We start from the raw sequence: 115,343 nt of genomic DNA, 5'->3' as shown, positions 1-115,343 counted from the left end.
TCGCCACGCGGTAGTTCGCTGCGTTTCGGCAAGCGTCTTCCCCGCCTGCGGCTACAATGGGGCGACCCTAACGCCCTCCATTCCGATGCCGAGCCTTGCCCGCCGCCGTCTGCTTGCCGCGTGCGCCCTGAGCGCGAGCGGCCTGGTACGTGTTCGCGATGCGCGCGCCGCCGATGGCCGCGCTACCATCGCGCTCGTGATGAAGTCGGTGAACGATCCTTTCGTCGTGTCCATGATCGACGGCGCAAACAACTACCAGCGCCATTTCGCGTCGCAACTGGATCTGATCGCGCGCGGCACGCAGGGCGACAACGACGTCGCCGCGCAAATTCAAATCGTCGAGTCTTTGATCGATGCGAAGGTCCAGGCCATCGTGATCGCGCCGACGGACTCGAAAGCGCTGCTTCCCTCGGCCACGAAGGCGATACGCGCGGGCATCATCGTGATCGCCATCGACAACGCATTCGACGACGACGCCGACGACCCGGCGTTCACCATTCCCTTCGTTGGTCCGGACAGCCGCCGGGGCGCGCGGCTCGTCGGCAATTATCTCGGCTCGAAGCTGAAAGCAGGCGATGAAGTCGGCATCATCGGAGGACCGGCGAACGACCGCAACGCGCAGCAGCGCGCCATCGGCTTCAGGGATGCGATGAACGCGGCGAACGTGCGCGTCGCGGCCGCCGACGCGGGCGACTGGAGTCTCGCGAGCGGCAAGTCCATTGCGCTGCAGATGCTCTACACGCGCCCGACCTTGCGCGGCATGTTGTGCGCGAACGATACCCTCGCGATGGGCGCGATCGATGCCATTCGCATCGCCGGGAAAAAAGGCCGCGTGCTGGTCACGGGCTATAACAACATCGACGCCGTGCAACCGATGCTGGAAGACGGGCGCCTGCTTGCGACGGTCGAGCAGTTCGGTGCGCGTCAGGCGGTATTCGGCGTGGATGTCGCCGTGAAGGCGCTACTGGAGAAACGGCGACAGCGGGATTTGTCGCCGTACATGGAGACGCCGGTGCAGGTGGTGGCGAAGGGGATGAAGCGCCTGCCGAGGCTGGGCGCGTGATCGTAATGCCTGCTGTCGCTCGATGACCTGCGCGTCGCCAGATGGGCCATGCGCGCAGGCTGAAGTTCAGGCGATCCTCTAACGCTCAACCCGCCGCCCCGCCCAACAACCCACGCGCCGCCAGACTCCGATACAACGCGCGCACCCCAAACGTCCAGGGCTCGACTTCCGTCGAAAGCTGCACCGTGTTCACGAGTGCGCCCAGACTCGGCGTGGCAATCGTCACCACGTCGCCGAGATGATGCGTAAAGCCGCCGCCCGGCGTGTCGCGGTCCTTGATCGGCGAAAACATCGTCCCGAGGAACAGCATGAAGCCGTCCGGGTATTGGTGATGCGCGCCATGCGTCTGCTTGACGAGGTCGGCGGGATCGCGGCTGATCTCGCTCATATGGCTCACGCCTTCGAGCACGAAATCGTCGTCCGCGCCTTCGATGCGCAGCGACAAAGTCGTGCCGCGCACCGTGTCCAACGTGAAGCGCTCGTCGAACAGGCGCACGAACGGGCCGATCGCGCACGAAGCGTTATTGTCCTTCGCCTTGCCGAGCAACAACGCGCTACGGCCTTCGATATCGCGCAGATTCACGTCGTTGCCAAGCGTGGCGCCAACGATCTCTCCGCGCGCGTTCACCGCCAGCACGATCTCCGGCTCCGGGTTGTTCCATTGCGATGTCGGATAAAGCCCCACGTCCGCGCCAAAGCCCACCGACGACATCGGCTGCGACTTCGAAAACACTTCCGCGTCCGGCCCAATGCCCACTTCCATGTATTGCGACCACGCGCCGCGCCGCTCCAACTCCGCCTTCAACTTGGCCGCGCTCTCCGAACCGGGCTTGATCTTCGAAAGATCCGCGCCGATCAACTTGTTGATGGTCTCGCGAACTTCCTTCGCCTTCGTCGCATCGCCGCCCGCCTGTTCCTCGATCACGCGTTCCAGCAAGCTCACCGCAAAGGTGACGCCGCACGCCTTCACCGCCTGCACGTCGCAGGGCGCGAGCAGGCGTGGACTGTCGGTTGCGGCATCGAGCGTGGCTTGCAGCAAATCTTCCACGGTGCCGAGGCGTTCGCCTTCAGCCGTGCGCGCGATGTTCACGGCGTCGGGATTGTCGAAGAGATCGGCTGTGGTCGGCGCGGCGCGCGTGATGTCGAACACTTCGCCCCGGCGCACGGCAACGACCGCCGGGCCGTTCACCGGCGCGGGACGCCATACGCGGCCGATCAGCAAGGCATCGGCAAAGTCTTCGGGCAAATACGCGGAAAGGGAAACGGGCTGCATGAGTGGGATCACCGTGCACGGGAAAAGGGAAAACGATCGTAGCCCGCAGGTGCGTTAGTGTCCATTGGGTTGCATGTTTATCCAACCTGTTGGAATATGCGCGGTCTCAATCTCGCTTCCGGTCAGTATGAACCGCGACCATCGACATGGATAAAGCCTACGACGTGCCCGCGCTGCGCCGCGCGAGCGGCATTCTTCAGACGCTCGCCGACGCCGCCAAGCCCGTGCGCGCCGCCACGCTCGCCGAAACCACCGGGTTGTCGCGCAGCACGCTCTATTTGCTGCTGGAGACGCTTGCGCGCATGCAGTGGATCGAGAAGCGCGACGATGGCTACGTGGTCGGCGTCGGCCTGTTCGAGCTCGGCAACGCGTACGTGCGTCACGACAAGCTGCAGGCGGCGTTTCGCGAGGGCGCGGGCGCGTTCATCAACACGCATAACGAGGTCGTGCAGCTTGCCGTGCTGGATGGCGTGCAGGTCGTGTATGTCGCGCGCGAGGACGCGCATCGGCCGGTGCGGCTCGTATCGGATCTCGGTTCGCGGCTGCCCGCGCATTGCTGCGCGCTCGGCAAGGCGCTGCTGGCCGGTCTCACAGACGATGCCATCAGCGAACGCCTGCCCGAGCGTCTCGAAGCGGTAACGCCGCGCACCATCACGCGGCGCGCGGCGCTGTTGCGCGAGCTCGCGTCTATTCGCACGAGCGGTCTCGCGCTCGAACGCGAGGAAGTGACGGAAGGGCTTGCGTGTTTCGCGGCTTATGTCGGCATGACGCCGGCGGGCAAGCGCGTGGCGGTATCGACGAGCGTGCCCATCGGAAGACTCGATGCAAAGCGCGAAAAGCAGATTTCAATGGGCATCGTTCAGCTTGCGGCGTTGTTGCGCGGGGCGCTGTGAGCTTGTGTGAAGCGCGCTTCGATCGCCTGCATTTCGCCCGTATCGAACACGTGCCCCACGCCATGCGATGCAATCAGAACGTCGCATGCCGTATGCGTGCAGATCACGTCGCGCATGCGCGCTTCGCCAAATCTCCAGCCGGTTTCCGCTTCGCCGCCTAAAACGATCAGGTCCGCGCCGATCTCGCTTGCAACATCGACAATTGCCTCGCCGATGCTCACGCCATGCGGCGGCAGCGTGATGCTACGCGCGACGCCATCGATGCCCGCGCGCTCGATCATCCGGGCGCTATAGCGCGTGACAGCGCGCGCGTGATCGTCGATGACCGCGGCGGTCTCCGCGAAATTGCACTCGGCGGTGACGACGGCCCACCACGGCGTCTGATCGACCACATGCAGCGCGGTGAGGCGCGCGTTGCAGTCGCGGGCGCGCGAGATGGCAGTGGTCAGGGCGCTTTCGCTGAGGCTCGTGCTGACCGCGACGAGAATGTGCTTGTACATGATGGCCTCCGTTGCAGAGTTTCGATTCGATGAAACGCATGATCGGCGCACAGAGTTAGGAGCGAATGAGCGGCGTGGAAACTTCTACAACGCGCATTTAAAAGCTTCCGGCCGTCGCACTTACGCGGCAAGCGCAAATTCATGCCAACCCGCCCGCACGTTCGCGCCAAGCGGACAAATGCCATCGCGGAACACGATTTGCTTGCTGCCTGCCCTCGGATGATTCCGCACGGGCGCCCCGCACACGCGGCGTCGATTGCGCGTGGTCCATCCGCAGGTCCAGAACCCGAGGTTCCACCCGGCGCATCGTCCGGGTTTCAACCTGACAAGTGAGCGGCGATGCCAGATCAACACGACTCCGAAGCCCAAGACGACGACCGCGACGACGACCGCAAGCGCGACGACGAAGGCGAGAAAGAAAAAGACAGCAAGGAAAGCAAGGACGGTAAAGACGGTAAAGACGGTAAAGACGGTAAGGACGATAAGGGCGATAAGGGCGATAAGAAGGGGCCTGGCAAGAAACCCCTGATCATCCTTGGCGTCGTCGTGGTCGTGCTGGCTATCGGCGCCTTCGTCTGGTGGTTCATGACGCGCAACGAAATCAGCACCGACGACGCCTACACGGATGGCGACGCCGTGACCATCGCGCCGAAGGTATCGGGCTATGTCGTGACGATGAACATCGACGACAACCGCTTCGTGCATAAGGACGATCTGCTCATCAAGATCGATCCGCGCGACTATCAGGCGCAACTCGATCAAGCCAACGCGCAGCTCGGGCTTGCCCAGGCGCAGTTGCATGCGCAGGAAACGCAGCTCGAAGTGGCGCGTGTGCAGTATCCGGCGCAGCTCGCGCAGGCACAGGCGCAGGAGCAGAACGCGCGGGCGAATCTCGCGCAGGCGAGCGCGGCGTATCAGCGTCAGCAATCAGTCGATATCCGCGCGACGTCGCAGCAAAACATCGATACCGCGACCGCGCAGCAAAAGAGCGCTGCGGCGAACGTCGCGCAAGCGCGTGCGCAAGTGCGCACGGCGAGCCTCGTGCCGCAACAAATAGCCACCGTGATCGCGGCCGTCGAAGAGAAGCGTCAGCAAGTGCGTCAGGCACAGGCGCAAGTCGAAGCCGCGCAACTGAATCTCTCGTACACGGAATTGCGCGCGCCCGCCGACGGCTGGATCACGCGGCGCAACGTGCAATACGGCACCTTCCTGCAAGCTGGAACGTCGATTCTCACGCTCGTCACCACGCGCGTCTGGGTCACGGCGAACTTCAAGGAATCGCAACTCGACCGCATGCGTCCCGGCGACAAGGTGAAGCTCGAAGTCGATGCCTATCCGGGCCTCGATCTGCACGGCCACGTCGACAGCGTTCAACTCGGCAGCGGCTCGCGTTTCTCCGCGTTCCCGGCGGAGAACGCCACGGGCAACTTCGTGAAGATCGTGCAGCGCGTGCCCGTGAAAATCGTCATCGACGACGGCATGAAGCCGGGCACGTCGCTGCCGCTCGGTCTGTCGGTCGTGCCGACCGTGATGCTCACGCACTGAGAACCGAGCCATGAGTGATACCGCCGCGCACGATCACAGCAACTGGAAGCCGAAGTCGAACCCGTGGCTGATCGCCGTCGTGGTGACGCTCGCGGCATTCATGGAAGTGCTCGATACGACCATCGTCAACGTCGCGCTGCCGCACATCTCCGGCACCATGTCCGCGAGCTACGATGAAGCCACGTGGACGCTCACGTCCTATCTCGTCGCGAACGGCATCGTGCTGCCGCTGTCCGCCTACTTCTCGAAGATCCTCGGGCGCAAGCGCTACTTCCTGATCTGCATCGCGGCGTTTACCGTGTGTTCGTTTCTGTGCGGCATCGCGACGAATCTCGGGCAGCTCATCATCTTCCGCATTCTGCAGGGCTTTTTCGGCGGCGGTTTGCAGCCGAGCCAGCAGTCGATCATTCTCGATACCTTCCCGCCCGAACAGCGCGGCCGCGCGTTTTCGATCTCGGCGGTGGCGATCGTCGTGGCGCCCGTTCTCGGGCCGACGCTCGGCGGCTGGATCACCGACAACTTCACCTGGCGCTGGGTCTTTCTGCTCAACGTGCCGGTTGGCGTGCTGACGACCATCGCGGTCATGCAGTTCGTCGAAGATCCGCCGTGGGAAAAGAAGCAGAGCCACAAGGACGTGGGTATCGACGGCGTGGGCATTGGCCTGATCGCGCTCGGACTCGGCTGTCTGCAAGTGTTTCTCGATCGCGGCGAGGACGACGACTGGTTCCATTCGAACTTCATCATCACGTTCGCGGTGCTGGCGGCGGTCGGCATCGTCGGCGCGACATTCTGGCTGTTGTACGCGAAGCGACCCGTGGTCGACCTGCGCGTGCTCAAAGACCGCAACTTCGCGCTGGGGTCGGCGGCCATCGTCGGCTTCGCGTCGGTGCTGTACGGCAGCGCGGTGCTGATACCGCAACTCGCGCAGCAGCAGCTCGGTTACACGGCCACGCTTGCCGGTCTCGTGCTGTCGCCGGGCGCGTTGCTGATCGTGTTTTTGATACCAGTCGTCAGCAAGCTGATGAGCTACGTGCAGACGCGTTACCTGGTCGGCTTCGGCTTCTTTCTGATGGGCGTCGCGCTGCTCTACTCGCATCGACTGGTGCCGAACATCGACTATAGAACGTTGACGATGATGCGCAGCGCGCAGTCGGCCGCCATCGGTTTTCTGTTCGTGCCGGTGACGACGCTCGCCTATCTCTCGCTGCCGAAGTCGATGAACAACGACGCCTCCGCGCTCTTCACCATGTTTCGCAACGTGGCGGGTTCCATCGGCATCTCGCTTGCGACCGCGATGATCCGCGAGCGCACGCAGGCGAACATGGCGCATATGGTCGAGCATCTGACGCCGCTCAACCAGCCGTACAACGACGCGGTGCAGCGCATTGCGCGCACGCTGATGGACACGGGCCAGACCATGTCGCAGGCGATGACGGCCGCCACGGGTCAAATGTACAAGACGCTCGTTTCGCAAGCGACGATCCTCGCCTATCTCGATGTCTTCGCCGCATGCGCGATCTTTTCGTTCATGTTCATTCCGCTCACGTTTTTCTTCTCGCCGGTGAAAGCTGCTGGCGGTGCGGGAGGCCATTGAGATGAAGCCGCGTCTTTCCATTCTGATGCTCGCCTTGCTGACGAGCGCGTGTACTGTCGGACCCGATTACAAGGCGCCGAGCGCCGATGTCCCCGAGGTCTGGAGCGACACGCAGCGCTCGCAGAATCCGCAGAACGATCCGCGCGTGCCGCATGCGGATGCGCCATCGGTCGTGCAGACTGCCGCCGATCCCGATCCGCGCTGGTGGAAGCAGTTCAACGATCCGATGCTCGACTCGCTGATCGACCGCGCGGCGGCGGGCAACCTGAACTTGCAGCAAGCCGTGTTGCGGATAGCGCAGGCGCGCGAACAGAGCGTGTCAGCAGCGGCGCAGGGTTTGCCGCAGGTCAACGCGAGCGCCAGCGTGATGCGCGAGCAACTCGGGCTCAAGGGCATCCTCCAGTCGCAAGGCGTCTATAACCAGATCGATCAGCTTGGCGCGCAAGGCGCGACGCTGCGTCAGGGTCTCGATTCGGCCACCGGGCCGGCGACGATCTATCAAGATGGCTTCGATGCATCGTGGGAACTCGATCTCTTCGGGCGCGTGCGACGTTCGGTGGAATCCGCCAATGCGCAGGCCGAGGCAGAGATGGAAAGCCGCAACGACGCGCTCGTCTCGCTCGAATCGGAAGTGGCGCGCACATATGCGCAGTTGCGCGGCGCACAGTCCATCAAGCAAATCACGCTCGCCGAGATCGACGCGGAGCAGCAAATTCTCGATCTCACGCGCGAGCAGGCGCGCGTGGGCCTGACGAGCCAGCAGGACGTGCAAAGCGCGAGTGCGCAAGTCGGCACGCTGCAGGCGCAACTGCCGACGCTCGACGCGCAAATCGCACAGGCGCTGAATGGGCTCGCCGTGCTGATAGGCAGTCCGCCCGGTACGCTCGATGCCGAGTTGTCCGATGCGCGCGCCGTGCCGCCCGTTCCGCCGATGGTGCCGATCGGGCTTCCCTCGACGCTCGCGCGGCGTCGCCCCGACATCCGTCGCGCCGAAGCGCAGTTGCATGCCGCGACCGCGGAAGTGGGCGTGGCCGTCGCGCAGTTGTATCCGGATATCTCGCTGACGGGTCAGGTCGGCACGCGCGCGTTGAAGGCGAACTATCTTGCACGCTGGTCGAGTCTGTTCTGGTCGGTCGGGCCGAGTATCTCGCTGCCGATCTTCGAAGGCGGGGCGCTGCGCGCCAACATACGCATTTCGAAGGCCGAGGCCGCGCAAGCGGGGCTGGCTTATCGGCAGACCGTGCTCAATGCGTTGCAGGACGTGGATAACGCGCTGATTTCGTATCGCACGGAGCAGGACCGGCGTGCGGCGCTCGTGCGGACTGTCGATGCCAATCAGATCAGCCTGCAACTCGCGACCGATGCTTATCGCAAGGGCATCACCGCATTCGTTACGGTGCTCGACGCGGAGCGTCAGCTTGCGCAGACCCGTGAGCAGCTTGCGCAATCGACGGTGAATGTGACGACCGATCTCATCGCGGTCTATAAGTCACTGGGCGGCGGATGGCAGGACGACGATCCGAACGTGGCCCAGGCGCAGAAGGACGCACGTTCGTAACGCGCAAGGCTTAGCGTCGACGTTTCTTCCATGCGTAATCGGCGGGTGGATCGGCGACTCCGGCTTTGCCAACGGACTGCGGATTCTCGCTGCACAAAGTAACGAACGCGATGTCCTGGCCTTGCGCCTGTCGGCGGCGAAGTGCTTCGGCGTATTGCAGCGCATCCGCGAGCGCGGTGGGATCGAACCTTCGGTGTTCGGCCTGGGGCGTTGCCTCGTTCAATGTGCCGCTTAGCCAGTAGACGACGAACATCGTGTGAACCTCGGGTTGTGCGGCGACGTCATCGACGCGCCAATGTCGGGAGCGAAGGCGTCACGGCGGTGCAAAAAACGCTCGACGTGTCGCCTGACGGCGCGTGTCATTAGCATCGGGTATTCCCCGAGTGTAATCGCCGTGAGCCATATGCTGCCTGAGGACAGCCAATTGCTTAAAACAGGGAACGCGGGTTGCTTTCGTCCTTGCTTCCCTGAGGGCAACGACATGCAACGACTTGACCGTCTCACCGATGAAGCCGTGTGGCAGATGCCCGAACGCTCGGCCGACAGCGGCGAACCACGCGTGCTGATTGCCGACGACGACATGAACGCGACACGCGCCATTTGTCTCGCGCTCGAGGACGCCGATTTGACGGTGCGCGCCGCCCATACCGGGCTCGATGCCGTGACGGCCGTGCGCAAGTGGCGTCCTGGCGTGGTGCTGCTCGATCTGATGATGCCGCTCGGCGATGGCTGGGAAGTCGCCGAAGTCATCCGCGCTGCCGATCCCGCCATGCTGCTGATTGCGCACACGAGCCGCACGAGCCTGGAAGATCAAACGCGCGCGCGGCTGAAGGGCTTCAATGGATACTTCGTCAAGCCGACCGAACTCGACCGGCTGATCGCCGTGCTGCATGAGTATTATTCGATGCGCCAGGCATGAGCCTCTTCAATGCTCCAGAACCGTGTTGCGCAGAGCGTCCTGCCGCAGGCGCTTCGTTGCAATGCCCGAAGATTTGATCGGCCGTTCCACGGTCTCGGTCTGACGCGCCGGCAAGGTCCGCTGCAATCCCGCGCTATACCCTTTTCTGAAGGCACGGCGGTACGTCCTGCGATTCGCTTCATCGGATGAAAACTCGCCTGCGTGGTCGCCGAGCGCAGCGGTCAGCGCGAGTTGCTCGTGCGTGAGCGTGCGCAAAAGCACCATGAGCGACCGCTGTGTGGAACTGTCGGCGGCCGCGACGCTATCGGCGAGCGCAGCAATGGCCTGCGCGATATGGTTGCAGCGCTGTTCTATCGATTCCGAATGGCCGATGACGGGATGCCCGTCATTGTCGACCGTGACCTTTACTTCATCCATCGTTTGTTCCTTTACCTTGAAACTCGGGCTGAGCACGCCGATGCAGTGCGACGCGGCATGCCGTTCGAGCACGGCAAGGAAGCATTCCTCAAGGGTGATCGACTGCCGCGGGCGAGCGCGCGAGTGTGCCCGAGTTGCCCCTGCGCCGCAACCTGACGCTGTCGAGGCTCGCGGCGACTCACAGGTTCGCGCTCTTGCGCTGCAATCCATCGAGTTCGATGCTCAGTCTGTCGATGTCGCGCTGCACATGCTGCTTGAGCACGTCTTCCCAGTACTGACAATAGCCGGCCCAGAAGGGCATCTGGGTTTTGGCGCAGGCATCCGCCGGTAGCGGATGCGGTAACAGACGGCTCAGACGTCCGATTTCCTCGTGCTTCCAGCGAAGCAGCGTGCGTCTCGAACCGCGTTGCGGCGGACACAATTCGTCCATGCGCGCCACCGCGAACCACAGACCTTCGGCGGGACGCGAGGCCATCTTGGTGAGGATGGATGTGTTGGGACGCGGCCCATGGTCGTGACAGATTACGGCACCGATCTGCCCGAGGATATACATGGCTTGCTCGACTGGTTGTTCGGCCTGGTTCTGCATGGCGCCTCTGTCTTTTGTGCGGATGGGAATGATATTGCTGGCGCTCAAAAGTGCCTCTCAGCATGATTTTTCGATGAAGTACGCGGCTTCGTCGTTCTTTATATTGCTAACGTGTTGCTAGCAGGGATTACGATACCGTATCGAAATTTATGTGCAGCATGTGCCGACAAAATAATACAAAGTAACGGTGCGCTGAAAACGGACGCGAAAATGAAAAAAGCCCCTGCTGGCTTAGGGCAGGGGCTCGGGTACTGCTGACTTTCTCGTACTGCGTTTTGCTACGGGTGCTGCTTTGCTTCTGATACTGCTTCACTTTCTCGTACGGCGGATACTGCGGGTGCTTCAGATGCTACTGGTACTGCGTTGCTACAGTTACTGCTCACTTCTCGTACTGCTGCTGCTTTACTTCCGACACTACTCGACTACCGCGTACTGCGGATGCGACCGGTGCTTCAAAATGCTAGTACCGGTTTGCATCCGATGCCACCTCAACTGCTTCAACGATCCATCCTTCCATTTGCAACAGGACAACACTGCCTTATTAATGCCGAACTTCTTCGAAAGCCGGCATTGAAATGTGCGGGTAGTCCGTTGATTCGACCGGCGGCGGTTCAGCGATTTCCGCTTGTTGCTGACGACTGCGATGCTCGAGCGCCGCATTCATGCCCTTCTCGTAATAAACCTGCGCCGTGTGTTTTTCGAGCGCCTCGACGAGCGGCATTTGTTCTTCCGCAAGCGAGTGCATGAGATGCAGAAGATCGCGCTGCATGACGTCCGAAAACATTGCGAATTGCTCGTAGGCACCGGGCGCGGCAATCATCTCGACCAGCGATGCAAGCAAACGCACGCGGCTCTTGCAGTGCTCGCTGATAGGTGTCGAATGGGAAACAATCGTGTTGCCTTGCGCATCTACCGTGACTTGAGGGGCTTTCATCGCTGACCTTGTTTGCTTGGGATGAGTGTCATTAAACTCGATCGGGCTTAAGAATCTAATGAGACACATCCGAGTATCCGAATCGCTCGATGCAACGGAGCGAATTGTCGAAAGAGCGGGTGAAACATGCGCGATCCGGCTTCGACCAACGGACTGCTCATGATGTCGTCGTCGCTTCGACGCGTTCGACGCGTTCGACGAGGTTCGCGAATCCCTCGTACTAAATAAAATTAGCACATGGAAAACGGGACGGTAAGAAGCTGGCTGTCGACTTTCGAGGCGACTAGCAACAAAGCCAAGCACACGCACGGCTGGCTGAAACGTGTTACACATGGAAGACAAAACGCGTTTCAAATGCCTGCACCGAGGCATGTCTATTGCACGTTTGCGAACTTAGACCTTACTCAGCGAGCACGACTCTGCCATGCGACGACTCGCCACCCTTTGGCGCCTAGGCCGTGCATTCATACGGGAAAGTCACCATAGCGAGGATGGTGCCTCGATGCAGCGTGTCGCCCGCTTCTTCGCGCTACATGGAGCGCGTGCCGCGCCGCTCGCGTCGAGCTTGCCCGTGCTGCGCCAGTTGCCGCGCGTCCTGAACGCGACGTCCGGCGCGCTCGCACGTCATCCCGCGCTGGCGGAAACGGCGGTGCGCGTTGCGCTGACTGAAATGGACGGGCTTTTCACGCCGTACGATGCCACGCAGTTCCGCGATGTGTCCGCCGCCGCTCTGCGCGCGCAAGGTGTTGCGCTGACGCAGGTGAGCGCCGCGCCGCTGCGCTCGGGCATCGCGGAGCAGACGCATGCGGCGCGCATCGGCGAAATGGCGGTGCGCGTAACGCTCCTGCGTCCGGATGCACGCCAGGAACTCGCGGATGATCTCGATCTCGCGCTCGCCGCCGCGCGTTTCGCGGAACGCCGTTCGGCCAAGGCGCGCGACATGCATCCGTCCGAATGGGTGCGTCGCGTCACCGAAACCGTCGACGCAATGATCGACCTACGCCAGCGCGCCGCCGACCAGAGCTTTTTGCGCTACCGGTTGCGTGACGATAACCGGCTCGCCGTGCCGGAAGTGCTCTGGGACTTTTGCAACGACGCCGTTCTGACCACGCGTTCCATCGCGACCATTTCTCTTTCGGACGCGCAAGCGCTCGCGCGTCACGGACTGGATCAGGCCGATCTCATTGCGACCCTCATCGAAGCGTTCTTCGAAATGGCGCTCGGCGCGGGCCTCTATCACGCCGGACTCGATGCCGCCGGCGCACGGGTGAGCATCGACACCGACACATTCGGCCAGATCGTCCTCGAAGCCGACAATCCGACGATGTTTTTCGCCGCGCACGAACGCGAGTTCATCGTCGGCGTGTCGGATGCGCTATTGCAAGGCGATCACAAGGCGGCTGCGCGCGTGCATCTGGAGCACGGACGGCCGGACACGCACTCCATCCATCACGAAGTACGTGTCGAGGCCACGTATCGGCGCGAGGCGGAACGTTTCTCCACGAAGCACACGCGGCATGGTATGGGCGTGGCACATCTATTCGATGCCATCGGCAAGGCGCCCGTCGAGCACATGTACAGCGCGGCGCACGGGCGCATCGCTTCGCGGGCGATGCTGCTGTCGCGCACGATGGAAGCGGTCGAGCACATGGCGCATGACGTTGCGCCCGACATCGACGTGTGGAAGATCGCGCGCAAGGTCATCGCTCGGCTGGCGCGCGATCAGTTCGGCTGCCATAGTCTCGCGACGCGGCTCGCGCACGAAGCCACTCATTGGCCGCATATGCTGCCGCGTTTGCCCCGGCTTATCGCGCAGCGGGCGGGTGCGGAGCAGCGGTGAGCGAAGCAATTCGCGTGGCGATGCGCGGGCCACGCTGACTGTCATGCGCAGGCTCGCGCGCATCGGCACGGTGTCGCTTTTCATCGAAACGGTCGGAGTGATTCGATCTACAGGCGTTCCGAGTATGCATGGCAAACATGACATCGAACGGTAAGACGTCTGCGATCGTTAACAAAATAAGCGAAGCTAATTTCATAAGTGATCCTAGGTAACGAGAATTTTATCGGGAACTGTGTCCTAGAATGACACGGGTCGCTTACACCCCGGTAAAGCACCGGAGATTCGTAACGATAAGCCGAAGTATTACTTGAACAAACGCCGGAATGAATACGACGCACCGGGGCGAGGCCGATTCGCATGAAAACACGTCGCGCTCGTACACGTCATTGCGCATCGTTCAACACGAGACTGCGTCCATTGGCGGCCGCCGCCCTGATTGGGTTCGCGACGCCCTCCCAAGCGGGACAGGTTGCGTCGAGCACGACGGGCGCTGTCTTATCGGATGACAGCTCTTATGTGGTTCCTCCGGGCACGACTATCACAACGCAGTCCGAGAACGCAATCGATGTCACGGCCATCGCGCCTGTCACGTTCAACAACGCGGGAGTCATCGTCAGTGCGGTCGACAACCAGGCGGCCGCGATCAAATTCTATGTGCCCGCAACGCTCACCAATAACGCGGGCGGCGCGCTGCTCGGCAATACGTTCGGCGTGCTTTTCGACGGCGGCGGGAATTCCAACGATCTGATCAACCGTGGCGACATAAGCGCACGAACCAGTCACGGTGTCGCGTATATCGACGCGTCGGGTGGGACGTTCGACAACTTCGGCACGATCAATGGCGCGGTCGCCGGGCCCATCAAGCAAACGCCCAATGGCGTCTATATCGGCTCGACCGGAACGGTGATCATCAACAATCACGCTAAGGCATCGATTGCTTCCGGCGTGGGCGATGCGACCTATGGCGACGGAATATTCGTCGAGACAGGCTCGGTCGTCATCAACAACGATGGATCGATAACCGGTTATCAGACCGGCGTGGTCAACACCGGAACGCTTCCAATGTCGGTCGTGAACAGCTCGACCGGAAGCATCCAGAGCACCGTTGGCGCAGGTGTTCAACTTCAACAGGACAGCACACTCGTCAATAACGGCAAAATCGCGAGTGCGGGATCGGCGGCGATTCTTCTCGTCGGTTCGAACAATCGCGTGACGCTGGGAACGGGGTCGTCGCTGCAAGGCGCGAATAACAATATCCTCGACATCGAAGGATTGGGAAACACGCTCGCGTTGACCGGCTCGGCCGTGCAGTCCGGGAACATCGCGACGGGCCGCGGGCCGGGATTGAGCCAGCTCACCTCGGGCGTGAAGAGCGTCTGGACGCTGACCGGCAACATCGCGATAGGTGGCACGACGCCGGACGCGCTCAACGTGATCGGCGATCTGACGCTCGGCGGCACGCTCACGCAGCACGGCGGGGCAAGCACGGTGCAGAACAGCGGCACCCTCACCATCGGTACTGGCAGCGCGGGCGGCTCGCTCGACGGCGACGTCGTGAACAACGGCATGCTGCGCTTCAATCGCAATACCGTGGCGACATTCGCGGGGCAGATCGTCGGCAACGGCACGCTTATTCAGGCTGGCAGTGGCGCCACTCACCTGACGAAAGCCGGCTCTAGCCAAGGCACGGTGGTTGTCGAAGCGGGCACGCTCGGCTTCGACCATCCGGGTGCTTTCAACGCCGGCGTATACACCACACGCGTCGGTGGGACGACAAGCATCTCGGACAAGTCGAGTCTGCAAATCGCCACGAACTTCACGCAGGAAGTAGGCTCGGCGCTGAACGTGGGCATAGGAAAGGTGCAGCCGATCATCACGGCCAGCACGGCGACGCTCAGGGGCGCGCTGACCGTGAGCGGTTTCGGAGCCGACGCGCCCAATACGGCCAGCGCGCTTACGAGCACGCAATTCAACATCATTCGGACGACAGGCGGGATCTCGGGCGATTTCGCCAGCGTCGGCTTCTCGGGCACGCAAGGCCCCGCCGATTACCTGACGCTCACCGGCGCGAAAAGCCCCGATGGCCTGAACTATAACGTTGGCTTCGGCCTGACGTGGCGCGCACCGGCCGCTATCGCCAACGGCACCTTCACTCTCGCCGATGCCGCGAGTACCTTCAACCTCGACGTGCCGCTGGCGGACCGGATCGGTGTCTTCGCGAGCGGCTGGGACGGCCGCACCTTGACGAAGACAGGTCCGGGCCTGTTGATCGTATCGGCGCCGCTAATCCACACCGGTGGCACGCTGATCGACGGCGGCACGCTGAGAACCGATGTGACGGACTCGCTCGCGACCAGCAGCAATGTCAACATCGCGAGCGGCGCCACGCTCGACATGAACGGCTTCGCGCAGCAAATCAACCAGTTGAGCGGCGCGGGCGCAATCGCGCTCGGCGGTGCGGCGCTCACCGCCGTCAATCTCGCCGATACCGCTTTCAGCGGCACGATCGGCGGTAGCGGAAGCGTGGTGAAAACCGGCCCGGCGACCCTGAGCCTGAGTGGCGCGAGCACGTATAGCGGCGGCACGACCATCGCTTCGGGCAAGCTGATCGCGGCAACCGGGACCGCACTCGGCGCAGGCGCGGTGACGAATAACGCCATTCTGCAACTGGATTTCGCCAACGACGCCCTGATGCTCAACACACTGAGCGGCTCAGGCGCGCTCTTGAAGACGGGCGTCGGCGCGGCGAATCTCGCCGCCTCCGGTTCGACGCAAGGCGCGGTCAGCGTCGAAGCCGGCACATTACGGCTTTTGCAAACTGGCGCGTTCACGACTGCGGCCGACTGGACGACCGCGTCCGGCGCGACCACCGCGCTGTCGAGCCGCAGCCAGCTCGGAGTCGGCCGCGCCTTCACCATGACCGGCACACTGTCCAGCATCGCGGGGGTTGCCGAACCGGTGATCTCGGCGAGCACGGCATCGATCGGTCCTGGCGCGATCTTCAACCTCGCGGGTTACACGGCAGCGCCCGCGACGAGCGCCGCGCAACTGGCAGCGGGCGCATTCACGGAAATCCACGCGACCACGCCCGGCGGGCTTAGTGGAACGTTCGCATCGACGCGCATCGGCGGCACGGCCAGTTCCGTCGATTTCCTGACGCTCTCGTCCGCTTATACCGCCCAGAACTACAACGTGGGCGTCGGGCTCACGTGGTATGCCGCGCACGGGACGACGCCCGCGACGGCGAACGGCGTCTTCACGCTCGTGCAACCCGGCGATTCGTTCGACATGGACGTCGTTCTCGCCAATGAGACGGCCAATCAGACGACGGGCTGGGATGGCAAGACGCTCACCAAGGCAGGCGCGGGCACGTTGCAATTGTCAAAGGCGAACACGTACACCGGCGCGACGCTGATCGAAGGCGGGACGCTGCAAGCCGGAGCGGAGAATGTCATCGCGCCGAGTTCGCGCGTGATGTTGTCGCCGGGCACGACATTCGATCTGAACGGTTTCAATCAGCAGGTCACGAGCCTCGCAGGCGCGGGCAACGTCTCGCTCGGCACGGCAACGCTCACGGCAAACTACAGTATGAACACCGTGTTCGACGGTGTCATCAGCGGCTCGGGCGGCTTCACGAAAACCGGCGCCGGCCGGTTGATTCTGAGCGCGGACCACACTTACACGGCGCCGACCACCATTGACGCGGGCGTGCTACAGCTCGGAACGGGCGGCGCGTCGGGCAGCGTCGCGGGCGATATCTCAACAACGGCGCGCTGGTGTTCAATCGCAGCGATCGCTACGTCTATGGCCACTCGATCAGCGGAACCGGCGCGTTGACGCAGCAAGGTTCTGGCGCGCTATTGCTGCCGGGCAGCCAGACATACAGCGGGACCACTCAAGTGAATTCGGGCGCGCTCATCCTGACCGACAACGCGCAATTGCCGAACACGCCGCAAGTATCGGTGGCGCAGGGCGCGACATTCGGCGGTTATGGCGGCGTGGGCGGCGCGGTGGTGAACAACGGATTGCTCGCGGTCGCGGATGCAGCGCCCGGTTTCGCGAATGCCGCGGCTGGCGCGTTCAGTATCGGCGGAACGTTGACGAACAACGGCGAAATCCGCATGAGCAGCCCGACGCCCACGAGTACGTTGACGGTCGCGGGCAACTACATCGGCAACAATGGATTGCTGACGTTGAGCACGGCGCTGGGCAGCGACGATTCCGCGACAGATCGCCTGATCGTGCATGGCGACAGTGCCGGTCAGACCGCCGTGAAAGTGCGGAACGCAGGCGGCGCGGGGGCGATAACGAGCAACGGAATCCGCATCGTTCAGGTGGATGGTCAGTCGAACGGCCAGTTCACGCTCGATGGCCGCGTCGTCGCGGGTCCATACGAATACAACCTGTACAAAGGCGGCGCGAGTACACCCGTCGATGGCAACTGGTATTTGCGAACCTTGACGGACGGACCGTCGCCGACACCGACACCCGCGCCACGACCCGAGCCGGGCGGCTATCTTGGCAATCAGGCAGCGGCGCGCGACATGTTCGTCATGACCTTGCACGACCGCGCGGGCTTCCCCGATCCCTTCGCCGTGGATGGCATGAGCGGCAACGAATCGACGGCCTGGGTGCGCACTCGCGCCGCGCACACCGACGGCAACGCGGCCGGCGGGCGGCTTGCCGAATCCACCGACACCGCGCTCTTTCAGGCGGGCATCGACTTGCTGCATCGCGTGTCGAACGCGCAGCATTGGCAGGCGGGCATCATGGCGGGTTATGGTTCGTCGACGACCGATGCCACTGCACGTAACAATCCCGCCACCGCGCGAGGCAATGTGAACGGCGCGAGCGCCGGCGTCTACGCGACCTGGCGCGCGAATGCGCTTTCGCCTGTCGGACCTTACGTGGATACGTGGCTGCAATATGCGCACTTCGACAACACGGTCAAGGGCGCGCAACTGAATGGCGAGAGCTACGCGAGCCATACGTGGGGCGGATCGGTCGAAGGCGGATGGGCGTTCGCGGTAGGTCAGACGTCGAGCGGCCCGGTGCTGATCGAGCCGCAAGCGCAAGTCATCTATTCGAACTATGCCGCCGACGATCACGTGGAGTCTGGGGGCACGATCGTCCATGGCGGCAATATCAATGCACTGACGACGCGCGTGGGCATGCGCGTTTTTCACGCGCCGGGATCGGCCGCGGCGCCAGGCTGGCTGCCGTATCTGGAAGTCAACTGGTGGCACGACACGAGCGGCAATTCCATCGCCTTCAATCAGATCGTGGTGTCGCAGGACGGCCCGAGGAATCGCCTCGAAGTAAAGGTCGGCGCGCAGGCGCAACTCGCGCGGAACTGGCGTCTGTGGGGCAACCTCGGCTACCAGCAAGGCGACGGCAATTATCGCAGCTATCAAGGTTTGCTGGGCGCGCGGTACATCTGGTGAGCACGCGCGCGCGTCAGCGCGTACCCGGACTCATGCGCTCCCCGATCTTGCGGCACGCGGCCTTGAGCGGTTCGATATAAGTTTCGACAGGCGTCGCGCTCTTTCTGAACAGCGGAATGCTCACGCTTACGCAGCCGAGCGTCGTGCCGTTCGCCCCGACGATCGCGCTGCCGTAACAAAAAATCTGCGCTTCGTTTTCCTCGCGGTCTTCCGCATAGCCGCGCGCGTGGCAGGCATCGAGTTCCGCATCGAGCGCGCGACGCTCGGTAATCGTATTCGACGTAAAGCGCTCGAACGCCATGCCTTGCAACAACGCATCGCGCTCGGCACGACCGAGCGTCGACAGATACGCCTTGCCCACCGAACTCGAATAGAGCGTGACACGCGTGCCGATGCGCGAAGCCATGCGCACCGCATGAGGACTTTCGAGCTTTTCGATATACACCATCTCCGCGCCGCTGCGCACGGCGAGATGCACGGTTTCCTGCGTACTGTCGCGCAGAGCCTGCAACGCGTCGGTGGCGGCGATGCGCAGATCGGAGCGCTCCCAGCTTCGGCTCGCAAGCGACATCAGACGCGGGCCGAGCGCATAACTTCCACCACGTGCGCTCTCGACCGCGAGCCCTTCGGCAATTAGCGCGCCGACGATGCGATACACCGTCGGACGCGGATAACCCGATCCCGCCGTGAGGCTGGCGACGGTCGGCGGTTCATCGGCATCGGCGATGAGTTGCAGCACCACCATGAACTTCGAGAACGCGGCGGTGCCGTTGGCTTTCGCCGCGTCGAAGGAGGAGGAAGAGGAGTCGGAAGCTGCGGACATTTTGGAAACCTGAGTGCGACGGCGCGCCGAGTATATCGGCACGCCGCGTGATCCGTCGATTGGCGCGTCAGGCGATCAAATAGCCGCCATCAACCGGCACGACCGTTCCCGTCATGAACGACGCCGCCGGCGACGCCAGAAACGCCACCACGCGCGCGACATCCTCCGGCAAGCCCCAGCGCTTCATGGGCGTGCGCTCGAGAATGGCTTGCGAGCGGCCGTCGTCCTCCTGCAGCGCCTGCGTAAGAGGCGTGGCAATCCAGCCGGGCGCGACCGCGTTCACGCGAATGCCTTCTGCCGCGTAAGCAATCGCGAGCGACTTCGTCAACTGCGCGACGCCGCCCTTGCTCGCGCTGTACGCGGGCACGAGACCGCCGCCGAAGAACGTCAGCATCGACGCCGTGTTGACGATCGATCCCCGGCTTTTCGCGAGTAACGGTCGCGCCGCCGAGCACATCCGCATGGTGCCGTTGAGATTCACGGCGATCACGCGCTCGAAGGTTTCGATGTCGTGCTCGTCGCCACGCTTGATCATGCCCGCGCAGTTGACGAGCACGTCGAGCGAATCGAGACGCGCGAAAAGATCGGCGGTGCTGGCGGCATCGGCGACATCGAGCGCGGCGACTTCAATTTCCGCGCCGAGCGCGTCCTTCTGCGCTGCCGTCGGCGCGATACCCGCCGCGATGACGCGCGCGCCAAGCGTCGCGAATTCCTGCGCGATGCCCGCGCCGATACCTTGCGTGCCGCCCGTCACGACGACGGTCTTGCCTTTGTACAGATCAGGTTGAAAAGTCATGAGTAGCTTGAATGATCAGACGACGGGAACGGCGGCGGCTTGCGCCTCGGAATCCTGAATCGGCGAGCGCACGACGAACATGTACACGAGCGCGGCGGCGAACGCCACGCCCGCGCTGATCAGGAACGCGTTGACGAACGAATGCGTCTTGTCGACCACGAGCCCGGTAATGAACGGCGCGAACGAGCCGCCGAAGTAACCGCCGAAGTTCTGGATGCTCCCGAGCGAGGCCACCATATGACGCGGAGCCGCGACCGAGACGAGCGCCCACGCCGCGCCGCTCGCCATGTTGACGAAGAACATTGCCGCCGACAAATACACGATGGCGAGCGTGAGATTCGGTGTGAACGCGGCCGGCACCGTGAAGAGCGCGCCGCCGATGAGACCCGAGCAGATCGGCCACTTGCGGCTGCGAATGGGCGCAACGCCGCGCGCCATCAGACCATCGGCGATAAAGCCCGACGAAAGCATGCCGAGCGTGCCGGCAAGATAGGGGATGGTCACGACCCAGCCGGTCTTCGCAATCGTCAGATGGCGCTCGTGTTCGAGATACGCCGGCAGCCACGTGAGATACAGCCACACCATGTAGATCACGCCCATGAAGCCGAAGATCATGCCCCAGGTCGTCGCCTTGCCGAAGAGACCGCGCCATTCCGCGAACGTCATATTGCGTTCGGCGCGCTGTGCGGGTTCGCCTTCGGTCAGATGCGCGACTTCCTGCGCATCGAGCGTGATGTCCTTGCGGTTCCGATACACCACATACCAGCCCACCGACACCATGATGCCGAGTATGCCCATGATGACGAACATGTTGCGCCAGCCGAAGTTGAGCAGCAACACGGTGAGAATGGGCGGAGCGAGCGCCGGGCCAATGGTCGACGACGTCACGAAGATGCCGGTCGGCTTGCCGCGTTCGCGCTGCGCGAACCATTCGCTGACGACCTTGGCGCCCGCCGGAAATTGAGGCGCCTCGCCGATACCGAGTGCGATGCGGGCCGCGAGAAACTGATGCAGCGTCGTGACGAGGCCGCCGAACAACTGCGCCACCGACCACACGAACATGCCGAGCCCGAGCATGATGCGCGCGCCGAAGCGATCGAGCATCACGCCGATGGGCAACTGCGAAAACGCGTACGCGAACGAGAATGCTGAGAGCAGCAAGCCCATCTGCGATGCGGACAGGCCCAGCTCCTGTGTGACCGAATGATTCGCGATGGAAAGCGTGCTGCGGTCGAGATAGTTCACGATCCCGGCAAGCGTCAGGAACGTGAGCGCGACCCACTGTATGCGCTTCAGGCGCGGCGATTTACTCTGCATGTTGTCTCCTCCGAAAGCCTTGTTTTTATGCTTCGGTTCGGTTGGCGAAAGGTGCTGCGGGAATTGCGTTGCTTCAGACCGTGCTTCAAGCCGTTGCTTCAAGCGTTATTCAGCGAATGAACTGATCGGCGAAATCCGCGCCCAGTCCAACGGCTTCGTAATGCTTGCGGCACATGTCCACCTTCGTGAACACGTCTTCATAACCGGTGTAGTTGCCGTACGGATCGCAATAGAACATCACGCCGTTCACCTGAAAGTAGGTGATCATTTCCTCGACGTCTTCGGGCACGTAAAGCGTGTGCGTTTCGCCGGGCGGCTCGAACACGTAGCTGCCTTCTGTTGCAATCCAGTCATGCTCCAGATAACGCCAGCGCCCCTTGAGCACCATGCCGTGCACGGCTTGCGGATGACGGTGACGCGACAGCACGCCCGACTTGCGCACGCGCAGCAGGTTCATCCAGTAACCGGTCGACACATTGAGGCACAGCGGACGAAACCAGACGTTCTCGGCTTGCGGGACCCACTCGCGCTCGTCGGTTGGAATCGCGTGACTTACGACGATTTCCTTCTGCGCTTCCTTGGGATTGGGATATTGATACGGCGTGAGGGCATCCGCCGAATTCTTGGGCGCGGGCATTCGCGTCTCCTTGTCCATATTGTGGATGGTTAAACCAAATTATGGACAGATATTCACGCGGCTGCAACAAATTGTCAAGATTCATCACGCGCTTAAAAATAGGGATTCGCACCGACGAAAAAAAAGCGGACCTGCGAGGCAGGTCCGCTTTGACGCAGCAATACGGTTCCTTGGGAAGGACCGATGGGCTTAACGCGCCATCATCAGCATGTGGACGTTATGCATGACCCATACCGTTCCGACGACAACGACGAGTGACATCAGAATCGTATAGGCGAACGACAAGGCGTGCCAGCGCTGCCCCTTCGATGCGTTCACGTGCAGGAAGAAAACCACGTGGACGATCATCTGCACGGCGGCCAGCACTGCAAGCGCCGTGATCGCGCGCTCGCCGCTGAACGTGCCCGACATCACGAGCCAGAACGACGCCAAGGTCAGCACGACCGCCAGCACGAAGCCGATCAGATAGCCACGCACGCTGACATGCGGGATATCGCCATGTGTTGAATGCGTATGTGCCATTAGACGAGGCTCGCAAGGTAGACGAAGGAGAACACGCAAATCCAGACGATGTCCAGGAAGTGCCAGAAAAGGCTCAGACAGGCGAGCCGGCGCAGTTCGCGTTCGCCCATGCCCGGCTTCGCGACCATCTGGACCGCAAGCACGATCAGCCAGATCATGCCGAGGGTGACGTGCAGACCATGCGTGCCGACGAGCGTGAAGAACGACGACCAGAACGCGCTGCGCTGAGGGCTGGCGCCTTCGGCGATCAGATGCGCGAACTCGTGCAGTTCCAGCCACAGGAAGCCCGCGCCCAGCAGAAACGTGACGATGAGCCACGCGAGCACGGCACCCGTCTTCTTGCGTTGCGCAAAAATCATCGCAAAGCCGAACGTCAGACTGCTCGTGAGCAGCAGCGCGGTTTCGATCGCGACATCGTTGAGATTGAAGAGATCCTTTGCTGTCGGGCCGCCCGCGAACTGATGCCCCATCATCGCGAAGGTCGCGAAAAGGGAGGCGAACAGCACGCAGTCGGTCATCAGGTAGGCCCAGAAGCCGAACACGGAATGCGACGAGTGTTCGTGCTCATGGTCATGCGCGTGATGCGCGGATAGTGTCGATTGCGACATTTACAGCACCTCCAGTTCCAGGTCGCGCGCGACGCCGGTCTTTGCAGGCGACTTCGGCGGACGGTTCCGCTCTTCGGTCGCCTTGACGGTCGCGGCGGGGATCATGTAGCCAGCGTTCGCACGGAAGCTGTAGCCGATGACGGTCGCGGCAATGCCGACCAGACCGACGATAGCCATCCACCAAATATGCCAAATGGCGGCAAAGCCGAGCACCAGCGCGAACACGCCGACGACAAGACCCGCGCTCGTGTTCGACGGCATGTGGATGGCGCGGTACGGTCCCTGATCGGCCATGCTGCGGCCGGTTTCCTTCATGTGGGCGAACTCGTCGAGTTCACGCACGGCTGGAATATGCGCGAAGTTGTAGACCGGCGGCGGCGAGCTGATCGCCCATTCGAGCGTGCGGCCGTTCCACGGGTCGCCCGTGACATCGCGATACGCCGGCTGGTTGCGGCGAATCACGCTGACTACGATCTGCGCGACCTGGAAGGCCACGCCCAACGCGATGATGCCGACGCCCGCAGCCGCGACCATCAGATACGGCTGCCATGCGGGGTTGTCGTAATGGTTGATACGGCGCGTCATGCCCATGAAGCCGAGGATGTAGATGGGCACGAACGCCACGAAGAAGCCCACGAACCAGCAAATGAAGGCGTTGCGGCCGAGCTTTTCGTCCAGCTTGAAGCCGAACACTTTCGGCCACCAGTACTGCACGCCGGCAAAGTAGCCGAACACCACGCCGCCGATGATAGCGTTATGGAAGTGCGCGATCAGGAAGAGGCTGTTGTGCAGCACGAAGTCCGCGCCGGGAATGGCCAGCATGACGCCCGTCATGCCGCCGAGCGTGAACGTGATGATGAAGCCGATGGTCCACAACACCGGCGTCGTGAACTGGATGCGGCCACGGTACATCGTGAACAGCCAGTTGAAGATCTTCACGCCGGTCGGGATGGAGATGATCATCGTCATGATGCCGAAGAAGGCATTGACGTTGGCGCCCGAACCCATGGTGAAGAAGTGGTGCAGCCACACAAGGAACGACAGCACCATGATGCAGCACGTCGCGTAGACCATCGTCTTGTAGCCGAACAGCGGCTTCTTCGAGAACGTCGAGACCACTTCCGAATAAATGCCGAAAGCCGGCAGAATCAGAATGTAGACCTCGGGGTGTCCCCAAGCCCAGATCAGGTTCAGATACACCATCGGGTTGCCGCCGCCGTCGTTCGTGAAGAAGTGCATGCCGAGGTAGCGGTCGAGACCGAGCAGCGCGAGCGCGACGGTCAGGATCGGGAATGTCGCCATGATCAGCACGTTCGAGCAGAACGCCGTCCATGTGAACACCGGCAGCTTCATCCACGTCATGCCGGGTGCGCGCATCTTCACGATGGTGACGAAGAAGTTCACGCCCGTCAGCAACGTGCCGACGCCGGAAATCTGCAAGGCCCAGATGTAGTAATCGACCCCGACGCCCGGACTGAACTGCGTCTCGGAGAGCGGCGGGTACGCGAGCCAGCCCGTCTTCGAAAACTCGCCGATGAAGAGCGAGAGATTGATCAGGACGGCGGCCACGGCCGTCATCCAGAACGACAGCGAGTTGATGAACGGAAACGCCACGTCGCGCGCGCCGATCTGCAAAGGCACCACGAGGTTGAAGAATGCGACCAGCAGCGCCATGGCCATGAAGAAGATCATGATGGTGCCGTGGGCCGAGAAAATCTGGTCGTAGTGATGCGGCGGGAAGATGCCGGGATTATTCAGCGCAATGGCTTGCTGCACGCGCATCATGATGGCGTCCGCGAAGCCGCGCACCAGCATGAGACCCGCCACGACGAGATACATGACGCCAATGCGCTTGTGATCCGTCGACGTCAGGTACTCGTTCCAGAGCCAGGCCCATTTGCCGAATTTAGTGAGAAGGGCGGCCGCACCGATCACCATGATTGCCATGAGGACCGTCGCCCCCATGATGATGGGTTCGTGGTACGGGATCGCCTCGAGCGTTAATTTGCCAAACATGGCTTACCCCTTGGTTACGCAGTTTTCGCCGTTGACATCGAAACGGCCGTTGTTGTACTTGCCGACGATGTTGTTGAAGAGCTTGGGATCGACGGTGGAGAAGTACTTCACCGGATCTTTCTCGCTCGGTTTCGCGACGCCGGCGTAGACGTCCATGTCCAGACGCGCGGGCGCGGTCTTGACCTTCTTCTGCCATGCATCGAAATCGGCGGAAGACATGGCGAGCGCGCGGAACTTCATGTCGGAGAAGCCTTGACCGCTGTAGTTCGCGGAGATGCCCGCATAGTCGCCCACGTGATCCGCTTGCAGATGCAGCTTCGTCTGCATGCCGGCCATTGCGTAGATCTGGCCGCCGAGTTGCGGGATGAAGAACGAGTTCATCACCGAATCCGACGTGATGCGGAAGTTCACCGGCGTGCCAACGGGAATGGCCAACTGGTTCACCGACGCAATGCCGAGATCCGGATAGATGAAGAGCCACTTCCAGTCGAGCGCGACGACTTCTACGTTGATCGGCTTGACATCCGATTGAAGCGGCTTGTACGGATCGAGTTCATGCGTGGTTTTCCACGTCAAAATGCCGAGGTACAGGATGATGACAGCGGGAATCGCCCAGACGACGATTTCGATTGCCGTGGAGTGCGTCCATTTGGGCGCGTAGGTAGCGTTCTTATTCGACGCGCGATAGCGCCACGCGAAGAACAGGGTCATCAAAATGACCGGGATGACGACGAGAAGCATGGTGTAAGTCGAAAGAGCGATCAACGAAGCTTCCGCTTTGCCGATGCTGCCCTTCGAGTCCAACACTTCCAGCTTGCATCCCGAGAGACAGAGACTGGCCACCCCCGCTAACAGTGGCGCTGCTAAACGTTTGGTTTTCTCATTCATTGCATTCGCTGGTTTCTTTGATCGAAGCGTTCTGAAAGAACGCCGTGCACGGCGTTGCGCCGCGCCACGATGATGCCATGCAGCATTGAGCACGAAAACGCTAATCTATGGAAAAGCGTTTCATTTGAAGTGCGTGCGACGCTGTGTCACGCGAACGCTTATTGCTCGCTTAATTTGTGACGAATTTATATGTCTTGAAGGCTTGATTTTTCGCAAGCGAAGCGCTTGTTTTAGCGGCTTTTATTGTTTTGGAGCGGTCTTGTCCAAGGCCTAAGCAAAACGAATTAACCAGACGGTGTGCCATGCTGACAGACGACTGGCAATCGTGTGTCAAATCATGTTGCAAGAGGTGATGGTACCGGTTGGGATGAGTAGAAAAGCGGTGTTGCAAGACGCGCAACCTCGCGCATACCCGATCCAAAGAAAGGCCTCGTGTGACATTCGTCAATATCAGCGCGTGACATGCGATTGTCGAGCGAGAAAGCTGCCCATACCATCGGGTGCAAGCGCAGGTGGAATCGAATCACGCAGCGCATTTCATTCGGGCAGTCCAATCATGAATCCACATCAAGCTGAAAACGGCGCGTCGCGCGCTTCCTCACATTTGTTTGCGCCGCTCGTCATTCGCGGTCGCACGCTCTTGCCTATCGTGCAGGGCGGCATGGGCGTTGGGGTGTCGGCGCATCGGCTGGCGGGCAGCGTCGCGCGAGAGGGCGCGCTCGGCACGATTGCGAGCATCGACCTGCGGCATCATCATGAGGATCTTCTCGCGATGTGCCGCGCCGATCCGTCGCGCGATACGCTCGAACGCGTCAATCTCATCGCGCTGGAACGCGAGATTCAGGCCGCGCGTGAACTGTCGCAAGGGCGCGGCATGATCGCGGTCAACGTCATGAAAGCCGTGCGCGCGCACGCCGACTACGTGCGCGTCGCGTGCGAGCAAGGCGCGGGCGCAATCGTCATGGGCGCGGGCTTGCCGCTCGACCTGCCCGATCTCACGCAAGGCCACGACATTGCGCTCATTCCCATACTTTCGGACAGTCGCGGCGTCGCGCTCGTGCTGAAGAAGTGGATGAAGAAAGGCCGCCTGCCCGACGCGATCGTGATCGAACATCCCGCGCATGCGGGCGGACATCTCGGCGTCAACGACGTCGCCGACATGCACAACGAGCGCTTCGGCTTCGAACGTGTACTCGGCGAATTGCAGACCGTGTTCGAATCGCTCGGGCTGAACCGAGGCGACGTGCCGGTGATCGTCGCGGGCGGCATCAACAGTCATGAAGCGGTGAGCAAGTGGCTGGCGGCGGGCGCGAATGGCGTGCAGATTGGAACGCCCTTTGCCGTCACCAAGGAAGGCGACGCGCATCCCGAGTTCAAGCGCGTGCTCACCGAAGCAACGCCGGAAGACATCGTGGAGTTCATCAGCGTGACGGGTTTGCCCGCGCGTGCGGTCAAGACGCCGTGGCTCATGCGCTATTTGCGCAACGAGGAGCGCATCCGCACGAAGATCGGCGCGCGCGAGCAGACGTGTCCGTCGGCGCTCGAATGTTTGAGCGCATGCGGTTTGCGTGATGGCATCGAGAAGTTCGGGCACTTCTGTATCGATACCCGGCTCGCGGCGGCTTTGCGTGGCGATGTCAACAACGGCCTCTTCTTCCGTGGACGTGAAACCTTGCCATTCGGTCCGGCCATTCGCAGCGTGCGCGACTTGATCGAGCTTCTTCTGACCGGAGCGACGAAGCCGTTACTGAGCCTCCGATAAATTCCGCCGAAACGATGTTCTTCGCGCCGCGCAACGAAGCTCGGCCCTGCTCCTATTGATGCGCGCGAGGCTTTCGCCCTAACCTGCGTGACCATTGCAACAGGAGCATGTCGACCGTGGCGAAGCGATTTCCCCTTCACCCCAGCCACCCGGAGCGTAACTGCTGGGGCTGCGACCATTACTGCTCCGAGAAAGCGATGCGCTGCGGCAATGGCTCGAATCGCACGCAGCATCCGGCCGAATTGCTCGGAGAAGACTGGTACGAGTTCGGCGATTGGGATCTCGGCGTGGTCGAAAACGCTACTTCCGTCGCGCCATCCGCCAAGTAACGCGTTCTCGAAATAGATCAATCGACGCGGCGACCAGCGCTTTAGAACTAATCCGAACCTCAGGCGCAGGCTGCATCCCTAGAATTCGGGCATCTCATAAACACAGCGATGCCCGACATGTCCACGAAGCTCGAATTCGAATCTCCCGAAGGCCGTCTTTCCCTGTCTATCGACGATGTCGAATTCATGGCTTACGGTGCCGGTGAACTCGCCATGCGCTCGATGCGCGAGCTCGTCGAACGCATGCGCCGCATGGGGCTTGGCGCAATTGCCGAAGCACATGCACGCGTGCAGGCGCAGAGCAAGGTGACGATCATGGAATTGCGCGAGATGCGCGAGGACGCGGAAGCCATCCTTCTGCTGGGAAGCCAGGGTGAGACGATAGACGACACCATCACGCCGCGGCTCGACGCATTGCGTCAAACGATCGCGCAGACGCAGGTGGACATGCGTGCAAGCGTGGACCGTCTCGCGGCGCTCGCCGTCTCGTGCCACGAAGCGCTGATGCGTATTCCCGGCTACCGTCCGCCTTCGGGACCGCGCGGCTGAGCCGATCTTATCGAAAGTCTGTCGCGAAGCTCAACTGCCTGAATACTTCCGCAACAGCGCATTCACGTCGATGCGCTGACCTTGCAGCAGCATGATGCGCGCATGCAGCACGAGGTTTTCGAGCACGAGCAGCGCGGTGGTGAGCATGTAGGTGAGGCTGACATCGCCGGGATTGAGGCCGCTGTCTTGCAGACCGCGATGCCGTTCCAGAAGCGAAGTCAACACGAGACGGCGCAGTTCCGGTTCGCCGAACGGCAGGTCGCCGTAATCGACCGGATCTTCTTGTTCCAGTTCTTCGAGCAGGCCGGCCAATTCGTTGATGGTCACTTCCATGGCTTCTCCGACGTCGACTTGCGTGAGCGGTGAGCTAGCAGTTCCATGGTGCCACGTCCGGCCAGAAAACAAAACAGCCTCGGCGTACACTCGAAACGATCAGTTCCAACGCAACGACGCAGCGCCAGAAAAGGAGCCGAATGGCAAAGCCCGCGCCCGAACCGTGGTATCGGCCGTTACCGGAAGAAACGTGCGCGCTATGCGGGCGACCCGTGCCCGCGTCCGAGCGCGACCTGCATCATCTCGTGCCGAAGTCTCAGGGCGGACGGCAGACGGCGGTGCTGCATCGCATCTGTCATCGGCAACTGCATGCGCTCTTTACCGAGAAGGAACTCGCGCAACGATTCGCCACCATCGACGCGCTCATGCAGGACGAAGCAGTGCGGAGCTTCGTCGACTGGGTGCGCACCAAGCCGAATAGTTTTTATCAGCGCACCCGACGCTCGGCGCGCAAGCGGTGACGCGGACCGCGTCTGCGTCATTGCGCCATCGAGACATCCGCGCGCAGCGCCGAGATTCCGAAGCGCTGCATGATGTAACTCTCGACGACGAGTTGCAGGTCGCGCTCGCGCGGCCGCGTGCCCCAGCGGCTGTTCCCGGCCACCGATGCGATGGTGAACCACGAATGCGGCGGAAACAGTTCCACGCGCAATAGCCCGCGCTCCAGTATTCTCAACCGCCCCGTGTCGACGTGAAACTCGGCGCTTATCGTGCCGCTCTGCGTGTCGATGCTCGCTGTTACCGCCTTCGAATTCATGGTCTCGCTCTCGTGTGATATCGATTCGATGCCGACGCCCCGACGCCAGCTACTCCGTTGCTTTCGGAAGCGCCCCGAACGTTCCTTGGCTTCCGCGCTTACCCAAACCTTAGATCTGCAACTTTTGCACGCATAGTCCCGCTTGCGCGGGGAGACGGACGGGGGAGGTCCCCATCGGTCGTGCAGAAAGATGCTTATAGGCATACAGTACTGAAGTTGCGATTTGCCGCCGAAACATCGGCGCGATCGGCAAGATCACCGCAACACGTGTGTGACAGCGCGGCGAACGTTCGTTGTCGCACATAAAAAAACGATGCGCGCTCTCGCGCGCACTTCCGTTTCGACCGTGTCCCTGAGGTGTCGCAAGGACGCGGTTCCTGTCATAAGCCTGAAAGAGGGAAAACAATCATGCGCAAGGCGTATTCCTATGCAGCATCCGCCGCCGACAAACCGCTCGGCCCGCTTGACATCGAGCGTCGCGATGTCGGCCCGAACGATGTCCGCATCGACGTGCTGTTTTGCGGCGTCTGCCACTCGGACCTGCACATGGCGCGCAACGAGTGGGGCGGCACGAACTATCCGGTCGTGCCGGGCCATGAGATTGTCGGGCGCGTGGCGGAAGTCGGCGCCGAGGTGACGAAGTTCAAGGTGGGCGATCTGGCGGGCGTCGGCTGCATGGTCGATTCTTGCCGCGTGTGCCCGTCTTGCAAGGAAGGCGAGGAGCAGTTCTGCGAGAGCCCGGAAAGCTTCGTGCAGACGTACAACTCGCCCGACAAGAAGTCGGGCGGCGTGACGTACGGCGGATATTCGACCTCGATGGTCGTCGACGAAGCCTTCACGTTGAAGGTGCCTGACAACCTCGACCCGGCGGCCGTCGCACCGTTGCTGTGCGCGGGCATCACCACGTACTCGCCGTTACGTCACTGGAACGTGCAGCCGGGCGACAAGGTGGGCGTCGTCGGACTGGGCGGCTTGGGCCATATGGGCGTGAAGCTGGCGGCGGCGATGGGCGCGCATGTCGTCTTGTTCACGACATCACCGGGCAAGATCGAGGATGCGAAGCGTCTCGGCGCGAACGAGGTGGTGATCTCGAAGGACCCGGAGCAGATGGCGGCGCACGCCAACAGCTTCGATTTCATTTTGAACACGGTGGCGGCATCGCACGATCTCGACCAGTTCATGGTCTTGCTCAAGCGTGATGGCACGATGACGCTGGTTGGCGTGCCGGAGCATCCGCATCCTTCGCCGGCTGTGTTCAACCTGATCTTCAAGCGCCGGTCGATTGCAGGTTCGCTGATCGGCGGTATTGCGGAGACGCAGGAGATGCTGGATTTCTGCGGCAAGCACGGGATCACGTCCGACATCGAGATGATTCGCATGGATCAGATCAACGACGCCTACGAGCGTATGTTGAAGAGCGATGTGAAGTATCGGTTCGTGGTGGATATGGGGACGTTGGCGCAGTAGGGGAGTTATTTGGTGAGGTAACGGAGAGCCCGCGTGAGCGGGCTTGTTCCGTGGTGTTTAGCGACCTTCGCGAACGCGACGTTCCAGGCGGAATATGCCCGGCGGAACGAAGTACGTGCCAAAGCGCACGAGCCCCGTCTTTTTCAAATGACAAGTCATTTCGAAGCTTACCTGCAAGCCGGGATCGTCGTTTTGCAAGATGCCGATATCGATAGAACGAATCCGCGGCTCATACTTCAAAAGCGTTGCTTCCATTTGCTGCTTGAGCGCGTGTGACGAGCCGGGCAACTCCTTATAAACATTGGTCAGATCCGGCAGACCGTAGTCTGGTAGATGCTTCAGTGCGCCCGCACGCGTATTGAGAATACGCCGCACGTTTTGCTGCACGCTCAAGGCTTCGAGCGTGCGGTCGTCGAAATGGTCGATCGACTCCCCGTCAATCTGACCGAGGAGCATGTCGTAGAGCGATGGGCCGGCCGCCATGACGCAGCGCTCAGCCGTGTGCAGCGACAACTTCGCCGCGATCGACGAATTCAATCGTCAGATTGCCTTCTTCCGAACTTGCAAGCCGAACCTCGGCCGGCGTCGTGCCGGTGGCCATACGTGTCAGAAGTTCGCGCGAAACGGTCGGCAGGATGCGCTGATCGAGGAACGTGTCGACATTGCGCGCGCCGGATTCGCGGGCGAGGCACAGTTCTGCGAGCGAGGCGATGAGCGTATCGTCGCAAACGAGATTGACGTCATGCTGCTTTTGCAAGCGGTCCGAAATCTTGCCGAGTTTCAGCCGAACGATCTGCGCCAGAGCGTCGGCGGCCAATGGCCGGTAGACGAGCGTCTGGAAGCGCGCGAGCAAAGCCGGTTGAAAATGCTTGACGAGCGGCTCGTGGATCGCATTGAGGAGCGCCGCCTGGGCAATGTCCGGATTGTCCGTCGTCACTTCGTCGATCTGCGCGCTGCCAAGATTCGACGTCATCAAAATCACGCAGTTGCGGAAGTCGATTTCGCGACCTTCGCCATCGCGCATGGTGCCGCGGTCGAACACCTGATAGAAGATATCGAGCACGTCGCGATGCGCCTTCTCCACTTCATCGAGCAATACGACGCTATAAGGGCGTTGCCGCACCGCTTCGGTGAGAATACCGCCGCGTCCGTAACCGACGTAACCTGGTGGCGAACCCTTCAGCTGCGAGACCGTGTGCGCCTCCTGATACTCCGACATATTGATCGTCGTAAGGGCGGCCTCGCCGCCAAAGAGAACATCGGCAAGCGCGAGCGCGGTTTCGGTCTTGCCGACACCCGAAGGTCCTGTCAGCAGGAACACGCCGAGCGGCGCGTGCTCGCTCTTGAGTCCCGCCTTCGCCGTGCGCAGGCTTTGCGCAAGTGTGCCGAGCGCGTCGTTTTGCGCAACCACGCGTGCGGCCATGCGCTCCTCCAGCGCGAGCAGGCTCAGAAGCTCGTCTTCGACCAGACTGCCCACCGGCACGCCTGTCCACTCCGCGACGACGCGGGCAATGGCTTGGGCGTCGACATCGGCGAAGATGAGCGGAGTCTTGCCTTGCGCGTCGGCGAGCGCGTGGCGGGCTTGCGACAAGGCATCGGCATGCGGCTTAGTGCTGCCGTCGCCCCGCTGTTCCAGTAGACTCTGCACGAGCGTCAGTTCTCGTTCATAACGCGCGTGCAGGTCACTCGCTTCTTGCTTCGCGTGCATGATCGATACATCGAGTGCCGCGCGACGGGCCGCCACGTCGGCAACACCGGCGCGCTCGTCGGCATCGAGCGTCGCGCACTCGAGTTCCAGCGCAGCCACTGCCGCTCGCGCGCGTTGCAGTTCGGCCGGCGGCGAATCGAGTCCCATGCGAACCCGTGCCGCTGCGGTGTCGATGAGATCGACGGCCTTGTCCGGCAACTGCCGCGACGGAATGTAACGGCGCGACAGCTTGACGGCGGCGACGAGTGCCTCGTCGCGAATGTGCACGTGGTGATGCCGTGCGTAACGCGTGGCAAGGCCGCGCAACATGAGACATGCGGCATCGTCGCCGGGTTCTTCGACCTTGACGAGCTGGAAGCGCCTTTCGAGCGCTGCATCGCGTTCGAAATACTCCTTGTATTCGGCCCAGGTCGTTGCTGCAATCGTGCGCAGTTCGCCACGCGCGAGCGCCGGCTTGAGCAGGTTCGCGGCGTCCGATCCGCCTGCTGAATTGCCCGCGCCGATCAATGTATGCGCTTCGTCGATGAACAGTAGAACCGGCGTGCTCGATGCGCGCACTTCGTCGATCACGTTCTTCAGACGCTGCTCGAATTCGCCCTTCACGCCAGCGCCCGCCTGCAGCAGGCCGAGGTCGAGCGTGAGAATGCGTACGTCGCGCAGGATTGCGGGCAAGCTGCCGTCGATGACACGCAGGGCCAGCCCTTCGACAATCGCGGTCTTGCCTACGCCCGGATCGCCGACGAGGATCGGGTTGTTCTTGCGACGGCGCACGAGCACGTCGATCATTTGTTGAATCTCGCGTTCCCGTCCGAACACGGGGTCGATCTCGCCACGGCGGGCCTTTTCTGTCAGATCGATAGCAAAGCGCGCAAGGGCTTCGCCTTCGGTCGAGCGTGGCGGCGCGGGTGTAGCAGATGGCAGATTTTCTTCGGATGCCGACGCTGCCTGTTCGCGCGCCTCGTCTTCCGCTTCCGGTTCCTCGACGCGGTTTTCGCACGACAAACGGCCAAGACGCGGCAGCAACCGCTCGATCTGCATGCTGGACAGCGACAGCAGCGGCCAAGCGTCTTTCGTACGCAGCACGTGCGGCGCGTCGATGATCGCCCGCAGCAAGTGCGCCGAGCGAATCTTGCCGTCGATATCCTCGCGTGACGCCAAGGTCCACGCGTCTTGCAGCACGCTTGCGAGCTGAATTGAAATCGAAGGCATGCCCCGCAGATTGCGTGGCAGCCGATCAATGGCTGCGAGCAGTGCGTTCCACACCGCATCGACATCGATATCGTAGTGTTTGAGGATCGCCGGAATGTCCCCGTCATCGGCCTCGATCAGCTTCAAAAGCCAGTGCTCGACCGTGATTTCGTCGGATAGACGCGTTTGGCAAAGGCTCGCGGCCGCTTCAAGCGTACGTGAGCAGTGCGGGTTGAGCCGGCGAAGCAGTTGCGTGGAATCTCGGGATGTCATAACGGGAAAGCGAAGAGAACCGAAGGAGGCGAAATATGAAAAATCGCCGGCCCATTCGATATGGACCGGCGACGGACCCGATCAGCGGATCAGATCCGTTTGCAACTCAAGCGCCTGAATTACGAGCGCTCGTTCCACGTGTCAGCGTGAATGATGTTGCCGTCCTTGTAGGCCCACGTGATTTTCTCGTAGCGCAGTTCCACCTGTTCGAGGTGGTTGTGCTTTTCGTAGTCGGGAACCTTGATGTCGTGCATTTTCGGTCGCACAGCGACGACCTTGACGTTCTCGAGCTTGGTGTTGAAGTATTCCTTCTCCTTGCCCGCGTCGTCGATCTTGTACCACTTCATCTCGACCGACTTCAGCGTCTGACCGCTCGTCACAGCCTTGTACAGATAAGGCGTCGACGCGTCCGTTTCCTTCGTGAAGGTGATCGGCGCGTGCACGCGCGTGCCGGTCAGCTTGCCGGTGTTGCCGTCGGTCGGGATGTGGATGCCGTGATCGAAAGCGACGACTTCGACGCTGCCTTCACGATCTTGCACGGTAACGGAACCCTTGATGTCGGCGCCACCGTCATCCTTGAGCCACATGTATGCGGGAATTGCCATTTACTGCTCCTTCTTAGTACAACAAAACGTGCTCGGGAGAGCATTCTCCCGGGCCTCAAGATCCCAAGGCCGTAGCCCCGGGGATTCTAAAATCTACTTGTTCGTATCAGGCACAAGCGTAATTTCCACGCGTCGATTCGTCGCACGCCCTTCTGGCGTGTTGTTATCGGCAATCGGGCGCGTGTCGCCGTATCCTTGCGTAGCGAACTGCGTGGCGGAGATACCCGACGCGTCGATTAACCAGTCACGTAACGCCGCTGCACGCGCCATGGAAAGTGTCAGGTTGCTACGCGGATTGCCTGCGTTATCCGTGTGTCCCGCGACCAGAATACGCTTGTCCGGATGCGCCTTGATCATCTCCACGGCGTCGAACAATGCCCGATTCGAACCAGGCTTAAGCATTGCCTTGCCGCTATCGAACAACGACATACTGTCGAGTGTCACGACCGCAGGCGGCGGTTCAGGTGGCTGATATGCGGCGATCGCGGTATTGAGCGAAGGCATGAGCGGCGCACCGTGATATTCGCCGAGCGACAGCCGCAATGGGACACCCGAACGCCCGTAACGATCGAGTTCGTCGCGATCGGCGATAAGCGCGTGCAGCGCGTCGCGGCGACCGGCATCGTGCTCGGGTGCGATGCCCGCATAGCGCTCCATATGTCCGCCGATACGTGTCAGCAACGCGGCGTTGTTCCGGCCTGCGCCCCAAAATGCGGCGGCCAGCGCGAGCGCGCACATTGCGCCGACATGCGCGAGTGCTACGTGCCGCGGCGACGCTCTCACGCGCTGCGACATAGCCGCGATCAACGGCTGTGGCAGAGGCCACGGCGCAGGCGAGCCCGCGACGACCGCCGGTATAACGCGCGTCTGCATCTGGACGTCGCGCTCCCACGGTTTATCGGCATTGCTTGCGGGACCGCAGTCGATCCACCCGGCGCCGTGAAGCGCCCACGGGGCTGCCGGCTGACGGGAATCGGCTAGTGTGTCGAATATCACGCGCTGGGTCCATCCGATAATCGAAGCCAGTCCGGCAACGCTTGCGGCAGCATATGGGTCTGTTGCGTGCCGGCGTGCATCCGTTTCGGAACTCTCGATTACCGCATCGAAGCGCTTCATGTCGGTGAGCGGCGATCCGCTTGAGATCCCGTGCCACTGCACGGCGGCGAGCGCATCGGTCTGCGCGTTTCTGACCAGCCGTTGATACACGGCGACATAGCCGGGCAACGGTGCACCGATCATGCGAGAGGCATCGGCGACTGCCTGACGGACGATCCGCAGCGACTGTGACAGCGCGTCAGCGTCGGCATGCAGCGCAGGCGCCACGCTCAGCACGATGCCGTCAGGTGCGTGACCGTCGCGCCATTGCCGCATGGCGAGCGCGAGGCGCGGCAGATCCTGGATACGATCCGCACGTACCCAGATGGCTCCCTCTCCGACATGAACAAGACGTTCCCTGCTGCTCTCATGATTGAAGATCGATGGCAGGGCGTCACCCGTCACCAGGACGAGCGGCATGCGCGTGCGAAGCCTGAGTGGTACCTCCGCCGTGGCGGAGCCGAGCGCCGTCAAAACGTGTTCACTGGCCTGACGCGCTCGTGTCTGTTGATGCGTGCTCAAACCGATGGCGAGTAATGCCGCCAGCACGACGACGGCAGTCAATGACCAGGCGAGCGTCGTCGTCACCGGCATGACGAGCCAAAGCACGGCGAGCATCAGCGCTGCGGCGATACCGACTACTGTGCGAAAGGGATACCCCAGCCGTTGCATTGAATTCACCGCTTGATGCCCGACGGAATCGTGCTAACCAGTTGAGCATCGAGCGCCACGTGCCACGCAAACCAGACAGCCAGCGCAACTACGGCGCACAATCCGGCGATACCCCAAGGCGACAGGCGCTGAAACCAGCTACCGAGGCGGCGTCCGCCATGTTCGATCAGAAACACAGGCTGTTGAGACGGGCGTAACTGCTCAATTTGCGCATTGAGGCTAGTAATGAGCGCGTTGCGTTTTGTCTCGTCCTCTAACGCATAACGACCCCGAAAGCCAAGACCGAGGATTGCTGCATAGCATTCGAGCAAGTCGACACTCGGCGCCGCTTCGCGCATGCGAATTGCCATTCGCTCGAATACGTATTCGCCAGCGTTATGGTGCTGCAGACGCTCGACTTGAATGGGTTCCGCGATCCACTTGTTCTTATTCACAGGATCGAGATGACGCAAGGCGGTTTCGTCAAGCAGTGCGCAAAGCGCGACGATTGCGTCGTCGCCTACGTCGTGCGAATACCCATGCTGCGTAAGCGCCGTCTCAAACGCTTCGACAAGTTCCTTGCAACGGTGGCGGAGCAGTTCGAAGTCACTGGCTTTGCCACCGGCCGATAGTGTGGTAACGAGAAGAGCTGACGCGCGTAGCAAGCCTGTCAGACCCGCAGCCGGCTCGATGGTCGGCTTCGTCGACCGAAGCAACGTGTCGCCGCGCGCCGGCGAAAAAGTAAGCGTCGTCATGCGCGTAGCACCGCGTAGAGTTCAAGCGCCGCATCTGGCACGGATGAGGGCAAGTAGATCTGGCACGCGCGGGCAGCCAGCAATCGGGCGTGCGCGGGGCTCGCGGCGTCCAGCGCGAAATAGTGATTGTCGAGGCGGACCGGAATAGCCGACGGCACCCGTTGCACAGGCTTGAGTGCGATGCCCGCAAGCGCGGAATTGACGATGTGTTCGACATCGTCGGGCGCGCCGATCTTGCACAAGCGCGGGATGCGTTCGACGAGCTCGAACGCCGGGAGTGATGAGTTAACGGACAGATACCAGTCCGCTGCATCCGATGCGATACGTTCGTCCATAATCTTGCCTGACCATGTCGTCGCATTGTCACGAGACAGCCCGATCGACACCACGCGCGACGGGATGATTGCATCGAGCAATTGGCGAATCAACGCTTCCAGCTCCGTGAAGACTTCATCGGCGCGTGCGTGATCGTAGAGAGGGATGTCGGTAAGCTGAGATCCGGTCGAAAACGTCATCAGCGCGCTCGCTAGTTCGGCGATGATCGCGTACAGCCGCTCAGGAGGCTGATTTGGATTCGATGCAAGAAAGCGCAGCTTCGGCCACGCTGCATGTATGCAATGCAGCAGCCAGAACAGCTGTACGTCGGCCACGCCGTATTCCGTCACCTGATCGACCCGCTCACTACGACGCGCACCGAGCGCGAGACTTTTTGCCAGCAGAATGTCGGTCAGGCGATTGATGCGCTCCATGTGCAGAGCATGAGCGCCCAACGTCAGACACGGTGGCACGTATTGCGAGACTAGCTGAAACTGTCCGCTGGTTGAACGCGACAGGCGTGCGATGGCGCATACCGTGTCGTCGGCGTGTGGTTCGAAGTCGAACAGCAGCCTAAGGGCATGGCGTTCGGCCGCGATCTCCGCTTCATCCGAGCCATTGAGATCGACGACTTTCACGAACTCACGATAGGAGCGGCGCGGACGAGTCAACGCTGTCTCATCCATGCGGCAGTTGCTGCCGTTTGCATCGGGAAGCGCGAGCGCGGCCAGCACAGTAACGCTTTGCCGATTAGCACCGACGCCTTCGAGCAGATCGCGCGCCGGAGGCAGCGCCTGAGCAAGCGTCGTGTCGATGGGAGTGCCATCCGGAAAACGCAACTTGAGTCGAGTCAGTTTGAATCGCCCGGACGCGAGCGCGTCTTCATCTACCTCGACGGCCAGGGTGCCCCATGGTTGAGCCAGCGCGGCCGTCGCGACTTGCCTCAAGGCGAACTCGTTCCAACGGTCCTGTTGCTGAAAATGCTGTTGCGTGAGGATCAGGCCTTCATGCCAAAGCGGTTTTTCGATCCGCATGTCTTTCTTCTCTAGCTATTGTTGCCATCAGTTGAGAATTCTATCTCTCACCACTTAGTTCGTATAGCTGATAACTAAAACGAAGCGACGAATCATATCTGCTAACGAGGACATTCTGTGTACCGTTTCGCCGGAGACGCGAAACATTTATTTCGAGATATGAAGCGCGTCCAGTGCGCGACGTGGAAATTGTCAAATGGTGTTGCATTTGAGTTGAGGGACCGACGAATCTCACTTCCGTCGATTTACACGAGTAGTACTAAGTCTTTGAAGGGACAAAGATTAAGGCCTTGCATAAAGCTTCGTTGCCTAACTATTAGTCACGCCGTACGATCATTGGCAGTTGATGTGGAACCTGTTCTAATAGTGCCCCAATGAGAATCACAATCAAGTGAACAGATCCATGAGCGTGCTCGAGAGTCGCGCCTTCAAGTAGTGCGGTTCGTTGTCGCAACGAATCTTCTTCGAGAGGTTCCTGCGTGTTCGCAGATCGAGTGGCGCTTATGGCTAATCAATAAGGACTATTTATGGACAGCTTCCAGCGCGAAATCCCGAAGAGCCGGGTTTCGATCACCCTCGACCTGCATACCGGCGGCGCGCAAAAGAAAATTGAGTTGCCGCTGAAGCTACTCGTTGCAGGCGATTTCAGCGCGGGACGAGAGCAAGCGCCGCTCGCCGAACGAAAGAAAGTCAACATCGACAAGGACAACTTCGACGCGGTGCTTGCTGATTACGCGCCAGACCTAAAGTTCGGTGCGGACAATACGCTCGCGAACGACGGCTCTGAGTTGCCGGTGAACCTGTCGTTCCGTTCGATGAAGGACTTCGAGCCGGAACAGGTGGCGCGTCAGATTCCGGAACTTCAGGCACTTCTGGCCGTGCGCAATTTGCTGCGCGATCTGAAGTCGAATTTGTTGGACAACAGCACCTTCCGCCGCGAGTTCGAAAAGATTCTGAAGAACAAGGAAATGTCGGACAAGCTGCGCGGCGAGCTATCGCAAATCGCCACGGCTGCCACGCAGCCCGAAGGCAACGCTTAACGCGCCCTCGACATCTCTCGAAAAGCACCGTAGACAGGACAAGAAAATGAGCAAGAATCCCGCACGCCAGAGCGCCGCGGCAGAGACCGTCGTGCTTGACGCACCTCGTGACGCGCATGGCGACAGCGTCTATGCATCGCTTTGCGACAAGATCAATCTTACGCCGGTTGCGCAGGCTCGGCCGCTGGAAGCGTTTCGTGACAACGACACATTGTCGGAAGCGTCTGCCGACGAACGTCTCGCACGCGGCATGGGCGCGTTCCTCGAACTCGTGGCGCAAAGCAGCAAGCCGGTGGATCGCCTGGACAAGTCGCTGCTAGATTTCTTTATCGGTCAGCTCGACCGTCAGATCAGCAAGCAACTCGACGCAGTGATGCACAACCCCGAGTTTCAGGCGCTCGAAGGCCGCTGGCGCGGTCTGAAGATGCTCGTGAGCCGAACGGACTTTCGGAAGAATGCCCGTATCGAGGTGCTGGACGTGTCGAAGGACGCGCTTAGCCGCGACTTCGAGGACGCGCCGGAGCTGATCCAGAGCGGCCTGTATCGACTGACGTACATCGAAGAATACGACACGCCGGGTGGCCAGCCTATCAGCGCGATGGTCAGCGACTTCGAATTCGCCAACTCGCCGGTGGACGTTGCGCTTCTGCGCAATATCTCGAAGGTCGCGGCAGCGGCTCATATGCCTTTCATCGGCTCGGTTGGCGCGCAGTTCTTCGGCAAGAAGTCGATGGAAGAAGTCGCGGCTATCCAGGACATCGGAAACTTCTTTGATCGCGCTGAATACGTCAAATGGAAGAGCTTCCGCGACACCGATGACTCGCGCTATGTGGGTCTGGTCATGCCGCGCGTGCTTGGCCGTTTGCCGTACGGCAAGGACACCACGCCCGTCCGCGCATTCAACTATGAAGAGCAGGTCAAGGGTCCTGACCATGACCGTTATCTGTGGGTGAATGCGTCGTTTGCGTTTGCGGCGAACATGACGCGTAGCTTCGTGAACAACGGTTGGTGTGTGCAGATTCGTGGTCCGCAAGCGGGCGGAAAGGTGGAAGATCTGCCGGTTCATCTGTATGACCTTGGCACCGGTGTGCAGCCGAAGATCCCGACCGAAGTGCTGATTCCCGAAACGCGCGAATTCGAATTCGCCAACCTCGGGTTCATTCCCTTGTCGTTCTATAAGAACCACGACTTTGCGTGCTTCTTCTCGGCTAACTCGGCACAGAAGCCGGCGCTTTACGAAACAAAGGAAGCCACCGCGAATAGTCGCATTAACTCGCGCTTGCCATACATCTTCCTGCTCTCGCGGATTGCGCATTATCTGAAGCTGATTCAGCGCGAAAACATCGGTACGACCAAGGATCGTCGTCTTCTTGAGCTCGAGCTGAACAACTGGATCAAGAGTCTCGTCACCGAAATGAAGGACCCCGGCGACGAGTTGCAAGCGTCGCATCCGTTGCGCGAGGCGAAGGTGATGGTCGAGGATATCGAAGACAATCCCGGCTTCTTCCGCATCAAGCTCTTTATCGTGCCGCACTTCCAGGTGGAGGGCATGGATATTGGGTTGTCGCTGGTTTCGCAGATGCCTAAGGCGAAGAGTTGATTTGACGTGCTTACGCGGTAGTTTTTAGCGTGAATTGCCGAGGCGGTTTTGATTTTAATTGCCTCGGCGTCGTTTAACGACGTGGCGTTCGTTCCGTAGAGGTTTAAGAATGTCGATGGTCTTGCCGTCTCAGGCGTACGTGTTGACGATAGCGCCGCACCCTGCGCCGATTTCCGTCCTTAAATTTAGCGCTCAAAGCGCTATCAGCGATCTATACCGCTGCCAGATTGAATTCACGAGTCCTTCGGCCGAAATACGGATGAATCAAGTCGTGGGGCGACCTGCCCGATTCTCGATCGAACCGATCGATCCGGATATGGCGCGCCTTCAGCGAATGTTCGGCGACCGTGCGAAGGAATTCAGCACCATGGCGCCGGCCTATACGACGCACGGCATTATCACGCGCTTTGAACAGCTTGGCACATCGGCGGATGAAACGCGCTATCGCGTCGTACTTGAACCGAAGATTTCAGACCTTGCTCGCGGGCTTAAGAGTCGGCTCTTTCAGAAGCAGTCCGTCGTGGAAATCATAACGGATACCCTTCGCCATTATGGCTACCGTCTGGGTGTCGACTTCGATTTTTTCAGGCTACGCAGTACGTACAAGCGTCACGAATACATCACGCAGTATTACGAGACAACTTTTGCGTTCATTCAGCGCCTCTGTGCGGAAGCCGGAATGTGGTTCCGTTTTGAACAAAAACGGGATAGGTCGGTCATCATCTTCGGCGACGATCTGGACGCCTATGCGCGCAAGCAGCGCGTCGTTCCATATCGGACGCATGCGGGGCTGGAGAGCGCGGGTTCCGAATCCATCCGCACGCTCAGGCTCATCACGCAGCGAGTTCCGGAAGCGGTGCAGCTTAACGATTACAACCATCGTCAGGCGGATGTGAATCTGCTGATTCAGGAGAACGCCGCGCGCGGTGACGAGACGACGAACGCGGTGGATAGTCGTTGGGGCGAGCATTACGAGACGCTGGATGAGGGGCAGCAGATTGCGAAACTGCGACACGAGGCGCATCTTGCCACGCAGGTCAGCTATCGAGGGAGGGGAAATCCGTTTTCTCTCGAAGTAGGCGAGGTAATGCGGCTCGACGTAAATCCCCAAGATGCGCAACACGGTTTGTTCATTACGTCGGTGCGTTGTGGCGGTGGTCGCGGTGCGTCGTACTGGAATGCCTTCACGGCGATTCCGTCGGATCGAGTTTGGCGAACGAGTGTCGACTCCGTCAAGCGACCGAAGATCGAGGGCATTCTTCCAGCCCGAGTCGATTCCCCGGGAAAATATAAATATGCGTATCTGACAGAGAAGGGCGAGTACGTCGTCAAGATGCCGTTCGACTTGGATGCATGGAGTCCAGGCGGAGCGAGCAGGCCGGTGCGCATGGCCAAGCCATATAGCGGTGGAGATTACGGTCATCACTTTCCGTTGATCGACGGGACAGAAATAGCGCTGGATTTCACTGCTGGCGATCCGAATCGGCCGGTCATCATTGGCGCGATGCACGACAGCCTGCATCCTGACTTAGTCAATAACCTCAATCACACGCGCAACTTGATTCGCACGGCAGCGAACAATGAAATGCGCATGGAGGATCGCGAGGGCCTCGAACATATCCACTTGACCACGCCGCTTCAGACTTCCGAGCTGAATCTGGGGCATATGGTCGATCAGGATCGCAAGGAGCGAGGTAAAGGTGCGGAGGTGCGCACGGATGAGCATGTGGCCATAAGAGGCGGGAAGGGCGTCTTGTTGTCCGCAGAGGCTCAGCCCAATGCGACGGGTCAGCAGCTAGCCATGCAGGATGCTGACACTACTCTGGACCAAGCGAAGACTCTCTTGCGCTCGCTCAACGATTCGGCCGCAGCGGCTAAGGCGTGGCTCGCCGAAGTCGATCAGCAGCGCACGCTCGTCGAAGAGAAGCTCACGAAGCTAGGGAAACCAGTGCTCGTTGCGACCGCGCCGGACGGGCTTGGCATTGCCAGCGGACAGCAATTGCAGGTCGCATCGCGCAAACAAATGTTTGTGACATCGGGCGAAGGGATCGACTTTGGCGCGTTGAAGCGGATCACAGCATCGGCTGGAGAGGCAATCTCGCTTTTTGCGGCAAAACTTGGCATTCGCTTCTTCGCTGCGAGCGGCAAGGTGCAGATTCAGGCACAGGGTGACGCGATGGAATTGCTCGCGTTGAAAGGAATGTTAATCAGTTCGTCGGATGCCGATGTGACAATCACCGGAAAGAGAGGCGTGACCATTGGTGATGGCTCCGGTGCTTATATCAAGCTGTCTGGTGGAAAGATCACATTGGGCAGTCCCTCTGGCGAGATCGAGTTGAAAGGGAATCTTCTCGTTGGCGACGCTGACGGGGGAAGCTTCACTTTTCCGGCGTGGTCTGGCACGCCTGTGCAAGACGTTAAGAACCCGATCTCTTTCGGCTTTTCTGAGTAAGCATCGATATGGCAAATTCATCAAGAGCGGCACAACCGGCCTCTGCGCCTGCGCCTGCGCCTGCGTCCGCACCTGCTTCTGCACCTCGCGCCGCCTCAAGCGCTCCGGCGAACGCTCCTGCTGCAAGAGCGCCGAGCGCTCCACGCTCCGCGCCGCCTGATACCAAGGTCAAACAAATATCGTTTGGGTTCCCTTTTTTGAAGAAGGGACAACGCCCTGCAGACGCGGCGGCAAAGTTCACCGACGAGCACGAGATCTATCAAATGCTCGCCAATAAGGAACCTTCAGGGAGCTATCTCGTAAGCAAGAGCGGAATGTGGCATGGCGGGATACACATCACGGATGCGGGCGCGGGTACGCAGCTGGATCTCAACCAAGGGGTTCGATGCATCGCGGATGGCCATGTCATCGCCTACCGCGTCAATCGCGCTTATCCGGTCAGCCAGGTTCCGGCTTCCAGCAATCAGCCGGCCTCTCAGGCCTTATACAGCACCGGGTTTGCCTTGGTGCGGCATACGATGGAGTTCCCAAAGGGAAAGACTTTCACGTTCTATAGCGTGTACATGCACCTTCAGGCTTACGACGACTACGAACGGGATGTGGGGAAAAGCAAACCGTCGTACTGGTCTACGCAATTCAAGGTGACCGAGCACGCTCGGGATAAACCTGAGGTCAGTAGAACTGGGTCGGCTGCTGACCCGGGTCAGCAGGGTTTGACGGTACGCGCGACGCCGCGAGGAGGCCAACGAGGAGGTCATGCTATGGCCATACTTCCGCAGGGCGCATGCGTCAGTATCGGAGAACAACAGCACGGCTGGGGAAAGATCACCGACGTACATGGCGCGCAGTTGTATGCACCGCAAGCGGGTGGGGTTCCGCCGTCAACAGCCGTGGGCGGATGGATTTTTCTTGGCAACGAAAACGGCGGTCCGCTGGTACAAGCGTTCATGCCCGACGACACCTTCGATCGCGTCGTGGTTACTGCGTCGACCTTGGATAGCGCGGGCGACTCGAGTGCTCAAGGTATTCCCATCAAGGCTGGTGACTTGATTGGACATCTGGGACGTTACGACTCGCTGAACGCAGGTTCGTCGGCCACGCGCATGGCACACATCGAGGCGTTTTGCGACGACAGCGTGCAGACGTTCATCGACCAGTCCCGAACGTGGATCGGAGCGCATGGCGCGCATAAGGACGACTGGACTCCGCTGGGCTTGTCTGCAGAACCGACCATCTTGCGTATCGACACCCAAACTAAGCTATTCCACGATGCCGAGCGCGAAGGTGCGAGCGCGCCCATGACCGGAGTTGTGCAGCGTTGGTCGCTCGGGGAACTCGCACGTGACAGAAATAAGCAGCATGTTGAACAGAACGCTGATCGCACCGGACGCAAGGTGAACTGGTGGCGTGTCGGAAGTGCGGATCCACGGGGGCAAGCCATAGAAGGATGGGTGCGGGAGGAGGCGTTCGCGGGCGGTAGGGTGACGCGTGAATTTGCTCAGACGTGGGTGGACTTTTCTTGCATCGACGATGCGCACGACCCCGCGCACTCAATGTTTGCGACTACGCAAGCTTGGGTGGATTATGCCGGTCATGCGAACGTGCCAGACGCGAAATCCCTGACTAAGCTGAGTCCAATGATGAGGACCATCTACCGTGTGTTGTTTCCACAGGGAGATGGGAGTGGCGCTGCGGACGATATGTGCGTGTCTTATGCGGGGGAGTCGGGGCACTATCCGTGGTTGATGCAGCGGGCCTCACGGTTAATTGTGAAGCACGAGAGTGAGTGGGCTAATCCGGATAAGTGGAAGCAGCTCTATGCGGAGATCGAAAGGGTCGCGGGACGGACACCGCAGTATGACGAAGAACAGAAGCGAATTGAGAAGCTCGTTTGGTGGGATGAGGTGAAGGCAAAAGTGTCAGGCTTTCCTGGGTCAGATGTGTTTCATATCAATCCGATTGGGTTGGTGGCGAATTTTGAAGCGTCAAACGGTTGTTCATGTGGCTGCTGTTATGTCGACAAATTCAAAGTTTCGCGGTGGTCTGGTCAGACCGTGCACTACGGACCCGTCTATTGGGGGGGAGTAAGCTTAGAAGCATCGCCCGCGATGCGGTGCCTTCTTTCCAATGGGCAAATGACGCAAAGCGAACACAGAATTTTAGTGGCTATGTCTAAAAACGAAGGGAAGATGGATTCGGTTCAAGCGTACGATAGCGAGATCTTCACCGCCGGAGCTTGTCAAAAAACCGTAAATATCCGGGGGGCTGGGGAATTTCCAATTCAAGTTGCCGAATTTAAACAAGAAAATGGGGCCGCTTATAAACGCTTATTCGCCGATTGCGGTTGGAGCGTTGAAGATACTGGATCTAAATCGCCCATTGCCACTATGTTTTATAGTGATGAATCTTTAACCGGCGGCACGCCTATTACCGGACGTGAACTTTATAGCCTCGTTAGGACTGGCTGTAACGCGAAAGCCTTTGGTCATGTCGTATCTAACAAGCCGTTAGCATCCATCGTAAATGCAGTGATTGATAACGAATTCCAGGAGAAACAAGTAAAGGATTTCGTGCGCCGACTTAGATTAGTAATTTCTATAATTCCTACGGGGTTCACTTCTACAATTGGAGACTTTTGTCGAAACGATCTAGGGCGGGCGTTAGCCTTAGACCAACATGTGAATCGGCCTGGTAATGTTGCCGACGATTTTGGAAGGGCTCTCACTGACTTCTTTCATGCTAATCCATCGGTTGCGAACGATCCCGCGAAGTGGGGTGCGCAGCATACGGCACACGAGGCAGCGTTGACTGCGGCTTACGCCGCACGAAGGCGAATGAATGACAACAATACTCGTTACGCATCATTAAGTGGAGCGCTGTCCCAATGAGATTAAGTACTCACTCTTTCTTGGCCTTTTTGTTCGTTTCATGCGCATTATTTGTGACGCGTAGTTTCGCAAATGTTAGCGCAGACGTCACCGCCCAATTGCCAGGTGGTCAAGTGTTGCAATTTAGCGATCATCTATCCGGTACTAATGAGCTACGTTTTGGATCAGGGTGGGCGCGCGCTCGTCTCAAACTGAAAACAGGCGACTGGCTGCGGTTCCTTCCAGACGAATCATTAAGCATCAATGGCGGCGTTGTCTTCAATGGCGTAAGCGGTCGAAGCTCATCTTTTAGCGGGCGTTATTTGGTGCTCCCACTAGTTAGACAGGGAATGCTCGAAAGTGCAGGCAAGGAGCCACGTATAGTGGGAAATCAATATTGCCCCGTCGTAGACACGTCTACCGGATGCATGATTAGCTTCGAAACTGGAGCTATCTGCTCGGGAGCCTGGTCGCAGCAAAAGGACGCTTGGATTGAGCAGGGGCGCGACCGTTCGGGCGAGATGTTGCAGGGGCAGGAAGACCTTGCTAATCAACTATGGACCGATTTTCGAAAATCCCCAAAATCAGGAACATTGCGCGATCGCGTGGTCGATGCATTGGGTATCGAGAATTTAATCTCGTGTGACTCCCCTAGTAATAATAATCGACACACTTACAAGCAGATAGCCGCAGCACTCAGACGCGAGGGTGCAGCGTCTGATGCAACGTACATTGAAAATAAGCTTGCTAAAGTATCGAATGAAAGAGAAAGTAAGTTAGCTCTTGATACCAGGGTCCGGATCAAATCTTGGCTGTATGATTCTCCTGACGCATTAGCAAGAACAACCGCATATCTAGTTCCGGGCGACAGGGTAAAAGTACTCGGGGTTAGCAAAGACGGATGGGTTAAGACAGAATACACACAGGCTAATGGCAAAAAAATAAAAAAATGGATACTTAAGTCAACTGTCGACGAATGAGAACTTGAAGGGAAGTCTTCTTTAGGATGGTAAATTCGCGTTTATAATTTTCTCTTAATTTTTTGGAACTCGTAGCGCAATTCCAATCCTCCAAATTGCAAAAGGACAGTAATTGGAAGATTAAAACCAACCCGAACGGCGAAAGTGACGTGGTCCTAGCAGGCAATCGCTTAGGCAGCCCCGAAAGCGGCGGTTCCCCTTGCACCCAGAGCGCCGCTCATCCTGTAGGTGCTCGCTCTGTATATTGACGCAACCGTGGCGCCTTCTTTTTGGCGAAAAAGCCATAAGACAGAGACGGTCCGGTTCTGGCTCTGCGCCGTCGGTTATGTTCAAGTGACCTGGGCGAATAATTACAGCGCCACAGGTCAGTCACTTGACATTGATTTAGTTAATGATCCCGATCGAATGTTAGAGCCCGAGGTCGCAGCCTGGGCGACAGTGTATGGAATGGACACTGGGCTTTTTACTGGAAAGAAACTGTCAAACTATATCAACGACGAACACGTGGACTTCGTGAACGCACGGAAGATTATCAATGGCTTAGATCAAGCCGAAACGATCGCAGGATTCGCCATTCGCTTTAAGTCAATACTGGAACTGTCGAAATGTTAAAGCTCTTGTGCCTGTTTTTGTTTGCTAATTTTTATTCTCCGCTAATATCGGCGCAAACTTTTGACTTATCCGACCAAAAGACAAGTAATACCTTGCAGCTTAAAATAGAGCGAGAAGGCGAAAGAAATGTTGTTCAGTTGTATAACGGTGATATGCCGCTAAAGCGTTACGAAAATCTTCTGGAAAGCCAGTCTACGCTGGATTCCAATTTGGTGCACCTTGTCGGAGGAGGTGTAGCGTTAGAGATTAATTCTGAAGGCTCGCGGAGAAAGTATCACGTGATAGTACCAATCGACGTGAGTGGCGGCGCCTTATACACAGATTGTGCGTTTAAAAGCGTCTACGACGCAGTAGATCAATCTAGACTAGTGGGGACTCTCTGCAAGAAGACTCCTTTGGAAAAGTTCGTCGTAGATGAAACCGTGAACGACGTTGGACTGCTTTCATTCGTCGACAACAATTCGACGGGCCAAGTTACTCGAACTAATGAGTGTACGCAGGCTAAAAGCCTCAAATTTGCGCACCATAGCATTTTTCTATGTAGCCGCAACGATCCCGAATCAGGCAGTCGATCAATTCACATAACCGACGCCGAGGGCAAATCATTAATATCCCTCGTGGGGTTCGATTTTATTCCGGGACCGGGTGATCGATTTGCTCTAGTTGCGAACGCTGAGGCTAATGCCATCGTCTTTCGTGGCAGACTCTCTTGCCTGGCTAGGTCCAAATCAAAAGGCGAGCCGCAGAAAGGGCGCTCGCTTATCGGGGGTAAATATAGATTTAGTTATTCGATTTCGGTCGAAGATCTGTGTTTAGAGGGGGCTTATACGTATTCGAACGCATCCGCTGCGATGAGGCTGAATGGGTCGAACTCAGGACATGAAACCTATCTGCTTGAGACAGACAAAGGCGCGAATGTGACCGGCTTGTTCATCCTAAAATCCTTGAAGCCAAAATTGATTGGCGAGTGGATTTCCGTATCTCCAAAAGCGCCTCTTACTGTGGATTAACCTAAAGAACGGTCATTCTATTAGGTTATTGATCTTGCAACGATGGTAGCCGTAGGATGGCGTGTAATACTACTGCGTTATAAAAAAAGTTCGTGCATTGCCGTAGGGCTTGAATTGTGAATTACCTATTAAGACTGGCTCATAGGCTGAGTCGCTACAATCCTAACGATCGCGTGTAAAAAATGCTCAGCTTACAAAAGATTATGATTGCGCTCGCGATCAGCTCCAGTACATTAAATGTTGCACACGCAGAACTGACGCTTTGTAAGGATTTTGAGGAAGTGTATTACAGTTGTCATGCCAGCGGAAAAATAATTTCTCTTTGTGCATCTGGTAATATCTCGCCGAACAACGGCTATGTACAATATCGCATCGGAACGAAAGAGAAGATCGAACTTCAATATCCAGAACAGAGCCTTCCGCCACATAATAGATTCAGTATTAGTGATGTTTCCGCAGCCAATGCAAGCTCAACACACATTAAGTTTCGACGCGGTGCCTATAACTATGTAGTGTACGCAAGCGCACTCGGCGGAGTTTATGTGAAACGAGGCGACAAACTTTTATCAAACAGAGTCTGTGAGCCAGGAATCTACCAAAGGTTCAATTCGCGAGCTTTCAGAGGCATCGGGACGGTGGCGCCGATTGATGGCATCGACTAACGGAAGACTGTAGCTAATACCGCAAAAAGCAGTGTTATGGCGGACTACCACTTAGAGTGGGTAGAGTACCACGTAGACTTTTGCATCGGAAGCCACAAAATAGCGGCATGTTTGCCGCGATGTTATCAACGCGGTCAAGGAGATGTCAGCTATCTAAAGGATTTTCGCAAACGGTGTAAGTTTATTGAAGATCGCGCGATGCCATAGATTTCATCTTTTGCTTTGACGCATGTCAGAGCGAGAGTTTCGTAGAACCGATAGGATAGTCTCGTCATTCTATAAAATAAGGGCGCAGAGAATTGACATCTGTGAAGTGGAGAGAAGCAACCTGCGAGTGCTTGATTTTCGTTATTTTAATTTCGGTCATAGATTTGCCGGCTTACGCGCGCGAAAACGTACTTCGAGACGATTTCGAGAGGATTGGCGTTGTGAGTACATTGACATCTAAAAACGATCACGACAAGCTAAAAATCAGGTATCGTGCGACAGATGGGGTTGTCCATTTATATAATGTGGATAAATTCGATTCATGTAGCTCGATGGCAGTTTACAAGGTTCCAAGTGCGTATTCCATAGCCATTGACGGCAGCTGTTCGAGTCAAGGTGGACAGATTTTTACGAAAATTTATCAATGGGATAGCTCGTTCGGGAATTGGTGCTTACGACGGGAAGTAACAGGAGAAAAGCCCTACCTAAACTCTGGCGAAGTAGCCTCAAAAGAATATGTTTCGCGTGTCGAAGGCTGCTTTGCGCCAGGCGATCTCAGACCTCCTCGATATACGCCTTCAACCCAGTCGAGGAAAGCGGTGATTTCGCAGCTTCGTTATTTTCGGACCATTATAAAAGATGAGGCGGCTATTAAAGAATTCATCAGATTATTTCCGTTTTATAGCGTTGCAGAGCTAGTGCCGTATATTGATGTAAATACTGTGCAGGAGATAAATGATATCGCTTTCTATCTTTCAAAGTATGATCGATCTTACGAGGCAATACGGTTGCTAGAGCACATAGTGAGAGAATTCCCGGAACGATTTGTTGCCAAGCTTAACCTCGCTGACGCCTACTGGACGAACGGATTTGAGAGTAAGGCCATACCGCTTTATGTGGCTTACGAGGCCAAAATGAACTCACTCGGCTTAACCAAGAACATTCCATCGCGAGTAAAGAATCGACAGGCTGCAAAGGAAAATTAGACTTATGCACGCCGGATTGAATGTTGAGGCTTGAGTCGCAACTTAGGCAACGGTGTTTGGGAGATGTCCATCACATCTTTGACGAATACGCTGAGTATGCAAGCCATGAAAAATTTCGATAATTAAGTCAAATTGGTGATTCTTAAAATGGTGTTTCCGCATAGGTCTCTGTTTTTTTTGGAGCTCGTAACGGAGGTCCAATTCTCCGAATCGCAAAAGGGCCGCTAATTGGAAGACAAGACCAACTAGAACGGCGAATTGCACGCGCCTGCAAGGCGAAGCTGGACCGCAATGGGTGATGACCGCACCAGCGCCGTGTACGACGAGTCGCTACGGGTGGTTCCTTATCTGCAAAACCAAGCGTGACGTGGTCCCAGCAGGGCAAGCGCTTAGGCACCCAAAGCCCAAGCTTCTAGATTGAACCGATTTCCGTTGGCGCGAAGCAAAACAAAACCATCATGAAAAACCTAGCATACGAAGGCGATGTAACCAGCCACGGCGGCAAGATTCTCAGCGGCTCGAACCGCATTAAAGTCAAAGGTCGACGTGCTGCCCGCATCGGAGACTTTGTCTCTTGCCCAATCCATGGCGACAACCGGATCGTCGAAGGAAGCAAGCGGATAAAAGATGGCATCGCCTCGCTCTCCTGTGATGGAGACCACACGGAATGTGGCGCGTACTTGATTGCATCCCCGCTCGGTGCTTCCGTCGAGTAGACGATGCCAATCGATTTCGAAAGAATTCCACCGAAAGCGGCGGTTCCGCTTGCACCTAGAGCGTCGCTCGTCCTTTGGGGTTCGTTGTTGGTGCTTGCACTGTGCATTGGCGCAACCATGGTGATTTCTCTTTGGCGAGAGAGCCATAAGACAGATACGGCCTGGTTCTGGCTCTGCGCCGTCGGATACCCCGTTCTGATTTGGGCCTTCTCGCTCTTTTCAACTTTGGCATACAGTTCCGCGGCGCGAGCATCAGCGCTTGCCAATAATCGAGTCAGCGAAGATGCAGAAGCAGCATGTCACGCTGCCGCCAGTAAGCCATTGACCGTTTATGGCTATTCCTGGCACTACTCTTCGGACAAGAAGGAAAACAGTCTCCAGAGCATCGTCGATGGAAAAGTTCGTTCAGAGTTGCGTCTGAGCGCTGCCGAGAAAGATAGAGAAGTCTTGGCGCGCTGGATAGACGTGCCCGGCGAGCCTTTTTATCCGAGCAACGAACTGGGGGAGCACACTCGTCATCTGGCCGTGTGCGAATGGCTGATCGATCAAATGCTCAGCGATCTAGAGTCGCCGTTGTTAGCTCTACCGGGAAAAAGCACGCTTCACGTACATCTCTGCTTGCACTCCAATCTCAAGACGCAGCCTGTGATTGATCGAATTTGCGCGTTGCTGAAAAAGCTTGGAAAGGCTGATCTCCGGATCAGTTGCGAAGACGTTTTTGCGCTCTTCACCACCGACGCGTGGCTGGATCAGAAAGACGAAAATACCTTTCATCTCGTCATTGCAATCGAACTTCGCAATGCCATAAGCAACGTGCTTGGCGGGGGAGTCGCCGAAGTAGGGGTTGCCGTGTTGCTTGGCTATGTCTCCAAGCCTGAGGCTGGCGGTCAGCCGGCAGTGCACCTGCACCGGCCGGTCAAGTCAGGCGTCGATAAGATCGCGGACGCGATTGGCCTTGCAAGCCGTTGGTCCGGGGCAAGTGTGCAGGAATTGAGCGCTGTCTGGATTGCTGGCCTGAAAGAAGATGATGTGGGCCTTGTTCGTCGGTCAGCGAAGCTCGATGAGCAAACCCAATTGATCTCGATCGAGTCGTCGATCGGCGACTGCTCGGCTGCTAGCGGTTGGCTCGCGCTTGCGCTAGCTGCAGCAAGCGCAGGCGCGAGCCCCAACCCTCATTTGATTTTGGCACGGGAAGACGACGAAATGACCGCTCTGATTTGCAGGAAAGAACGTGACTAAACAAAGAGAAAGACCGCTGGCGCTTTTAATTGCTATCGCTATTTTCATCGTCTATCTGGCGTTGGCGGTTGGCTTGGCGGTAAAGGGCTCAAGCATTGGTTTGTCAGGAGACAAGCTGCTCATCGTTGAACTTTCGTTGTTTTGTGTGCTCTTGATATTGATTTTGCTGAGCAAGTTCTTCGAGGCAATCTTGCTGTTGATTGCATCGCTAAGGGCCACACGATGGTTCATGCGGTACGACGCGGAAAAAGCAAGTCCACCCGGTGGCACGGCTGACAACTTGCGCTCGCAAGACTCGGCCGGCAGCGCGAAGGCATTACAGACCGCGCTGGTTCATCGCTTCGGGTTGAGGTGGAGACACCGGGCTCGGTGGATACTCGTAGCCGGCGAGCGCTCGGTCGTGGATCGCATCGCGCCAGGACTTTCCACCAGCGGCTGGCAGATGATTCAAGGCGCGGTGTTGCTCCATGGATGCCATGACGACGGTCAACCCGACGTGGAATGGTTAAGAAAACTTCGGCGGTTACGTCGTCACCGCCCTGTGGACGCAGTGGTTGCTTGCACTGAAGTGCTCGGCCCGGCAAGGACGCCCTTCGATGCAGAGGGCATGGCGCAGCGCCTCGTGCTTCAGGCTCGAACGTTGTGCTGGTCGGCGCCTGTCTATCTTGTCGATGCCGTCAGGTGTACCGGGAATATTTCCGCGTACGACGCATCGATTGGCGTGACGTGGTCGGATCGTCGCTCGAACTCGGCAGAACTTGAAACCACTCTAACGAATCTCGCCGGCAGTCTTGCAGGCAACGGGGTTGCACGCCTTGCTCGCGACCCGCTCGATCGGGCTGCGGCGGAGATGTCGCAACACATAGAGCGGTTTCGTGCCGCGTTACGTGTCCTCCTCGACACGGTTGGAACGTCGGGATTCTGGCGCAGTGATGTACACGGTTTGCTGTTTGCCCCGATTTGTGTTGAACAGGTCGAGGACGCAGATCGCGAAGTGAGCGAACAAGCTTTTGCATTGCCGTCTTATGACGCTCTTTGGAAATCCGTCTTAACGCACAGTCGCGCTATCTATGGCCGCCGTGTGGGCGTGTCGTTATCGAGCGCGGCGGCATATGGCGTCATCGTTGTCCTGGGCATATTTGTCGCCGGCACGTTGCTTTCAGGCTTCGTCAATCGTTCAATGGTCCGAACTGATGCAGGCACGCTGGAAAGTCTGTCATCCGCGAAAGATCCCGAGCAACGACTGCAGGCGTTAAACGCGCTCGACAAACAACTCGACACGCTCGAAATCCGCAGCAAGGAAGGCGCGCCGCTTTACACCCGCTTCGGTCTGAACCACGACGCCGCCCTATACCAGCGCCTCTGGCCGGCTTACCTCAACGCCGCCTCACGCGTCCTGATCGTTCCCATCAAAGCCAAACTCGAAAACCGCCTGAGCCAACTTGCCTCGCTATCGGATGCCGAAATCGCCAGTGGCGGCAACGCACAAGTTCAGGCAGCCTATGACACGCTAAAAACATATCTCATGCTCGCCAACCCCGAGCACGCCGACGCAACCTTCCTTACGACGCAGCTACTAGCCACCAACGAACCCGCGCGCCAGCAAAATGCGACGCTCACGCAAGGCGCGTGGGAGGACCTGCGCCAGCACGCAATTGCATTCTATGCAAGCCACTTAAAGCACGGGGCGTCGCCGGCCTTGACGCCCGACGCGGCACTGATAGCGTCGGCGCGTCAGACGATCATTGGCGTGCGCGGAATCCAGAATTCGACGGATGCGATCTACCAGCAGATCATCGATGAAACCAAGCCCAAATATCCGCCGCTGACATTGGCCGGCATCCTCGGGGATCATCCTAGTCGCGGCCTCTTCGGCACGAGCGCCACGGTCCCGGGCGTTTTCACGCGCGCCGCTTGGGAAGAACGCATTCCCAAAGCGATCGACGAGGCGAGCGAACATCACACCGTCGCAGGCGATTGGGTGCTCTCAGACGCGAAAGCCGACAATACATCGCCGTCGGCACTGAAGGCCGAACTTCGCCAACGCTACTTCGACGACTACTTCCGCGCCTGGGCGCAATTTCTCAACGGTATTCGCTGGCAGGATGCATCGTCGCTTTCCGGCACGGTCGATCAACTGACACTGCTCGGCGACCCGCAACGCTCGCCGCTCGTCGCGTTGATGGACGCAATCGTCTATCAGGCCGGCGCGGGCGCATCGACGCAAACGTTGTCGGACAGTCTGATCACGAAGGCACAGCAACTCGTGGGCGCCGACGAGAAAGATCCATCGAAGCGCGCTCAAGCTAGGATCACCCCGCTCGCCGAAGCTTTCGGCCCCGTCCTGCGCCTGACCGGAAGCGATCTCGTAGCCGCTGCGTCCGTGAATGGGAAAGGCGTGCCGCAACCTGTCGGCGACCTCAGTCTGCCGCGCTATCTCGAACGCGTCACCGCCATGCGCCTGAGAACGCAGCAGATGATGTCCAGTCCCGACCCGGACGCCATGTCGCGCGCCGCGGCGCAAGCGATGCTGCAAGGAAAGACTTCGGATATTGCTGACAGCCGCGACTACGCAAGCCGTGTGTCCGCGAGCCTCGGCGAGCGCTGGGCCGGTTTCGGCAAACTCTTTGAAGCTCCCTTCGACCAGACGTGGCAGGTTGTCGTGCGCCCCGCGTCCGCAAGTCTGAATGACATCTGGCGCACGGCCATTCTCGCGGACTGGAATCGCAACTTCGCATCCCGCTATCCGTTCGCGGATTCTGACAACGATGCATCGTTGCCCGATCTTGCGCGCTTCCTGCGGCTCGACAATGGCGTGATTGCGCAGTTCGTCGCGACGCAACTTGCAGGCATCATCGAACGGCAGGGCGATCACTGGGCCGCGGCGCAGGGCGCGAATCAGGGCGCGCTTACGCTCGATCCCGCGTTCCTTATCGCGCTCAACAAGCTCACGCGCGTCTCGACCGTGATGTTTCCATCCGGCGATGCACACGTCCGCTTCGATCTCCGTGGTGTACCAACTCCCGGCGTCACCGAAATGACGTTCGTGCTTGCGGGCCGCACGTTCAAGTACTTCAATCAGCAAGAAGAATGGATGCCCTTCGAATGGCCGGGCCAGTCGCTGGAGAACGTCACGCATCTGGAATGGGAAACGGCGCAAGGCGGCCTGCGCTCGGCCCTCGATGCCCAAGGCCGTTTCGGCGTGATACGCCTGCTCGAGCGTGCGAAGGTTACGCAACAGGACAGCGCGCGCTACTTGCTTTCCTGGACACCCGATCAAAGTCAGGCGCTGCCGCTTTCGGTGCAGATGCGCGCGGAAGGCGGCGCGGGTCCGCTCGATGTACTTGTGTTACGACACTTCGCCTTGCCAGAGCGCGTCTTCCTGGTCAATAACCCCGCGAAGACGAAGGCGACGTCGGCGGCCTCGAACCCTCCGCCGCTGCCTCCCGGAGCGTTCACTGCGGCGAATCAGTTGGGCATTCCCTTGCCGCAAGGCGCAACCACAGAGATGCATTGATGTTTGCTGGTCTTTTTAAAACGCTTTTCCCTTCGCGCGATGCTGCCCAATTTGCTCGCGCTCGCCTCGACACTTGGGAGGCTTGGCTCGCGCCGCTTCCCGGAGATGCAGGCGTCGGTCGAGATCCCGGTTACGAAGACGCCTTTTTCAGCTTGAAGGATGAAGCAGGAAAACTTTCGGGCATCGACGATTCGTTGATTGTCCGCTCGTGCGAGCAAATCACGAAAGAAGTCGGCAAGGATCTGCGTGTCGCGGGCCATTACGCTTTTGCGCGATTGCGTCAGGACGGACCTGAAGGCTTCGTCGATGGTCTCGAACTCGCTGCTGCCATGATCGACCGCTTCGGCGATGCCATCTTGCCTTTGCGTCCCGAAGCCAGGAAGGGCGCGCTCGAAATGCTCGCTACGACACGCACGCTGGACTTGCTCGACAGCCGGGACGCTTTCGATCCTGGTGATGTGGAACGCGCGGTCGCCGCGCTCGATGCGATCGTCGGAAAGACACTCACATGGCCGGAAGCGGCGCGGCCCAACTTGCAGATGCTCGCCTCTCGCTTCCAACGCAAGGACGACGGCATACAAAGCGCCGAGCCGAGCACGACCGCGCCGATTCCGTCGGCTCCGGCGCTTGCCGGTAGCGCCCCGATCGCATCGCAGCGCGAATTGCTCGATCAGGCTCGCACCATGGCTGTATGGTTGCGCGATCAGGAAAACGGCTATCTGCCTTCTGCGCGACTCGTGCGCAGTATCCGTTGGGATACGCTTCACGAAGTCCCGCCCGCGGATGCCGGCGCTCGAACCCGGCTCGCCGCGCCACGCGGCGAATTGCGTCAGCAGTTCAAGCGCCTCGTGCTGCAAAAGCAATGGAACGAGTTGCTGGAACGCGTCGAAGCGGCGTTCATGGAAGGGGTCAATCACCTCTGGTTCGATCTGCAACATTTTCAGCACGTTGCGCTCGATAACGTAGGCACGCCTTATGATGCATGGCGCGATTTGCTGCGCGCGGATTTCGCGCTCTTTCTCGAACGTCTTCCCGGCATCGAGCGGCTTGCCTTCAATGACGGTACACCTTTCGCCGATGATGTCACGCTCGAGTGGATCGCGCGTCACGCCGTCGTGCGCGATCTTGACGCAGGCGAGAGTATCGCGGCGTTGCCGGTGTCGGCAAATGCCGCGGAAGGTGCGGCCGGAGACTGGCCCGAGATCGAAGCACAGGCGCGTGATTTGTCCGCGCGCGATGGTATTGAAGCTGCATTTATCTGGCTCGATGCGCTGCCGGGCATGAAGACAGACAAGCATCGCTATCTGCAGCGCCTGATGATGGCGCGTCTGGCCGAGCAGGCCGGCCGCGCGGATACCGCACTCTCACTTCTCGCGGAACTCGATGCCGCCACGCGCACCTTGCCTCTCGCACGCTGGGAGCCGGCGCTCGCTTTTGAGGTCAAGCAGCAATTGATGCGTGCATTGAAGACGATGAGCGTCCGCAAGGACGCCGACAAGACAACGCTGACCAACCGTATCGGCGAACTGCGTAGTGAACTGATCGTGCTGGACCCGGCGCGTGCGCTCACGCTGTCATGAAAACATAGATGAACGACGAATCGACACAAGACCCCAATCAGGACCTCTCGCGCGGCGATCCGGTCCTGCGCTACTACGAAGCAGAAATGCGTTATCTGCGCGAGTCTGGGCGCGAGTTCGCACGGGCGCATCCTGATCGCGCGCGCATGCTCAATCTCGATCGCGTGGGTGATCGCGACCCCTACGTCGAACGTCTTTATGAAGGTTTTGCGTTTCTCACGGGCCGGCTTCGGCAGAAACTCGACGACGAACTGCCGGAGCTGACAGAAGGCATCGTAAGCCTGCTCTGGCCGCACTACTTGCGGATGATCCCATCGCTGTCCGTCGTGGAACTCTTGCCGCAAGGCGAGCGGATGCAGAAAACCGCATACGTCCCGGCAGGCGTCGCGGTGCGCTCCGCGCCGATTTCCGTGCCGACGGATTCAGGCACAACCGCTGCGCCTCGGACGGTGCAATGCCTCTACCGCACGACGCAGCCCGTCGCCATGCAGCCGTTGCGCCTCTTGCAGGCAGGCCCCGCGGTGCGGCACGACGGCCGTTCGGTCATTCGGATAGCCTTTGAACTGGATAACTCGGCGCGCCGCACGGAAACCGATCTCTCGCGCCTGCGACTACACCTGAGCGCGGATCAGCCGACGGCGTTTGCCATGCACCTTGCGCTGACCCGTCAGGTCGACGTCATCGAATGGCGCATCCCGGAGGTTCGTAACGGCGAGGCCCTGCCGTGCAAAGGCGTGAGCATCGAACCGGCAGGGTTCTCTCCTGAAGAACGGTTGTGGCCTAAGTCGGATGCTGCATTTTCGGGCTATCAGCTGCTGCTCGAATATTTCACGTTCCGCGAGAAGTTTCTGTTCGTCGATCTTTGCGGGCTCGACATCGACATGCTTCCGGTGGGCGCGACGCGCTTCGAGTTCGAAATTGTGTTGAAGCATGCATATCCGTCGGATCAGCGATTCAACAAAGACAATTTGCGTCTCTTTTGCACGCCGGTCATCAACCTGTTCAGCCTCGACGCCGAGCCGGTGGTAATCAACCATCACGAGACGGAGTATCGCGTGGTGCCCGCGGGGCATCAGGGCGGGCACGTCGAAACCTATTCGGTCGATGCCGCCGAATCTTTCGATCACGAAACCGCCGAGCGCTTCGAATATGTTCCCTTCGCGACGTTTCGACATCGCGGAGGCATGTTGCGGCACGAGTCGCCCGAACGATACTTCCATACGCGCGTGCGGCCGGGTATGGACGGTCTACACGAGACGTGGGTGATTCTTGGCGGACATGCATGGGATTCGATGCAGACGCTGCCAGAGGAAAGCATATCGCTACGCGTGACCGGCACCAACGGAATGTTGCCGCGTAAGGGTTTGCGCGAAGCGCGCATCGACGAGCTCGCGCTCAGCACGCCAAACGTGGGCGGCGTGCGCAATCTCGTCGCGCCGACGCTGCCGCTTTATCCGCCCACCGGCGACCGGTTTCAGTGGCGCGTGTTGTCACATCTCGCGCCGAATTTTCTATCGATGCTCAACGCCGAGGTCTTGCGCGGCGCGCTCGCACTTTATGACTGGACCAACGACGAACTCAATCGGCGGCGGCTCGCCGGCATTCTGCACGTCTCGGAGCAACTGCTGGAGGAGATTTCCGGCGGCGCTGTGGAGCGCGGCGTGCTGATCGAAGTGACGCTCGACTCGCAGGCGTTCTCGGGCGAAGGCGACGTGATGCTGTTCGCCGAACTGCTGCATCGCTTCTTCGAACTGTATGCGGAAATCAATCTCTTCACGAAGCTCGCCATCGTGAGTCTGCCGTCGCAGGCTCGCATCGAATGGCCGCGCAGCAAGACGCGGCGTGCTCCGCTATGACGGCGCGCGATCTATCGGGGGTCGAACCGTTCGTCGCCGCGTTGCTCGCGCGCGCGCCACGAATGAGCTTCATGCAACTGTGCCGTCTTTTTGAGGCGAGCGAGCCGAACAGGCCGGGTTTCGGCGAGCGTGATACGCCCGAACACGAACCCGTGCGCTTCAGGCCGCGCCCGCGCATGGGCTTTCCCGCAGGCGAAATGGCGAGTGTCGAATTCGCGGACGAGGGCGATGCCCTGCTTGCGCCTACCGTGCGCACTACGTTCATGGGTCTGTACGGCGTCGATGCGACGATGCCGACGCATTATCTCGACGATACCGTCCAGCGCGAGGAGGGGCACGAAGCAGTCGAAGCGTTTCTCGACCAATTCAATCATCGGCTGGCGACGCTGCTTTATCGGACGTGGAAGAAGTATCGCTATCCGGAAAGTTTTTGCCACGGCGGTACGGACCAGCACTCGCAAAAGCTTTTGTGTCTTGCTGGTTTCGGCTGGGGCAACAAGCCCGCGCGCGCCGGTTTGCCAGATTCGCGCATGCTCGCCTTGCTAAGTCTGATGGTCCAACGTACTCGCACGCCGGAGGGTCTGGCTGGCGTCATTGCGCTTGGTGCGCCCGGCGTGGAGGTCAGGGTCGATGAGTTCTGGCCGGTTGCGAAGCGCACGGAACAGGGTTCGCCGCTAAGCGCGAAAGACGTGGGTGCCGCAAGCGCCGGCAGCAAGCGACGTGGCCTCGGCGGAGGTTATGTGCTCGGCAAGCGAATTACCTATCGAAGCCGTGCGGTGCGTGTGACGATGCGTCCGCGCGACGCCGAGCAGGCCAACGATCTCCTGCCCGGTGGTTGGCTGCATCGCGATCTGATGGCACTGGTGCGTCTCTATATCGGCGTCAAGGCCGATGTGCATTTGCGCGTGCAGATGTCCTCGCGTTTCGTTCCGACACCGGCGGTTGGCGTCCTGCTGGGGGCGCGCGCCCCGCGGCTCGGCTGGACCGTCGTGCTGCCCTCCGAGGCGGAACGCGACATCGAGATATCGCTCGGTGTGTGCGAGGCGCTTCCTGCTCCCGGCATCAATCCTTATCTCAAGCCATATGTCAGCCCGCACGCGGCGTGACTTCGAATCAAGCAGAGGGCAATCATGTTGAAACGATTTAGCGCAGCAAGCGTCGCCGCGACGCTGCTGCTTTCCGGATGCGGCGCTTGGCAAACCGTTTCCGATACCTCGGTCGACGCTTATAACGCAGTCTTCCACAAGCGGGTGAAAGTGCTCGACGTGGATCTGACCGCGCGCGCCGGGCTGAATCAGGACGCGGCGGGTCGTTCGACTTCAGTGGCGGTACGCATTTATCAACTGAAGGACCGCAAGCTATTCGACAGCGCGGCCTATGGCGATCTCATTCGTGACGACAAAACCATGCTCGCGCAGGATCTCCAGGCAAGCCTAGGCGTGGTGGTCAACCCAGCTGCATCGGTGAGTCTTTCACAGCCATTGGAAAAGGAAACGGCATACATAGCGATCGCCGCTTTCTATCGCGATCCGCCTGCGAACGGAAGCTGGAAGCAGGTCGTCGAGGCGAAGAAGCTGTCCGCCGATGCTCCGCTCAAACTCGGGCTATCCGATCGGCAAGTAACGGAGCTCACCGATACTAAGGCAAGCGGCACAAAATAGACTTGCGCACCGGGGCACTGATTCAGTTCGACGGACATTTCGCTCGCGAACCGCGTTCCTCACTACGGACAACGTCCGCCCGCTATCCATGCTCACGGGAGTCTGCATGGCGGGCTGCGCAGCGAATGATAGAAGACGGCTGTGTCGCGGCAATGGCATTCGCTCCCAGGCAAGGGCCCGACGTCCCTCGCTCTCGACGCTCATGGGAAATCCATGAGTTCGGTACTACTGGATATCGACTTCGATTGATCGTATAAAACGGCCGTGCGCATGAGGCGGCTGCGCGCTTCGAAGTGTGGGAAAAACTAACCGTTCCGGTAAAAACCACCGTCCATGCCTTGACAAAACATGGCCACGCAAGGGCAGAATGCTCTGGTTAGACTTTTTTACACTTTAGTTGGCAGAAGGTTTCTAAACGTCTGAATACAATCGAAATTGTTAAAGATTGTGTAGCCGTCGGGACCAATGACAACGAAGCGAACAACGATACTGTCCATTTTTGGGACGCGCCCCGAAGCCATCAAGATGGCGCCGCTAGTCAAGGCGCTGGAAGCGGAGCCGGGCGTTCGGTCCATTGTGTGCGTAACCGGTCAGCATCGCTCGATGCTGCAACAGGCGCTGGATCTCTTCGATATCGCTCCGCAGTACGACCTCGCGGTCATGTCCGAGAACCAGAGTTTGAACGGGCTGGCCGCGCGGCTGATCGGCGCGATCGATAACGTCATCGAAGAAGAAAAGCCGTGCCGCATTCTCGTGCACGGCGACACCACCACGGCAACGGCAGGCGCGCTCGCGGCGTTTCATCGGCGCGTGCCGGTGGCGCACGTCGAAGCAGGCTTGCGTACCGGCGACATGACGCGGCCCTGGCCGGAAGAAATGAACCGCCGCGTGGTCGATGTCATGAGCGACCTCATGTTCGTGCCGACGCAGCGCTCGGAACAGAACATCGCGCGCGAGACGCTGCAAGGCCGCTCGATCATCACGGGCAACACGGTGATCGACGCGCTTTTGTCAGTGACGAAGCGCATCGACTCGAACGCCACGCTGCGAGCCTCGCTCGATGCTCGCTTCCCGTATCTCGACGATTCGAAACAACTCGTGCTCGTGACCGGTCATCGGCGCGAAAGCTTCGGCCAGGGTCTGCGCGACATCTGCGCGGCGCTCGGCGAGATCGCCCGGCGTGACGATGTTCAGATCGTCTATCCGGTGCATCTGAATCCGAACGTGCAAGCCACGGTGATCAGCGCGCTCGGCGCCTCGCCGAACGTGTTCCTCATTCAGCCGCAGAACTACATGGGCTTCGTGCGTCTCCTGCAGCGCGCGTCCATCGTACTAACTGACTCTGGCGGCGTTCAGGAAGAAGCGCCCGCGCTCGGCAAGCCGGTGCTCGTGATGCGCGATGTCACCGAGCGCCCCGAAGCCGTGCAGGCCGGCACCGCGCGGCTCGTCGGCACGGATCGCCATGCAATCGTTTGCGCTGTGTCGCTGCTTCTCGACGATGAAAGCGCCCGCGCCGCCTTCGCCCGCAGCGTGAACCCTTATGGCGACGGCCATGCCTCGTCGCGCATCGTCTCGGCGTTGCTGGACCGTCCTTTCGAGGAGTTTCGCCCCGACTTGCGCGTGTCCGAGGAGCAGCATCGTCTGATGCGCGCGGCGGTTGCGTAGTGCGGCAGTGCGCGCATCGCGCGAAGCGCCGCAAGGCCGCGAAGCGAACGATGCGGATATCGAACGAAATAACTGCCAGCTTGGGCGTTGCACCAAAAAGACCATCGCAATCTCGCGCGTTCGCGCTCTCGAGCCTCTTCGGGCGACTGAGCGGCTGTGCGTGAGAATGCGCCAAAATTCGAGCCATTCGCCTTGATCAACGACATCATCAAACCGCGCCGATTGCGCGTCGCACTCGCTTTGACCGCCGCATGGGCGGCCTTTTTCATGGCGCTTCCGTGCGCGGCGCTCGCCGCCGCCGGCGATCTTGCAAGCACGTTCGCGCATCTCGGGCTCAACGGCCGCGAATCGCGCACGGTGACACTGCGCGAGCTAGGGCTCTTGCAAGACGTCACGCTGAGCGCACCCGACACGCGCCAGGAGTTCTATCTCCCCGTTCCCGCCGATGTCCCGCTCAGCGACGCCACGCTGCAACTCGACGGCGGTTACGTACGCGGCGACGGCGGACGCGTGACGATGCTGCTCTCGCTCGACGGCTCGCCCGTGCTCTCGCGCGCCTTCACGCAGGACGCGGGAAACGTCGCGGTGAACATCGGCGTGGACGGCGCGCCGCGTTCGGCCGGTTTCGTGCGGCTCGGGCTCGGCTTCGCCTCGGTAATCAACCAGAACGTGTGCACGGACCAGACCGCGATCGGCAACGTGCTGCGCGTGCGTCCGGAAACGCGTCTGACCTTCAGCTTCGATCCCGCCGATATTCGCGATCTGCGCACGGCGTGGAGCGCGCTGCCTTACGCGCCGGTGCTCGCGGTGTCGTCGCCAAAACTCGCCAGCGACGCCTACGACACGGCCTGGCGCACCGATGCGCTCCTGCAACGCGACGGCAAGCGCCCGCTCGTGCAGGCGCTGCCAGCCGTGGGCGATACGGCCGACCTGACCGGCATCGACGTGCCCGCGGCTTTGCGCGCGATTCCCGCGTTCAGCGCGCTGGCCTCGGGCGGCAAGCATGCAATAAGCGATGACGCCGAACTCGGCGCGCTCGTCGCGCTCGGAGCGCGCGCGGCGTTCGGTCCGGACGTGATCGTGGCGGATGACGGCATGAGAAAGCGCATCGTCGGCGCGCTCGATGCGTTGCGCGCGCAAGTCGCCACCGCTTCCGCCGATGCCGTGCCCGCCTTCGACGAATGGCGCGCCCGCACGATGAACACGCTGACAGCGCCGCTCGCGCCGGGCGAGGTGCGCATTGCGCATGTCGGCGGACGCGCGGTGATCGTGGTCGGCGACACGCGCGGCATCGGCGCGCTGGCGGCAAGCTGGCGGCCCATCGATGTATCGAACCGGCTGATCGTGCATTCGATCGATGCCGACCAGCGCGTGCGCGGCGACAACATCGCGCTTTCGGAGCTCGGCGGCGATCCGCGCAGCATCGACGTGCAGACCAACGCGTCATGGTCCGCGCGCTTCGACCTCGCCGCGGCTTCGGGCAACGGCCGTCTGCCGCAGAACGTGGTGCTCGACCTCGCGGCATCGCCGACACTCTCCAACGGCGGCGCGACCGCCACGGTGTATTTCAACGACGTGATGATCGGCGCGCGCCTCTTGAACGTGGATGGCGTGCGTCAACGCATCGTCGTGCCGATTCCGCGCTATGCGCTTGCACGCACCAACGAATTGCGCGTGAGCTTTCGCCGTCAACCGGATGCGGGCTGTCAGGCGCGCCAGGCCTATCCGGTCGCCGTGTTGCCGACGAGCCATCTGCAACTCGGCAACTCCACGCTCGACAACACCTTCGCGGGCATGGCGGCGCGTTTTGCATCGGCGGCGACGGTTTACGTGCCGCACGCCTGGCTCGACGATGCGTTGAACAGCGTGCCGCGTCTCGCTTATCTGACAGGCGCGGCGGGCGTCGCTCCCGTGCAGGCGAAGTTCGCCGTGAGCGAGTCGGGCGCGACCGTGCATCCGGATGGCGCGTTCCTCGCCGCCGATGTCCCGCTTGCCGACGAGCACAATCCCGCCGTTTATTCGGCCGACAGGCTTTCGCTGAAGTCCGCTTCGGGCGACATGCTGCTCGACATGTCGGGCCTTTCGCGTGTCGCGGTGGTGAGCGTGGCGAGCTCAAACGGACAAAGCGGCGTGGTGTATCGCTCGGCGGGCGCCATGCCCGTACTCAGCGACAAGCTGCAACTCTCGCGCGGCGACATTGCCGTGGTGGACGGCAGCGGCGTCCTCAAGCAGTTCGATACCGTGAATCCCGACGAACTCGTCGATGAACCGGCGGGCAGCTCCGACTGGATCACGCGGCACTGGGCGCGCTGGGGCATTCCGGCCGTGCTCGTGGTGTTGTTGCTGGTGCTGATCGCGCTGGCGGGTCAGGCGCGCCGCAGGCATCTGCGCCGGCAGAAGAAGGACAACGGCGCGTGATCCTGGAAACGATCAGGTGGTACGGCCAGATACTCGTCGCCGAGTACTACCAGACACTTGAATACGTCGCGGCGGTGGTGGCGACGATCATCCTGCTGTCGAGTCTCGATGATCTCTTCATCGATATCTGGTTCTGGACCCGCAAGTTCTGGCGGCGCGTGACGGTGGAACGCCGTTACGCGCCGCTCACCGTCGAGCAGCTTTACGCGCGCGACGAGCAGCCGATCGCCATCATGGTGCCCGCCTGGCAGGAGCACGATGTCATCGCGCCGATGATCGAAGACCTCGTGCGCGTGCTCGATTACCGCAGCTATACGATTTTCGTCGGCACCTATCAGAACGATCCGGCGACGATCCGCGAAGTGGAACGCATGCGGCATCGCTACAAGCATTTGCATCGCGTGGAAGTGCCGCACGACGGGCCGACCTGCAAGGCCGACTGTCTCAACTGGCTCGTGCAGGCGATTCTGCGCTACGAATTCGAGGCGGGCGTGGAGTTCGCGGGCATCGTCATGCACGATAGCGAGGACGTGCTGCATCCCATCGAACTCAAGTTCTTCAACTATCTGCTGCCGCGTAAAGACATGATTCAGTTGCCGGTGGCATCGCTCGAACGCAACTGGTTCGAACTGGTCGCGGGCACGTACATGGACGAGTTCGCGGAATGGCACGCAAAGGATCTGGTCGTGCGCGAGAGTCTCGCGGGTGCGGTGCCCTCCGCCGGCGTGGGCACGTGCTTCTCGCGCCGCGCGATGCTCGCGCTCGTTCGGCAGACCGAGAGTCAGCCGTTCAATACCGAGAGCCTCACCGAAGACTACGATATCGGCGCGCGCATTCTCAAGATGGGCATGCAGTCCATCTTTCCGCTGTTTCCGGTGCAGTTCACGTCGCGCCGCAAGGTGTGGTTCGGCCTGGGTCCCGAGCGCGAGATCACGACCACCATGCCGCTTTGCGTGCGCGAATTTTTCCCCGACACGTTTCGCACCGCGTACCGGCAGCGGGCGCGCTGGACGCTCGGCATCGGCTTGCAAGGTTGGGCGCTGACAGGCTGGAGCGGCACGCTCGCCAACCGCTATCTCTTGCTGCGCGACCGCAAGGGCGTGGTGACGGCGTTCGTCGGCATGCTGGCCTATCTGCTTGCCGTGCAGTTCATGCTGTTCGCGAGCGCTTCGTACTTCGGCTTCACGAATGATTTCTTTCCGTCACCGTTCATCGATTCCGGCTGGCTGCAGGCGCTGCTCGCCGCGAACTTCGTCGCGCTCTTGCTGCGCGTCACGCAGCGCATCATCTTCACGACGCGGCTTTACGGCTGGGAGCACGGCATTCTGGCGGTGCCGCGCATGGTGATCGGCAACGTGGTCAACTTCATGGCGGTGTCGCGCGCGTGGCGCCTTTTTATCGTGCATGTGGTGACGGGAAGGCGGCTCGCGTGGGACAAGACGATGCACGATTTCCCGAGCGTGGATGGCTTGCGCAGCACGCGCCAGGACCTCGGCGACTTGCTGGTGTCGTGGCAGGCGATCGACCCCGAACGGCTCGAACAGGCGAAGCAGACGGACCATGCGCGCGAAGCGCCGCTTGGACGCGTGCTCGTCACGCGCGGCTGGCTCGACGAGGAGACGCTCGCGGAAGCGATCGCGTTTCAGGCGGACTTGCCGCGTGGAAGGTTCGACGTGGCTCGCATGCAGAGCGAGCCGGGCGTCGCGGTGCCGCCGGAAACGCTCGTGCGCCTGCGCGCCATGCCCCAGGGCGCCGACGCGAACGGCAACGCGATCTTCGTGAGCGCCAGTCTGCTCGATGACGCGGCGCTCGCCGAATTGCGCGAAGCGACCGGCTGCGCGGTATCGATCAACGTGGTGCGCGAAAGCGAGATCGCGGCAGGCTTGCGGATGTTGCGCGATGTGGGCGTGTCGGCGCTTTCCGGCGACGAGCAGACGGCCGCGAAGGCGGTGAACGACGAGGCTGCGCGCGGCGTGCCCTTGCTTGGCGACATCATGATCGAGATGGGCCTCGTCACGCGCCGCGCGTTCGAAACGGCGTTGCAGAATTATCGGCCGGAGCGGCATGGACGTATCGGCGATTACATGGTCGCCGAGCGCGTGATCACGAGCGAAGCGCTCGCTTCGGCGGTGGGCGAGCAACGGCGCCGGTATGCGAAGCGGGCGGGTGGGCAATGAAGCGCTATCGTGCGCGCCTGCGTGGCGAAGAATCGGCTTTGCGGGAAGGAATCGATTTGGTTGCGAGAAAGCATGGGGCTCGATTGCACACCGGAACGATGCCCGATCGTCAGGTGCCGAACGCGCGCCGGATGACGCCGCCGGCAACGCGCGCGACATCCCGCGTCGCTCGCGTCATGTTCTGGACCGCCGCGATGATGTGCGCGAGCGGTCACGCACACGCCGATGAAACCTTGCCCTTGCAATTGAGCGGCGCGCCGTATCGCATTGCGCGCGACGCTTACGCGGCGTTCGGCGAACATCGATATGCCGATGCCACCGCGTCGGCGCGCGAGGCGATTCGGCAGCGGCCGGATGTCGTGGGTTTGCGCGTGCTGCTGGCCAATTCGCTGGCGGCGCGTGGCCGTCTGAAAGAAGCGAGCCACGAACTGTCCGATGCGATCGCGCAACTCGGACCCGTGCCCGCATTGATTTCGCGCCGCCGGCAGATCGATACGTTGATCGCGGGCGGTGGCGAAGGGCATCCGGGCGGTGGCGGCGCCGGCGATCTGCAAGGTCCGGCGCTGGTGGCCGCGCGCGCGGCGTATCGCGATTTCGGCAAGAAGGATTACGCGGCGGCCGTGCGCGAGAGCCGTGAAGCCGTGCGTCTCGCGCCGCAAGTCGAGCGCTTGCGCTATCTGCTCGTCGATTCGCTCGCCGCTTCCGGCGACGATCCCGCCGCCTACGCCGCCGCCGACGATGCCGCGCGTCGCTTCGGCGAGAACAACGAATTGCGCACGCGGCGGCGTTATATCGGCGATCGGCTGGCGCCGGTGGAATCGAAGGCGGCGTATGCGGCGCGTGCGAATGGCGATCTCGTCGAAGCGGAAAGCCATGCGCGCAAGGCGGTGGCGTTCGCGCCGTCGCGGATGGAGTTTCGCACGCAGTTGCTCGAAACCCTCTTCGCGCGTGGCGATCTGGCGGGCGTGGAAGCGGCGGCGAGCGATTGCATCGCTATCGATCGCAACGACGCGCTCTGGTGGACCTTGCGCGGTTATGCGCGTGCGGCGCGCGGCGCGAATGCGGACGCGGATTTCGCGCACGCGTTGGCGGTGGCGCCGGAGTCGTTGTCGCAGGCGGGGGATACGCGGGCGAACGTTGGGGCGCAGGCGGATGATGCGAACGAAGGCGGCGCGATGAGCGTTGCTTCCTCGGCATTGCGGAATCCGCGCCAAAGTGACGCTGCCAGTGCAAAGACAAGCGCCGACTCTTCAGACCCAAACAGCACGATGCTCGCTGATTCGGCGGCAGTGCGCCATCGACCACGCGGCAGCGAAGCTACGGATGCAAACGTGAACGCCGACACGCAAGGCAGCGCCATGCGCGCCGACCCCACGGGCATCGAACTGGAACGCGTGTTGATCGCCGAAGGCGACGCGCGCCGCGCCGAAGCCGCGGCTTCCGGCGAAAACGTGATGTTCGACGAAGCCGATGCGCGCCGCGCCAATCCGTCGATTGCGGGCGTAACGCAGTCGCGTGGCAACCAAGCCACGAACGACGTGGCCTCGACGAGCGGCGAAGCCGCTTCCGCAGCCGAACGTAGATATCGCGATGCCCGTGTGGCACGCACGATCATCGCCGATGTGCGGCTCGCGCAGAACCGTCCGCAAGCCGCGCTCGACGCGCTGCCGTCCGTATCGCAACGAAACGCCGCCGCGCTCGACGATGCCGACGCCACCATCGCTTTACGCCGTCAGCGCGCTAAGACGATGCTGCAAATGGCCGCCGCCGCGCAGAACGACATCGACCCGCGTGCGCGGCCGACCTTCGATTGCCGCGAAGACCGCTACGGCGCATCGTGCGATGTCTACGCCCACGACCCCGCGCTCGCCGACACGCGCGCCGCACGCTTGGCCGAACGCGACGGCAAGCATGGCGAGGCCATCGACCACTGGCGCGATGCGATCGCCGCCGTACCCGACGATCCGCAATTGCGCATCGCGCTGATCGATGCGCTCGCGGCGGCGGGAAAAACGCGCGAGGCATCGAAGGAAGCGCGCGCGGCCATCGACGCCAATCTGCTCGATTCGATGAGCGACCTGCAGGCGGCCTTCATCGCGTCGCGGGCGGGCGAGCGGCAGCTTGCGCTGGACCGTTTCGCACGCGCTGAACGAAGCGGGACATTGCCACCGGGCGCGCAAGCCGATGCGGGTTATGCCGCGCTTTCGATGCATCGCAACGAGGAAGGCGCGCGCTATCTCGAACGCGCGATGGATCGCACCGCGAGCGCGCCTCACGCAGACGACGCGCTCCCGCCGCAAGCCGTGTACGACGCGCGCGCGGCCCACGCCGAAGCCACCCGCGACTGGGGCTTCAGCATGAACGTGAACTATCGCGGCAGCGGCGCGCAGCAGGGCTTTGCGTTCAACCCGACGCCCGGCCTGTCGAGCAACTGGCAAGCGGGCGCGGAGGCGTACTGGCGCCCGTTCGGCAGCCTCGGCGACCGCATGTTCGAAGTCTATGCGCGCGGTTACGAGAACTTCGGCGTGCAGGGTAGCGGACCGTCGGGGGCATCGACGTTGCAGGCCACGTTGGGTGCGCGCGTGAAGCCGTTTGCATCGGTGAATGCGATCTTCGCCATCGAAAAGATCTTGCCGATAGGCTCGGACGTGCGCTCCGACTGGCTCGCGCGCGCGGCCTATTCGACCGGTTTCGGGGACACGCGCCGCCTCGACGTGCCGAGTTGGTGGACCGGCACGTTCTACGGCGAGGCGGGCCATTACCTTGTGAATCCGTCGACGTATGCGACCGCGAACGCGCGACTCGGACGCACGTACCGTATCGATTCGATCAGCCCGCGCCTCACCGTGTTTCCGCATGCGGTGGTCGGCGTGGACTACGATTCTGCAATCGATCGCAGCGTGCCGGTGGGCATCGGCGCGGGCGTGGCGGCGCGTTACTGGTTCCGTGGCGATGGTTACGATACGACGCGCTCGTTCGTCGATATATCGGTGCAATATCGCGTGCGCGTGGCGGGCGACGATCGCGCGAAGGGCGTGTTCTTCGGTGCGGTATTCTCGTACTGATGGCGCTCATGCTGCCGATGGATTCGATGCAGTGCAGGTCTTGCATGTACGAGGTTTATGACATGTTCGCGGGTCATGCGTTTGCACGGCGATTACGCGCTTCGTTGTTCGCGGGGCGCAGTGCGCGCGGCGCTCGGTCGCTTGCTTCGTCGCGTGTAAGTGCGGGCGGCGGCGTCGATCAGTCGCCTGGATTGGGCTCGCAGGCAGATGCAACCGCAAGCGCGTTGCCCGCGCGGACTTCGCGCGCCGTTATCCGTGTGATGACGACGGCGTGCGTGTTCGCATCGATATGCTTCGCGAGCGCGGCGCCGGCGCAACCGCCGCGCATCGTCTCCGGCATCGTCTGGCAGCCGGACAACACGTTTTACGATCCGCACGGCGACTGGGACAAGCTCGGCGCGCACGAACTGATCGTCCAATGGACGGTGGTCGATGGCATCTCCTTCGTGCCCGGCGCGGGCTTTCGGCCGGCGCCGCGCATGCCGGACTGGGAGCGCATTGGACGTGAGCCTTGGGCACGCGATGTGATCATCGGCTTGTCGGGACGTTTCAGCGAAGCGGTGGCGCGTGCGAATGCGGCGCAGCTTTCCATCGAGTCGATGCGTCTGGCGGATGTCGCCTTGCCGGTGCACGTGACCGGCTACTACTTTCCCGTCGAGATCGATCCGACCTGGCAGGATGCGAGCGCGCTGCGCACCTTGCTCGATGCGTTGCCCCGGCCGCTCTGGATCAGCGTCTACGATCGCGCAAACGTGGGTGGGAATGCGATCGCCGAATGGCTCGATGGCTGGCTGCCGCGCGATGTCGGTGTGCTCTTGCAGGACGGATGCGGCGTCTATGCGCGCGAACCGCGAGTAGCGCGGCAATATGCGGATCAGCTTGCGGCGCGCCTGGGGCGCCATCGCGTGAGGATAATCGCGGAGGCGTTTCGACCGAATGTCGGTGGCGGATTTCGCTCCGCAACGGTCGATGAATTGAAGCCGCAGATCGATGCTTATCGCGGATATAAAACCTATCTTTTCGATGGGCCGCATTATGTGTCGAACGAGCTCGTACAGGGATTGGTGCAGGCGTATTCTGTTAGGAGCTATGGGGCACGATAGAGATTTTTTGAATATTTTGTGTTCATGGTTCCGCTTTCTAAGTGGTAGGCGTCAAATCTCGAGTAGCGCGCAAATCAATCCAGGCGATTTTTATCTTTCGTGACCTATTGGATAGCCCTCTGCCGCCACGTCGCAGAGGGTTTGAATTAACTCGTCCGGTGTGAACGACTCAGCGACTGATCAATAAGTTTCGTGACGGACTACCTTAGCGTTTCAAAATCAGTGAAACCACAACTAAGGAAGTCGTCGTTGCAAAAAGAAATCAGGATCAGCCGCGTGGACTTATCCCATTTGCAATGGCGCGGAAATAGAAGGCCTGCAACGTATAGATGGATACGAAAATGAGTACGCAAGATGCAACGGTAGCGCAAACCGAAAAGGCGTTTCGAGAAGCACTAGCCTTACGTCCAGATTCTCCTGCCGCACATAACAACTTCGGCGTTTTTCTCATGCAGGTCGGGCGTTTGGCGGAATCAGAAGTAATATTACGCAAGGCCATTGCACTTCGACCCGATTCGGCGGATATCGCGCTCAATCTCGGCGCCGTCCTGTTCCAGCTCAAACGTTTTGCCGACGCTGAGCCGCTGGTTCGCCGCGCGTTGACACTTCGCCCTGGCTTTGCAATGGCAAGTCATGTGCTCGGCTGCATATTGCGAGATAGTGGTCGTGCCGATCTCGCTGAAATTGCTTTTCACGACGCCATCGCCCTTCAGCCGCAACATTTCGACGCACATATCAGTCTTGGAGCAATAGCGCGATCGCGTGGCCGTCTCGCAGAGGCTGAAGAGATAAGCCGACGAGCTATCGAGATTCGCCCGACGGCGACCGAGGCACACTGCCTACTCGGCGACGTGATGTTCAACGCCGGCCGCGACGATGAAGCTCTTGCTTCGTACCGGCAAGTTTTGGCTCTCGATCCAACTAACGGCTTTGGGCATTGCGGGGTAGCGCTTGTGCAGCAGCGGCGTGGCGAGTGGGCCGAAGCCGAACTGTGCCTCCGCCGAGCGATATCTCTGCAACCCGAATCGTTCGAAGCCCGTCTAAATCTGAGTGCCTTGCTCACCGATTTCAACCGACTACAGGAGGCGGAAACCTGGTTGCGCGAGGCGATTGCCCTGCGTCCGCAGAGTGCGGGGGCTAAGGTTGGCCTTGGCATCCTGCTGTTGAGAATGGGTCGATATAAAGAAGGGTGGGAATTTTTCGAAGAAAGGAACTCCGACTCGTTTGACTACGCCACTTTTGGCTTGATAGAACGGAAGGCAAGGGCGGTGTCGATTGTCGCGTGGCAAGGCGAGTCCCTTCAGGACAAGTCTTTACTAGTTGTTTTCGAGCAGGGCCTCGGTGATGCAATTCAGTTCGTGCGTTTCATGCCGCTCCTCAAAACGACGGGCGTCGCTCGATTGACAGTGGCCTGTAATCACGGGCTGTTTGCATTGTTTCAGGGCGTCGAAGGTATCGATTCCATCATCGATATCGGTGTGCAACCCGGCGCAGCCGATTACGACCGCTGGTGTTTCTCGATGAGTGTTCCGGGGCTCATGCATATGACGCTACATGACATTCCTTGGCGGGCGCCGTACGTTAAGCTGCCAAGTGAGCGTCTCAAAGCTTGGGCCAAGCGCATGAGCGGGTTGAGTGCGCGACGATCCTTGAAAGTAGGGCTTACCTGGGCGGGTTCGCCCGCGCTTGGCAATTTCAAGAGCGGTCCCGATCAAACGAAACTCGATGCTTTGCGATCGCTACACTTTCGGAACCTCCTTCCGCTGCTGGATAACCCCAGCGTGACTTTCTTCAGCTTGCAGCACGGCAAACCCCGAACGCAGCTTGCCGAGGTTTCACCGCATGGCGAAGTCATCGACTTGATGAACGACGCCAACGACTTGGTCGATACGGCGTGCATCATCGAGCAGTTGGATCTGGTGATCAGCGTCGATACATCCGTCGCCCATCTAACAGGTGCGCTTGGAAAGCCGGTATGGATATTGAATCGATTCTCGGGTGACTGGCGTTGGCTCGATGATCGCGAAGACTCGCCCTGGTATCCGTCTGCGCGGTTGTTTCGGCAGAAGCGGCGTGGCGATTGGGATGAAGTGATAGAGCGCGTCCGAGACAGTCTGATCAAGCTCGCAATGGCTTCGGTCACGACCTGATCGACAAGCCCTGCCCATGGGGGCGGCTCATATGCGTGGCTTCGTCAACACCCCTCAAAGCATCGGCATATGCAAATGATGCGGATCGGCCAGCATATCGGCCACCCGCTTCAAAGCCTCCCTGCAAACCTCGCGATTCTGCGGTCCACCCAGACACAAGCGCAACGCATTAGGCGGATTGCCATCCGTTGAAAACGCCGCGCCCGCAACGGCTCCGATCCCCTGATTACGCAACTGCAACGCCAATTCCGAAGCGCTCCAGTCACACAAGTCGGGCACGGGCAACCAGAGATGAAAGCCATGCGGATGCGCGCTAAACGGAAAGTCGCGCAACGCCTGCGCCGCAATCGCCTGCCGCGCGATCGATTCCTCGCGCATGGCATCGAGCACGTCGGCGGCGGTGCCGTCGTTGATCCAGTGCGTCGCCAGCAGCACCGTATATGGGCTCGGCATCACCGTCGTCGCGCGCAACGCGCCAGCGATCCGCTGCGTCTGCCGTGGCGTCGGCGCCTTGAGATACGCCACGCGCAAGCCCGCACCGAAGGTCTTCGATAAACCCGTGACGTGATAAGTCAGCTCGGGCGCGAGCGCGGCAAGCGGCGCGGGCGCATCGAGCGGCAACATGCCGTACGGTTCATCCTCGATGATCGGCACGTTATAGCGCATGGCGACATCCGCCAATGCCTCGCGTCGTTGCGCGCTGATGGTCAACGTACTCGGGTTCTGCAAGGTCGGATTGCAGTAGAAGCCGCCTGGCTTCTCCGTCTTGCAAAGCGCTTCGAACGCATGCGGCAGCGGCCCCTCGTCGTCGCGCGGCAATGCCTGCAAGCGAACTCCGAGTTGCGATGCGATCGCCTTGATGCCAGGATACGCCAGCGTATCGAGACAGATCATCTCGCCCGGTCGCGCAAGCTGCGAAACAAGCGCCACCAACGCGCTATGAATGCCGGGACAGACGAGCACCGTATCGTCCTCGCAATCGGGCAGTCGCATGCGCAACCACGCACGGCCCGCCGCGCGATCCGCCGCCGTCCCGCCGAAGTCCTGATAGCGCAACAACTGCCACGGGTCCGCACTCTGCATCAGACTGGCCGCCGATGCCCGCAAGCGCGCCGTCAACCCGGGCGGCTCGGGCGGCATGTTCATCGACATCTCGACGCTGCTGCCGCCCGCCAGCGGCAAGGTCTGCGTTCGGCCGCGCACGAAGGTGCCGCTGCCCGCGCGCAGATCCAGCAAGCCGCGTTTGCGTGCTTCCGCATAAGCGCGCGCGACGGTCGTGTAGTTGAGATTCAGGACATCGGCGAGATCGCGCAGTCCCGGCAGACGATCGCGCGGACGCAAGCGGCCGCTCGCGAGATCTTCCTCGATGAGATCGGGAATCGTCAGATAAGCAGGCTTGCGGCTCTCTTCGAGCTTCCTGATCCAGTGATGCGCGGGCTGATTCATAGGGGCGATTTCCCTTGTGTGCATGCGATCAGCCAAGCATGCCGCATCAAAAAAGATCGCATAAGCCTGGGCAACTTGATTGCATTGATCGCATCGATGCACGGCTTCGGTGTTGCGCGCACCAGCGCCATGCGTGTCTGCGCCGAATTCGTGCGCGCGATCTTCATTGATTGCATCGACAAAACGTCGCGAAGCGTTACCCATCATGGCGCGCGAAAATTTTTTTCGGCGCGCATCGCCGCAGCGCTTTTTATTGATCGCGAAGTGATTGCATTTCGCGGGCCAATCATTGGCATATCCGTTGCGTTTGTAGGCTCGCCGTCGCGACAACTCGATGCGCGCCATATCAGACACCACCATCGGAGAATGCCATGCCCGCAGTCACGCAACCGCTTCACAAGAACGGCGATTATCTGGTCGACTACGAAGAGAAGGTCTTCGAGGATGTCAAAGCCGAGCCCGGCGAAAAAGCGCTCGTCACGTTTCATACGGTCGCGTTCGAAGGCTCGATCGGCTTCGTGAATCTGCTGCAGGCAACGCGTCTGCAACGCAAGGGTTTCGATACTTCCGTGCTGCTCTACGGCCCCGGCGTCACGCTCGGTCTGCAACGCGGCTTTCCCACGCTTGGCGACGAAGCCTTCCCCGGTCATCTCAACTTCAACAAGCAACTACAGAAGTTCATGGCCGAAGGCGGCAAGGTCTATGCATGCCGATTCGCGTTGCAAGCGCTGTATGGGCACGGCGAAGCGTCGTTGATCGAAGGCATCCGGCCGATCAGTCCGCTCGATGTGCTCGACATCCAGCTGCTCCATCGCAAGGATAACGCGCTCATCATCCATACGTGGACCGTCTGACGATCATGGCCGCACAGAGCGCAAAACGCATCGTCCGCGCGGCGGCCGTGCAGATCACGCCCGACTTCGAGCGGCCCGACGGCACGCTCGACAAGGTGTGCACGGCTATCGACGAAGCCGCCGCGAAAGGGGTGCAGTTGATCGTGTTCCCCGAAACCTTCGTGCCGTACTACCCGTACTTCTCGTTCGTGCGCGCGCCGGTTGCCATGGGCGCCGATCACATGAAGCTCTACGAACAGGCGGTCGTGGTGCCGGGACCGGTCACGCATGCGGTCGCCGAACGCGCGCGGCTCGGCAATATCGTGGTCGTGCTCGGCGTGAACGAACGCGATCACGGCAGTCTGTATAACGCGCAACTCATCTTCGATACCGACGGCAAGCTGTTGCTCAAGCGCCGCAAGATCACGCCGACGTATCACGAACGCATGGTCTGGGGACAAGGCGATGCAGCGGGTCTCAAGGTCGTGGATACGAGCATTGGACGTGTCGGTGCGCTTGCTTGCTGGGAGCACTACAACCCGCTCGCGCGCTATGCGTTGATGACGCAGCACGAAGAGATCCACTGCAGTCAGTTTCCCGGCTCGCTCGTCGGGCCGATCTTCGCGGATCAGATCGAAGTGACGATCCGTCATCACGCGCTGGAGTCCGGCTGCTTCGTCGTCAACGCGACGGGATGGCTCACCGAGGCGCAGATCGAAGCCATCACGCCCGATCCGAATCTGCAGCGCGCGCTGCGTGGCGGCTGCAACACCGCGATCGTTTCGCCCGAAGGCCAGCACGTGGTCGAGCCGTTGCGCGAAGGCGAGGGCATGGTCATCGCCGATTTGGACATGTCGCTCATCACCAAGCGCAAACGCATGATGGATTCGGTCGGCCACTACGCGCGACCCGAGTTGCTGAGTCTTGCGATCAACGACCGTCCCGCCATGCCCGTCATGCCATTCACCGGAGCCTCATACGATGAGCGCCAGAGAGAACCTGCCAGCGTCGAGCCGGCAATTGATGACTGAGCTTCAGTCGGCGGGCCTGCGGCTCGTCGATCCGCGCGCTGGCGTTTCGAGCCGGCGCGGCGGCGCGGGGCCATCGGATCACAAGGCCGTCACCGTCGATGGCGTGACGATCATGGTGCCCGTGCATACGAGCACCGCGTGGAACTCGCCCTTCGTCGCGGGCGAAGCGGACGCGAACGGCACGAGCGCGTTGATGCGCAATGCGATCCCTATCGCGAGCATCAGCTTCCCGAAAGCGCCGCGTTTCTATGCGATGCAGACGCTCGACGGCGTGCCGTACTCGCACATCGCCACCTTGCACAGCAAGGACGTGCTCGCGACGACGGTGCTGCAAACCTGCATCCGCTATGAAAGCCGCCGCAAGTCGTGCAAGTTCTGCGCGATCGGGCAATCGCTCGCGGCGGGGCGCACCATCGCGCACAAGACGCCCGAGCAACTTGCCGAAGTGGCGCGCGCGGCGGTTCTGCTCGATGGCGTTAAGCATATGGTCCTCACGACCGGCACGCCGCCCACGCCGGATCGCGGCGCAAAAGTGCTGTGCGACAGCGCGTTCGCCATCAAGGCCGCCGTCGATCTGCCGATTCAGGCGCAGTGCGAACCGCCCGATGACGACCGCTGGTTCGAGCGCATGAAGGCAAGCGGCATCGATACGCTCGGCATGCATCTCGAAGCGGTGACGCCCGCCGTGCGCGATCGCATCATGCCGGGCAAGGCCAGCGTCCCGATGTCGCGTTACATGGAAGCGTTCAAGGCAGCCGTTGCCGTCTTCGGACGCGGACAGGTCAGCACGTATATTCTCGCCGGCCTCGGCGATAGCGCGCAGTCGATCATCGACATGTCGCGCGAGTTGATTGCGCTCGGCGTGTATCCGTTCGTCGTGCCGTTCGTGCCGATCAGCGGCACGCCGCTCGAAGACCATCCCGCGCCGGAGCCGGAATTCATGCGTTCGGTGCTGGCGCCCATCGGCTCGATGCTCGCCGAAGCACAGATGCGCTCGACCGATATCAAGGCCGGCTGCGGCAAGTGCGGCGCGTGTTCGTCGCTTTCATCGTACGAGGTGTGATCATGTTCGTCGAAGCCGATGTGCCCGATCTCGATTACTCGCCGGTCGAATATCGCGTGAAGTGGGCGACGCTGTCGTGGGAAGCGAGCGAAGCCTACAAGCTGCGGCGCGCGGTGTTCTGCCTGGAGCAAGGAATATTCATCGGCGATGACCGCGACGCTATCGACGAACGCGCGCAACTGCTCGTCGCGCTGAGTTGCGTGGCGGGCATGCCGGAACAGGTCGTCGGCACGGTGCGCATCCACGAGGAAGAGCCCGGCGTGTGGTTCGGCTCGCGCCTTGCCGTGCACGCTGCGTTTCGCTCGCACGCGAAGATCGGCGCGACCTTGATCCGGCTTGCGGTATCGAGCGCGCATGCGTTGGGCTGCGAGACGTTTCTCGCGCACGTGCAGTCGCAGAATGCGCCGCTCTTTGCGCGCCTGCGCTGGGATTCGCTCAAGGAGGAAGCCATTTTCGGGCGCCCGCATCATCTGATGCAGGCGCAACTCGATGCGTATCCGCCGTGCGTCACGCCGCAAAGCGGCTTCGTCGCGCTGGCCCGCAAGCCGTCATGAGCACGTTGTCCGCACTGGTCGAGCGTTTGCGCGAGAGCCGCGGCTTTCGCCACAAGCGCGATATCGCGGATGTCGTGAGCCGCTTGCCCGACAACCGTCTCGATCTTTCGCAAGCGGTTGCAATCGGCGACGACTGCGCGGCCATTCGCGATGGCGACGGCTTTCTGCTCTTCGCCATCGAAGGCATGGTCAGTGACTTCGTGCGCGCCATGCCGTGGTTCGCGGGCTACAGCGCGGTCATGGTCAACGTGAGCGATATCTACGCGATGGGCGGCCGCCCGCTCGCCGTAGTCGATGCGTTATGGAACGTGAACATCGAAGACGCCTCCGAAGTGCTCGCGGGCATGACAGCTGCATCGACGACTTACGGCGTGCCTGTCGTCGGCGGACATAGCAACGTGCAGAGTGACGGCGCGCAACTCGCGGTGGCCATTCTCGGCCGCGCCCGCAAGCTCTTGACGAGTTTCGATGCACGACCCGGCGACGCGCTTCTCATGGCCGTCGATCTGCGCGGCAAGTATGAAGACCCGTATCCGTTCTGGAATGCGTCGACCGATGCGCCGCAAGGCCGTGCGCGCGAAGACTTCGAGATACTGCCCGCGCTCGCCGAAGACGGACTTTGCGATGCAGCCAAGGACATCAGCATGGCGGGCGCGCTCGGCACCGCGCTCATGCTGCTCGAATGTTCGAAGGCGGGCGCGCGTATCGATCTCGATGCCATCCCGCGTCCCGCTGACGCCGACCTCGAACGCTGGCTCACCGCCTTTCCGAGCTTCGGCTTCGTGCTGTCGGTGCGCCCCGAACATGTCGATGCCGTGCGCGCGCGTTTCGAAGCCCGTTCGCTGGCGTGCGCCGCGATCGGTTCGGTGGATGCGTCGCGTGAAGTGGTCGTCGAACGTGGCGGAGAAAGCGCGCTGTTATGGAATCTGCGCGAAGAAGGCTTCATTTGCGCGAGGAGCGCGACATGATGCGCATAGGCTTGCTCACGCATTCGGTGAATCCGCGCGGGGGTGTCGTGCATAGCCTCGAACTCGCGCGTGCGCTCCACGAAAGCGGCCACCTCTTGACGATCTTTGCGCCCGCGCGTGAAGGCGAATCCATGTTCCGCGCATCGCCGTGCCGCGTGGTGCTGGCGCGCGTGGCCGGAACGCGCGATGGTCTCGCCGCAATGGTCGATGAGCGCATCCGCGCGCTGAAACATGCGCTGATCGAAGAAGGCGCGGAGAGCTTCGATGTTCTCCATGCGCAAGACAGCATTGGCGGCAATGCGCTCGCCGAGCTTAAAGCGGAAGGCTGCATCAAGGGATTCGTGCGTACCGTTCATCATCTCGACAATTTCGACGATGCGCGTCTTTCGCACTGGCAACGTCGCGCGTGGCAAGACGCCGACGCCGTGCTCTGCGTCAGCGATGCATGGACGCGCACGATGTACGACATGCATGGCGTGCATGCGCGCACGGTGAGAAACGGCATCGACAGAATGCGTTATGCGGCGCGCGCGGACCGACAGCGCGACGAGTTGCGCAAGCGCTTCGCGATAGGCGCGGGGCCGGTCGTGCTGGCTGTGGGCGGCATAGAGGCGCGCAAGAACACGCTCATGCTGCTCGAAGCGTTTGCGCTGCTGCGTGCGCAACGGCCATCGGCGCAACTGGTGCTTGCCGGCGGCGCGAGCCTGCTCGACCACGACGCCTACACGCGCCGCTTTCTTGCGCGTGCAGCCGAGCTCCGCCTCGATCACACGCAAGTGATCCTTACCGGTCCCTTGCCCGACGATCAGATGCCCGCGCTGTTCAGCATCGCCGATGTCGTCTCCATGATCTCGCTACGCGAAGGCTTCGGCCTGGTCGTACTCGAAGCGCTGGCGAGCGCCAAACCCGTCGTGATCTCGCATATCGAACCGTTCACCGACTATCTCGACGATCGAACCTGCATCTTCACCGATCCACATGACGCCGCTTCGATTGCCAAGGCGCTTGCAAAAGCAATGGACGGTGCACACGACATCGATTTCGATCAAGCCGTGCCGGCCTTGCTCGACCGCTACACATGGCAGGCGAGCGCTGCGCATCATCTCGACATCTACGGCAAGTGGCTGCAAAGCCTGCCGCTCACGACCGTCTAAAGGAACGCCACCATGCCTGTCATGCACTTTCGAATTCGCTGGCCCGATGGCGTCGAAGCGAACTGTTATTCGCCGTCCACGGTCGTCGGCGAATTCTTCACACCGGGCAACACCTATCCCGTCGATGACTTCGTCGCGCGCTCACGCGAGGCGCTGACGATAGGCTCCGAGCGCGTGCGCGAGAAGTACGGCTTCGCGTGCTCGGCCGCGATGGATCAACTCGCGCAGATCGAAGCCGACGCGGGCCGCTTCGATGCAAGACCCGGCGCGCTCGTCACCGTGCTCGCGCTCGATTGAAGTCCTTGGATCAAAGGGAATCGGAACATGTCGAACGTCACTTCCACAGAGACGCACTACAGCGTGATCGTCGTTGGCGGCGGGCAGGCCGGACTGTCGGTCAGCTACTTTCTGCAGCAGGCGAACATCGATCATCTCGTGATCGAGAAAGCGACCGTCACGCATACCTGGCGCACGCAGCGCTGGGATACCTTCTGCCTCGTCACGCCGAACTGGCAATGCGCGTTGCCGGGCTACCCGTACACCGGCGCGGACCCGCATGGCTTCATGAAGAAGGATGAGATCATCGACTATCTCGATGGCTTCATCGCGAAGGTCAATGCACCCGTGCTCGAGCAGACCGCCGTGTTACGCGTGCAACGTGATGCAGCGGGCCGCTATGCCGTGAAGACCACGCAGGGCGAGTTCACGGCGGATCAGATCGTGGTGGCATCGGGCGGCTATCACACGCCTATCGTCCCGCGCATGGCCGAACGCTTGCCGCAGGAGATCGCGCAGGTGCAGTCGTCGGAATATCGCAATGCGGATCAGTTGCCACCGGGCGCGGTGCTCGTCGTCGGATCGGGCCAGTCGGGCGCGCAGATCGCGGAGGACTTGCATCTCTCGGGACGCAAGGTGCATCTCGCCGTGGGCGAAGCGCCGCGTTGCGCGCGGTTTTATCGCGGACGCGACGTGGTCGACTGGCTCGCGGACATGCGCTACTACGAAATGCCCGTGACGGATCATCCGTTGCGCGAAGGCGTGCGCGACAACACCAATCACTACGTGACGGGCCGCGACGGCGGCCGCGATATCGACCTGCGCCGCTTTGCACAGGAAGGCATGGAATTGTTCGGGCGGCTGCAGGATCTCCGCGATGGCAAGCTGCGTTTTGCGCCCAACCTGCGCGCGAATCTCGACGAAGCCGACGATATCTACAACCGCATCAACATGAGTATCGACGGCTTCATCGACAAGCATGGCATCGACGCGCCCGCAGGCGAACGCTACGAACCCGTGTGGCAGCCGCAAGACGAGCGCACCGAGCTTGCGTTGACGGACAGCGGGATCACGTCGGTGGTGTGGTGCATCGGCTTCACGCCGGACTTCAGCTGGCTCGATGCGCCAGTCTTCAACGGACGCGGCTACCCGACGCACCGGCGCGGCGTGACAGCCACGCCCGGCATCTACTTCGTGGGTTTGCCGTGGTTGCATACATGGGGCTCGGGCCGCTTTTCGGGCGTCGCGCGCGACGCGCAATTTATCGTCGATGCAATCTGTGCCGAACGGGCCGCCACGGTCGATCAGATATCGATCGCGTGCGCCTGATGCTTGACGCGAATGAAACGGCCCGCGCTAAAACGAACAACGAAGCGGGCCTTGGCCATACATTTACTTCACCGATGCAGCGCTATTGAGCTGTGCATAGTCGGCGGGCATGGCGCCGGACGTCAGCACGGTGGCAGGCAGATGCTGCGTGTCTTCCGCCGATACGGCGCCGACGAACTTCCAGCCGGCCGGCATCTTCACGAACGTGTAGCCCGTGGGTTGATCCACGAACACCGAATAAACCGGACTCCCTTGCGACACGACAGGCGCGGCGGTTTGCGCAAACGAAGCCAGCGGCGTGGCCAGAACGAACGCGGCGGCCAAGGCGGTAATAGATGATTTCATGTTGATGCTCCGGCAAACTGAATTGTGTAATGATCGACACACATATTAAAACACTGGTCCGTGCAAAGGTCCAGATATTTTGTTACGATCAACACAGAATTCAGAATTCCATGGAACGCACCAATCGCGTGCCACGTCGTTCATAAAAACGGAGACGACATGACGCTGCATCGAGATGAAGTCTTGGAGACGGTTCACAAGACGCGTGGCCGACCGCGCGCCTTCGACCGCGACGCCGCCCTCAGGCGTGCGATGGAAGTGTTCTGGGCCAAGGGTTTCGACACCTGTTCCATGGCAGATCTCGTCGACGCCATGGGCATCAACTCGCCGAGCCTTTATGCCGCGTTCGGCAGCAAGGAAGACTTGTACCGCGAGGCGATCGCGCTCTATTCCGCCGCGGAAGGTGGCGCGGCGGTGCGCCAGTTGCGCGCGCACGAGTCCGCGCGCGACGGTTTGCGCGCCATGTTCCGCACGAGCATCGAGCTTTTCACGAGCGGGGCGGGGCCACGCGGCTGCATGATCTTTCTGGGCGGCATGTCGGTGGCGCCGGAGCACGGCGAGTTGCGCGACGAGTTGCGCAAGATTCGCCGTCAGGTGGCAAGCGCCATCGCCGCGCGGCTCAACGATGCGCGCAAACACGGCGAGCTCCATGCCAACGCGGACATCCATGCGCTCGCCGCGCTTTGCATGACGCTCTTCGCGGGCTTGTCCATCGAGGCGCAGGATGGCGTGCGTCGCAACGCGCTGTACGCCGCGATCGATCAGTTCATCGCGAGCTTGCCGTTCGAATCGAAATGAAAGCGCCGCTCAAGGCCGACACGCACATCTGGCGCGCGCCGGAACTCGGCGCGGAACTGCTGCGCGGCCGCTTTGCCGATTTCTCGTACGACGTCCATGCGCACGACACCGCCTGTTTCGCGCTGCTAACGGGCGGCGCCATCCGCATCCGCATGCGCGGCACGGAGTTCGTGGCGCGACGTGGCGACCTCTACGCCATCGACGCCGATGAACCGCACGCGGGCTGGCCCGTCGACGAAGCCGGCTGGACGCAGCGCACACTCTATGTCGATGTCGCGCATCTGCGTGCGCTCGCGGGCGACGAACGTATGCGCGGCGGAGGGCTGATCGGCCCGATCATTCGCGATCCGGCGTTGTGCGCGGCGCTTCACGATGTGCACCGGTCATCGGAAGAGCAGGGACCGTCGCTGTATCGCGACGAGCGGTATTTGCAGTTCGCGGCGCGTCTCACCGGCCGGCATATGACGGATCGCACGAAGGACGCAAAAGCGCCGCGCGAACCGCGCGCCGTGGCGGCCGCGCGCGGGTTTATCGACGAACGTCTGGGCGAGCAGGTGCATCTGGAAGATATCGCGGAGGCGGCGAATTTGCCGCCCTATCGCTTATTTCGCGCCTTCAGTCGTGAAACCGGCATGACGCCGCACGAGTATCAGCGGCAGGCGCGCGTGCGCGTCGCCATGGCGTTGATCCGCGATGGCGGCGCGTTGAGCGATATCGCGGCCGCGACCGGTTTCGCGGATCAGGCGCATCTCACGCGCACTTTCCGCCGCATGCTTGGTGTCACGCCAGGCGCATACAAGACGGCGACGCGTTGAATCGAAGCAAGTTTATTTAAGCAGGCCGAGATTCGCGACCGCTTTGCTGACGGGCTTCTTGTCGCCGATCAGCGCGAGACCGACATAGCGCAAGGCCTCGGTTTCCACGCTGGCGACGGCATCGCGGAAGGCGTCGTAGTCGGTCGTTTGCTGGCCTTGCACGGGAAACGTCACGACATCGCACGATGCGGCCGCGGCCTTCGCGCGCAACGCCGATAACGTGTCCTGATCTGCCGCCAGCACTGCAATGCCGATGGGAATCAGCCCCGGATGCGCGTGCCCAGAGGCATCGACGAGCGGCGCGCCGACGAGCGACGGATGCCGCTGCCCCACCGTCAGCGCCAGCACCGCCGCCGCGTTCGCCGCCCGGCCGGGTGGCAGTTCGCTATCCACCACGATCACGCAGCGTTGCGGCCGCGCGCTTGGTTCATGTTGTTCTGGTGATGCGCTCGTCATAAGGGCTGTCCGTTTCGGTTCGAAGTGACCCATTGTGAAAGCGCTGGCGGCTCGTCGTCTTGAATCCTGTTGCACGCATGTTGCAACGCTGGCGCGTCGGCGCAGGCATTCTGAAAGCCTCGAACCCTTTCCTGCCGGGCAAAACGCTGAAATAACACGAAAACCTAGTCGTAACCCGCGTTATGAAGCGTTTGCTTTTCGTGCAAACTGCGCATATTCGAGACGTAGCTCGCATTGTTCGTCGTTCCTGCTGGAAACCTCAATCGACCCGACCGCCATGCTCGCTGAAACGCAGTCGCAGACTGCCCCGCCCATTACCGACATCGAACAACTCGCGGAAGACTACGCGCGCTTTGCCCGCCGTACGCCTTCCGAAATGGGCATTTGTCTGCGTTCGCTCCTGCAGCGGCGCGACATGCTGACAGTGGCGAGCGCGCACGGCCAGATCGTCACGCAACTACTGGAAGTGGACCCGCGCGAAGGGCGCATCGTGTTCGACTGGGGCGGCGTGGAGTCGGACAATCGCGCGTTGCTCGCAGCGCCGCAGTTGTACTTCAAGGGCGCGCCGGAAGGCGTACGCGTCGAGTTCACGACGGGCCCGGCGCAAGCGGTGAGCTTCGAGGGACGACAAGCGTTCGAAGTATCGTTCCCGGAAGCCGTCTATCACGTGCAGCGCCGCGAGTACTTCCGCGTGCCGGCGCCCATCCTCGATCCCTTTTTCGCCAAGGGCACTTATCCGGACGGTGACCCGTTCCACTGCGAAGTGCACGACATTTCGCTCGGCGGCGTCGCGCTGCGCATGGATACGCCGCGCCTCGCGGAAACGGAGATCGGCACGCTCTTCACCGATGTCCTTTTGAACCTCGGTGCGGGCGGCTCGCTTTCGGTGGATCTCGCGCTCGTCTCGCCACGCAGTATCACGACGCCGCGTGGCGACGTGCGCTATGTCGTCGGCTTTCGCTTCACGCGGCTTTCGGGCTCGGCGGAAAGCGTGTTGCAGCGACTCATCACGCGCATCGAGGCGAAGCGGCGCAGCCTGTCGGCGTGAGCGCGGACAGAGGAAACGAGGCGCGTGGAGTAGAATTCGGGCCTCATTCCAGCAGTTAAGACGACGCATGTTGACTATGTTGCCCAGAGCCTGGCGCGGAGAAGAACGCTTCTGGAAAGTCTGGTGGCTACTGGGTCTGCCCTTGCATCTCGCATGGTGGGCGCTCTATCTCTACCTTCTGTCGAGCGGCCTCGCTCCCGAAACGTTCCTGTTGCTCACCATCTGGTTCTGGCCCGGCACGCTCGCGTTATTCGTGGCGGGTTCGGTACTCTATCTGGCGTGGTGCGCGGTGGCGTGGCGTTGTTCCGGCAATGTCGATAACCGCTTCTGGACGATCCTCGCGCGCGTGCTGATCGGCGTGGGGCTGGGCTCGTTTCTGACCGAATGGCTGTTGATTCTCGGCGCGCCGCTCGCCTGAGTGCGACGCCTGGCGCGATGCTTCGCGGTTTCTTTTGACACGGAGTGCCTTTGCATGCCGCTTCGATCGATGTTCCGTTTCCTGAGCGCTTGCTGCGCCGCCGCCGCGTTGTGCGGCGCGCTGCCACCGGCGGCCAACGCGCAGACCGATCAGGATGTCGATGCCCGCATCGACACGCTCTTCGGCGCCCACGAGACATATCGCGCGTTCTTCGACAAGCTCAAACAGGCCGTCGCGGCCGGCGACAAGAACGCGGTCGCCGCCATGATCCACTATCCGATCGCGGTGCATCGCAACAGCAATGGCGACAACGCCTTGCTGCGTAACAAGCGCGAGTTCGTGGCGGCCTACGCGGGCATCTTCACGCCAGAACTCGTCGATACCGTCGCGCATCAGCAATACGCCAAGCTCTTCGTGCGCGATCAAGGCGCGATGATCGGCGACGGCGAAATCTGGTTCAGCGGCGTGTGCCGTGACGACGCCTGCAAGGACTCGGACGTTCGGATCACGGCGTTCAATCTGGAGTGAGCGGACATGTTCACGGAGTTCGCGAAGACCGTGCTCGTGATCGTCGCGGGCCTTTTTCCGATCATCAATCCGCCCGCGGTCGCACTCGTCGTGCTGAGCATGCTGCCGCATCTGGCCGATGCCGAACGCAGCGAACTCGCGCGGCGCATCTGCATCAATAGCTTCGCCATCCTGGTCGTGTCGCTGCTGGTCGGTGCTTATGTGCTCAACTTCTTCGGCATCTCCATTCCGGTGCTGCGCGTGGCGGGCGGTATCGTCGTGGCCATGGCGGGGTGGGGATTGCTCCAGGCGCCCGACGACGACACAACGACCGAACCCGCGCCCACGCCGCGTAGCGGTGCTTCGCTGCGCGCCAAGGCGTTCTATCCGCTGACCTTGCCGATCACCGTCGGACCGGGTGCCATCGCTGTCGCCATCGCGCTCGGAACCGGGTCGCCGCGTGAAGGGTTGCAGCCGGTGCATCTGATCGGCGTGATCGTCGGTCTCGTGCTCGTGTGCGCGAGCATCTACTTGTGCGTGCGCTTTGCCGGGCATCTGGAACGGCTGCTCGGCACGGTCGGCACGCAGGTCGCCATGCGGCTTTTCGCGTTCGTCATCTTCTGCATCGGCGTGCAGATTCTCTGGCTCGGGCTCTCCGATCTCATTGCGTCGGTGCGGCTCAGTATCAAATGAATCGTAAACCCTAGGCGACGCGTCTTCGATGCGAGCGCTAGGATGCGGTTCGATTCAATGGTAGCGATACCATCGCACTGAAAGACCGGACGACGATTCGGCCGCTTAAGGAGACACGGTTTGACCTCATCCCGCAAGACGCCCGAACAGTTGCGCAGCCACCGCTGGTACGGCGTGAACGACCTGCGCTCCTTCGGTCACCGTTCGCGCACGGCGCAGATGGGCTATCACTCGTCCGATTACATGGGCAAGCCGGTCATCGCCATTGTGAATACATGGAGCGAGATCAATTCGTGCCACACGCACTTCAAGCAGCGCGTCGAGGAAGTGAAGCGCGGCGTCTGGCAGGCGGGCGGCTTTCCCGTCGAAATGCCGGTGATGACGCTCGCCGAGCCGTTCCAGAAGCCGACGACCATGCTCTACCGCAATTTTCTCGCGATGGAAGTCGAGGAACTGCTGCGGTCATATCCGTTCGATGGCTGCGTGCTCATGGGCGGCTGCGACAAGACCACGCCTGGCCTGCTGATGGGCGCGATCAGCATGAATCTGCCTTCCATCTTCCTGCCCGCCGGCCCGATGCTGCGCGGCAACTGGAACGGCCGCACGCTCGGCAGCGGGTCGGACACGTGGAAGTACTGGGCCGAACTGCGCGCGGGCAAGATCACGGAAGACGAGTGGAAGGGCGTGGAGAGCGGCATTGCGCGCTCGCCGGGCCATTGCATGACGATGGGCACCGCCTCGACCATGACGAGCGCCGCCGAAGCGCTCGGCCTCACGCTGCCGGGCTTCGCTTCGATCCCCGCCGTGGATTCGCGGCACGCGCAGTTCGCATCGCTGACGGGGCAACGCATCGTCGAAATGGTGTGGACCGATCTCAAGCCGCTCGACATCCTCACGCCGAAGTCGTTCGATAACGCCATCACCACCGTGCTCGCGATGTCCGGCTCGACCAACGCCATCGTGCATCTCGTGGCCGTCGCGCGCCGCGCGGGCGTGCCGCTCACGACCGCGCGTTTCGATGAGTTGTCGCGCATCACGCCCGTCATCGCGAATCTGCGTCCGGCCGGCAAATATCTGATGGAGGACTTCTTCTATGCAGGCGGCCTGCGCGCGCTGCTCGCGGAACTCGGCGATCTAATCGATGGCTCGCAACTAACTGTCAATGCCGCGACCCTCAGCGAAAATATTCAGGGTGCCGAAATTTTCGACGATGACGTCATTCGCCAGCGAAGCAACCCGCTCGTGCCAAACGATGGCCTCGCCGTGCTAACTGGCAACCTTGCGCCCGATGGCGCCGTCATCAAGCCGGCTGCGATGGAAGCGCATCTGTTGCGGCATCGCGGCCCGGCGGTCGTATTCAGGGATTACGCCGACATGGCCGCGCGCATCGACGATGAAGCACTCGACATCACCGCCGATTCCGTGATCGTGCTGCAGCACGCAGGACCGGTCGGCGCGCCCGGCATGCCGGAGTGGGGCCAATTGCCGATTCCGCAAAAGCTCCTCAAGCAAGGCGTGCGCGACATGGTGCGCATCTCGGATGCGCGCATGAGCGGCACGAGCTACGGCGCGTGCGTGCTGCACGTGGCGCCGGAATCGTTCGTCGGCGGACCGCTTGCGCTGGTCGAGGATGGCGATGTCATCGAACTCGACGTGCACGCGCGCAAGCTTCATCTCGACGTAAGCGACGCGGAACTCGCCGCGCGCAAGGCGGCGTGGGTCAAGCCGAAACGCCCGTTCGAGCGCGGCTTTGGCGTGATGCATCAACTGCACGTCACCCAGGCGAACAAGGGTTGCGACTTCGACTTTCTCGAAGAACCCTTGGCCGATGACTCTGCTGAAATGAAATCGCACGACGATCCGGAAATTCACTGACACCATGCCCATTCAAGACATCGACGTCGCCGACGAAACCATCGAGCAACTGCGCCACGTCAGCACCGCGACGCTCACCACGCAGCTTTTCAAGCGCGGCTTGCGCAACGTGTTTCTGCAAGGCGTCGCGCCGCTCGTCAAGCCCGCTAATGGCGCACCGAACCTCGTCGGCCCCGCGTTCACGTTGCGCAATATTCCGGCGCGTGAGGATATCGATCACGTCGGCGTGTTTCAGGACCCCGATCATCCGCAGCGCAAGGCCGTCGAAACGGCGCCGCCTGGCAGCGTGCTCGTGCAGGATTGCCGCGGCGATCGCACGGTGGCGTCGACGGGATCGATATTGACCACGCGTCTCAAGGTGCGCGGCGTCGCGGGCATGGTCTCGGACGGTTGCGTGCGCGACAGCGGCACGATAGGCGATATCGGCTTGCCGTTGTTCTGCGCGGGCGCGAGCGCGCCGCTCAATCTCGCGAAGCATCACGCGGTCGATATGAACGTGCCGATTGCATGCGGCGGCGTGGCGGTGTATCCGGGCGATATCGTCGTCGGCGACGTGGATGGCGTCGTCATCGTGCCGCGTCACATGGCGTCCGAGGTCGCAAGGGACGCGGCCGAGCAGGAGTTGCTGGAAGAGTTCATCGCGAAGCGCGTGGCGGACGGCGCGATCTTGCGCGGCACGTATCCGCCGAACGAAGAAACGCTCGCCGCCTACGCGCAATGGCGCAAGACACGCGGCTGATTTTTATTCTTCCGCGAACGCCTTCAGCAAATGATGCGCGATGGCAAACGGCTTCGGCGCGGACAAGCCTTGCGCGTGGGAGCCATCGAGCATCGACGCTACTTCCTCGCGTGAGAACCAGCGCGCATCCTCGAGCTCGTTGTAGTCGATCGTGATGTCGGTTTCGACCGCGCGTGCGAAGCAGCCGATCATCAGCGACGATGGAAACGGCCACGGTTGCGAAGCGTAGTAGCGCACGTCGGCCGAGCGGATGCCCGCTTCCTCCAGCACTTCCCGGTACACCGCATGCTCGAACGTCTCGCCCGGCTCGACGAAGCCCGCGAGCGCCGAGTACATGCCGGGCGCGAACTGCTTTTGCCGCCCGAGCAGGCAGCGCTCGCCATCGGTGACGAGCATGATGACGACCGGATCGACGCGCGGAAAATGCTGTGCGTGGCAGTTCGGACAAAGGCGTCGCCAGCCCGCGCCGGCGGCATCCGTGGCGTGGCCGCAGTTCGCGCAGAAGCGGTGCCGCCGATGCCAGTCGAGCATCGAACGCGCTTCGCCGAGCGCACTGACGAGCGACGGTTCGACAAGACCTTGCATTGCGATGGGCCGCAACTCCACCGCTTCGACGGGCGACGCCTCGAGCGCATTCGCAATACTCTCGGCGCTGCCTTCGAGCGCGTGCGCGAAGAGCGCGCGGCCATCGGCTTCGCGACCGAGCAGCACGGTTTGCAGCGGCGCGCCGAATTTCGCGGCTTCGTCTGCATCGAACAAAGGATCGTGACCGTGCGCGCGCTTGAAGAGCGGCACATCGTTCACGAAGAGCAGAAAGCGCGTGGACGTCTGATCGCGCAGACCGGCGACGAAGCTGTCGTCGTCGCGCTTTTCAGAGACGCGGTCGAGCGGAGCAAGCGTGAAACCGATGGCGTGGGGCGGCGTGGGCATGATGTTTTTATCGATGAGCGGGATGCGTGTCATCCGCGCGGACTGGGGATATTCGTTTAGTCGGACATCGTAACGAAGTTGGCGGGTTCTTGCTGATGGGCAATTGCTTGACGGCAGGCTTACAGTTATCGCGCGGATTTAGGATTTATCCCGTGGCGGCCGCCAAGCCCAGACTCCTAGAGTTCAGCTCCAACTCAACTAAAAGGGGAAGACTCATGGAGCCGAACATATCCGTGTCGATCGACGAGAAAGGGCAGCCCGTCATCACGCACGGCATGCCGCTTGCCGATTACTGCGTGCAGCGCGCGCAGACGTTGCGCGCGATGGTCCAGGTGGTATGCGGCGCGAAGCGCCCAGGAGAGGATGCGGGCGTCGTGTCCGCCGCGCTCATCAAGCCTCTGATGCAGTTGATCCGCACACAGGTCGACGAGCTCGAACCGCTTTTCAGGGCGCTCGATCAGCGCGCGTACGAGAAGGGTTTCGATGACGGCAAGGAAGTCGGTTACCCCAGGCGCGCGCTGGTGGAACTGGACAAACAGAAGGTCTAGCAATGGCGCGGGGCACGCGCCCCGCGTTCAACTTGCGACTGTTTTGACGGACACGCGCACGTCGCGATACGACGGATTGATATCGAAGCTGCGCGCGGTGTTGCAGTACGCCGCGATACGGCGGGAAACAATGCCCGTTGCCCCTGACAACGCGCGCTGACAAACGCGCTCCATTTCGCGCAACTCGTCGCACTTGCTGACGATACCCGCCGCGCCCGCCTCTTGCATCGCGAAGAGCGTACTCGGCTCGGTTTCCTGCGTAAAAGCAACCACGGGTACATCGGGGAAACGCTCGCGCACCATGCGCAGCAGCGGAAACTCGCCGCCTGGCGCGCCTTCGAACGCACAATCCATCACGATGAGATCGCCGCCCGTCCTTTCGAGCTTCGTGAACAACTGCGCGGCGTTGCGCGCCGTTGCCGCCACCCGATAACGCCCGCGCGCCTCGAACCAACTTTGTAGGCCCAGCAGCACGACGGGCTGGTCGTCCGCTATCACAATATTTATCTTATAGATGGGCGTCATGCAGAGTTTCGCGGGTTTCGCTGGTGCTTCGGGTCTCGCACCTTAACAAAGGACGGCACGTCAGCGCTGCATCGCACAACAAAATTTTTTTAATTCCGCATGATCCGCTGTCGATTTTCAACGTGGCCGCGCGTCGTGCAGATAAGGGCCAAAGTCGCGACGGTTTTTTGCTTCTTTCGGCTCATTACAGGAGGTTTGTCGATGAGTCTGATTCTGTACGCGCATCCGTTTTCCTCGTATTGTCAGAAGGTGCTGACCGCGCTGTACGAGAACGCGACGCCGTTCGAATGGCGCGCGCTTTCGCCGCAAACGCCCGAGGCGATGCGGGAACTGACGGAGTTGTGGCCGATAAAGCGCTTTCCCGTGCTCGTCGACAACGGCCGTTCCGTGATCGAGGCAAGCGTGATCATCGAGTATCTCGGGTTGTTTCATCCCGGCCCGGTGCGCTTGATTCCGGAAGATCCGCGCGCCGCACTGGAAGTGCGCTTTCTCGACCGCTTCTTTGACAACTACGTGTCCACGCCGCAGCAGAAGATCGTGTTCGATTGCATGCGCGCGGATGGCGAGCACGACCCGCACGGTGTCGCCGATGCCCGCGCGATGCTCGACACGTCCTACGCCTGGCTCGACCGCCTGATGGCCAAACGCGAATGGGCGGCGGGCGATGCCTTCACTCTCGCCGATTGCGGCGCGGCGCCGTTTCTGTTTTACGCGGACTGGACGCATCGCATCGATGAACGGTACGCGAACGTCATCGCGTATCGAAAGCGTCTGCTAGCGCGGCCTTCGTTCGCGCGTGCGGTGGATGAAGCGCGGCCGTATCGCGCGTTCTTTCCGCCGGGCGCGCCGGATCGCGATTAAGCCTTCATGACAGGAGACGAAACATGAATACGCTCGTTCCCGCAGCAGAACTGGCCCAACGCGCCACCATGACTTTTCCGAACGAAAGCGCGGAGTATCGGCAGGCGCGTATTGCGTTGCTTGCCGAGGAAATCGAATTGAGGCGACATATCGAGCGGGTTGCGGAGATGCGGCGCGCGCTGCCGCCTGGCGGTATCGTCAAGGGCGATTATCACTTCGATGGCGAGCGCGGCGCGGTCGATATCGACGGGCTCTTCGGCGACAAGAACACGCTCGTCACGTATAGCTACATGTTCGGGCCGGAGCGCAAGCGGCCGTGCCCGATGTGTACGTCGCTGCTATCGGCGTGGGAAGGGGAGGCGGCGGACATTGGACAGCGCGTGGCGCTGGCGGTCATCGCGCGCTCGCCGCTCGAACGGCTGGTCGCGTTCAAGCAAGAGCGCGGCTGGCGCGATCTCGCCTTGTTCTCGGATACGAATGGCAATTTCAGCCGCGATTATCACGGCGTTTCGAAAGACGGCGGCGACGAACCGGCAATCAATGTCTTCACGCGGCGCGACGGCGTGATTCGCCATTTCTGGAGCGGCGAGATGGATTTCGCCACGGCCGATCCCGGCGAGGACCCGAGCGGCGCGCCCGATCCAATGCCGCTCTGGACCGTGCTCGACATGACGCCGGAAGGGCGCGGAACGGACTGGTATCCGAAGCTGGAGTATGGGGCGAAGAGTGAGTAAGGTGCTTAACGATCGCAATTGCAAGCACCTGCAATTACGCGTCAGCGACACGCCGCACACGGCCACTGGCGCATGCAAACTACTTCGGCCCCTGCGTGCCGAGCGCATCGCCATGCGTCATGCCGGCCTGCCGGCTTCTGCCCACCCGCGCCGCGAAGCGTTCCTTGATGCGCAGGAACGGCACTTCGACCAGAAAGTAGCTCAAACTCGCGGCGACGAGCGCACCGATTACGCAGCCCGGAAAGCCGAATGCAACCGGCGAATGCGGATGCATGAATAGCTGCTGCCATAAGTAAAGGCTGAACGAGATCGTGCCGACATAAACGAACGGCGCGGTACGCAGCAAGCGCGAGAACCAAAAGCCCTTTTGCGATACCAACACGATGATGACGAAGCCGACCATCGCGGCTTCGAGCGTCGTGCCATAGGTGGCGCGCCATAATCCGCTGAGTTTGTCCTGCACGGGAGGCACGACGAACAACAGAAGCGCGATCAGCACGCTGGGAATGACCGAGCCTAACGGCAGCGACGCGACCTTTTGCGCGAGACGGTCCTTATTCATCGCGACATAGGAGCCGATGAGAATTGGATCGATACCGGTATGCAGCATCATGCTGAGTTGCCCGCGAAGGCTCGGCGCCGCAAAATAAGTGGCTATTCTCACGAGTGGCACGAAGAAGATCAATCCGACGAGTACGCGTTGATTGCCGCGCTTCAGGATGTAAAAGAGAAGCGGCGGCCAAAACCAGCAAAACTGCTCTTCGAGCGCGAGCGTCCAGAAGTGCCCGAGATACCAAGCGCCTTCGACGTGAGCCGCGTTCACGTTCGCAAGGCCCGCGACGCCGGCATAGTTCCAGAGATGCAATGCAGCCAAAGCAACTTGCCGATGATCGACATCGACGAGACCGGCAGCCGCCAGCATCGACACGATCATGAGATAGACATAGAACGCGGGCCAGATGCGCAGCGCGCGCTTTGCGTAAAACGGCGAGAGGCGAATGGTGCCGGTTGCTTGCCACTCGGCTTGCAGAATGCCTGTAATCAAAAAACCGCTCAGCACGAAGAACATCAGCACGCCGAGCCTGCCATCCGATATCAGGCGCAGCGGCGCATAGACGCCTTTGAAACCGCCAGCGCTCATATGCTGCGCGTGTCCGATGACGACCATCATCACCGCAATACACCGCAAGCCTGTCAGCTCCTGGACATGCTTCTTCATCGCTATTCCTCAAGGAAGTCATGATCGGCGGCTAGTCGTTTAGTCGCACGCGCTCGAGCTCGATGGTCGGTCTAAAAAATTGGGAAGAAATAGCGCGGCTTGTTAGGAAATATTTCCGGTGCGCGGTAGCGGCAACTTTAGCGGCTTCAGCCCAAGGCTCAAGCACACAAGAAAAGTACAAAGGGATTTTTTTATTTTTATCCCTTCTATTCTTAGACTGCCACCTATCTACCAGACAAGATCGTGCAAAGATGAACGAGAAAATTCGCGGCTTCGACGGCCTGCGCGGCATCGCCGTGTTCCTGGTGTTTCTTCATCACAAGGCAATGGCCGAAGGAACCGGCTTGGGCCATTTAGGCGTATGGATATTTTTTGCGCTAAGCGGATTTTTGATCACCGACATATTGACGACACAGCGACGGTATATCGATGCAGGCACGAGTACGTTCGGCGCGGAGTTGAAACGCTTTCTGTATCGGCGGACGTTGCGCATTTTCCCGATCTACTATCTGCTGCTCGCCACGCTCGCGGTGCTGATGACCATGGGTTTCGCCGGCCCCGAGTTGGCGGGCGGCATGCCATATCACTTCGTCTATTTGTCGAACTTCTGGATTGCGGATGTGCTGCACGCGTGGCCGGGCCGTTATTCGCACTTATGGAGCCTCTCGATCGAGGAGCAGTTTTATATCGTCTTCGCGCCGCTGTTGCTTGGCCTTCGGGCAGATTGGCACGGGCGCATATGCTGGCTGGTGCTTGCGCTTGGCGTGGGCTCGCTCTTTACCATGAAGGCGCTGCACGACTCACCGATTGCGATTTACACGCATCCGCTAACCAATTTTTGGTTGCTTGCGCTTGGCGGTATAGGCGCCGCGTTCGTCAAGCGCAGTCGCTTGCGCGCGCCGCTTTACGCGGTCGTCATTCTCTCTACCGTGATCGCGCTCTTGGGTTTTCAGGAACCCGAGTGGGAGCGCTTGGCCAATCCCTATTCATACACCGCGCTGTATGTTCTCTATGGCGCATGTATCGCAATGCTCGTTTGCACGATAGCATGTAGCGCAAGCGGTCCGCTCTTGCGTGTGCTTGAGTGGGCGCCATTGGCGGCGCTAGGAAAGATTAGCTATGGATTTTATCTTTACCACGGCTTCATTCCCGACTTCTACAAGAGCGCGAGCGTCAAGGCGCTGTTTGGCGCGTCGGGTGTTCCATGGTGGGCGCGTGTTCTTTGCGTACTTGCGTCGTTTGCGCTGACCTGGATTTTGGCGCGGCTTTCGTGGCGTTTTATCGAAGCACCGATTTTACGGCTCAAGAATCGGCGCTTTACGCGGGTGTCAGTGCAAGATTCGGCCAATGCCGAATTAAGCGGCGGCGAAGCACGCTGAAGCACTTGAGCACCAAGGTTTTTTAGCGCTTCACAAAGATTATTTTTTGCGCTAAAGAATGCCGTCCTGCCGCGCTAGCCCATGCTTAAGGTCTTAGTGAAAAAACTGCTAAGTTTCGCTCAAAAAGTCTTGTGTTGTCATATTCGGACAAACCATAGTAATGGTATGCTTCCTGCACATATTCTTCATACACGAGCTGGACTACGCGTCGTGCGCCGGTTTGGTTAAATTGCTGCACCAAGAGCGAAAACCTTATCGGACGAATGCACCATTTTGTTGTTCGAGCAAACGTTTGCGAGTACCTCGAGATCCTTCGTTCGCGTGCTGACAAAGCCGGGGTTTGTGCTTCGTCGTCAGTGCTTGACCAGTACGCAGACCGATATCCGCAGCGCAGTCGACTGCATGGAGCAAAGCAATGTTTTTTAGCGAACTCAGCAATGAAGAGTGGGTATTGGTCTCCCAAATCATAGGAGAGAGCGAAGTCCGCGAGCATAGGCGCGGGCGTCCCAAAGCTCATCCACGCACTGTAGTCAATGCCGTGTTGTGGATTCTCACCACAGGCGAAACCTGGTCCAGATTGCCAAGCCATTACCCAACGGTTCCAACCTGCCGGCGCCGTTTCGTCGAATGGCAACTGAACGGCATTCTCATCGAGATCGTCAAGGTACTGGCGAACGCGGGCCGTTCTTTCGCCTATGTACCGCGTCAGCCGGTCACCGAAGCGGCGCCGCGTCCTGCGCCCGTGGCGTACGAATGTGACCGTCTGCGCGGTGTGTTTTGGCAGAACCCGGAGTCGTGGCAAACGCCGGGCGCCTTGCCGTTCAACAGTCTCGCGAGCACGCCAAGGCGTCTGCCGGAAGCGCGCGACGTGGCGCAAGCCAATGCGTCCGTGCTGACGGTCAGGCGCATGCGCGCATCGCGTCCCGCGCGGCCGTACGAGGCGCCGTTGCCCTTCGAACCGGCGTGTCCGCCTGTCGTCGATGTGCGCGGCTACAACATCTATCCCATCGCGCGGCCGGTGTCCGGCAACATGTTTCGCGGCTGGGCGGAAATCGTGAAAGACGGGCGGCGTATCGAGCGTTCCGGTTTGATCGGGCCGCGCTTCGCTTCGTCGGATGAAGCGCGCACGTATGCGCTCGAATGGGCGCGGCGCTGGATCGCGGCCGAAGCCACGCGCGGCGATACACCCGATGAAGTGGACATGGAGTCCGCTCAAGTCATGCAGCCTGAAGAGCGACCGGTCGAGCGCATGACGCTCGAAATGCGCGACTAAAAATGCGAACGCGCGGACCAGCTTCTCAAGGCTGGCCCGCGCGCTCTTGCTTAAAGCTTAATTTCTGCCGTAAGTATCTTCGAATCGCACGATGTCGTCTTCGCCGAGATAAGTCCCCGACTGCACCTCGATGATTTCAAGCGGCATCTTCCCCGGATTTTCCAGCCTGTGTTGAATGCCGATAGGGATATACGTCGACTCGTTCTCGGCCAGAATGAACGTTTCCGTTCCCCGTGTGACGAGCGCCGTTCCCCGCACCACGACCCAATGCTCGGCGCGATGATGATGCATCTGCAATGAGAGGCGCGCGCCCGGTTTGACGACAATGCGCTTGACCTGGAAGCGGTCGCCCTGATCGACCGAATCGTAATGTCCCCACGGCCGGTGCACCTTGCGATGATCCGCAGCCTCCGTGCCGCGCTCGGACTTGATGCGCCCGACAATTGCCTTAACGTCTTGCGCGCAAGATTTATCGGCAACGAGGATTGCATCGGCCGTTTCGACCACCACGAGATTTTGCGTACCCACGCACGCAATCAGCCGCCCTTCGGAATGCGCATAAGTCGATGAAGCGCCCTGGAACATCACGCGTCCGCGCGCGACATTCGAGGAATCGTCCTTAGGCAATATGTTCCAGATCGCATCCCATGAGCCGACATCGGACCAGCCTGCGTCGAGCGGCACGACAGCACCCGTGAAGGCCTCCGTGGCGCGTTCACCCGCAAGTTGCTCCATCACCGCATAGTCGATCGAATCCGACGGCGACGCCGCGAACGAATCGCGATCCAGCCGGAAGAACTCGTCATCGTCGCTGCCGTTATCGAATGCCGCGACGCACGCTGCATGAATAGCCGGCTGATAGTGTTCGATAGCTGCAACCCAAGTCGATGCGCGCACGATGAAAATGCCGGCATTCCAGCCATATTCGCCCGATTCCAGATACTGACGCGCGAGTTCGAGATGCGGCTTTTCGACGAAGCGCTCCAGCTTCCACGCGCCGCACGGCAGAGCTTCACCGCTCTTGATGTAGCCGTAGCCCGTTTCCGCATGCGAAGGCACGACACTCAAGGTGACGATCGCCCCTTGCTCCGCGCATTGCGCGCCGGTCGCAATCGCTCGATGAAACTCGTCCTGATTTGCAACCACATGATCGGCGGGCATGACGACGAGCACCGCATCTTCGCCTGCGCGTAACGCATGAATGGCCGCTGCAGTCAGCGCGGGCGCCGTGTTGCGCGGCACGGGTTCGAGCACGAGCCGCGCGCGCCGGCCTTGCCCGCGCAGTTGTTCAGCCGTCGTGAAGCGATGCTCCTCATTGCACACAATGATGGCATCCGCCACGCGCAACGTCTTCTCCGCGGACACCGAGCCAAGACCATCGAGCCGATTGGCAGTGGCCTGCAGCAACGACTGCTCGCCAATGAGACCGATGAGCTGCTTGGGAAAATGTTCGCGCGACATTGGCCAAAGACGCGTGCCCGAACCACCTGCAAGGATCACGGGTTGAATGGCTAGGCGCGTGTCTGCGGCGACCGTGGCGAGCACGGTATCTGAAGCGTTCATGAAAAGCCTCCTGGCGTTGATCGCCTAATTCGGTAAGGCAATTTTTAGCACGCAGCAAAAGAGACGTTAAAACAAAAAAATCATGACGCGGCGCTGCATTTATTCATTGAAAGCAACCGCGACTGTCATGCGTTCGAGTGCCCGAATATTTTTTGCTAAGCGAGCCGATGCCTGCAAAGCCCCGTCCAGCAAGGGGGTCTTGAGCAAATAATTCTAAAAAAATCAGGCTGAACACGCAGACATATTTTCGCGGTTGCGGCGCCTTAATTATTCCGATTCCATATGCCTGAACAGCGGATGGACAAGAGCACTCAAGCAATTTGCTGGCGACTCCATCCGCGACAAGACGAATATGCGGGCGATCTTTCTTCCAGGGGTAAAGCGATGCTGAGCGTGCTATCGAGAGTCGTCGACATTGCCATGGCGGTGCTGGGCGCAGCGCTCGGCGCGTCGCTCTATGCGGGCGCTTTCGTATGGGTCGACGACGTGGAAGGCACCATGCTCGCGTTTTCATGCGTGCTGATGGTGATGACGTTTCCGTCTCTCGGCATCTATCAATCATGGCGCGGCAAGCCGTTCTATGACCTGCTGCTGCGCGTGATCGCGGCGTGGATTCTGGTCGAAAGCGCGGGCGTGCTGCTCACCTTCAGCATTCATCGCGCGGAGTCGCTGTCGCGCTTGTGGCTGATTTACTGGGCTGCGTCGACCATTGGTTTGTTGATCGTCACCAAGACCGTGATTTATACCGCGCTCAGATTTATCCGCCGCGAAGGCTTCAATCAGAAGACGGTGGCTATCGTCGGCTCGGCGCCTTATGCAAAGTTCCTGATTGGCCAGATGCGCAATCGTCCCGAAGCGGGCTTTAGCCCCGTGCTCGTCTTCGACTTGCAACTCGACGCAAACGATTCACCCATGCAAGGCGATGCCTTCAAGGGCGTGCCTATCGAACGCGATCTCGCGGAATTGACCAAGCGTGTGCGCGGCCGTGCGATTCGCGAACTATGGCTTGCCTTGCCGATTTCCGAAGAGCAGACCATTCACCGCCTCGTGAACGAGTTTCGCGACGACTTCGTGAACGTGCGCTTCATTCCGGATGTCCGCAGCCTCTCGTTCTTCAGCAACGCGGTGGTGGATTTGCTCGGCGTGCCCGCGATCAACCTGGCGGCATCGCCGATCACGGATGTGAAAGTGCTTCCCAAGCTCGTCTTCGATCGCGTCTTCGCCGCTCTGGTGCTACTTGGCATGGCGCCGTTGCTCGCGGTGATCGCGTTGATGGTGAAGCTCTCGTCGCCTGGACCGGTGTTTTTCAAGCAAAAGCGCAAGGGGATCGACGGATACGAGTTCGAGATCTACAAGTTTCGTTCGATGAAGGTACACACCGAAGCGAGCGGGCAAATAACGCAAGCGCGTCGCGGCGACAAGCGCGTGACGAAGGTCGGGGCGTTCCTGCGGCGCACGAGTCTGGATGAGCTTCCGCAGTTCATCAACGTGCTGCGCGGCGAGATGTCGGTGGTTGGGCCGCGGCCGCACGCGCTCGAACACGACGATATCTACAAGGACCTCGTCAAAGGCTACATGCATCGCTACCGCATCAAGCCGGGCATCACGGGGTGGGCGCAAGTGAACGGCTATCGCGGCGAGACGGATCGCATCGAAAAGATGTCGGGACGCGTGAAGCTGGATCTCTATTACATGCAGCACTGGACCTTCGGACTCGACATGAAGATCGTCGCGCTGACGCTGTGGAAGGGCTTTGCAGGCGCAAACGCGTATTGATCGGCAGACAAAGTAGTTAGCGATGCAACGATATTTTTACTACTTGGAGCAGGACCATGAAACTGACGATCATCGGCAGCGGCTACGTGGGGCTCGTAACCGGCGCATGCCTCGCGGACATCGGCAATGAAGTACTGTGTCTCGACGTCGATCGACGCAAGATCGCCATTCTCAACAGCGGCGGAATTCCGATCCACGAGCCGGGACTCAAGGAAGTGATCGATCGCAATCGCGAAGCCGGGCGGCTCTCGTTTTCGTCGAATGTGCAGCAGGCGGTCGAACATGGCGAGATGCTGTTTATCGCGGTGGGTACGCCATCCGACGAAGACGGCTCCGCCGATTTGCAATACGTGCTCGGCGCCGCGCGCGATATCGGCCGCTATATGAACGGCTTCAAGGTCGTCGTCGATAAATCCACCGTTCCGGTTGGCACCGCTCGACGCGTGAAGGCTGCGATAGAAACCGAGTTGGCCGGACGCGGCGTCGATCACATGTTCTCGGTGGTCTCGAACCCCGAGTTCCTCAAGGAAGGCGCGGCGATAGAAGACTTCACGCGGCCCGACCGCATCGTGATTGGTTGCGACGACGACGTGCCCGGCGAGCGCGCCCGCGATCGCATGAAGCGCCTCTATGCGCCATTCAACCGCAATCACGAACGCACGCTCTACATGGACGTGCAGTCGGCGGAATTCACGAAGTATGCGGCCAACGCAATGCTCGCCACGCGCATCTCTTTCATGAACGAGCTCGCGAATTTCGCGGACCGTGTGGGCGCCGATATCGAAGCGGTGCGGCGCGGCATCGGTTCGGACCCGCGTATCGGTTATGACTTTCTCTATGCGGGCTGCGGCTATGGCGGTTCGTGCTTTCCGAAGGACGTGCGTTCGCTGATCCAGACCGCGACGGAATTCGGCCATGAGATGAGCATTCTCAAGGCGGTCTCGAACGTCAACGAGGCGCAGAAAGATACGCTCACGCGCAAGATCGTCGAACGTTTCGGCGACGATCTCACGGGACGCACCATCGCGCTTTGGGGACTTGCGTTCAAGCCCAATACCGACGACATGCGCGATGCGCCGAGCCGCGTGCTGGCCGCTGCGTTGCTCGAACGCGGCGCATCCATCGTGGCTTACGATCCCGTCGCCGTGGATGAGGCGCGCCGCGTCTTTGCCATCGACCTGCACGACAAGCCCGATGCGCTCGGACGTCTCACGTATGCGAACAATCACAAGCAAGCGCTCGACGGCGCGGATGCACTCGTGATCGTCACCGAATGGAAAGTCTTCAAGAGTCCTGATTTCGACGCGATCAAGCGGCGTCTCAAGACACCCGTGATCTTCGATGGCCGCAATCTTTACGAGCCGGAAACCCTGCAGGAAATGGGCATCGAGTATCACGCGATCGGGCGCGGCGTGCGCCACGTCGAACGTGACGTGACGGCGAGCGTGGCCTAGAGCACGCGCATGTTCGGAAGCGTATTGATCGTCTGTCACGCCAACATCTGCAGAAGCCCCGCCGCCGAAGCGCTCTTTCGTGCGCATCTCGCGCGGCGCGGTGGCCGTCCGATCGAGTTTCGTTCGGCGGGTCTCTATGCGCATGAAGGCGACGACATCGACCCGACCATGCAGCGTCTGCTCGCCGAACTCGGGCTGGATTCGTCGGGGCATCGCTCGCGCCGCTTCAATCGTCAAATGGCGCGCGAAGCCGAATTGATCCTCGTGCCCGAGCGCAAACAGATCGATGCAATTTCACGACTCGCGCCCACGACGCGCGGCAAGGTGCATCTCTTAGGCAAGTGGGAAGACTCGGAGGTGACAGACCCGTATGGCGGCCATGAAGCCGCTTATCGGGAGAGTGTCGGACTCATCGAACGTCTGGTCCTTGGATGGCTAAACAAAATATGCTGATTTCGCGCTTGTCTAAGTACTCGATTTTGCTGACGACCTTTTTGTCGGCCTTGATTGCCGGATGTGCCGCCACACCGGGAAACTTCCTGAACACATCGCGTCTGCAGGACAATGACCCCACGCCGACCGCGACCTATCCCGTGCGTCTGATCACGGCGCAAGTCGTCGCAGAGGAAATGGCCGCGCCTGAAGTCGCGCAACCCTTGCCGCCCGCGCGCTTCGCCGACGAATCGCAATACGTTTATCGCGTGGCGCCGCAGGACATTCTAGGCGTAACGCTCTGGGATCACCCCGAACTGACGACGCCGCAAGGCAGCACCCTGTCGATGGGCGGCAACACCACGCAAACCGTCGCGGGCGCGCTGGCGCAGCCCTATACGCAGGCTTTGCCGGGACAGGCCGACCCATACGGTCAGACGGTCTCCGCGGACGGCTACATCTTCTTTCCGTTCATCGGCAAGACGCGTGTGGCGGGCAAGACCGTCGGCGAGATTCGCGACGAACTTGCGGCCAAGCTCTCGCCGTATATCAAGAACCCGCAGCTCGATGTGCGCGTGCTGGCCTATCGCAGTCAAAAGATCGCGGTGACGGGCGAAGTGAAGACGCCGGGTCCGCTCGCCGTGAGCGATGTACCGCTCACGCTCGTCGATGCCATCACGCGTTCTGGCGGCACGACGACAGAAGCCGACCTGCAGCGCGTGCGCCTCACGCGCGGCGGCAAGCTCTATGTACTCGATGCAAACGGCATGCTCGATCGCGGCGATGTCTCGCAGAACGTCATGCTGCAATCGGGCGACATCCTCAACATCCCGGACCGCTACGACAGCCGCATCTTCGTGATGGGTGAAGTGAAGACGCCGATGCCGGTGAACATGGTGCGCGGCCGTGCATCGATTGCGGATGCGCTCACGCAAGCGGGCGGCGTGCTCGATACCGACGCCAACGTGCGCCAGATTTATGTCGTGCGCGGCGTGCGTGCGAATCCTTCGCAGCCGGACATCTATCGCCTGGACATGTCGCAACCGGATTCGCTCTTGCTGTCGACGCAGTTTCAGCTTCGTCCGCAAGACGTGGTCTATGTCGGAACGGCCGGCGCGGTGCAGTTCAATCGCCTGATCAATCAGGTGCTGCCGACGCTGCAGACGATCTTCTACCTGAAGCAACTGACGCGCTGAGCGTTTCAACCATTACCCGTGGCGGGAGTCGAATCGTGGATATGCAAGCTCATCCTTATTTGCAAAAGCCGGATGAAGAGGACGTGGTCCTCGGCAATCTGATCCAGGCCGTGATCGACGATATCTGGTGGCTGATCGGCGTCGCTGCTTTCGTCATCGCGGCGGCGGCCGTGTACTGCTATCTCGCGCGGCCCATCTACTCCGCCGACGCGCACGTGCGCGTCGAGACCAACGACAACACGTCGCAAGCGCTGACGCAGACGCAGACGGGTCAGGCCATCAACAGCGGATCGAGCGCGCTGCCGACGGATGCGGAAATAGAGATCATCAAGAGCCGTGGCGTGGTCGCGCCGGTGGTCGATCAATGCAAGCTGAACTTCGCGGTATCGCCCATGACGATGCCGTTTTTCGGCAGCATCGCGGCGCGGTTCGCGACGCCCGGCCAGCCCGCGAAACCTTGGTTCGGCATGACGAAATACGCGTGGGGCGGCGAGGTGATCGACGTCGATTCCGTCGATGTCGAACCGCGCTACGAAGGCAAGGACCTGATCCTCACCGCACTCGGCGATGAACGTTTTTCGCTCGTCGATCCGGACGGTCATGCGCTCTTGCAAGGCAGGGCCGGCGCAAGCGCAAGCGGCAATGGCGTGACGCTGCTGGTGACGAAGCTCGTGGCGCGCCCCGGCACGCAGTTCAAGGTAATGCGCGCGAACGACCTGAGCGCCATCGGCGCGTTTCAATCGGGTATCACGGTGACGGAGCAAGGCAAGCAGACCGGCGTGATTCAAATATCGCTCGAAAATCAGAATCCGGACAAGGCGGCGGAAATCGCCAATGCGCTGGCGCAGTCTTATCTGCGTCAGCATATCGAGAGCAAGCAGGCCGACGCCAGCAAGATGCTCGAATTCCTGCGCAGCGAAGAGCCGCGTCTGAAGTCCGATCTTCAGCGCGCGGAAGCGGCTTTGACCGAGTATCAAAGGCAAGCGGGCGTCATCAACGCAAGCGACGAAGCCAAGGTCTATCTCGAAGGCAGCATCAACTATGAAGCGCAGATTTCCGCGCTACGTTTGCAGATTTCGTCGCTCGAGCAGCGTTACGGTAACGCGCATCCCGCATTGCAGACCGCGCGCGATCAGCTCTCGCAACTCGAAGTGCAACGCGAACGTTATGCATCGCGTTTTCGCGATCTGCCGCAATCCGAAGTGAAGGCGGTCGCCTTGCAGCGCGATGCAAAAGTGGCCGAAGACATCTACGTGCTGCTGCTCAATCGCGTGCAGGAATTGTCCGTGCAGCGCGCGGGAACGGGCGGCAACGTGCATATCGTGGATGCCGCGCTGCGTCCGGGCGATCCCGTCAAGCCGAAGAAAGTACTCATCATGTCGGCGGCCGTGATTCTCGGCTTGATCCTCGGCACGGGTTTCGTGTTTGCGCGGCGCGCGATCTTCAAGGGCATCGACGATCCGGAAAGACTCGAACGTGTCGCTGCATTGCCTATCTTCGGCCTCGTGCCGCAAAGCGCGGAACAGATCAAGTTCGATACCGACGCGCGCCGCTATCAGAACCGTGGCGATCGTCTGCGCGAGACGCCGATCCTCGCGACCATGCGTCCGAACGATGTCACCGTCGAGATCATGCGCAGCCTGCGCACGTCGATTCAATTCGCGTTGATGGAATCGCGCAATCGCGTCGTCATGTTCACGGGGCCAGCAGCAGGCGTCGGCAAGAGCTTTCTGGCGGTGAATCTTGCCGTGCTGCTCGCGGCGACCGGCAAGAAAGTCTTGCTGATCGACGCCGACATGCGACGCGGCAAGCTCGAACGTTCCTTCGACGGCGAACGCGTGCCGGGTCTTGCCGAGTTGCTTGCGGGGAACATCGGGCTCGAAGAAGCGATACGCACGACGCGCATTCCATCGCTCGGGTTTCTTGCCGCAGGCAAGCGTCCGGAGAATCCTTCGGAGCTATTGATGTCGCCGCGTCTTCAGCAGTATCTCGATGGCCTGAGCCGCGCGTACGACGCAATCATCGTCGATACGCCGCCGGTGCTCGCAGTCACGGATGCGCTGATCGTCGGCAAGCTCGCGGGCGCCAACTTCCTCGTGCTGCGCTCCGGCGCACATAACGAAGCGGAGATCAGCGAAGCCACGCGCCGTTTGCGCACGGCGGGCATCGCGGTGCAGGGCGCGATTCTCAATGGCACGCCATTGCGGGCACGCGGCTACGGGCGCTCGCATTACGCGAGCACGGAAGAATATTTGAGCGCATGAAGTCGATTCGAGAGGAACGAGCCATGACTCTGAAAGTTTCCGTGGTGGTGCCGACTTATCGGCGTCCGGCGGACCTCAAGCGCTGTCTTGCCGCATTGCGCGCGCAGACGCATCTGCCCGATGAAGTGCTGGTCATTGCGCGTCCGGAAGACGATGCGACCGCGCGACGTCTCGCCATCGAGATGAAAAGCGCGAACGGCTTTACGTTGCGCGTGATCGATACCGGCGCGGGTGGCCAGGTCGCCGCACTCAATCGCGGGCTGGAGGCCGCGCAGGGCGACATCATCGCCATCACGGACGACGATGCGGCGCCGCGCCCCGACTGGACCGCGCGCATCGTCACGGCATTCGCGCGCGATACGCGGCTCGGCGCAATCGGCGGACGCGACTGGGTCCACGAGAAAGGCCGCGTGCTGGATGCGTCGCGCGAGGAGGTGGGCGTGATCCGGCGCACGGGGCGCATTGTCGGCAATCATCATCTCGGCGTGGGCGCGGCGCGCCGTGTACGCATGCTGAAGGGCGCGAACATGAGCTATCGGCGCGTGGCCGTGGCGATGCTGCGCTTCGATACGCGTTTGCGCGGCGCGGGCGCGCAAGTGCATAACGACATGGCCTTCAGCATGAGCGTGGAGCGCGCGGGATGGCATGTGATGTACGACCCGCTGATCGCGGTGGATCACTTCCCGGCAGAACGTTTCGACGATGATCGCCGCGACGCGCAAACGCTCAACGCATTAAAGGACGCGGCCTACAACTTCCATCTGATCCTGAGCGAACAACTGGCATCGTTCGATCGCGAGGTCGCGTGGCTTTGGTATGCGTTGATCGGTACGCGCGTGTATCCGGGTGCGCTGCACGCGCTTGCTGCCGCGCGTTTCGGATTGCCGCGCGCATGGCAACGCTGGCGCGCGGTCCGACGAGGCGCATATGAAGCGCGCCGCGATGCACGACATTCGCGCGATGACGCCACGCAATCCATTCATGCCGCGAGGACGCTATGACTCACGTGCACGTGCATCTCTTTCATGGCGCGGACCCACGGCACTACCGTTCCGGCGACAAAATCGGCTGCCTCTACGGCTATCACCATGCCGAATCGCCGGAGTTCGTGCTTTCCTATTCACGCGATGCCGCCGAAGGTAAGCCGATGCGCATCTTGCGGCGCGCGCTTAAGGCGATCGTAGGGTTCGACTTCATTCATACGTGGCGCAATCGCGATGACATCTTGTCCTCGGATGTCGTATGGACGCATACGGAGCACGAGCATCTTTCGGTCGCGCTGTTGCTGCTTCTCAAAGGCCGGCGCAAGGAATCGCCAGGCTCGCCGCTCTTGCTCGCGCAGTCGATCTGGTTGCTCGACAAGTGGGGGGGTTATGGCGCGTTACGTCGCTGGGTGTATCGCAAGCTGATCGACCGGGCCGATATTCTCACCACGCATTCCAGCGTGAATGCAGCGCTGGTGCGCGAATACTTCGACCGTGAAGCGACCCAAGTCTTCTATGGTTTGAACATGCAGGACTTCACGGTGCAAGCGCCGCGCGAATGGACGCCGCACGCGCCGGTGCGCATCGGCGCAATTGGCAATGACCGTGACCGCGACTGGCCGACGCTTGCCGCCGCGTTTCGCAACGACGCGCGCTATGAAGTGCGAATTGCAACGCGTCGCCGGGTGCCGGCGGCCTTGCGCGCATCGAATGTTCATGTGGCGCCTGCAATCGGTCTCAAGGCCGCGCGCGAGGTCTACGATTGGGCCGACGTGATCGTCGTGCCATTGCGCGCGAATACGCATGCCTCGGGGTTGACAGTGCTGCTCGAAGCCATCGCGCTTGGCAAGCCCGTGATCGTCACCGATGTCGGTGGCCTGCGCGACTACTTCGGCGCAGGACATGTCGCCTATGTGCCCGCGCACGATTCCGCCGCCATGCGCCGCGCGCTCGATGAAATGCGCTCGAACCCGGCGCTTGCGCTTCATCGCGCACAAGCGGCGCTGCGGCATTTCATCGAGCAGGACTACACCACGCGGGAATTCGCGCTGCAGCACGTGAGGATTACGCGCGAGGCGCTGCGTCCTTCGTTCGGACGCAACATGCATACGCGTTCACAACCGACGCACCGCACGAGTTGATGCGATGACCGCACCCACGCTTCCTCATTCCCCACGCGCCCCACGCGATCTCGCCGGTCGCATCGGCAAGGTCGGCGAGGACTCGACGCACACGCGCAAGGGTGCACCGGAGTGGACCGCGCAAGCCATCGTCTGGGGCTTGACGACGCTGCTCGTGCTCGCCAAGCAAGGCACCGTGCTCACGCTCGCCTTCCCGTTGATGGCCACGCTTGCAGCGCTATGGCTCTATTTCAAGAGCCCTGCGCGTTATGTGGGCTTCATGTGGTGGGTCTGGTTTCTGAGCCCCGAAGTGCGGCGTCTCGCGGACTGGGGCAAGGGCGGCTTCACGCCGACTAGTCTCATTCAGATTGCGCCACTCGTCGTCACGATGATCTGCGGCATCACGCTCTTGCGGCAATATCGCGTGCTTGCGCAACGGCGCGGCCTGCCGGTGCTGCTGATGCTGCTCGGTATTGCGTATGCGTATCTCATCGGCGTGGCCGCGAGCGGGCCGATGGCCGCGACTTACGACCTCGCGAACTGGCTTTATCCGGTGCTGATCGGCTTTCACATTCTCGTGAATGCGCACGAGTATCCGAAGTATCGCAAGGTCATGCTCGATACGTTCGTGTGGGGCCTCTTCATCATGGGCGCATACGGCATCGTGCAATTCTTCGTCATGCCGCCGTGGGACGCCATGTGGATGATCGGCTCGCAGATGAACTCGCAAGGCGAGCCGGTGCCGCTCGGCGTGCGTGTATTCAGCACGATGAACTCGTCAGGGCCATTTGCGCTCGTGGTCATGGCCGCGCTGACCTTCGTGATGGCGGGCACGCAGCGCATCAAATGGATTGCTGGCGGTCTCGGCTTCGTATCGTTCGGTCTTTCGCTCGTGCGCTCGGCGTGGGGCGGATGGATCATCTCGATGGTGTTGCAGCTCATCAAGGCAAGCAACCGCGTGCGCTTGCGGATACTGCTTGGCGCTATCGTGCTCGTCGGAATCTCGATCCCTTTGATGACCGTCGGGCCGATTGCCGACCGTCTGGGCACGCGTCTGCAGACCATGACCAACCTGAGCGACGACAGCAGCTACGCGGCACGCAACGAGTTCTATGCGAACTTCATGGTCACCGCCTTCACCGATGTCACCGGCGAAGGTTTTGGCGCTACCGGAACCTCGACGAAACTCGCGAGCGCAAACGGTGATCTTGGCAAATACGGCAGCTTCGATAGCGGCCTCATGAACGTGCCGTTCGTGCTCGGCTGGCCCGGCGGATTGATGTATGTCGCGGGCGTGGGCCTCTTGCTCGTGCGTGCGTTACGCGCTGCATTTTCCCTGCGCGACGACAAGTTCGCGCAAGCGTGCCTGAGTCTTTCATTTTCGATGGTCGGCATTCTCGTGTTCGCGAACACCTTCGTCAGCACGGGCGGATCGTTGCTGTTCATGAGCCTCTTTTCGATCATCGCCGCGCGCCATCATGCCAAGCTCACGCGCCGGCGCGCCACGTTTTCTCCGTCCATCACGAGGTCAAGCCGATGAAGATCGCGATCGTCACGCACGTCGTGCGTCATAACGACGGCCAGGGGCGCGTCAACTACGAGATTGCACGCGCGGCGCTCACGGAAGGGCATGACGTGACGCTGATTGCGTCGCATGTCGCGCCCGAACTGCTGCAAAACCCGCGATTGCGCTGGGTGCGCGTGACAGCAGGCCGCTACTGGCCGACGCGGCTGCTCAAGCAACAGGTCTTCGCCATCAAAAGCGCCTGGTGGTTGCGCACGCATCGCGATGAATACGATGTCCTGCACGTGAATGGCTTCATCACGTGGGCGAAGGCCGACGTGAACACCGCGCACTTCGTGCATGGCGGCTGGACGCGTAGCCCGTATTATCCGTTTCGCTTGAGCGGAGGTGTCTGGTCGGCGTATCAGGTGATCTATAGCCGCATGAATGCGTGGCTCGAAGGATGGGCTTATCGACGCTCGCGTGTGATCGCGGCGGTATCGGAGAAAGTGGCCGAGGAGATACGCGCGGGCGGTATAGAGCGAAATCGTGTCGAAGTGGTTTATAACGGCGTGGACACGGCCGCTTTCTCGCATGCGAGCAAGAACCGCGCGATGTTCAGTCTCCCCGATGACGCATGCCTGTTGCTCTTCGTCGGCGACTTGCGCACGCCGCGCAAAAACCTTCAAACGGTGCTGCAAGCGCTGGTGGGTCTGCCGCGTAGCGTGCAGCTCGTCGTGGCGGGTTATCTGCCGGGCAGTCCTTATCCGGAGCAGGCGCGCATTCTCGGCATTGCGGACCGCGTGCATTTTCTCGGGCTCGTCAAGGACATGCCGACCTTGATGCATTCCGTCGATGTCTTCGTGTTTCCCTCGCGTTACGAAGCCATGAGTCTTTCGCTGCTCGAAGCGCTTGCAGCGGGTCTTCCCGTGGTGACGGCGCAAACGGCTGGAGGCGCGGAGATCATAGGCGACACGTGCGGCATCGTGCTCGACGATCCCGACGATGAACTGGCACTCGCACGCGCCATCGATACGTTGGCGCATTCGCCCGCACGTCGCGCCGAAATGGGCGAAGCGGCGACGCAACTCGCGACCAATTTCAACTGGGCGCGCATGGCGCGTCGTTATCTTGACCTTTATCGCAGCTTCGCGCAGCGTGAGCGTTCACCCGCCCCGCTTGCTGCAACCTCCGCGCAAACAGGCGTCTGACCGCTCAACCCGAGATTATCCCGAGCTTATCCCGAGACTAACCCGACCTTGGACCCACACATGAGCACGCACACTATCAAGTCCCTGCAAATCGGTATGCATTGGTTCCCCGAGCGCGCGGGCGGACTCGATCGCATGTATTACACGCTGGTCGGTGCGCTGCCTGCGGCGGGCGTCGAAGTGCGCGGCGTGGTCGCGGGCTCGCCTCGCGTGGCTGTCGATACGGGCGGCGCGATTCGCGGCTTCGGTCCCGCCGCGCAGTCGTTGCCGCGACGCCTGATGAATGCACGCAACGCATTGCGCGATACCTTGAAGAGTGAGCGTCCCGATGTCGTCTCCTCGCACTTCGCGCTTTATACGTTTCCTGGTCTCGATGTGACGCGCGGCATCGCGCAGGTATCGCATTTTCAGGGGCCTTGGGCGGATGAGAGTCATGTGGAAGGCGCAGACTCGTTCGGGCAGCGCGCGAAATTCATGCTGGAGCGGCGCGTGTATGCGCGTTCCTCGCGGCTGATCGTATTGTCGGAAGCGTTCGGGCAGATTTTGAGCACGCGCTATGGCGTGCCGGAAGAGCGCATTCGCGTGGTGCCGGGCTGCGTGGACGTTGCGCAATTCGACCTGAAGATGACGCGCACCGAAGCGCGCAGGCGTCTGCAATTGCCAGTGGGAAGACCGATCGTGCTCGCGGTGCGGCGGCTCGTGCGGCGCATGGGACTCGAATCGCTGATCGACGCGATGACGCGCGTGAAAGCGAAGATCCCCGATGTGCTACTGCTGATCGCGGGCAAAGGCCGGCTTGCGGACGAGTTGCAGCAGCGTATCGATGCAGCGGGCTTGCAGGATAACGTGCGCCTGCTCGGCTTCGTGCCCGATGAGCAGCTCGCCGCGCTTTATCGTTCCGCCGATGTGAGTATCGTGCCGACAGTCGCGCTGGAAGGCTTTGGCTTGATTACCGTGGAATCCCTGGCTTCGGGAACGCCGGTGCTGGTTACGCCGGTTGGTGGCTTGCCAGAAGCGGTACGTGGACTATCCGAGGACCTCGTGCTGGCATCGACCGGCGCGGATGCTATCGCCGATGGACTGATTGCCGCGTTCGATGGATCGCTCGATCTCCCGAACGAGGCGGATTGCAGGCGTTACGCGTGGGAACATTTCGATCGCGGCGTGATTGCGCGGCGCGTGGCTGCGGTTTATGAGGAAGCGATTGAAGCGGGACCGGTGCATTGAAAAACGATAAAGCGCTTCCGCGGATAACCGCCGAAGCGCTTTTAATCGACGCTCAAGCGCAAATCAGACCGCTACTCGCGCGCTCATATACTCGTACATCCACTCCAACGTGCGATCGATCGGTGTAGCCGGCACTTGCCCGATCACCCGCCGCAACTTGCGATTGGACCCGACGAGCCGCGCGATCTCATTGCGTCTCAAGAAACGCGGATCGACGAATACATCGATCTTGTAGCCGGCTATGCGCGCAAGCATTTCAAGCACCTCGCCAAGCGAATGACTACGCCCGGAGCAGATGTTGAACGTCTCACCTGCGGGCGCCGCTTCGAGCAATTTCGCATAGGCGGCCACCACGTCCCGTACATCGGAGAAGTCGCGCGACACATTCAGATTGCCGAGCGAGATGCGCGCTTCATGCCGTGCGTAGTGCCCGACGATCTTCGGCAACACATAGTCTTCGCTTTGTCCCACGCCTGTATAGTTGAACGGCCGCACGAAGAAGATCGGCAACCGGTCCATCCATAGCCGCGATGCCTGTTCCATCGCGAGCTTGCTGACCGCATAGTCGTTGGCGGGCTTGATATCGACATCTTCATCGATCACTTCCACCGCTGCGTTGCCGTACACATTGGCCGTGCTTGCAAGCAAGACCGCGCGCGGCTTGCGGTCGAGCGTGGCGAGCGCGGCAAGCAGGTTACGCGTGCCGACGATATTCACGAGATAAGTCGTGCTCGGCGTGTTGCCCGTGACATGCGCCGCGCCCGCCAGGTGCACGACGACATCGGGCCGCGCATCGGCGACGAATGACTTGAGGGCGTCAGCGTCGAGCAGATCGACGGGCAGGCCGACGACATTGGGGACATCGGCTTCCGGCGAAGCGGACGTGGTGCCCCAGACGTCGTAGCCTGCGTTCATCAAATGCGCCGCCATGTGGCGGCCCGTGAAGCCGGAGAGCCCGGTTATGAGTGCGCGACGAGGCATGGGCGTTCAGAAGGTAGGCTGCAATTCGTTACGCTTCAGGTCCGCTTCCACCATCATCTGGCAGAGCGCTTCGAGCGTGGTCGTGGGATGCCAGCCCAGCTTTTCGCGTGCCTTGTCCGCGCTGCCAATCAACAAATCCACTTCCGCCGGACGATAGAACTTCGGGTTCACGCGCACCAGCGTACGTCCCGTCGATATGTCGATACCGCGTTCGCGCTCGCCTTTACCGGCCCATTCAAGTTGATAACCCGCTGCGGCAAATGCCATGCGCACGAAGTCGCGTACCGTCTCCGTGCGATTGGTGGCGAGCACATAAGTATCGGGCTCGCTCGCCTGCAGCATGCGCCACATGCCTTCCACGTATTCGGCGGCAAAGCCCCAGTCGCGCTTTGCGTCGAGATTGCCAAGCTCGAGCAACTCTTCCTTGCCGAGCTTTATTTTTGCAACCGTATCCGTGATCTTGCGCGTGACGAATTCACGGCCACGCAACGGCGATTCGTGATTGAACAAGATGCCGCTGCATCCGAAGATGTTGTACGACTCGCGATAATTGATCGTCGTCCAATGAGCGAACAGCTTGGCCACACCATATGGGCTACGCGGATAAAAGGGCGTCTCCTCCGATTGCGGAATCGCCTGCACCTTGCCGAACATCTCCGATGTCGATGCCTGGTAATAGCGGATAGTCGGATCGATCACGCGCACGGCTTCGAGCAGATTGAGTGCGCCTAAGCCCGTGACGCCCGCGGTCGTCGCAGGCTGATCGAAGGAGACGCCCACGAAGCTTTGCGCCGCGAGGTTATAGAGCTCGCTTGCTTCGGCGGATTCGAGCAGACGCAGGTTCGAACCGAGATCGGTCAGATCGTGCTCAACCAGCTTGAGCTTCGGATGCCGGTCTATACCGAGTTCCGCGATACGCCAGAAATTCACCGAGCTCGTGCGCCGATACGTACCGACCACTTCGTACCCCTTGTCGAGCAGCAGCTTGGCAAGATACGCGCCGTCCTGCCCCGATACTCCGGTGATGATCGCCTTGTTCTGCGTGGCCATGGTGTTACCTCGTCGGTGATGTCATGAGGCGATTCTAGGCAAAAGAAATCGGAAAAAAACCTTTAGCAATTTTTAATGAGCGCGCCATTCGGCGCTTAGGAAAAGACGTTTCTTAAGCCATGCGAATGCCATTTAGCAGACGAATATTTTTCGTTTTTTTAGCTTTATTTGGCCTCTAACCTGCAAAGCGTCGGACCGCGACTC

At 60.7% G+C, this 115,343-nt stretch carries 98 protein-coding genes; 66 read left to right on the top strand and 32 right to left on the bottom strand.

What is annotated here, in order from left to right; translation table 11 throughout:
- Positions 1-85: 85 nt before the first annotated feature.
- On the top strand, positions 86-1,063 hold the full coding sequence (locus tag NCT04_RS27685) for a substrate-binding domain-containing protein (protein ID WP_250468883.1): 978 nt from the start codon (positions 86-88) through the stop codon (positions 1,061-1,063).
- 85 nt (positions 1,064-1,148) lie between these two features.
- Here the strand turns inward: NCT04_RS27685 and NCT04_RS27680 are convergent, their stop codons facing one another.
- Positions 1,149-2,336, bottom strand: coding sequence for a fumarylacetoacetate hydrolase family protein (locus NCT04_RS27680; protein WP_250468881.1), 1,188 nt, complete (start codon positions 2,334-2,336; stop codon positions 1,149-1,151).
- A 146-nt stretch (positions 2,337-2,482) separates the two neighbouring features.
- Here NCT04_RS27680 and NCT04_RS27675 point away from each other — a divergent pair, with 146 nt between their 5' ends.
- Positions 2,483-3,229, top strand: a complete 747-nt coding sequence (locus NCT04_RS27675; RefSeq protein WP_250468879.1) for an IclR family transcriptional regulator — start codon at positions 2,483-2,485, stop codon at positions 3,227-3,229.
- Here the strand turns inward: NCT04_RS27675 and NCT04_RS27670 are convergent.
- Complete coding sequence (locus tag NCT04_RS27670; RefSeq protein ID WP_250468877.1) at positions 3,196-3,729, bottom strand: universal stress protein; 534 nt, start codon at positions 3,727-3,729, stop codon at positions 3,196-3,198. The two genes, NCT04_RS27675 and NCT04_RS27670, sit on opposite strands and share 34 nt — an antisense overlap.
- A 339-nt stretch (positions 3,730-4,068) precedes the next feature.
- Between NCT04_RS27670 and NCT04_RS27665 the strand changes: the two genes are divergently transcribed.
- The 3 genes from NCT04_RS27665 to NCT04_RS27655 are packed head-to-tail and all read left to right on the top strand — an operon-like array spanning position 4,069 to position 8,426.
- Positions 4,069-5,274, top strand: coding sequence for an HlyD family secretion protein (locus tag NCT04_RS27665; RefSeq protein WP_250468875.1), 1,206 nt, complete (start codon positions 4,069-4,071; stop codon positions 5,272-5,274).
- Between the two features lie 10 nt (positions 5,275-5,284).
- Positions 5,285-6,868 carry a DHA2 family efflux MFS transporter permease subunit gene (locus NCT04_RS27660; protein ID WP_244829902.1) on the top strand — a complete coding sequence of 528 codons (1,584 nt, stop codon included), beginning with the start codon at positions 5,285-5,287 and terminating at the stop codon, positions 6,866-6,868.
- Positions 6,852-8,426, top strand: a complete 1,575-nt coding sequence (locus NCT04_RS27655; RefSeq protein ID WP_250468873.1) for an efflux transporter outer membrane subunit — start codon at positions 6,852-6,854, stop codon at positions 8,424-8,426. Before NCT04_RS27660 ends, NCT04_RS27655 begins: the two co-directional genes overlap by 17 nt.
- Positions 8,427-8,436: 10 nt before the next feature.
- On the opposite strand, the gene NCT04_RS27650 is transcribed toward NCT04_RS27655, so the two are convergent.
- Positions 8,437-8,679 (bottom strand): hypothetical protein, encoded by a 243-nt coding sequence (locus tag NCT04_RS27650; protein ID WP_250468871.1) that lies wholly within the window; start codon positions 8,677-8,679, stop codon positions 8,437-8,439.
- Between the two features lie 228 nt (positions 8,680-8,907).
- On the opposite strand from NCT04_RS27650, the gene NCT04_RS27645 reads away from it, so the two are divergent.
- Positions 8,908-9,345, top strand: coding sequence for a response regulator (locus tag NCT04_RS27645; RefSeq protein ID WP_244829905.1), 438 nt, complete (start codon positions 8,908-8,910; stop codon positions 9,343-9,345).
- Between the two features lie 6 nt (positions 9,346-9,351).
- Here NCT04_RS27645 and NCT04_RS27640 read toward each other — a convergent pair whose 3' ends face one another.
- The 3 genes from NCT04_RS27640 to NCT04_RS27630 form a co-directional block, all read right to left on the bottom strand.
- Positions 9,352-9,762 (bottom strand): hypothetical protein, encoded by a 411-nt coding sequence (locus NCT04_RS27640; protein WP_250468862.1) that lies wholly within the window; start codon positions 9,760-9,762, stop codon positions 9,352-9,354.
- A 178-nt stretch (positions 9,763-9,940) separates the two neighbouring features.
- A complete protein-coding gene (locus NCT04_RS27635; protein WP_250468861.1) occupies positions 9,941-10,351 on the bottom strand; it encodes a hypothetical protein in 411 nt (136 codons plus the stop codon).
- Positions 10,352-10,892: 541 nt separating this feature from the next.
- Entirely contained in the window at positions 10,893-11,285 is a 393-nt protein-coding gene (locus NCT04_RS27630; RefSeq protein ID WP_250468858.1) for a hypothetical protein, read from the bottom strand.
- A 502-nt stretch (positions 11,286-11,787) separates the two neighbouring features.
- On the opposite strand from NCT04_RS27630, the gene NCT04_RS27625 reads away from it, so the two are divergent.
- From NCT04_RS27625 to NCT04_RS27615, 3 genes are all read left to right on the top strand, one after another.
- Positions 11,788-13,125 (top strand): AarF/UbiB family protein, encoded by a 1,338-nt coding sequence (locus tag NCT04_RS27625; protein WP_250468856.1) that lies wholly within the window; start codon positions 11,788-11,790, stop codon positions 13,123-13,125.
- A 417-nt stretch (positions 13,126-13,542) separates the two neighbouring features.
- Positions 13,543-16,962, top strand: a complete 3,420-nt coding sequence (locus NCT04_RS27620; protein ID WP_250468854.1) for an autotransporter-associated beta strand repeat-containing protein — start codon at positions 13,543-13,545, stop codon at positions 16,960-16,962.
- Positions 16,902-18,569, top strand: a complete 1,668-nt coding sequence (locus NCT04_RS27615) for an autotransporter family protein (protein WP_250468843.1) — start codon at positions 16,902-16,904, stop codon at positions 18,567-18,569. The genes NCT04_RS27620 and NCT04_RS27615 overlap by 61 nt, the downstream gene beginning before the upstream one ends.
- A gap of 13 nt (positions 18,570-18,582) precedes the next feature.
- Here NCT04_RS27615 and NCT04_RS27610 read toward each other — a convergent pair whose 3' ends face one another.
- From NCT04_RS27610 to cyoA, 8 genes are all read right to left on the bottom strand, one after another.
- Entirely contained in the window at positions 18,583-19,392 is an 810-nt protein-coding gene (locus NCT04_RS27610) for an IclR family transcriptional regulator (protein ID WP_250468841.1), read from the bottom strand.
- A gap of 67 nt (positions 19,393-19,459) precedes the next feature.
- Positions 19,460-20,188, bottom strand: coding sequence for an SDR family NAD(P)-dependent oxidoreductase (locus tag NCT04_RS27605; RefSeq protein WP_244829912.1), 729 nt, complete (start codon positions 20,186-20,188; stop codon positions 19,460-19,462).
- Between the two features lie 15 nt (positions 20,189-20,203).
- The gene (locus NCT04_RS27600) at positions 20,204-21,505 is read right to left on the bottom strand and encodes an MFS transporter (RefSeq protein ID WP_250468838.1); all 1,302 of its coding nucleotides are present in this window, start codon (positions 21,503-21,505) and stop codon (positions 20,204-20,206) included.
- Between the two features lie 109 nt (positions 21,506-21,614).
- Positions 21,615-22,142 carry a 2,4'-dihydroxyacetophenone dioxygenase family protein gene (locus NCT04_RS27595; protein ID WP_250468830.1) on the bottom strand — a complete coding sequence of 176 codons (528 nt, stop codon included), beginning with the start codon at positions 22,140-22,142 and terminating at the stop codon, positions 21,615-21,617.
- Positions 22,143-22,331: 189 nt separating this feature from the next.
- Complete coding sequence (cyoD, locus tag NCT04_RS27590; protein ID WP_250468828.1) at positions 22,332-22,664, bottom strand: cytochrome o ubiquinol oxidase subunit IV; 333 nt, start codon at positions 22,662-22,664, stop codon at positions 22,332-22,334.
- Positions 22,664-23,272, bottom strand: a complete 609-nt coding sequence (cyoC, locus tag NCT04_RS27585) for a cytochrome o ubiquinol oxidase subunit III (RefSeq protein WP_250468826.1) — start codon at positions 23,270-23,272, stop codon at positions 22,664-22,666. Before cyoC ends, cyoD begins: the two co-directional genes overlap by 1 nt.
- Positions 23,273-25,288: a cytochrome o ubiquinol oxidase subunit I gene (gene cyoB / locus NCT04_RS27580; protein WP_244829917.1), complete on the bottom strand. Its 2,016-nt coding sequence runs from the start codon at positions 25,286-25,288 to the stop codon at positions 23,273-23,275.
- A 3-nt stretch (positions 25,289-25,291) separates the two neighbouring features.
- Positions 25,292-26,176 carry a ubiquinol oxidase subunit II gene (gene cyoA, locus NCT04_RS27575; protein WP_244829918.1) on the bottom strand — a complete coding sequence of 295 codons (885 nt, stop codon included), beginning with the start codon at positions 26,174-26,176 and terminating at the stop codon, positions 25,292-25,294.
- A 556-nt stretch (positions 26,177-26,732) separates the two neighbouring features.
- Between cyoA and NCT04_RS27570 the strand changes: the two genes are divergently transcribed.
- The 3 genes from NCT04_RS27570 to NCT04_RS27560 all read left to right on the top strand — a co-directional run bounded on the left by NCT04_RS27570 (position 26,733) and on the right by NCT04_RS27560 (position 28,816).
- The gene (locus tag NCT04_RS27570) at positions 26,733-27,938 is read left to right on the top strand and encodes an NAD(P)H-dependent flavin oxidoreductase (RefSeq protein WP_250468824.1); all 1,206 of its coding nucleotides are present in this window, start codon (positions 26,733-26,735) and stop codon (positions 27,936-27,938) included.
- A gap of 116 nt (positions 27,939-28,054) precedes the next feature.
- Complete coding sequence (locus NCT04_RS27565) at positions 28,055-28,267, top strand: DUF3079 domain-containing protein (RefSeq protein WP_250468816.1); 213 nt, start codon at positions 28,055-28,057, stop codon at positions 28,265-28,267.
- 117 nt (positions 28,268-28,384) lie between these two features.
- Positions 28,385-28,816, top strand: coding sequence for a hypothetical protein (locus NCT04_RS27560; RefSeq protein WP_244829921.1), 432 nt, complete (start codon positions 28,385-28,387; stop codon positions 28,814-28,816).
- 30 nt (positions 28,817-28,846) lie between these two features.
- Here the strand turns inward: NCT04_RS27560 and NCT04_RS27555 are convergent, their stop codons facing one another.
- The gene (locus NCT04_RS27555) at positions 28,847-29,149 is read right to left on the bottom strand and encodes a hypothetical protein (RefSeq protein WP_244829922.1); all 303 of its coding nucleotides are present in this window, start codon (positions 29,147-29,149) and stop codon (positions 28,847-28,849) included.
- A gap of 140 nt (positions 29,150-29,289) precedes the next feature.
- Here NCT04_RS27555 and NCT04_RS27550 point away from each other — a divergent pair, with 140 nt between their 5' ends.
- Positions 29,290-29,610, top strand: coding sequence for an HNH endonuclease (locus tag NCT04_RS27550; RefSeq protein ID WP_244829923.1), 321 nt, complete (start codon positions 29,290-29,292; stop codon positions 29,608-29,610).
- A gap of 17 nt (positions 29,611-29,627) precedes the next feature.
- Here NCT04_RS27550 and NCT04_RS27545 read toward each other — a convergent pair whose 3' ends face one another.
- Complete coding sequence (locus NCT04_RS27545; protein WP_250468814.1) at positions 29,628-29,906, bottom strand: hypothetical protein; 279 nt, start codon at positions 29,904-29,906, stop codon at positions 29,628-29,630.
- 408 nt (positions 29,907-30,314) lie between these two features.
- Between NCT04_RS27545 and NCT04_RS27540 the strand changes: the two genes are divergently transcribed.
- Positions 30,315-31,373 (top strand): NAD(P)-dependent alcohol dehydrogenase, encoded by a 1,059-nt coding sequence (locus NCT04_RS27540; protein ID WP_250468812.1) that lies wholly within the window; start codon positions 30,315-30,317, stop codon positions 31,371-31,373.
- 57 nt (positions 31,374-31,430) lie between these two features.
- Here the strand turns inward: NCT04_RS27540 and tssE are convergent, their stop codons facing one another.
- The 6 genes from tssE to tssK all read right to left on the bottom strand — a co-directional run bounded on the left by tssE (position 31,431) and on the right by tssK (position 38,997).
- Positions 31,431-31,856, bottom strand: coding sequence for a type VI secretion system baseplate subunit TssE (gene tssE, locus NCT04_RS27535; RefSeq protein WP_250469499.1), 426 nt, complete (start codon positions 31,854-31,856; stop codon positions 31,431-31,433).
- A 10-nt stretch (positions 31,857-31,866) separates the two neighbouring features.
- Positions 31,867-34,542: a type VI secretion system ATPase TssH gene (tssH, locus tag NCT04_RS27530; protein WP_250468810.1), complete on the bottom strand. Its 2,676-nt coding sequence runs from the start codon at positions 34,540-34,542 to the stop codon at positions 31,867-31,869.
- A gap of 119 nt (positions 34,543-34,661) precedes the next feature.
- Positions 34,662-35,147 carry an Hcp family type VI secretion system effector gene (locus NCT04_RS27525; protein WP_244829927.1) on the bottom strand — a complete coding sequence of 162 codons (486 nt, stop codon included), beginning with the start codon at positions 35,145-35,147 and terminating at the stop codon, positions 34,662-34,664.
- Positions 35,148-35,240: 93 nt separating this feature from the next.
- The gene (locus NCT04_RS27520; protein WP_250469498.1) at positions 35,241-36,914 is read right to left on the bottom strand and encodes an OmpA family protein; all 1,674 of its coding nucleotides are present in this window, start codon (positions 36,912-36,914) and stop codon (positions 35,241-35,243) included.
- A 5-nt stretch (positions 36,915-36,919) separates the two neighbouring features.
- Positions 36,920-37,648, bottom strand: a complete 729-nt coding sequence (locus NCT04_RS27515; protein WP_250468808.1) for a DotU family type IV/VI secretion system protein — start codon at positions 37,646-37,648, stop codon at positions 36,920-36,922.
- Positions 37,645-38,997: a type VI secretion system baseplate subunit TssK gene (gene tssK, locus NCT04_RS27510; protein ID WP_250468806.1), complete on the bottom strand. Its 1,353-nt coding sequence runs from the start codon at positions 38,995-38,997 to the stop codon at positions 37,645-37,647. Before tssK ends, NCT04_RS27515 begins: the two co-directional genes overlap by 4 nt.
- 527 nt (positions 38,998-39,524) lie before the next feature.
- Between tssK and tssB the strand changes: the two genes are divergently transcribed.
- The 10 genes from tssB to NCT04_RS27460 all read left to right on the top strand — a co-directional run bounded on the left by tssB (position 39,525) and on the right by NCT04_RS27460 (position 53,368).
- Complete coding sequence (gene tssB / locus NCT04_RS27505; RefSeq protein ID WP_250468804.1) at positions 39,525-40,037, top strand: type VI secretion system contractile sheath small subunit; 513 nt, start codon at positions 39,525-39,527, stop codon at positions 40,035-40,037.
- Positions 40,038-40,083: 46 nt separating this feature from the next.
- Entirely contained in the window at positions 40,084-41,637 is a 1,554-nt protein-coding gene (tssC, locus tag NCT04_RS27500) for a type VI secretion system contractile sheath large subunit (RefSeq protein ID WP_250468795.1), read from the top strand.
- Positions 41,638-41,746: 109 nt separating this feature from the next.
- Positions 41,747-44,089, top strand: coding sequence for a type VI secretion system Vgr family protein (locus NCT04_RS27495; RefSeq protein WP_250468793.1), 2,343 nt, complete (start codon positions 41,747-41,749; stop codon positions 44,087-44,089).
- An 8-nt stretch (positions 44,090-44,097) separates the two neighbouring features.
- The gene (locus NCT04_RS27490) at positions 44,098-46,977 is read left to right on the top strand and encodes a hypothetical protein (protein WP_250468792.1); all 2,880 of its coding nucleotides are present in this window, start codon (positions 44,098-44,100) and stop codon (positions 46,975-46,977) included.
- Positions 46,974-47,936: a hypothetical protein gene (locus NCT04_RS27485; protein ID WP_250468783.1), complete on the top strand. Its 963-nt coding sequence runs from the start codon at positions 46,974-46,976 to the stop codon at positions 47,934-47,936. Before NCT04_RS27490 ends, NCT04_RS27485 begins: the two co-directional genes overlap by 4 nt.
- 605 nt (positions 47,937-48,541) lie before the next feature.
- On the top strand, positions 48,542-49,558 hold the full coding sequence (locus NCT04_RS27480; RefSeq protein WP_250468782.1) for a hypothetical protein: 1,017 nt from the start codon (positions 48,542-48,544) through the stop codon (positions 49,556-49,558).
- 182 nt (positions 49,559-49,740) lie between these two features.
- A complete protein-coding gene (locus NCT04_RS27475; protein WP_250468780.1) occupies positions 49,741-50,220 on the top strand; it encodes a hypothetical protein in 480 nt (159 codons plus the stop codon).
- 428 nt (positions 50,221-50,648) lie between these two features.
- Complete coding sequence (locus NCT04_RS27470) at positions 50,649-51,413, top strand: tetratricopeptide repeat protein (RefSeq protein WP_250468773.1); 765 nt, start codon at positions 50,649-50,651, stop codon at positions 51,411-51,413.
- Between the two features lie 458 nt (positions 51,414-51,871).
- Positions 51,872-52,129, top strand: coding sequence for a PAAR domain-containing protein (locus tag NCT04_RS27465; RefSeq protein WP_250468771.1), 258 nt, complete (start codon positions 51,872-51,874; stop codon positions 52,127-52,129).
- A gap of 3 nt (positions 52,130-52,132) precedes the next feature.
- Complete coding sequence (locus NCT04_RS27460) at positions 52,133-53,368, top strand: KPHS_23130 family T6SS system protein (RefSeq protein WP_250468769.1); 1,236 nt, start codon at positions 52,133-52,135, stop codon at positions 53,366-53,368.
- A 51-nt stretch (positions 53,369-53,419) separates the two neighbouring features.
- Here NCT04_RS27460 and NCT04_RS27455 read toward each other — a convergent pair whose 3' ends face one another.
- Positions 53,420-53,599 (bottom strand): hypothetical protein, encoded by a 180-nt coding sequence (locus tag NCT04_RS27455; protein ID WP_250468767.1) that lies wholly within the window; start codon positions 53,597-53,599, stop codon positions 53,420-53,422.
- 949 nt (positions 53,600-54,548) lie between these two features.
- Between NCT04_RS27455 and NCT04_RS27450 the strand changes: the two genes are divergently transcribed.
- The 11 genes from NCT04_RS27450 to NCT04_RS27400 all read left to right on the top strand — a co-directional run bounded on the left by NCT04_RS27450 (position 54,549) and on the right by NCT04_RS27400 (position 74,560).
- Positions 54,549-56,885: an ImcF-related family protein gene (locus NCT04_RS27450; RefSeq protein WP_250468765.1), complete on the top strand. Its 2,337-nt coding sequence runs from the start codon at positions 54,549-54,551 to the stop codon at positions 56,883-56,885.
- Positions 56,885-58,465, top strand: coding sequence for a type VI secretion system protein TssA (tssA, locus tag NCT04_RS27445; protein ID WP_250468763.1), 1,581 nt, complete (start codon positions 56,885-56,887; stop codon positions 58,463-58,465). Before NCT04_RS27450 ends, tssA begins: the two co-directional genes overlap by 1 nt.
- An 8-nt stretch (positions 58,466-58,473) precedes the next feature.
- Complete coding sequence (gene tssF, locus NCT04_RS27440) at positions 58,474-60,321, top strand: type VI secretion system baseplate subunit TssF (RefSeq protein ID WP_250468755.1); 1,848 nt, start codon at positions 58,474-58,476, stop codon at positions 60,319-60,321.
- Entirely contained in the window at positions 60,285-61,427 is a 1,143-nt protein-coding gene (gene tssG, locus NCT04_RS27435) for a type VI secretion system baseplate subunit TssG (RefSeq protein WP_250468753.1), read from the top strand. Before tssF ends, tssG begins: the two co-directional genes overlap by 37 nt.
- A gap of 24 nt (positions 61,428-61,451) precedes the next feature.
- Positions 61,452-61,982, top strand: coding sequence for a type VI secretion system lipoprotein TssJ (gene tssJ, locus NCT04_RS27430; RefSeq protein WP_250468744.1), 531 nt, complete (start codon positions 61,452-61,454; stop codon positions 61,980-61,982).
- Between the two features lie 465 nt (positions 61,983-62,447).
- Positions 62,448-63,647, top strand: a complete 1,200-nt coding sequence (gene wecB, locus NCT04_RS27425; RefSeq protein ID WP_244829942.1) for a non-hydrolyzing UDP-N-acetylglucosamine 2-epimerase — start codon at positions 62,448-62,450, stop codon at positions 63,645-63,647.
- A gap of 192 nt (positions 63,648-63,839) precedes the next feature.
- Positions 63,840-66,065, top strand: coding sequence for a cellulose biosynthesis cyclic di-GMP-binding regulatory protein BcsB (locus tag NCT04_RS27420; protein WP_250468726.1), 2,226 nt, complete (start codon positions 63,840-63,842; stop codon positions 66,063-66,065).
- The gene (locus NCT04_RS27415; RefSeq protein ID WP_250468724.1) at positions 66,062-68,242 is read left to right on the top strand and encodes a glycosyl transferase family protein; all 2,181 of its coding nucleotides are present in this window, start codon (positions 66,062-66,064) and stop codon (positions 68,240-68,242) included. Before NCT04_RS27420 ends, NCT04_RS27415 begins: the two co-directional genes overlap by 4 nt.
- Before the next feature lie 98 nt (positions 68,243-68,340).
- Positions 68,341-71,307 carry an NfrA family protein gene (locus NCT04_RS27410; RefSeq protein ID WP_250468722.1) on the top strand — a complete coding sequence of 989 codons (2,967 nt, stop codon included), beginning with the start codon at positions 68,341-68,343 and terminating at the stop codon, positions 71,305-71,307.
- A gap of 44 nt (positions 71,308-71,351) precedes the next feature.
- Positions 71,352-72,410, top strand: a complete 1,059-nt coding sequence (locus NCT04_RS27405; protein WP_350030046.1) for an alpha-amylase family protein — start codon at positions 71,352-71,354, stop codon at positions 72,408-72,410.
- Positions 72,411-72,751: 341 nt separating this feature from the next.
- The gene (locus NCT04_RS27400; protein WP_250468720.1) at positions 72,752-74,560 is read left to right on the top strand and encodes a tetratricopeptide repeat protein; all 1,809 of its coding nucleotides are present in this window, start codon (positions 72,752-72,754) and stop codon (positions 74,558-74,560) included.
- Positions 74,561-74,614: 54 nt separating this feature from the next.
- On the opposite strand, the gene NCT04_RS27395 is transcribed toward NCT04_RS27400, so the two are convergent.
- Complete coding sequence (locus NCT04_RS27395; RefSeq protein WP_250468718.1) at positions 74,615-76,006, bottom strand: aminotransferase-like domain-containing protein; 1,392 nt, start codon at positions 76,004-76,006, stop codon at positions 74,615-74,617.
- 371 nt (positions 76,007-76,377) lie between these two features.
- Here NCT04_RS27395 and NCT04_RS27390 point away from each other — a divergent pair, with 371 nt between their 5' ends.
- Genes NCT04_RS27390 through NCT04_RS27355 form a run of 8 tightly spaced genes read left to right on the top strand, consistent with a single transcriptional unit; the run spans position 76,378 to position 83,214 of the window.
- Positions 76,378-76,860: an MSMEG_0572/Sll0783 family nitrogen starvation response protein gene (locus tag NCT04_RS27390; protein WP_244829948.1), complete on the top strand. Its 483-nt coding sequence runs from the start codon at positions 76,378-76,380 to the stop codon at positions 76,858-76,860.
- A gap of 5 nt (positions 76,861-76,865) precedes the next feature.
- Positions 76,866-77,870 carry a Nit6803 family nitrilase gene (locus NCT04_RS27385; protein WP_244829949.1) on the top strand — a complete coding sequence of 335 codons (1,005 nt, stop codon included), beginning with the start codon at positions 76,866-76,868 and terminating at the stop codon, positions 77,868-77,870.
- Entirely contained in the window at positions 77,863-78,933 is a 1,071-nt protein-coding gene (locus NCT04_RS27380) for an MSMEG_0568 family radical SAM protein (RefSeq protein WP_370652265.1), read from the top strand. Before NCT04_RS27385 ends, NCT04_RS27380 begins: the two co-directional genes overlap by 8 nt.
- A 2-nt stretch (positions 78,934-78,935) precedes the next feature.
- A complete protein-coding gene (locus tag NCT04_RS27375; RefSeq protein ID WP_250468716.1) occupies positions 78,936-79,487 on the top strand; it encodes an MSMEG_0567/Sll0786 family nitrogen starvation N-acetyltransferase in 552 nt (183 codons plus the stop codon).
- A complete protein-coding gene (locus tag NCT04_RS27370) occupies positions 79,484-80,455 on the top strand; it encodes a sll0787 family AIR synthase-like protein (protein ID WP_250468708.1) in 972 nt (323 codons plus the stop codon). The genes NCT04_RS27375 and NCT04_RS27370 overlap by 4 nt, the downstream gene beginning before the upstream one ends.
- On the top strand, positions 80,452-81,609 hold the full coding sequence (locus tag NCT04_RS27365; protein ID WP_250468706.1) for an MSMEG_0565 family glycosyltransferase: 1,158 nt from the start codon (positions 80,452-80,454) through the stop codon (positions 81,607-81,609). The genes NCT04_RS27370 and NCT04_RS27365 overlap by 4 nt, the downstream gene beginning before the upstream one ends.
- Before the next feature lie 12 nt (positions 81,610-81,621).
- Positions 81,622-81,906, top strand: coding sequence for an MSMEG_0570 family nitrogen starvation response protein (locus NCT04_RS27360; protein WP_250468704.1), 285 nt, complete (start codon positions 81,622-81,624; stop codon positions 81,904-81,906).
- Positions 81,907-81,933: 27 nt separating this feature from the next.
- Positions 81,934-83,214: an MSMEG_0569 family flavin-dependent oxidoreductase gene (locus NCT04_RS27355; RefSeq protein ID WP_250468701.1), complete on the top strand. Its 1,281-nt coding sequence runs from the start codon at positions 81,934-81,936 to the stop codon at positions 83,212-83,214.
- Positions 83,215-83,277: 63 nt separating this feature from the next.
- Here NCT04_RS27355 and NCT04_RS27350 read toward each other — a convergent pair whose 3' ends face one another.
- The gene (locus NCT04_RS27350) at positions 83,278-83,559 is read right to left on the bottom strand and encodes a hypothetical protein (RefSeq protein ID WP_250468699.1); all 282 of its coding nucleotides are present in this window, start codon (positions 83,557-83,559) and stop codon (positions 83,278-83,280) included.
- Between the two features lie 159 nt (positions 83,560-83,718).
- On the opposite strand from NCT04_RS27350, the gene NCT04_RS27345 reads away from it, so the two are divergent.
- Positions 83,719-84,357 (top strand): TetR/AcrR family transcriptional regulator, encoded by a 639-nt coding sequence (locus NCT04_RS27345; RefSeq protein ID WP_250468697.1) that lies wholly within the window; start codon positions 83,719-83,721, stop codon positions 84,355-84,357.
- Positions 84,354-85,172 (top strand): helix-turn-helix transcriptional regulator, encoded by an 819-nt coding sequence (locus NCT04_RS27340; RefSeq protein ID WP_244829958.1) that lies wholly within the window; start codon positions 84,354-84,356, stop codon positions 85,170-85,172. The genes NCT04_RS27345 and NCT04_RS27340 overlap by 4 nt, the downstream gene beginning before the upstream one ends.
- Before the next feature lie 12 nt (positions 85,173-85,184).
- Here NCT04_RS27340 and NCT04_RS27335 read toward each other — a convergent pair whose 3' ends face one another.
- Positions 85,185-85,628, bottom strand: coding sequence for a DUF2000 domain-containing protein (locus NCT04_RS27335; protein ID WP_244829959.1), 444 nt, complete (start codon positions 85,626-85,628; stop codon positions 85,185-85,187).
- A gap of 277 nt (positions 85,629-85,905) precedes the next feature.
- On the opposite strand from NCT04_RS27335, the gene NCT04_RS27330 reads away from it, so the two are divergent.
- The 6 genes from NCT04_RS27330 (at position 85,906) to NCT04_RS27305 (ending at position 90,908) form a co-directional block, all read left to right on the top strand.
- Positions 85,906-86,676, top strand: coding sequence for a flagellar brake protein (locus tag NCT04_RS27330; protein ID WP_250468695.1), 771 nt, complete (start codon positions 85,906-85,908; stop codon positions 86,674-86,676).
- A gap of 76 nt (positions 86,677-86,752) precedes the next feature.
- On the top strand, positions 86,753-87,094 hold the full coding sequence (locus NCT04_RS27325) for a hypothetical protein (RefSeq protein ID WP_250468685.1): 342 nt from the start codon (positions 86,753-86,755) through the stop codon (positions 87,092-87,094).
- Positions 87,095-87,148: 54 nt separating this feature from the next.
- Positions 87,149-87,622, top strand: a complete 474-nt coding sequence (locus NCT04_RS27320) for a hypothetical protein (protein ID WP_250468684.1) — start codon at positions 87,149-87,151, stop codon at positions 87,620-87,622.
- Positions 87,623-87,628: 6 nt separating this feature from the next.
- A complete protein-coding gene (locus NCT04_RS27315) occupies positions 87,629-88,294 on the top strand; it encodes a MarC family protein (protein ID WP_244829963.1) in 666 nt (221 codons plus the stop codon).
- Between the two features lie 120 nt (positions 88,295-88,414).
- Positions 88,415-90,169 carry an L-arabinonate dehydratase gene (araD, locus tag NCT04_RS27310; protein ID WP_250468682.1) on the top strand — a complete coding sequence of 585 codons (1,755 nt, stop codon included), beginning with the start codon at positions 88,415-88,417 and terminating at the stop codon, positions 90,167-90,169.
- Positions 90,170-90,173: 4 nt separating this feature from the next.
- Entirely contained in the window at positions 90,174-90,908 is a 735-nt protein-coding gene (locus NCT04_RS27305; protein WP_250468673.1) for a ribonuclease activity regulator RraA, read from the top strand.
- A 3-nt stretch (positions 90,909-90,911) separates the two neighbouring features.
- Here the strand turns inward: NCT04_RS27305 and nudC are convergent, their stop codons facing one another.
- Entirely contained in the window at positions 90,912-91,838 is a 927-nt protein-coding gene (gene nudC / locus NCT04_RS27300) for an NAD(+) diphosphatase (RefSeq protein WP_244829966.1), read from the bottom strand.
- Positions 91,839-92,053: 215 nt separating this feature from the next.
- Between nudC and NCT04_RS27295 the strand changes: the two genes are divergently transcribed.
- Positions 92,054-92,386: a hypothetical protein gene (locus tag NCT04_RS27295; RefSeq protein ID WP_244829967.1), complete on the top strand. Its 333-nt coding sequence runs from the start codon at positions 92,054-92,056 to the stop codon at positions 92,384-92,386.
- Positions 92,387-92,413: 27 nt separating this feature from the next.
- Here the strand turns inward: NCT04_RS27295 and NCT04_RS27290 are convergent, their stop codons facing one another.
- The gene (locus NCT04_RS27290; RefSeq protein WP_250468672.1) at positions 92,414-92,911 is read right to left on the bottom strand and encodes a response regulator; all 498 of its coding nucleotides are present in this window, start codon (positions 92,909-92,911) and stop codon (positions 92,414-92,416) included.
- Between the two features lie 201 nt (positions 92,912-93,112).
- On the opposite strand from NCT04_RS27290, the gene NCT04_RS27285 reads away from it, so the two are divergent.
- Both NCT04_RS27285 and NCT04_RS27280 read left to right on the top strand, forming a co-directional pair.
- On the top strand, positions 93,113-93,772 hold the full coding sequence (locus NCT04_RS27285) for a glutathione S-transferase family protein (RefSeq protein ID WP_244829969.1): 660 nt from the start codon (positions 93,113-93,115) through the stop codon (positions 93,770-93,772).
- Between the two features lie 23 nt (positions 93,773-93,795).
- Positions 93,796-94,506, top strand: coding sequence for a DUF899 family protein (locus NCT04_RS27280; protein ID WP_250468670.1), 711 nt, complete (start codon positions 93,796-93,798; stop codon positions 94,504-94,506).
- A gap of 79 nt (positions 94,507-94,585) precedes the next feature.
- On the opposite strand, the gene NCT04_RS27275 is transcribed toward NCT04_RS27280, so the two are convergent.
- Positions 94,586-95,725, bottom strand: coding sequence for an acyltransferase family protein (locus NCT04_RS27275; RefSeq protein WP_250468668.1), 1,140 nt, complete (start codon positions 95,723-95,725; stop codon positions 94,586-94,588).
- Positions 95,726-95,787: 62 nt separating this feature from the next.
- On the opposite strand from NCT04_RS27275, the gene NCT04_RS27270 reads away from it, so the two are divergent.
- Together NCT04_RS27270 and NCT04_RS27265 are read left to right on the top strand one after the other, a co-directional pair.
- A complete protein-coding gene (locus tag NCT04_RS27270) occupies positions 95,788-97,104 on the top strand; it encodes an acyltransferase family protein (protein WP_250468666.1) in 1,317 nt (438 codons plus the stop codon).
- A 415-nt stretch (positions 97,105-97,519) separates the two neighbouring features.
- Entirely contained in the window at positions 97,520-98,377 is an 858-nt protein-coding gene (locus NCT04_RS27265) for a DUF6566 family protein (protein ID WP_250468658.1), read from the top strand.
- Between the two features lie 57 nt (positions 98,378-98,434).
- On the opposite strand, the gene NCT04_RS27260 is transcribed toward NCT04_RS27265, so the two are convergent.
- A complete protein-coding gene (locus tag NCT04_RS27260) occupies positions 98,435-99,940 on the bottom strand; it encodes a mannose-1-phosphate guanylyltransferase/mannose-6-phosphate isomerase (protein WP_250468656.1) in 1,506 nt (501 codons plus the stop codon).
- A 384-nt stretch (positions 99,941-100,324) separates the two neighbouring features.
- Here NCT04_RS27260 and NCT04_RS27255 point away from each other — a divergent pair, with 384 nt between their 5' ends.
- Genes NCT04_RS27255 through NCT04_RS27210 form a run of 10 tightly spaced genes read left to right on the top strand, consistent with a single transcriptional unit; the run spans position 100,325 to position 113,108 of the window.
- Positions 100,325-101,716 (top strand): undecaprenyl-phosphate glucose phosphotransferase, encoded by a 1,392-nt coding sequence (locus NCT04_RS27255; RefSeq protein ID WP_244829975.1) that lies wholly within the window; start codon positions 100,325-100,327, stop codon positions 101,714-101,716.
- A 56-nt stretch (positions 101,717-101,772) separates the two neighbouring features.
- Positions 101,773-103,170, top strand: a complete 1,398-nt coding sequence (locus NCT04_RS27250; RefSeq protein ID WP_250468654.1) for a UDP-glucose dehydrogenase family protein — start codon at positions 101,773-101,775, stop codon at positions 103,168-103,170.
- A 9-nt stretch (positions 103,171-103,179) separates the two neighbouring features.
- Positions 103,180-103,623: a low molecular weight protein-tyrosine-phosphatase gene (locus NCT04_RS27245; RefSeq protein ID WP_250468652.1), complete on the top strand. Its 444-nt coding sequence runs from the start codon at positions 103,180-103,182 to the stop codon at positions 103,621-103,623.
- Entirely contained in the window at positions 103,602-104,798 is a 1,197-nt protein-coding gene (locus tag NCT04_RS27240; RefSeq protein WP_502799817.1) for a polysaccharide biosynthesis/export family protein, read from the top strand. Before NCT04_RS27245 ends, NCT04_RS27240 begins: the two co-directional genes overlap by 22 nt.
- Positions 104,799-104,830: 32 nt before the next feature.
- Entirely contained in the window at positions 104,831-107,062 is a 2,232-nt protein-coding gene (locus NCT04_RS27235; protein ID WP_404989410.1) for a polysaccharide biosynthesis tyrosine autokinase, read from the top strand.
- Positions 107,063-107,091: 29 nt separating this feature from the next.
- Positions 107,092-108,063 (top strand): glycosyltransferase family 2 protein, encoded by a 972-nt coding sequence (locus NCT04_RS27230; RefSeq protein WP_250469494.1) that lies wholly within the window; start codon positions 107,092-107,094, stop codon positions 108,061-108,063.
- On the top strand, positions 108,060-109,187 hold the full coding sequence (locus tag NCT04_RS27225; protein WP_250468650.1) for a glycosyltransferase: 1,128 nt from the start codon (positions 108,060-108,062) through the stop codon (positions 109,185-109,187). Before NCT04_RS27230 ends, NCT04_RS27225 begins: the two co-directional genes overlap by 4 nt.
- Positions 109,188-109,191: 4 nt before the next feature.
- Positions 109,192-110,706, top strand: a complete 1,515-nt coding sequence (locus tag NCT04_RS27220; protein WP_250468648.1) for a glucose-6-phosphate isomerase — start codon at positions 109,192-109,194, stop codon at positions 110,704-110,706.
- Complete coding sequence (locus NCT04_RS27215) at positions 110,703-111,881, top strand: glycosyltransferase family 4 protein (protein ID WP_250468647.1); 1,179 nt, start codon at positions 110,703-110,705, stop codon at positions 111,879-111,881. Before NCT04_RS27220 ends, NCT04_RS27215 begins: the two co-directional genes overlap by 4 nt.
- Positions 111,882-111,941: 60 nt before the next feature.
- Positions 111,942-113,108, top strand: coding sequence for a glycosyltransferase family 4 protein (locus NCT04_RS27210; RefSeq protein ID WP_250468645.1), 1,167 nt, complete (start codon positions 111,942-111,944; stop codon positions 113,106-113,108).
- A gap of 63 nt (positions 113,109-113,171) precedes the next feature.
- Here NCT04_RS27210 and NCT04_RS27205 read toward each other — a convergent pair whose 3' ends face one another.
- Positions 113,172-114,089 carry a GDP-mannose 4,6-dehydratase gene (locus NCT04_RS27205; RefSeq protein WP_250468644.1) on the bottom strand — a complete coding sequence of 306 codons (918 nt, stop codon included), beginning with the start codon at positions 114,087-114,089 and terminating at the stop codon, positions 113,172-113,174.
- 6 nt (positions 114,090-114,095) lie between these two features.
- Complete coding sequence (gmd, locus tag NCT04_RS27200) at positions 114,096-115,139, bottom strand: GDP-mannose 4,6-dehydratase (RefSeq protein WP_250468642.1); 1,044 nt, start codon at positions 115,137-115,139, stop codon at positions 114,096-114,098.
- Positions 115,140-115,343: the final 204 nt, after the last annotated feature.

The sequence above is a fragment of the Caballeronia sp. GAFFF2 genome (assembly GCF_023631485.1).
In the GTDB taxonomy this organism is placed as follows: Bacteria; Pseudomonadota; Gammaproteobacteria; order Burkholderiales; family Burkholderiaceae; genus Caballeronia.
This window is presented reverse-complemented; position numbering and strand designations above follow the sequence as displayed.

Bases quoted from the DNA above. Each gene is read 5' to 3' on its own strand.
- wecB (WP_244829942.1), top strand. From the start codon at position 62,448: ATGACAACGAAGCGAACAACGATACTGTCCATTTTTGGGACGCGCCCC.
- tssH (WP_250468810.1), bottom strand. From the start codon at position 34,542: ATGACATCCCGAGATTCCACGCAACTGCTTCGCCGGCTCAACCCGCAC.
- NCT04_RS27465 (WP_250468771.1), top strand. From the start codon at position 51,872: ATGAAAAACCTAGCATACGAAGGCGATGTAACCAGCCACGGCGGCAAG.
- NCT04_RS27685 (WP_250468883.1), top strand. From the start codon at position 86: ATGCCGAGCCTTGCCCGCCGCCGTCTGCTTGCCGCGTGCGCCCTGAGC.
- tssF (WP_250468755.1), top strand. From the start codon at position 58,474: ATGAACGACGAATCGACACAAGACCCCAATCAGGACCTCTCGCGCGGC.
- NCT04_RS27630 (WP_250468858.1), bottom strand. From the start codon at position 11,285: ATGAAAGCCCCTCAAGTCACGGTAGATGCGCAAGGCAACACGATTGTT.
- NCT04_RS27315 (WP_244829963.1), top strand. From the start codon at position 87,629: ATGTTCACGGAGTTCGCGAAGACCGTGCTCGTGATCGTCGCGGGCCTT.
- NCT04_RS27245 (WP_250468652.1), top strand. From the start codon at position 103,180: ATGTTCGGAAGCGTATTGATCGTCTGTCACGCCAACATCTGCAGAAGC.
- NCT04_RS27560 (WP_244829921.1), top strand. From the start codon at position 28,385: ATGTCCACGAAGCTCGAATTCGAATCTCCCGAAGGCCGTCTTTCCCTG.
- NCT04_RS27595 (WP_250468830.1), bottom strand. From the start codon at position 22,142: ATGCCCGCGCCCAAGAATTCGGCGGATGCCCTCACGCCGTATCAATAT.
- tssK (WP_250468806.1), bottom strand. From the start codon at position 38,997: ATGCGGATCGAAAAACCGCTTTGGCATGAAGGCCTGATCCTCACGCAA.
- NCT04_RS27270 (WP_250468666.1), top strand. From the start codon at position 95,788: ATGGTCGGTCTAAAAAATTGGGAAGAAATAGCGCGGCTTGTTAGGAAA.
- NCT04_RS27670 (WP_250468877.1), bottom strand. From the start codon at position 3,729: ATGTACAAGCACATTCTCGTCGCGGTCAGCACGAGCCTCAGCGAAAGC.
- NCT04_RS27225 (WP_250468650.1), top strand. From the start codon at position 108,060: ATGACTCACGTGCACGTGCATCTCTTTCATGGCGCGGACCCACGGCAC.
- tssE (WP_250469499.1), bottom strand. From the start codon at position 31,856: ATGGCGGCCGGCCCATCGCTCTACGACATGCTCCTCGGTCAGATTGAC.
- NCT04_RS27660 (WP_244829902.1), top strand. From the start codon at position 5,285: ATGAGTGATACCGCCGCGCACGATCACAGCAACTGGAAGCCGAAGTCG.
- cyoA (WP_244829918.1), bottom strand. From the start codon at position 26,176: ATGAATGAGAAAACCAAACGTTTAGCAGCGCCACTGTTAGCGGGGGTG.
- NCT04_RS27395 (WP_250468718.1), bottom strand. From the start codon at position 76,006: ATGAATCAGCCCGCGCATCACTGGATCAGGAAGCTCGAAGAGAGCCGC.
- NCT04_RS27385 (WP_244829949.1), top strand. From the start codon at position 76,866: ATGGCCGCACAGAGCGCAAAACGCATCGTCCGCGCGGCGGCCGTGCAG.
- NCT04_RS27280 (WP_250468670.1), top strand. From the start codon at position 93,796: ATGAATACGCTCGTTCCCGCAGCAGAACTGGCCCAACGCGCCACCATG.
- NCT04_RS27390 (WP_244829948.1), top strand. From the start codon at position 76,378: ATGCCCGCAGTCACGCAACCGCTTCACAAGAACGGCGATTATCTGGTC.
- NCT04_RS27275 (WP_250468668.1), bottom strand. From the start codon at position 95,725: ATGAAGAAGCATGTCCAGGAGCTGACAGGCTTGCGGTGTATTGCGGTG.
- NCT04_RS27640 (WP_250468862.1), bottom strand. From the start codon at position 9,762: ATGGATGAAGTAAAGGTCACGGTCGACAATGACGGGCATCCCGTCATC.
- tssJ (WP_250468744.1), top strand. From the start codon at position 61,452: ATGTTGAAACGATTTAGCGCAGCAAGCGTCGCCGCGACGCTGCTGCTT.
- NCT04_RS27265 (WP_250468658.1), top strand. From the start codon at position 97,520: ATGTTTTTTAGCGAACTCAGCAATGAAGAGTGGGTATTGGTCTCCCAA.
- NCT04_RS27290 (WP_250468672.1), bottom strand. From the start codon at position 92,911: ATGACGCCCATCTATAAGATAAATATTGTGATAGCGGACGACCAGCCC.
- cyoB (WP_244829917.1), bottom strand. From the start codon at position 25,288: ATGTTTGGCAAATTAACGCTCGAGGCGATCCCGTACCACGAACCCATC.
- cyoD (WP_250468828.1), bottom strand. From the start codon at position 22,664: ATGGCACATACGCATTCAACACATGGCGATATCCCGCATGTCAGCGTG.
- NCT04_RS27495 (WP_250468793.1), top strand. From the start codon at position 41,747: ATGTCGATGGTCTTGCCGTCTCAGGCGTACGTGTTGACGATAGCGCCG.
- NCT04_RS27355 (WP_250468701.1), top strand. From the start codon at position 81,934: ATGTCGAACGTCACTTCCACAGAGACGCACTACAGCGTGATCGTCGTT.
- NCT04_RS27635 (WP_250468861.1), bottom strand. From the start codon at position 10,351: ATGCAGAACCAGGCCGAACAACCAGTCGAGCAAGCCATGTATATCCTC.
- NCT04_RS27600 (WP_250468838.1), bottom strand. From the start codon at position 21,505: ATGCAGAGTAAATCGCCGCGCCTGAAGCGCATACAGTGGGTCGCGCTC.
- NCT04_RS27335 (WP_244829959.1), bottom strand. From the start codon at position 85,628: ATGACGAGCGCATCACCAGAACAACATGAACCAAGCGCGCGGCCGCAA.
- NCT04_RS27370 (WP_250468708.1), top strand. From the start codon at position 79,484: ATGAGCACGTTGTCCGCACTGGTCGAGCGTTTGCGCGAGAGCCGCGGC.
- NCT04_RS27480 (WP_250468782.1), top strand. From the start codon at position 48,542: ATGTTAAAGCTCTTGTGCCTGTTTTTGTTTGCTAATTTTTATTCTCCG.
- NCT04_RS27295 (WP_244829967.1), top strand. From the start codon at position 92,054: ATGGAGCCGAACATATCCGTGTCGATCGACGAGAAAGGGCAGCCCGTC.
- nudC (WP_244829966.1), bottom strand. From the start codon at position 91,838: ATGCCCACGCCGCCCCACGCCATCGGTTTCACGCTTGCTCCGCTCGAC.
- NCT04_RS27645 (WP_244829905.1), top strand. From the start codon at position 8,908: ATGCAACGACTTGACCGTCTCACCGATGAAGCCGTGTGGCAGATGCCC.
- NCT04_RS27260 (WP_250468656.1), bottom strand. From the start codon at position 99,940: ATGAACGCTTCAGATACCGTGCTCGCCACGGTCGCCGCAGACACGCGC.
- NCT04_RS27250 (WP_250468654.1), top strand. From the start codon at position 101,773: ATGAAACTGACGATCATCGGCAGCGGCTACGTGGGGCTCGTAACCGGC.
- NCT04_RS27240 (WP_502799817.1), top strand. From the start codon at position 103,602: ATGGCTAAACAAAATATGCTGATTTCGCGCTTGTCTAAGTACTCGATT.
- NCT04_RS27285 (WP_244829969.1), top strand. From the start codon at position 93,113: ATGAGTCTGATTCTGTACGCGCATCCGTTTTCCTCGTATTGTCAGAAG.
- NCT04_RS27520 (WP_250469498.1), bottom strand. From the start codon at position 36,914: ATGCAACGGCTGGGGTATCCCTTTCGCACAGTAGTCGGTATCGCCGCA.
- cyoC (WP_250468826.1), bottom strand. From the start codon at position 23,272: ATGTCGCAATCGACACTATCCGCGCATCACGCGCATGACCATGAGCAC.
- NCT04_RS27325 (WP_250468685.1), top strand. From the start codon at position 86,753: ATGTTGCCCAGAGCCTGGCGCGGAGAAGAACGCTTCTGGAAAGTCTGG.
- tssC (WP_250468795.1), top strand. From the start codon at position 40,084: ATGAGCAAGAATCCCGCACGCCAGAGCGCCGCGGCAGAGACCGTCGTG.
- NCT04_RS27345 (WP_250468697.1), top strand. From the start codon at position 83,719: ATGACGCTGCATCGAGATGAAGTCTTGGAGACGGTTCACAAGACGCGT.
- NCT04_RS27340 (WP_244829958.1), top strand. From the start codon at position 84,354: ATGAAAGCGCCGCTCAAGGCCGACACGCACATCTGGCGCGCGCCGGAA.
- tssA (WP_250468763.1), top strand. From the start codon at position 56,885: ATGTTTGCTGGTCTTTTTAAAACGCTTTTCCCTTCGCGCGATGCTGCC.
- NCT04_RS27305 (WP_250468673.1), top strand. From the start codon at position 90,174: ATGCCCATTCAAGACATCGACGTCGCCGACGAAACCATCGAGCAACTG.
- NCT04_RS27380 (WP_370652265.1), top strand. From the start codon at position 77,863: ATGACTGAGCTTCAGTCGGCGGGCCTGCGGCTCGTCGATCCGCGCGCT.
- NCT04_RS27320 (WP_250468684.1), top strand. From the start codon at position 87,149: ATGCCGCTTCGATCGATGTTCCGTTTCCTGAGCGCTTGCTGCGCCGCC.
- NCT04_RS27350 (WP_250468699.1), bottom strand. From the start codon at position 83,559: ATGAAATCATCTATTACCGCCTTGGCCGCCGCGTTCGTTCTGGCCACG.
- NCT04_RS27605 (WP_244829912.1), bottom strand. From the start codon at position 20,188: ATGACTTTTCAACCTGATCTGTACAAAGGCAAGACCGTCGTCGTGACG.
- NCT04_RS27220 (WP_250468648.1), top strand. From the start codon at position 109,192: ATGACCGCACCCACGCTTCCTCATTCCCCACGCGCCCCACGCGATCTC.
- NCT04_RS27515 (WP_250468808.1), bottom strand. From the start codon at position 37,648: ATGACGACGCTTACTTTTTCGCCGGCGCGCGGCGACACGTTGCTTCGG.
- NCT04_RS27455 (WP_250468767.1), bottom strand. From the start codon at position 53,599: ATGAACCATCGTGTGGCCCTTAGCGATGCAATCAACAGCAAGATTGCC.
- NCT04_RS27205 (WP_250468644.1), bottom strand. From the start codon at position 114,089: ATGCCTCGTCGCGCACTCATAACCGGGCTCTCCGGCTTCACGGGCCGC.
- NCT04_RS27675 (WP_250468879.1), top strand. From the start codon at position 2,483: ATGGATAAAGCCTACGACGTGCCCGCGCTGCGCCGCGCGAGCGGCATT.
- NCT04_RS27365 (WP_250468706.1), top strand. From the start codon at position 80,452: ATGATGCGCATAGGCTTGCTCACGCATTCGGTGAATCCGCGCGGGGGT.
- NCT04_RS27475 (WP_250468780.1), top strand. From the start codon at position 49,741: ATGCTCAGCTTACAAAAGATTATGATTGCGCTCGCGATCAGCTCCAGT.
- gmd (WP_250468642.1), bottom strand. From the start codon at position 115,139: ATGGCCACGCAGAACAAGGCGATCATCACCGGAGTATCGGGGCAGGAC.
- tssG (WP_250468753.1), top strand. From the start codon at position 60,285: ATGGCCGCGCAGCAAGACGCGGCGTGCTCCGCTATGACGGCGCGCGAT.
- NCT04_RS27375 (WP_250468716.1), top strand. From the start codon at position 78,936: ATGTTCGTCGAAGCCGATGTGCCCGATCTCGATTACTCGCCGGTCGAA.
- NCT04_RS27330 (WP_250468695.1), top strand. From the start codon at position 85,906: ATGCTCGCTGAAACGCAGTCGCAGACTGCCCCGCCCATTACCGACATC.
- NCT04_RS27625 (WP_250468856.1), top strand. From the start codon at position 11,788: ATGCAGCGTGTCGCCCGCTTCTTCGCGCTACATGGAGCGCGTGCCGCG.
- NCT04_RS27540 (WP_250468812.1), top strand. From the start codon at position 30,315: ATGCGCAAGGCGTATTCCTATGCAGCATCCGCCGCCGACAAACCGCTC.
- NCT04_RS27610 (WP_250468841.1), bottom strand. From the start codon at position 19,392: ATGTCCGCAGCTTCCGACTCCTCTTCCTCCTCCTTCGACGCGGCGAAA.
- NCT04_RS27460 (WP_250468769.1), top strand. From the start codon at position 52,133: ATGCCAATCGATTTCGAAAGAATTCCACCGAAAGCGGCGGTTCCGCTT.
- tssB (WP_250468804.1), top strand. From the start codon at position 39,525: ATGGACAGCTTCCAGCGCGAAATCCCGAAGAGCCGGGTTTCGATCACC.
- NCT04_RS27400 (WP_250468720.1), top strand. From the start codon at position 72,752: ATGAGTACGCAAGATGCAACGGTAGCGCAAACCGAAAAGGCGTTTCGA.
- NCT04_RS27525 (WP_244829927.1), bottom strand. From the start codon at position 35,147: ATGGCAATTCCCGCATACATGTGGCTCAAGGATGACGGTGGCGCCGAC.
- NCT04_RS27255 (WP_244829975.1), top strand. From the start codon at position 100,325: ATGCTGAGCGTGCTATCGAGAGTCGTCGACATTGCCATGGCGGTGCTG.
- NCT04_RS27680 (WP_250468881.1), bottom strand. From the start codon at position 2,336: ATGCAGCCCGTTTCCCTTTCCGCGTATTTGCCCGAAGACTTTGCCGAT.
- NCT04_RS27410 (WP_250468722.1), top strand. From the start codon at position 68,341: ATGCCCGATCGTCAGGTGCCGAACGCGCGCCGGATGACGCCGCCGGCA.
- NCT04_RS27650 (WP_250468871.1), bottom strand. From the start codon at position 8,679: ATGTTCGTCGTCTACTGGCTAAGCGGCACATTGAACGAGGCAACGCCC.
- NCT04_RS27570 (WP_250468824.1), top strand. From the start codon at position 26,733: ATGAATCCACATCAAGCTGAAAACGGCGCGTCGCGCGCTTCCTCACAT.
- NCT04_RS27545 (WP_250468814.1), bottom strand. From the start codon at position 29,906: ATGAATTCGAAGGCGGTAACAGCGAGCATCGACACGCAGAGCGGCACG.
- NCT04_RS27210 (WP_250468645.1), top strand. From the start codon at position 111,942: ATGAGCACGCACACTATCAAGTCCCTGCAAATCGGTATGCATTGGTTC.
- NCT04_RS27555 (WP_244829922.1), bottom strand. From the start codon at position 29,149: ATGGAAGTGACCATCAACGAATTGGCCGGCCTGCTCGAAGAACTGGAA.
- NCT04_RS27450 (WP_250468765.1), top strand. From the start codon at position 54,549: ATGGTCCGAACTGATGCAGGCACGCTGGAAAGTCTGTCATCCGCGAAA.
- NCT04_RS27405 (WP_350030046.1), top strand. From the start codon at position 71,352: ATGTACGAGGTTTATGACATGTTCGCGGGTCATGCGTTTGCACGGCGA.
- NCT04_RS27490 (WP_250468792.1), top strand. From the start codon at position 44,098: ATGGCAAATTCATCAAGAGCGGCACAACCGGCCTCTGCGCCTGCGCCT.
- NCT04_RS27665 (WP_250468875.1), top strand. From the start codon at position 4,069: ATGCCAGATCAACACGACTCCGAAGCCCAAGACGACGACCGCGACGAC.
- NCT04_RS27550 (WP_244829923.1), top strand. From the start codon at position 29,290: ATGGCAAAGCCCGCGCCCGAACCGTGGTATCGGCCGTTACCGGAAGAA.
- NCT04_RS27485 (WP_250468783.1), top strand. From the start codon at position 46,974: ATGAGATTAAGTACTCACTCTTTCTTGGCCTTTTTGTTCGTTTCATGC.
- NCT04_RS27215 (WP_250468647.1), top strand. From the start codon at position 110,703: ATGAAGATCGCGATCGTCACGCACGTCGTGCGTCATAACGACGGCCAG.
- NCT04_RS27360 (WP_250468704.1), top strand. From the start codon at position 81,622: ATGCCTGTCATGCACTTTCGAATTCGCTGGCCCGATGGCGTCGAAGCG.